This is a genomic window from Pseudophaeobacter sp. A-200-2 (assembly GCF_041008815.1).
GTDB lineage: Bacteria > Pseudomonadota > Alphaproteobacteria > Rhodobacterales > Rhodobacteraceae > Phycobacter > Phycobacter gallaeciensis_A.
In genome coordinates, this window is the sequence record NZ_JAXGFU010000011.1 from 1 (window position 1) to 114,539 (window position 114,539).

Genomic DNA, 114,539 nt, shown 5'->3' on the forward strand with positions numbered 1-114,539 from the left:
CGCCGGCCCCCCCCCCCCCCCCCGGGTCACCCCCCCGGGGGGGCCCCCCCCCCGGCCGGCGGGGGGGGGGGCGCCCCCCCGCCGGGGGCCCCCACGCCCAACGGGAGGGCGGCTTTTCAAAAGCTGACCGACGTGCGGGAGCCCGCCCTTGCGATTCAGAATGCCAGTTCGGCAGCGGGACGGATGGCGCCGCAATCGATATTACGCCGGTTCAGAAGCGGCGCATTCAGATATTTGCGAGTTTCCGGGTGATCCGCCTCCAGAACGCCAAGCCCCACCAGAATGGCTGCAATGGCGCATTCGCTGGCCCGGGTTGCGCCATCGGTGATCTTCAGCGCAACGCCCAGCTGCTGCTCGGGCAGGATGGCGACGAACACCGCCTCTGCCCCGGTCTTGATCGCCACCCGGCCGCCCATGGCGCGCATCAGGTTGGTGCAGGCCCGGGTTTCCCCGGCGACCAGCTCGGGGTGTTTCGCCATCGCCGCCACCAGCTGCGCCGCCCCTTCAGAGGCCCGGTCGGACCGTGTGTGCGCCGAGGCAAACCAGCCCATCGCCCGCGCCAAACCGTGCACGGTGGTGGCAAAATTCGGCGCCGAGCAGCCATCGATACCATATCCGGGGCTCTCCAGTCCGGTGACCTCTTCAAAGGCAGACAGGCAGGCCTGCTGCACCGGGTGATCGATCTCGACATAATCCGCCCCACCGCCAAGATGCTGGTTCAGGGTCAGGAAGCCCGCGTGTTTGCCCGAGCAGTTGTTGTGCACCTGGCAGGGGCTTTGATCGGTCTTGATCAGCTCATTGCGCGCCGGGATGTCGGCCGGTTCCTGCGGGCCGCAGCGGAAATCACTATCCGCCAGCCCCAGCTGACCGAGCCAGGCATTGACCCGGTCGGTGTGGATATGGGCGCCATTGTGCGAGGCACAGGACAGCGCCAGCTGCTCGGATGTCAGCCCGTATTTTGCGGCGGCGCCAGAGGTCATCAACGGCAGCGCCTGGATCATCTTGGCCGAGCTGCGCGGATAGATCACCGCCTCCGGGTCACCCCAGCTGCGCACGATCTGGCCGCTGGCGTCACAGATGACCGCATGCCCCAGATGCAGGCTTTCCAAAAGGGAGCCACGCCAGATCTCGGCCATAGGTACGGGTTTATTCATGATATCTGCCTCGCTTCTTGGCGAAATCCTGCCAAAACGCACTTTCGCTCGTGGTGATTGTTACGTTAGTGTGCTTCAGTAAGGCAAGCAGGGGAAACGGGCAAAGACGGCGGTCACAACGCTGCCAGACCCGGTACGATCTCCCTGAAATTGAGGTTATGACAGTCTTGGAGTCGGGACAAATGGCATCGAAACTCGCCCGCTTGGCCGCGGGCCTGTGTGTGGCCGCATTGGCCACCAGCGCGAACGCACAGCAAGCAAAAACGGATAACCGCGTTGGCGCCAACGTGGATTGGAGCGTTTTTCAGGGCGAAAACCCAACCGAATGCTGGGGCGTTTCCGCCCCCAAGGAAACCGTCAACACACGTGATGGTCGGGTTGTCGCCGTGCGCCGCAGCGACATTCAGCTGTTCGTACTCTATCGCCCGGATGACAGTGACAAAGGTCAGGTCAGCTTTACCGGTGGATACCCCTTCGCGCCCGGATCGACCGTCAACATGGTGATCGGGGATTCCGAATTCGAACTCTTCACCGAAGGTGAATGGGCCTGGCCCGCGACCCCAGCGGATGATGCTAAAATCATCACCGCGATGAAACGGGGATCAGACGCGGTGCTGACCGCCCGTTCGGCTCGCGGCACCCAAACCAAGGACCGGTTCTCCTTGCTTGGGTTTACTGCCGCAGTCGAGGATGCGGAAAAGCGCTGCACCCAGTAATTAAGCCGGGCCTTTCGCATAAAAGTACCGTTTTGCCCCGGCCGCGACAGCAGTCGGGGCTTTTGCTATCGCCCCACCCCAAGCCTCTTTGCAGTGCTATCTGGGGAGGAAATCTTTTGATCTTTGGTCAAACTCCTATATAGAGCCGCATCCAGCCCATAATTCCGAGTCGCCCTGCCATGACCGCCAACGCGCCGATCACCCAAGACGTTCTGACCCTGCCCCGCAAACAGCCCGAGGGCGGCAAGATCAACCTTGTGGGTCTCACCCGCGAGCAGATGCGCGCGGCGCTGATCGAGCACGGCACGCCGGAAAAGCAGGCCAAGATGCGGGTCGGGCAGATCTGGCAATGGATCTACCAATGGGGCAAACGCGACTTTGCGGAGATGACCAATCTCGCCAAGGCCTACCGCGCCCAGCTGGCCGAGCATTTCGAAATCACCATCCCCGAGATGGTCAGCAAGCAGGTGTCGACCGATGGCACCCGCAAGTATCTGGTGCGCATTGCTGGCGGGCACGAGGTCGAGGTGGTCTATATCCCCGAGGAAGGCCGCGGCACCCTGTGTATTTCCAGCCAAGTGGGCTGCACCCTTACCTGCTCCTTCTGCCACACCGGCACCCAGAAACTGGTGCGCAACCTGACGGCGGGTGAAATCGTCGGGCAGGTTATGATGGCGCGCGACGATCTGGAGGAATGGCCGGTGCCCGGCGCCCCCAAAGACGAAACCCGTCTGTTGTCGAACATCGTTCTGATGGGCATGGGCGAGCCGCTTTATAATTTCGAGAACGTGCGCGATGCGATGAAGATCGCCATGGATCCCGAGGGAATTTCCCTGTCGCGCCGCCGGATCACCCTGTCGACCTCGGGCGTGGTGCCGGAAATCGCCCGCACCGCCGAGGAAATCGGCTGCCTGCTGGCGGTGTCCTTTCACGCCACCACGGATGAGGTGCGCAACAAGCTGGTGCCGATCAACAAACGCTGGAATATCGAGGCGCTGCTGAACGCGCTGCGCGATTATCCGCGGCTGACCAATTCCGAGCGCATCACCTTTGAATATGTGATGCTGAAGGATGTGAATGACACCGATGAGGATGCCCACCGTCTGGTGGAGCTGATCAAGGGCATTCCGGCCAAGGTGAACCTGATCCCGTTCAACGAATGGCCCGGCGCGCCCTACAAACGGTCGTCGAACAATCGCATCCACGCCTTTGCCAATATCATCTACCAGGCAGGCTATGCCTCGCCGATCCGCACTCCGCGCGGCGAGGATATTCTGGCGGCCTGCGGTCAGCTGAAATCGGCCACCGAACGCGCCCGCAAAAGCCGCAAGCAGATCGAGACTGAGACAGGCACGTCGTCCTGAGGCTGGTGATAGGCCGACTGAGAAAAGGCAGACCGCAACACCGGTCTGCCGAAACGCGCGAGACGGTATTTCTATAGGTACAGAATATCGCCTTCAGTCAGAGACCCGGTAAAGCCTTCCAGCCGTATCTCGAACCAGGAACCGTAACTGAGCACTGTGTCTCCGCCATCCTGCTGGACGGTCAGTTCACCAAAATATTCAGGATCGACCTGCGCAACATCGATTACATCGACGCCGGATGTGAAATCGGTGATGGTATTCGCATCGTAGAAATCATCGTCCGTAAAGACGAAGACATCCGCGCCGCCGCCACCGGTCAGGACGTCATCTCCGTCGCCACCGTTCAAAATGTCGCTGCCGCCGCCTCCCAGCAAGCGGTCGTTTCCGTTGCCACCCTCAAGGGTGTCCGCGCCCCGCGCACCGGTCAACCGATCGTCACCGCCACCACCGAAGATCTGGTCATGTCCGCCGCGTCCGTGGAGCACATCGGAATCGTCCTCGCCGCCCGAGTAGTCTTCCTCTCCGATGCCGCCATAAAGTACATCACTGCCGCCACCACCATTCAGCTTGTCATTGCCGAGTCCGCCGATCAGCGTGTCCTGTCCTGCGCCGCCGCGCATCACGTCTTTTGCTTCGCGGCCGATGAGCTGGTCGTCTCCCCCGCGCCCCACCAGCACGGTGGCCTGATCGGTGGAGACCATCACATCGTCCTCACCCGTCGCGCGGATCTTGACCTTGCCCGCGCGATTGAGCCCAACATTCCAACCTTCAAAGGCGCTGGCGTCACCATAGATGTTCTGCAGAGCCTGGGCGTCCATTGTTCCGAGATCCGTGACGCTGTAGCCATCATAGCTGTAGGTCATCACGGTGTTTTCCTGATTATCCAGGCTCTCTTTCAGGGTCAGATCCCCGTCATGCGGATGCTTCAGCCCCATCGAATGCCCCAACTCGTGCAGCATGGTTTCGTATCCATAGCTACCGGGGCTGAGTGCGCTGGTCCCGATCGCAAGGTCCCCCTGACTGGTGTGACCGTCCTGAGATAGCGCGATATCGGCCCAGCCGCCCGCACTGCCACCGTTGAAACCGAAGACATTGACCATGGCCGGGCCGTCCACCTCGACGAACCGTATCCCGGCAGTGGCCTCAAACTCTTCTGTCACCTGCCGGAAATAACCGCGCTGCACCTCACTGAAGGACCAGTAAGAGCTCGCGCCATAGGGATCTGTCGATACCGGCGCCAGATCCTGCGTTTCGACGAAACTGTAGGTGACAACGACCTGCGTGCCCACGGATGTCTGTCCGTTCCAGCGAAAGACGTCATCGTCCAGATAATATAATAGGGCCGAATAATCGGATACCTCAGACATCCCAATCTCCACACACCAATTCCACGCATCAACGTTTCGTCAGGGAATGTGGCTGCCATGCGGCTTGAGATTGGCGGAAACCGCGCAGTTCAGCGCACCTTTAATAAGTTTTTAATAATTTCAGGGATTAAACGGGAATGATTGAGGTCCGAATATCGCCATTTAGCGAAATGGGCTGCCTCATTTTTTCCTATATTCGGGTGCAATTTCGCCATTTGGCTAGAACAGTTTCGATTCTGAAAACAATGCTGTTGAAAAGGGAATCGCAATGCAACAGGAACCCATCGAAACCCGCACTGTTGGCGCCATTGAACCGGGCGTTCTGACCATGATCCGTGATGAGCGAGAAAAGGCACTGAGCACCCGTGAATGGCAATTTCGCCTGCGTGGCTATGGCTATGGCATCAAGACGATCGAAGGCGAACAGATCCTGACCCGTCTGCCCCAGGGCATCGCGGTTGGCGTGTTGCCGCCGGAGTTTTTCTGAGCAGCCCGCATCCCCCACGCATTGGTGACGGATACGGTGCAGCCAAATTTGGATCGACAGCCTGACTACAGATCGCGGTCCGGCAAAGCGCCGCGCGCCGGAGCAGGCTCCCAGTTATCGATAATCTCCACGGCCTCTTGTGCCGTTTCGACGAACCGGAACAGATCAAGATCCTGATCGGAAATGGTCCCGGCATCCGCCAGGGCCTCCCAGTTGATGATCTTTTCCCAGAACGCGCGCCCGAATAGAATGAAGGGCACCCGTTCCATGCGGCCGGTCTGGATCAGGGTGAGGCTCTCGAACAGCTCATCCAGGGTACCAAAGCCACCCGGAAAAACGGTGATCGCCCGGGCCCGCATCAGAAAGTGCATCTTGCGCACCGCGAAATAGTGGAAGTTAAAGCTGAGATCCGGCGTCACATAGAGGTTCGGTGCCTGCTCATGCGGCAGAACGATGCCAAGGCCGATCGAATGCCCCCCGGCATCGCTGGCACCGAGGTTACCTGCCTCCATCACGCCCGGCCCGCCGCCCGTCACGATGACATTGTGCTGTCCAACAGTCTCCAGGGATGTCAGCGTCATCAGCCGGGCAAATTCCCGCGCCTCATCGTAGAAATGAGAAAGATCCGCAAGGGTCTGCGTGCGGGCCTGCTCCTTGTTTTGCGGGCTGGGAATGCGCGCGCCGCCGAACATGACGATGGTGCTTTCGATCCCCTTTTCATCCAGCAACAACTGCGGTTTCAAAAGTTCCAGCTGCAACCGCACCGGGCGCAGCTCGTCCCGCAGCATGAATTCATTGTCGTCAAAGGCCAGCCGATAGGACGGGGACCGGGTCTGCGGCGTATGCGGCAGATGTTCGGCCCGGCTCCGGTCGGATTGGGCGTCGGGAAACCGGCTTTTGCGATCGTCGCTCATGTGAAAAGACCTGCATGTTATGCTCAACTGCTGCCCTGTCTATCGTTGCCCTGCCTCCGGCGCCAGCCCGCACACACCGCTCGCCCCTTGCACCCGGAGCGAACTGGCGTAGTCTCCCGCCGAAAGACAAGAAAAGGCGGACGATATGGATTGGACAGGCGATATCGCAGCAGCGGCAGAGCGCATTCGGGACCACGTGCAGGTGACCCCCGTGTTGCAGACGAAAGGGTTTGATCTGGACCGGCCGATCGAGCTGAAGCTTGAACACATGCAGCACACCGGCAGCTTTAAGGCGCGTGGCGCCTTCAACACACTGCTCAGCTGTGATGTTCCAGATGCAGGCATCGTCGCAGCCTCGGGCGGGAACCACGGCGCGGCAGTGGCCTATGCCGCCAGCAAACTGGGTCATCGCGCCCGCATCTACGTGCCCGAGATGGCAGGCCCCGCGAAAATTTCACTGATCCGCGACACCGGCGCCGATCTTCAGGTGGTGCCCGGTGCCTATGCCAATGCGCTGGAACTGGCGCAGGCCTATGAACAGGAAACAGGCGCCATGCAGGTGCATGCCTATGATGCGCCCGGCACCGTGGCGGGTCAGGGCACCTGTTTCGCCGAATGGCAGGATCAGGGGCTAAAGGCCGACACCGTGGTGATCGCGGTCGGCGGTGGCGGGCTGATCGCCGGCGCACTGGCCTGGTTCAATGGCACCAAGAAGATCGTCGCGGTCGAACCCGACACCTCCTGCGCGCTCAATGCCGCCCTTGCCGCCGGGGCACCAATCGATGTTGAGGTTTCAGGCGTCGCCGCAAACGCGCTTGGCGCCAAACGCATTGGGTCGATCTGCTATGATCTGGCACAGGCGCGCGGCGTCACATCGGTCACGGTTCCGGACGAGGCCATCACCCGCGCGCAGCATACCCTGTGGCGCGAGCGGCGCATCCTGACCGAACCGGCGGGCGCAACAGCGCTGGCGGCGCTGATGTCCGGCGCCTACCAGCCCGAGCCCGGCGAACGCGTGGCCGTGCTGGTCTGTGGTGGCAATATCGCCCCAGATCCGCTGCAGCCGCAGGGCTAAGGCTTGCGGCAAGGCCAAAGGCACCCTATCGCAGGGCCATGACCGCCACGATCGCAGACAGGATCTATACCGCGCTGAGCGAGCGCATCGTCACCGGGCAATTGCCTGCGGGCGAAAAGCTGCGTCAGGATCATATCGCCCGCGAATTCGACACCAGCCATGTGCCGGTGCGCGAGGCGCTGTTGCGGCTTGAGGCACACGGGCTGGCACGGTCAGAGCCGCGCCGGGGCACCCGCGTCAGCGCGCTGGATCCGGCCGAGATCCGCGAGGTGATCGAAATGCGGGTGGCGCTGGAGGTGCTGGCGCTGACCCATGCCTTCCCCCGGCTCAGCGACGCCGACATCGCCGCCGCCGACACAGCCCGTATCGCCTGCGACGAGGCCGAGGACATGGCCAGCTGGGAACGGCTCAACCGCCAGTTCCACCGCATCATCCTGGCACCCTGCGGGATGCCGCGGCTGCTGGCCTCGATCGACGATTTGCACATCGCAGCGGCCCGGCACCTGTTTGCCAACTGGCAGCACCAGTGGCGGCAGCGCGCCGATAAGGACCACGCCGCCATCATACAGGCCATGATGCGCCGCGATGCGGCAGCGGCCTGCGAAATCCTGCGCCGCCACCTGCGCCGGGTGCGATAGATCGTCTGAGGACGCTCAAAGCCGCTGTTTCACCGCAATCCGCACATGACCTTCCCCCCGAATACCGCTATGAAAGCGCGAAACGACATTCTTGCCGGAGATACACGCATGTCCAACGCACAGCTGGAAACCGCAATCGAAGCCGCCTGGGAGGCTCGTGACACCATCACCCCCGCCACCACCGGCGAGCAGCGCGAAGCAATCGAAGATACGCTTAACGCGCTCGACAGCGGCAGCCTGCGCGTGGCCGAAAAGCTGGAAAACGGCGACTGGCATGTGAACCAATGGGCCAAGAAGGCCGTGCTGCTGGGCTTCCGCATCAAGGACATGGAAATCCAGTCCGGCGGCCCGCAGGGCTCTGGCTGGTGGGACAAGGTCGACAGCAAATTCCTGGGCTGGGGTGAAAACCAGTGGAAGGCCGCAGGCTTCCGCGCCGTGCCGAACTGCGTCGTGCGCAAATCCGCCTTCATCGCGCCGGGTGTGGTCCTGATGCCCTCCTTCGTGAACCTCGGCGCCTACGTCGATGAGGGCACCATGGTCGACACCTGGGCCACCGTCGGCTCCTGCGCACAGATCGGCAAGAACGTTCACCTCTCGGGCGGCGTCGGCATCGGCGGCGTTCTGGAACCCATGCAGGCCGGCCCCACCATCATCGAGGACAACTGCTTCATCGGCGCCCGTTCCGAAGTGGTCGAAGGCTGCATCGTGCGCGAAGGTTCGGTGCTGGGCATGGGCGTCTACATCGGCAAGTCGACCAAGATCGTCGACCGCGAAACCGGCGAAGTGATGTACGGCGAAGTGCCGCCTTACTCGGTCGTGGTCTCCGGCTCCATGCCGTCGAAGAACGGCATCAACCTTTACTGTGCGGTAATCGTGAAGCGCGTCGATGCGCAGACCCGCTCCAAGACCGGCATCAACGAGCTGCTGCGCGACTGATCCCGGCCTTGACTGGCACTGTTGGAAACGCGCCCCCTCCGGGGCGCGTTTTTCGTTAGAGGATGCCCGGCAGGTTCAGCTGGTGCTCACGCGCGCAGTCCTTGGCGATCTCATACCCTGCATCTGCGTGGCGCATGACGCCAGTGGCCGGATCGTTCCACAGCACCCGTGCGATACGGCGGTCGGCGTCCTCGCTGCCATCGCAGCAGATCACCACGCCGGAGTGCTGCGAAAAGCCCATGCCAACCCCGCCGCCATGGTGCAACGATACCCAGGTCGCGCCCGAGGCGGTATTGAGCAGCGCATTCAGCAGCGGCCAGTCCGACACCGCGTCGGATCCATCCATCATCGCCTCCGTCTCGCGGTTGGGCGAGGCGACCGAGCCGCTATCGAGGTGATCGCGGCCGATGACGACCGGCGCCGACAACTCGCCATTGCGGACCATCTCGTTGAAGGCCAGCCCCGCCCGATGCCGGTCGCCAAGGCCGATCCAGCAGATCCGCGCAGGCAGGCCCTGAAAGGCGATCCGCTCCTGAGCCATATCAAGCCAGCGGTGCAGGCCCTCGTTCTCGGGGAACAGCTCTTTCATCTTGGCGTCGGTCTTGCGGATATCCTCGGGATCGCCCGACAGGGCGCACCAGCGGAAGGGACCAATGCCCCGGCAGAACAGCGGGCGGATATAGGCGGGCACGAAACCGGGGAAGTCAAAGGCGTTTTCCAGCCCCTCCTCCAGCGCCATCTGGCGGATGTTGTTGCCATAATCGACTGTGGGAATGCCCATCGCGTGGAACTGGCACATCGCCTCCACCTGCACCTTCATCGAGGCACGGGCGGCCTTTTCCACCGCTTTAGGGTCTGTTTCTCGCTTCTGCTTCCACTCGCCCATGGTCCAGCCCTGCGGCAGGTAACCATTCACCGGGTCATGGGCCGAGGTCTGGTCGGTCACCAGATCGGGGCGGACGCCGCGCGCGACCAACTCGGCAAAGACATCCGCCGCATTGCCCAGAAGGCCAACGGATTTTGCCTCTCCAGCGGCGGTCCAACGCTCGATCATCGCCAGGGCCTCGTCCAGCGTCTCGGCTTTCTCATCTAGGTATTTCGTGCGCAGGCGAAAATCGATGCTGTCGGGGTTGCATTCCACCGCCAGACAGCAGGCGCCCGCAAAGACCGCTGCCAGAGGCTGCGCACCGCCCATGCCGCCAAGTCCGCCAGTCAGGATCCACTTGCCACGCATATCGCCGCCATAGTGCTGGCGGCCCGCCTCGGCAAAGGTTTCATAGGTGCCCTGCACGATGCCCTGGGTGCCGATGTAGATCCAGGACCCGGCGGTCATCTGGCCGTACATCATCAGCCCCTTTTTATCGAGTTCGTTGAAATGGTCCCAGTTGGCCCAATGCGGCACCAGGTTCGAGTTGGCGATCAACACGCGCGGCGCATCCTTGTGGGTCTGGAAGACGCCAACGGGTTTGCCCGATTGCACCAGCAGGGTCTGATCTTCTTCGAGCGCGCGGAGGTTGTCGACGATCAGATCGAAGTCCTTCCAGGTCCGCGCCGCACGCCCGATACCGCCATAGACCACCAGTTCGTGCGGATTTTCCGCCACATCCGGGTGCAGGTTGTTCATCAGCATCCGAAGCGGCGCCTCGGTAAGCCAGCTTTTTGCGCTGATCTCGGGGCCGGTGGGGGGATAGATATCGCGGTTGTTCTTGCGGGGATCGCTCATGTCGGCCTCCAGGTTTTCAGATCGGTGAGAATACGGCTCAGATGCGCCTGCAGCCGGTCAGCGCGGACAGCGTCATAGGTCCAGGGCGCCTGTTCAAGGCAATAGCAGCGCTGCGCCAGTTCCATCTGGATCGCATGCAGGCCTTCTACAGGGCGGCCATAGTGGCGGGTGGTCCAGCCACCTTTGAAGCGCCCGTTCAGGATCGCGGTGTAGCCTTCCGCCGCCTCGCAATGGGCCAGGGTCAGCGCCTCGATCGCCGGATCGCAGGTCGTGCCCATATTGGTGCCCACGTTGAAATCCGGCAGCGGCCCGCCAAAGAGGAAGGGAATTTCGCCCCGGATCGAATGGCAGTCATAGAGAATGGCAAAGCCGTGCTGTGCCCTGACCCGCTCCAGCTCTGCCCCAAGCGCGGCGTGATAGGGCGCGTGATAGGCGTCGCGGCGGCGGGCAATCTCTGCTTCGTCCGGCTCAGCCCCTTCTGTCCAGATCGGGCGCCCGTCGAAATCGGTCAGCGGCACCAACGTCGTGGTGTTCTGCCCGGGATACAGGCTGGCACCCGCCGGATCGCGATTCACGTCGATGACATAGCGATGGACCGGGGTGCGCACGGTGGTGACCTCTTCCACCAGCCCCGCGTAAAGGTCGTGAATATGCCAGTCGGTATCGGCCAGTGCCCGACCCACCTCGTTCAGCCCCGCCCGGATGTCCTCCGGGACGTCGGTGCCTGTATGCGGCAACCCCAGCACCAAAGGGGAAGAGCCACGGGTAACATCGATCATCGCGCCACCTCGGTTCCGGCCGCCCGGGCGATGTCACCGCTGCGGATCATGGCGCTGGCGGCCTCAATCTCGGGGGCGAGGTAGCGATCTTCGGCGAGCGGTGGGATCTCCGCCCGCAGCGCCTGCAGCACGTCCGTCAGCCGATCAGAGGTCACCAGCGGTGCCCGTGCCTCGACCCCTTGGGCGGCGCAGAGCAATTCGACGCCAAGGATCACAGACAGATTCGCGTTCATCCGCCCCAGCCGCAGTGCGCCATGGGCGGCCATCGACACATGATCTTCCTGATTGGCCGAGGTCGGTGTGGAATCGGTGACACAGGGATTGGCCAGATGCTTGTTCTCGCTCATCAGGGCCGCAGTCGTGACCTCGGCAATCATGAAACCGGAATTGAGCCCCGGATCGGGAGTCAGGAAGGGCGGCAGGTCAAAGGACAGCGACGGATCCACCATCAGCGCCACGCGGCGCTGCGCGATGGCACCGATCTCCGCCACGGCGAGGGCAATCTGATCAGCGGCGAAGCCAACGTATTCGGCGTGAAAATTGCCGCCCGACACGATCTTCCCGGCCTCGACCAGCACCAGCGGATTGTCAGTGACGGCGTTCGCCTCGATCTCCAGCGTTGCGGCAGCCATCCGCAGCACGTCCAGCGCCGCGCCCAGCACCTGCGGCTGACAGCGGATGCAATAGGGATCCTGCACCCGGCTGTCGCCATCGCGATGGCTTTCACGGATCTCGCTGCCACTCATAATGGCGCGCATCTCGCGGGCGACATCGATCTGTCCGGCATGCCCCCTGAGCGCGTGAATATCCGCGATCAGCGGCGCGGTGGACCCCATGATCGCATCCGTTGTCAGCGCTGCCACCACGATGGAGGCTTCGGCCAGACGCCAGGCATCGAACAATCCGGCAAGAGCGCAGGCGGTGGAAAACTGGGTGCCGTTGATCAGGCCCAGCCCTTCCTTTGGCCCCAGAACGATCGGCTCCAGCCCCGCCAGTTCCAGCGCCCTGGCGCCGGGCATGCGCGCCCCGTCATAGGTGGCCTCGCCTTCGCCGATCATCACCGCCGCCATATGCGCCAGCGGCGCCAGATCGCCCGAGGCGCCGACAGAACCTTGCGAGGGCACCACGGGAATGACCCCGCGCGCCAGCATAGCCTCGATCTGGGCGATCACCGCCCAGCGCACACCGGAGGCGCCCCGTCCCATCGAGAGCAATTTCAGCGCCATCATCAGACGGGTGCGGTCTGCGGGCAGCGGATCGCCAACACCGCAGCAATGGCTGAGGATCAGATTGCGTTGCAGCGTGGCCGTGTCTTCTGGCGCGATCCGGGTCGAGGCGAGTTTGCCGAATCCGGTGTTGATGCCATAGACCGGCGCATCGCCCGCTGCGGCCTCTGCCACCATCCGGGCCGCAGCCTCGACAGCGGAGCGCGCCGCCGGGTCCAGCCGGACCGGGGTGTCAGAGCGATACAGGGTTTCGAGCGTTTGCAGCGTCACCGCGCCCGGGGTCATCTCAATCATGGTCTGCCTTCGAAAATACGTGCGTGGAGCGGGTTGAACCCGATGCGATAGGACAGCTCGGCCGGACGGCTGACGTTCCAGATGGCCAGATCAGCGCGCAGGCCCGCCGCGATGCGGCCGCGGTCCGAAAGGCCCAGCGCCTGTGCCGCGTGGCAGGTCACCCCGGCCAGCGTCTCTTCCGGGGTCATGCGGAACAGCGTGCAACCCATGTTCATTGCCATCAGAAGCGAGGTCATCGGCGAGGAACCGGGATTGCAGTCCGTTGCCAGCGCCATCGGCACGCCGTGGTCACGAAACAGCGCGATGGGCGGCGCCTGGGTTTCCCGGATCGTGTAATAGGCACCGGGCAGGATGGTCGCGACACTACCTGCCCCGGCCATTGCCGCAGCATCCGCCGCATTGGCATATTCAAGGTGATCGACCGACAGCGCCCCATATCGCGCGGCCAGCGCGGTGCCGCCCTGATGGCTCAGCTGCTCGGCATGCAGTTTGACCGGCAGACCCAGTTCCTGCGCGCAGGCAAAGACCTGTTCGATCTCTGCCGGGGAGAAAGCGATGTTTTCGCAAAAGCCATCCACCGCATCGACCAGTCCTTCGGCATGGGCCGCGCGCAGGGTGGGCAGGCAGACCTCCTGCAGATAGGCCCCAGCGCGGCCGGTGTATTCCGGCGGCACGGCGTGGGCGCCCAGAAAGGTCGTGATGACTGTCACCGGGCGCATCTGCCCCAACCGGCGGGCGGCACGCAGCATTGTCAGCTCAGCCTCGCGGTCCAGCCCATAGCCGGATTTGATTTCGACCGTGGTGATCCCTTCGGCGATCAGCGCATCCAGACGCGGCAGGGCGCTCGCAACCAGTTCCTGCTCTGACGCGGAGCGAGTGGCCGAAACGGTCGAGACGATGCCGCCCCCGGCACGGGCGAGTTCTTCGTAGGATGCGCCGTTCAGACGCATTTCGAACTCCTGCGCCCGGTCACCGCCGAATACAAGGTGGGTGTGGCAGTCGATCAACGCGGGCGTCAGCAGCCGCCCTTCGAGATCCTGCCGGTCCCAGTCTGCGTAGGTATCAGGCAGGTCAGCCTCAGCTCCGATCCAGTCGATCAGGCCATCCTTGATGGCGACAGCCGCTGCGGGAATCAGCCCATAAGGCGCGCGCCCCTGCACCAGCGTGGCAGCAGGTCCTCCGGTCAGCACGTATCGGGATGCGTCAGTCATCAGCCCCTCACAAAGTTCTTGATGCAGGATTGATATGAGCATATTCATATTATGTCTATACATAAGGTGATCAAATGCAGACAATTTTTGCACGGCAGACCCGCACCCCATCGGGATGGGTTCAGAACGTCCGGCTGAGGATTGAGAATGGAGCCATTGCAAAGATCACCGCCAATGCGACGCCCGGCGATGGGGATGCCCGCGTCGACACGCTGCTGCCGGGGCTGGCCAACCTGCACTCGCATAGTTTTCAGCGGGCGATGGCGGGGATGAGCGAATACCGCGCCGCCGGGCAGGACAGTTTCTGGACCTGGCGACAGCTGATGTATCGCTTTCTCGACCACCTCAGCCCTGAGCAGTATCAGGCCATCGCTGCGCTGACTTTCATGGAGATGCTTGAGGCCGGGTACACCGCCGTGGGTGAGTTCCACTATATCCACCACCAACCCGGCGGCGCCCTCTATGACGACCCAGCCGAGCTGAGCAACCGGGTCTTTGCCGCCGCTGACGAGACCGGTATCGGCCTGACGCATCTGCCGGTTTTGTATTCCTATGGCGGGGCTGGGCAGCAACCTCTGACAGGTGGACAATTGCGGTTCGGTAATTCGGTGGACGGGTTTGCCGATCTTGTGGCGCAGGTTCGCAGAAATGCTGACCGAGACCTGCCCGCCGACACCCGCGTTGGCATCGCTCCGCACTCCCTGCGCGCCACCAGCCCCGAAGATCTGGCAGAGGTCCTGAAGATCCAAGACGGCGCGCCGGTCCATATCCATATCGCCGAACAACCCGCCGAGGTGAAGGATATCCAAGACTGGCTGGGCTCTCGTCCTGTCGAATGGCTGCTGAACAACGCGCCGGTGGGCAAGGACTGGTGCCTGATCCACGCCACCCATATGACTGAGGCGGAAACGCGGGTATTGGCCACATCAGGCGCGGTCGCGGGGCTGTGCCCGATCACCGAAGCAAATCTGGGCGATGGCCCGTTTAATGGGGCGGAGTATCTGGCCCATGGCGGGCGCTTCGGGATCGGATCGGATTCCAATATCCGCATCGCCCTGCCCGAAGAGCTGCGCCAGCTGGAGTATTCCCAGCGCTTGCGCGATCTGGCCCGCAACGTGATGACCCCGGGACCGGGGTCCGTCGGCGACACCCTGTATCTGGGCGCCGCCCGGGGCGGGGCGCAGGCGCTGGGCCGCGCCGCCGGACAGATCGAAACCGGGGCGCTGGCCGATCTTATTGCCGTCGACACCTCTCTGCCTGCTCTCTGTGCGCTGACGCCCGAACAACTGCTGGACGGTCTGTGCTTCGCCGCGGGTGACGGCGCCGTCACCGATGTCTGGAGCGCCGGACGTCATCAGGTGAAACAGGGGCGCCACCTGGGCCGGGAGCAGATTCTGGCCGCCTTCCGCGACGCAGTGCAGTCCTTGCGCGCCGCACTCTGACCGCGCGACTTTACAAAACGCGCCCGGGCGCCGAGAACGGATCGACCCTTTCGCCACAAACAGCAGCAGGACAGCCGGTGCAGCCACAAAAGAAAACCAGTTTTCAGGATATCCGAGACGAGGTGCTGCGCCGCATTCAGGACCGGGTTTGGGATCAGGGTGCTCTACTCCCCACTGAACAGGAGTTGTCCGAGGAATTCGGCTGCGCCCGCGCCACAGTGAACCGCGCGCTGCGCGAACTGGCCGAACGTGGCATCATCGACCGCAAGCGCAAGAGCGGCACGCGCGTTGCCATCGCGCCGGTGAAGCAGGCGCGGCTGGAAATCACCGTGACCCGCCAGCAGGTCGAAGACATGAATGCGGTGTATCGCTACCGGCTGGTCAGCCGTGCCGCCGTGCCTGCGCCGGGGTGGCTGTCCTCGCAGATGGGGCTGACGGCCGGGGCAGAGGTCCTGCATCTGCAATGCATGCATTACGCCGACAACAGCCCCTTTCAGTTCGAGGACCGCTGGATCAATATCGACGCGGTGCCGGATGTCGCGGAGGCTGATTTTTCGCAGACCGGGCCGAATGAATGGCTGCTTTCACGGGTCCCCTTTTCCAATGCTGAAATCACCCTGTCCTCGGTGGCGGCGGATGCGGCGCTGGCCGGGTTCCTTGGCACGCAAGAGGGCACGCCGCTGTTCCTCATGGAACGGGCAACCTGGTTTCAGGAGCAGCCGGTGACCTTTGTCCGGATGCATTTTCACCCGGGCTACCGGATGCGCACCCAGTACTGATCCCGCACCTGAACCTTAGCCAGCCTTCAGCAGTAGCTGGCTTTCGTATCCTTTCAGCGCCGGACGGGCAGAAGGGCCGTAGGCGGACCAGTCGCCGCCGATGAGGTTCAGGATCTCGGCCCGCGTTTCGCCATCAAAACTGGCAGCGGTTTCAAGGCCGGGATGATAGCTTTCGCTCTCCAACCCGTTGCCCCGGATGATCTCATGCCGGTCAAACAGCAGGTGCACATAGGTCACCGGGCCGCCATCACGGCGCATGCGGATGCTGTCGCCGTTGACCAGATCCTTGGCCTTGACCAGAACCTGCGGCGCACCAAACAACAGCTCTGCCCGATCCGAGGACACCAGAACCCGGTGGCAGGGCGACAGCTCTAGCGCAGCGTGATCGCCCAGCGCGCCTGCGGCCAGGACAACCGGCGCATCGGCGCTCTCTGCCCGGCGGTGGCTGCGGCCGATCCAGCGCAGCGGCTGCAATCCATTGTCGCGGGTATGAACCAGAGTACCCGGCTCCAGCTTCTCCACCGGCTGCGGCCCCGCGGCGGTATCAATCAGCGTTCCGGCCACGAAACAGGGGACTGTGGTCATTTTCACCAGACCGGTATCAGTATTCCCCAGCCCATCGGCAACCGTATAGGTAAAAGTCGCGGTCTCGGGATCGTCGACATCATCCTGTGCGGCAATGTCAAAGGTGCCATCGTCATTCAGGGTGATGCGCTGGCCGCCCGACAGGGTGACGGTGCTGCCCGCCACCACCGGCTGGCCGTTGATATGGGTGATGGTCAGCGTCGTGCCGGGCGTGTGGCTGTCATTGGCCAGCACATCCAGCGTGTCCGAACTGCCCTCATCCAGCGTGATTGCGTCATCCCCTGCCACCAGCGCGGTCTGGATAGAGTCCCCAGCGATCAGCAGATTGGAATCGTATTTATCATCACCCGCATCCGCGATGCCGATCTTGATCGAGTTCACCTGCCCCGGCTTGACCGGCGCGGTCAGCGTCAACGTGATGGTGAAGCCATCCATTTCGGTATTGTAGGTGTCGTCATGCTGGTTGTTGTCGACATAAAGATCCTGGTTCGACCCATCGTTGATATTGTCGATGGAAATGTCACCGCTGCCAATCGTCAGCTCGGCCTGCTCGCCGTTGACCCAGACCCCGACCGCGTCGTTGAACCCCTTGTTGACGTACTCCAAATACTCTTCCGAGGAGAACACGAACTGCATGGTCAGCGTCGAGCCCGCCGGAATAAAATTCGCCTCGAACACCGCCGCATCATAGGTCTGCATACCCGCCAGATCGGTCAGGTCGGAATCGCCCGCTTCTCCGTGGCGCGTCGTGGTCCGCGAGCTGGTGTTCACGTCACCGCTGCTGTTGGTCACATCCGTCACATTGCCAGTCGACAGGATCACGCCGGTGTCCGAGGGGGTGACCTCAGAGGCAACCGTGTCGCCATCCGAATAGATGCCTGAGGCGTCTTTGGCGCCTGTGTAGCTGGCATTGAGAACGGTAATTCCGCTGCCGAACATCGCATCCGCCATCTGCGCCGCAGAGGCTGAGGTATCGACGGGCAACTCGGATGCAATGGGCATAAGATCGGTCCTGAAAAAGCATGAGCAAAACAGAAAATCGGCCCGGCGCGTGAGAACCGGCCCCGCCTCCCTTAGCAGACCCGGAGTTGAGGATCGGTAAACCAGCGCAAATGACAACCGCGCAGACCACTTCTGCAGGCTCTAAGACGATTGACCGCGCAGCGCGCCCCGCGTATGGCCTGCGCCATGGAAAAGAAGAAACCCTCCCGCCAGCAGGTCTATACGCTGCTGGTTCAGATTGGCCGCAAAGAAGGCGACGGGCTGCCCGATGGCGCCTCGGGCGCTGCGCTGATGGTCTATGCCTCCGGCGTGGATGAAGCCGAAGCCGTGCGTGAAACGGTGGCGATCCTGAAACAGGCCGACACCGCGCCACTGGATGTGACCGGATATGGCACCCTAGCCGAGCGCGAAGCCGAAGGGCACGAGATCGGTGAGGAAGAGCGCGAGTTGATGGACCGCGCACTGGCAGAGAACGCCGTTATCGTCGCTCAGATGACACCGTTCTTTGACGGGGAAGAACCCACCATCCACTGAACGCGTACCCGGGGGTCCAGATCACCTCGATCCGCCGAACCAGCGTTTATAAAGCTGATCATAAGTGCCGTCTTCTTGCAGCGCCAAGAGCGCGCGGTTGGCTTCTTCCGTGTGCTCTGAGCCCTGCGGGAACAGAAGACCGTAGTTCTCCCGCAGGAAAGCAGACCCGATGGTGCGCCCGTGGGCCTCGCCTTCGTGTGTGACGTAGTAATTCAGCACCGGCGCGTCAAAGACCACCGCGTCGATCTTGCGCCCCTCGAAGGCTTCGATCAGCTCTTCCAGCCCCGGGTAGCCATAGAAATCGATATCCCGCCGCTGCAGGAAACCCGACGCCGTCGAACCCTCGATGGTGCCGACCCGCTGCCCATAAAGGTCATTGACCGAATTCACCTTGCCGGTGATCGCCTCGACCGTCATCGCCGTGGTGATCTTGGCGACAAAGACCGACACCACGAACAGCGATGAAATCACCAGCAGCACCCCGAACAGGCGACCGATAGGAGTGCGAGGCACCCGCTCTTCAAAACCGCCATTCACCACCAGATTCAGCGCCCACCAGAAGGACGGAAACCAGGCCTCTTTCAGCGGTCGGTCGAAATAGGGCTGGGCGCGGCGTTCGAATGTCCACATCAGCATACCACCCCCGAACAGCAGCAGGAACGCCAGACCGATGGCAATCGCCAGATCCCAGGACAGCATGGCCCGCCACAGCGACGGTGCCCGCACGTCCTCGGCATGCACCATGATCTGCAGCCCGCTTTCGAACACTGGCTGGCTGAAATCCATTTCGGTTTCGCGCGCCGCCGTGATCGAGATATTGGCCGCCGCCATATCCACCGTGCCGTTGCGCACGCCCTCCAGCATCTCGGCAAAGGTCTCGGTCCGGTTGATCTCGTAGTTCCAGCCAAGGCGATCAGCCATCGCCTCCACCAGGTCGATCGAGAATCCGGTATCGACCCCATTTTCCACCATTGAAAACGGCGGCCGCGTCACGGTGTTGACCGTCAGCATCTGGGCCAGGCTAACCTGTCCCCAGAGGGCAAACATCATCAATGGAAGAAGACGGAAGAAAGACACGTCGAAATCACGACCCTGGATTAAGGAAATCAGAAATGTCTTAGGCCGTATAATAGCATCGCGCAAGCGTGATGCCGCGCGCTCCCCTCGGGTCATGCTCTGCCCTGCCCAATGGCGCGGCACAGGAGGCAGACTTCCTGCTCAGCCGATCTGCATAGCCGACAGCAAACGCCCCTCAGCCCCGGACAGGGCCCGCCGGGCCGCAGGTCCATAGCCGGTGCCGGTTTCCGGGTCCAACTCGGGGAACAGGGCGCAGATTTCATCCAGCACCCTCCGTTCGAACAGGTTCGGGGTTTCCGGACCGGGCAGGAAGCTTTCGCTGGGCAGGTCCTCAGAATAGATCACCTGATGGCGGTCGAACATCAGGTGGACATACTCCACCTCGCGGCAGGGAGAGGGCCGGACCGTTCTGTCATTGATCAGATCCCGCGCCGCCACCAGAACCTCGGGTTCGCCAAACAGCAGTTCCGCCGCAGCGCCGCGCACCAGCACCCGGTGCTGCGGAGAGACGGACAATGTCCGGTGCGCGCCAAAGCTGCCCGCAGCAATCCGTACCGGTGCCAATTCCCCGGTCCCGGCAACCCGGCGCGATCCGGTCCAGCGCACCGGTTGCGGCCCGTCATCGCGGGTCATGACCAGATCCCCGGGCATCAGGCTCTCCACCGGCACTTCGCCGCGCGGGGTGCGGATCAGCGTCCCTGCCACAAAGCAGGGGATCGAAGTCGCATTCACCACCCCGGTATCTGAATTGGTCCCGTTGCTGACGGTATAGGTGAAGGTGAAATCCTCCACGTCGCCATCCCCGACCAAGGTCAGCGTGCCATCACCGTTCAGCTCGACCGTCTGTCCAGTGCTCAGCGTCACCAGCGATCCTGCTGTGACCGCGACACCATTCAGATGGGTAATCGTCAGCGTGCTGCCCGACACATTTGTATCGTTGGCCAGCACATCGATCGTCTTGCTGCCGTCGGCCTGCACGTGCGCCAGATCCGTCTGCGCCACCAGATCTGTCTGGATCGAATCCCCAGCGATCAGAAGGTTACTGTCGTATTTGTTGTCGCCCACATCGGCGATACCGATGCGCAGGGTGTTCACCTCATCCGGGTTGACCACCATCGTCAGCGTCATGGTGAGCGTCAGCCCGTCCATTTCGGTGTTATAGGCATCGCCGGTATTGTCGAGATAGAGGTTCTGATTGTTGGTAGAACTGACAGTGTCCGGGTTGGCGGTGTCGCTACCCACCTCCAACTGTACCTGTTCGCCATTGATCCAGACCGAGACCGAGTCTTGATAGATCGAATCCTGGTATTCCGGAAATTCCTCGGACGAAAAGATGAACTGCATCGTCATCACTTCGCCATCTGGAATGAAACTCACATCCAGATAGGAGGCATCATAGGTCCGCGCGCCAGCAGCCGCATTAAAGTCGGCGTTGTCGTTCTCACCGCTGGTATTGGTGGACTGGTTGGCCCGCTGGTTCGCCTCGCCGCTGGAATTGGTGTAGTCATCCGCGCGGCCCGTCGACAGGATCACCCCCGTATCACCCGGCGTTGCACCGGGGGCTATTGTATCGCCGCCCGAGTAGATTGCAGAGGAACGACTGTCGCCGGAATAGCTCGCGCTGACCACCGTGACGCCGGTGCCAAAGATCTCTTCCGCCATCTGATCGGCAGACGCCGCCAGATTGTAGTTCAGTTCAGACGCTGCCACCATTGCCCTGCCCTCACTCACAACGATGAGACAGACCATCCGGCGCATTGAAACGCCTTTTCGGCGCCATGCGGGGTAAAGACCCTTCCGGGTCCTGTTTTCCGGGATGCAGTGGCCACATGGACCTGTACTGCGCGTTGGTGACCTGCCTCAGGTCTTCTTGGTTAATGGATTATTAACACGATTCTTTTTGCCTGTCCCCGCCTCTGAAGGGGGTACACAAAATGACCTTTTTTGCGCCACGTTTCGCCCCCTCTCCGCCCTTTCACAGTCCCATGACCTGCCCCCTTGGCGACCTTCTGGCGGTTTGCACCTTGCCGGGATCCACGCTAGGCCATGACAAACCGGAATTTCAGGAGCCCACCGCATGTCCCCGACCGATCCCGCCCGCCTGACCGCCGATCTGATCCGCTGCCCGTCGGTCACCCCTGAAGAGGGCGGCGCGCTGGAGCTGCTGGAACAGATCCTAAGCGCAGCAGGCTTTGACTGCGCCCGGACAGACCGCGGCGGGATCAGCAACCTGTTTGCCCGCTGGGGTGCAAAAGGCCACGCCCGCACCTTTGGCTTCAACGGTCACACCGATGTGGTGCCCGTGGGCGATGAAGCAGCCTGGACCGTCGATCCCTTTGGCGCCGAGGAAAAAGACGGCATCCTTTATGGCCGGGGCGCCACCGACATGAAATCGGGCGTTGCCGCCTTTGCCGCTGCTGCCATCGATTTTGTGCAGACCACCCCGCCCGACGGCGCCGTCATCCTGACCATCACCGGCGATGAAGAAGGCGATGCGCTGGACGGCACCACCGCGCTGCTGGACTATATGCAGGAACAGGGGGAGGCTATGTCGGTCTGCCTGGTGGGAGAGCCCACCTGCCCCAATACCATGGGCGAGATGATCAAGATCGGGCGCCGCGGATCGCTGTCGGCATGGTTCACCGTGACCGGCAAACAGGGCCATTCCGCCTATCCGCACCGGGCCAACAATCCGCTCAACGCCATGGCGCGGCTGATGGATCGTCTCGCCAGTCACGAGCTGGATCAGGGCACCGAGCATTTCGACGCCTCGACGCTCGCGGTTGTCACCATCGACACCGGCAACCCGGCGACCAACGTGATCCCGGCGCAAAGCCGCGCCACCGTGAACATCCGGTTCAACGATGCCCACAGCGGCGCCAGCCTGACGGAATGGCTGCGGGCAGAGGCCGACAAGGTCGAAGCCGAATTCGGCACCACCATCGACATGCAGGTCAAGATTTCCGGCGAAAGCTTCATAACGCCGCCGGGCGCGCTCTCCGATCTGGTCTCAACCGCAGTGGCGGAGGAAACCGGTGTCACGCCGGAGCTGTCCACCACAGGCGGCACCTCGGACGCGCGCTTTGTCAAATCGCACTGCCCGGTGGTGGAGTTCGGCCTCGTGGGCAAGACCATGCATCAGGTGGATGAAAACGTTGAAATCGCGCAGATTCACCAGCTGAAAGCCATCTATTCCCGCATCCTGAAAGACTATTTCGCATGACGGCGCAGATTGCGGTCACCGGGGACCGCGAGGCCTGTTTTCGCCTGCGGTTCGACGTTTTCGTCACGGAACAGGGCGTACCTGTCGAGGAAGAGATCGACGCGCTGGATGATGTGGCAACCCATCTTCTGGCCACGCAGGATGGACAGCCCATCGGCACCGCCCGCATCGTCTTTGCCGGTGACACCGCCAAGATCGGGCGGGTTTGCGTCACACAGGCTGGCCGGGGAACCGGTCTGGGCAAGGCGCTGATCGAAAAGGCGGTGGAGATCGCCCGCCAGACACCCGGTATGTCCCGCGCCAAGCTGGGCGCCCAGCTGCACGCCCTCGGCTTTTATGAAAAGCTGGGCTTCACAGCCACCGGCCCCGTCTATGATGACGCCGGGATCGACCACCGTGATATGGTTCTGGACCTGAACTAAGATGAAACGCCAAACCCTTGTCATCATGATCAAGGAACCGCGCCCGGGCAGGGTCAAAACGCGGCTGGGACAGGGGATCGGCGTGATCCCCGCCACCTGGTGGTTCCGGCATCAATCGGCCCGGTTGATCCGATCCTTGCGCGATCCACGTTGGCAGATCGTTCTGGCGGTGGCCCCGGACCGGGCCGTCACCTCCCGCGTCTGGCCCGCTGATCTGCCGCGTCTGGCGCAGGGCGGCGGCGATCTGGGACAGCGCATGAAGCGGATGCTCATGGCGGCGTCCTCTGTCCCGGTCGATAGGCTGGGCCGCGCCCCGGTGCACGGTCCTGTCTGCCTGATCGGCGCCGACATTCCCGGCATCACCCGCGCCCATATCGCCCGTGCCTTTGCCGCGCTGGGGCACTCGGATGCGGTGTTCGGCCCAGCCACCGATGGCGGCTACTGGCTGGTCGGAGCAAAACACCCGGCCCGCCTGCCGCAAACCCTGTTTCAGAACGTGCGCTGGTCCAGCGAGCACGCGCTGGCCGATTCTGTCGCGACGCTTCCGGGATGGCGCATTGCGCAGACAGACATCTTGAACGACGTGGACACGGCAGCAGATCTGCGCCAAAGCCGCAGCTGACCCGATCTTTTCATCATGACCTTGTCTTCGGGTCATGATACGCGGGAGATATGACCCGTATCCCCTCCAAGGCCGAAATCCTCGACTGGATTTCCGCCCACCCGACCCAGAACTCGAAACGCGACATTGCCAAGGCCTTTGGCATCAAGGGGGCTGACCGTATCGACCTCAAGCGCGTGTTGAAGGAACTGGAGGCCGAAGGGCACCTGGAGAAGCGCAGGAAAACCTACCGCGATCCAGAACAATTGCCGCCCGTGACCATCCTGACGGTCAAACGTCCGGACCGGGACGGCGATCTGTTTGGCCGCCCGATGGAATGGCACGGCGAAGGGGTGGAACCCATTATCCTGCTGATGCCGCGCGCCTCGGATCCCGCATTGGGGGAAGGCGACCGGATCCTGGCCCGGCTGACCGCCGTCAAAGGCGCGGATCACAATTACGAAGCCCGGCTGATCCGCCGTATCGGTACCAACCCCAAACGGGTGCTTGGCGTCTTTCGCACCGGCGCCGAAGGGGGCCGGATCGTCCCGATCGACAAATCCAGCTCGACCGAATGGAGCGTGGCGCCGGATGCAACGGGCGGCGCCAAGGATGGTGAGCTGGTCGAGGCCGAACAGGCCGGTCCCAAGACCCGTCTGGGCCTGCCCCGCGCGCGCGTCGTCGAACGTCTGGGCGATCCATCGGCGCCCAAGGCGGTATCGCTGATCGCGATCCACCAGCACGGCATTCCTGACCAATTCCCCGATCAGGTGATGGCCGAGGCGGACGCCGCCAAACCCATTGGCCTGAAAGGACGCGAAGACCTGCGCGACCTGCCGCTGATCACCATCGACCCGGTGGATGCGCGCGACCGCGACGATGCCTGTTTCGCCGAAGCCGACACCGATCCCAAGAACCCCGGCGGCCATGTGATCTGGGTCGCGATTGCCGATGTGGCCGCCTATGTACGGCCCGGCTCCGCATTGGACCGCGAGGCGCGCAAACGGGGCAACTCCAGCTATTTCCCCGACCGCGTGGTGCCGATGCTGCCGGACCGGCTGTCAGGCGATCTGTGCTCGCTGCATGAAAACGTGCCGCGCGCCTCTGTGGTGGTGCGGATGCAGGTCGACGCCGAGGGTAACAAGATCGGCCATCGTTTCATGCGGGCGCTGATCAACTCCAGCGCCGCGCTTAGCTATCAAGAAGTGCAGGACGCCATGGACGGGCGCCCCAGCGAGAAGACCGAGCCCCTGCTTGAGGACGTGATCAAGCCGCTTTACGCCGCCTATCGCGCCCTGACCAAGGCCCGCGCCGCGCGCCAGCCGCTGGATCTGGACCTGCCGGAACGGCGCATCGTGCTGGATGACGACGGGCAGGTCGCCTCGGTCAATTTCCGTGACCGGCTGGAGGCGCACCGGCTGATCGAGGAATTTATGGTGCTTGCCAATGTTGCCGCCGCCGAAACCCTGATCAAGAAACGCACCCCGCTGGTGTTCCGCGTGCACGAGGAACCGGCACCGGAGAAACTGGAGGCGCTGCGCGAAACAGCGCAGGCGGCAGGTCTGAACCTCGCCAAGGGACAGGTGCTGCAGACCCGGCATCTGAATGCGCTGCTGAATGCCGCTGCGGGCACGGACGATGCAGAGCTGATCAATATCTCGACCCTGCGGTCGATGCAGCAGGCCTATTACAACCCTGAAAACTTTGGCCATTTCGGGCTGGCCCTTCGCAACTATGCGCATTTCACATCCCCCATCCGGCGCTATGCGGATCTGATCGTGCACCGGGCGCTGATTACCGCCCATGGCTGGGGGCCGGACAATGGCAAGGATGGCCTCACCCCCGATGAAATCGAGCGGCTGGACGACACCGCCACTCATATTTCCGAGACCGAGCGCCGCTCGATGATCGCGGAACGTGACACCACAGACCGCTATCTGGCGGCCTACCTGTCGGAACGGGTCGGCAATGAATTTACCGGCCGGATCAGCGGCATTGCCCGGTTCGGCGCCTTCGTGAAACTGGATGAAACCCATGCCGACGGGCTGGTACCCGTGCGCACCATCGGACGCGAGTTCTTCCATTTCGACGCTGATGCCGGAACCCTGATGGGGGCCGATACCGGTCTCACGCTTGCCATCGGTCAGCGCGTCACCGTCAGGCTGACACAGGCCGCGCCGGTCACCGGTGGGCTGGAGCTGGAGCTGCTGTCGATTGAGGATCAGGCCCTGCCCAAAGGTGGCAGTGGGCGCGGACGACGCAGCCCGGCGGGCCGCACCGTCAAACGCAAGGCGGCAAAATCCAAACACAAGGCCGCCAAGACCAAGCGCAAGGTCGAACGCAAACGCCGCAAGTAAAACAGCCAATAGATCCGGCCTGCTACGCCGGTTCGGCGGCGCCTTGCGCGCCTGCCGATTGAACCCTTTTGCGATGGACCGGCAATGATTACATTCAAGCTGAGCAGACACTGAACCAAGGTAGTATTCCCATGCGGATCTGGATGAAGGCGGCAGCCCTTGCCGCGACCGGCGCAGTTGCAGCACAGGCCGGACCCGACGAATCCCTACGCCCCCCTGAGCGCCCGGTCGAACGGGGCGCCCCGGCGGCTGATGGCTCTTACCAGCTGGCGGCGGCGATCTCGTTGCGCCCCTTGAGCCGCCCCAGCGGGCTGGCACCAGACATCGTTCAGGACGATCAGGTGGTGCCGGTCGCCGCCAACAGTGGCTTTCAGGCGTGGATCAACGGATTCCGGCGCCGTGCCATGGCACAGGGGATCTCCTCTTCGACCCTGAACCGCGCCTTTCGCGGGGTGGAGTATGACAACGACGTCATTCGCCGCGACCGTAACCAGTCCGAGTTCACCAAGACGATCTGGGAATACCTAGACAGCGCCGTCTCGGACTCCCGGGTCAAGAACGGCAAAAAGGCCCTGCGTGAACAGCGGCGGCGGCTGAACCGGATCGAAGCCACCTATGGCGTCGACAAGGAGGTCGTGGTCGCCGTCTGGGGCATGGAAAGCAACTATGGCAACCACCGCGGCAATATGAACGTCATTCAATCGCTGGCGACGCTGGCCTATGACGGACGCCGCGGGCGGTTCTTTGAAAAGCAGCTGATCGCGGCGCTGAAGATCCTGCAATCGGGCGACGTCGCCCCGCGCAAGATGACCGGCAGCTGGGCCGGGGCCATGGGGCACACCCAGTTCATTCCGACCTCTTATCTGGCCTATGCTGTGGATTTCACTGGCGACGGCAAACGCGACATCTGGTCGGAAGACCCCTCTGATGCGCTGGCCTCGACCGCCGCTTATCTGAAGCGGTTCGGCTGGGTCAAAGGCCAGCCCTGGGGCGTCGAAGTGCAGCTACCGCGGGGGTTCAACTATGGTCTGGCCAGCCGGTCGGTGAAGAAATCCCCCGCGGAATGGGCCCGGCTGGGTGTCGTTGGAACCAACGGGCGCGCCGTTCCCAACCATGGCACGGCCTCGATCCTGCTGCCCGCCGGCGGGAATGGCGCCGCCTTCATGATCTTCAAGAATTTCTCGGTCATCGAGCGCTATAACGCTGCCGATGCCTATGTGATTGGGGTGGGGCACCTGTCCGACCGCATCGCAGGCGGACCGGCGATCCAGGCGAAATGGCCGCGCGGCGACCGCTCCTTGAATTTCCGGGAACGCAAGGAGCTGCAGCAGCGCCTGTCGCGGGCCGGTTTCAACACTGGTGGCGTCGATGGGAAGATTGGCCCCAAGACGCTGGCCGCGATCCGCAGCTATCAGGCCTCCAAAGGTCTGATCCCGGATGGTTATGCCTCGCTCAAACTGCTGCGCCGCCTGCGCTGAGCCACACCTCACGACGAGCAAAAGAAAAGGCCCCGCATCCTCTGCGGGGCCTTCTTTATATCAGCGTTCTGTGGTGTATCAGCCTGGGCTCATGCCGCGCAGACGCTCGGAGCGGCGACGCAGCAGTTCCAGCACCGTCAGCAGGCAGATCGAAATCCCCACAAGGATGGTCGCAACCGCCAGAATGGTGGGCGAGATCTGTTCGCGCAGGCCTGTGAACATCTGCCACGGCAGCGTCTTCTGACCGGCCGAGCCGACAAAGAGCACCACGACGACCTCGTCAAAGGAGGTGATGAAGGCAAAGAGACCACCGGAGATCACACCAGGCAGGATCAGCGGCATCTGAACCCGGAAGAAGGTGGTCACCGGATCGGCGCCCATGTTCGCCGCAGCGCGGGTCAGCGAACGGTCAAAGCCGACCAGTGTCGCGGTCACGGTGATGATCACGAAGGGAATGCCAAGCGCCGCGTGGGCCAGAACCACGCCGAAGTAGGTGCCCTGCATCCCGATGCGGCTATAGAAGAAATACATGCCCGCAGCCGAAATGATCAGCGGCACGATCATCGGAGAGATCAGGATCGCCATGATCGCACGGCGGAAGGGCACGTGCGGCTGGCTCAGACCAATCGCCGCCAGGGTGCCGAAGCTGACCGACAGGATCGTCGCCATCGGCGCGATCTTGATCGAGTTCCACAGCGCCTGCTGCCAGTCGTCATTGCTGAAGAAGTCCTTGTAGTGCTTCAGCGAATAACCAGCCGGATCAAAGCGCAGCATTTCCGGGGTGAAGGTGAAGAAGTTCTCGGCATTGAAGCTGAGCGGCATCACCACCAGGATCGGCGTGATCAGGAAGACGAAGATAACGCCGCAGATCACCCGGAAACTGTAATGCCACAGCACCTGACCGGGGGTCAGATAGGGCGGCAGATGCGCCCGGTAGCGCGAGGTCGCCAGCCAGAAGACGAACCAGCCCGCGAACCAGCCGAACAAGCCGCCCACCACCGCGGCGGGCAGCCCGCCGAACAGGTAGCCCAGCACCAGGAACAGCGCAAAGGTCGCCCAGCGCAGCGGTTTTTCCTTGTCGGTCATACCGGCAAAGACAAATCCAAGTACGCCCAGGATGGCGCCGCCGACGAGGATCCCGATCAAGCCGGTGGCCTGAGCGGTGCCCACGAAGAGACCAAAGAAGGCTCCGGCGCCGGCTGCCACGGCAGCGGTGAAACCGGGTGTTTGATTTGTAACAGGAGTCAAGGCCATGTCGATTATCCCAGTTTCACGTTGTCGATGCCGACGATCTTGTCGTAGGCCCAGTAGAGCACCAGAACGACGACCAGAAGGATCGCGCCAAGTGCAGCCGCGAGGCCCCAGTTCAGCGAAGACGAGATGTGATAGGCGATCCGGTTCGAGATGAAGACACCCTTGGTGCCGCCGACGATTTCCGGGGTGATGTAGTAGCCGATGGCCAGAATGAAGACGAGGATCGACCCTGCGCCGATACCGGGCACCGACTGCGGGAAATAAACCCGCCAGAAGGCCGTCCAGTTCGTCGCGCCCAGGGACTTGGCCGCGCGCAGGTAGGATGGGTTGATCGTCTGCATCACCGAATACATCGGCAGGATCATGAAGGGCAGCAGGATGTGGGTCATCGCCACGATGGTACCGAACTGGTTGTTGATCATCACCAGCCGGGCGTCATCCGCCACAAGCCCCAGCCAGACCAGCACGTCGTTGATGACGCCCTGTTGCTGCAGCATCACCTTCCACGCCGATGTCCGCACCAGAAGCGAGGTCCAGAAAGGCAGCAGCACCAGGATCATCAGCAGGTTGGCCGAGCGTGTCGGCAGGTTCGCAAGGATCCAGGCCACCGGGTACCCTAGCAGAATACAGGAACCCGTGATCACCAAAGACATGAACATCGTACGCTTGAGCAGCGTGATATAGATCTGCTGGTTCTCGGGACGCGCTTCGGCGCCATCCGGGCCTTTCTGCATGTCGATGGAGTTCAGGAAATAACCGCTGGTATATTTCGGGCTGTAGGTCTGGATCGTGCGCCAGTTGTCGACGTCGCCCCAGTCTTCGTCGATGTCGAGGAAGGCTGCCTTGAAGGAAATCGGCTCCAGATCGGCCAGTGCTGCGCCCGCGGCCTGAAGTTCAGCCGCGCCGGGGCCGCTATAGCTGGCCAGTTTTTCTGCGCCACCGGGGGCCTGCACTTCGGTGGCAAAGGCCACGAAAACGCTTTCCCAGGGATCTTCTTCGGCCACGACATCCTGATCGATGATCGCCGTGAACAGCGCGAAATCGGTATAGGCGGTCGCCATGCGCGGGAAGAGTTCGGAAATCTCGGCGCCGGGCACAAAGCCGATATCGGCCGGGAATACCTCATCCGTGAGATTGCGCATCTTTTCGCGCTGTGCGGTCAGCAGATCGGAATTGCCCGCCGCGCCACTGCCGCCGGTCATGATTTCGAACCAGAGCGCCTCATCCTTGAGGGCGCGATCGGCAGCGCGTTCGATGGCTTTGACGTGGTCCTTGCCGATGTCATCAACCTTGCGGCCGCTGCTGCGGAACAGGGAGGAAATACCGGTCTGTTCATAGTTCAGGCGGGTGCCGAGCTTGGTATGCTCCTTGGCCTCTGCCGCCACAAATAGATCGTAATATAGCTCTTCATATACCGCGTCGCCGGGGGCTTCACCGCTTTTGGCGTCCCAGTCGGCAAGGGTGACCACGGTCTTGGGAAGCGTGTCCGAAACGATCCGGTTCTCGACCGAGCGGAACAGCATGTCGCCGATCGGGAGAATGAAGGTCAGAAGGATGAAGAGCAGAAGCGGTGCGATCAGCATCAGCGCACGCATCTTTTGCATTCTCAGGGCGCGGGCCAGGCTGCGCTTCAATGGCGTGCCGTCAGCCGCCAGAACCGGGCCGGATTGGGTGGTGTCGCTCATATCTATCCCTGTGTTTTGCCCGCTGTGTCGCCCGCGGGTTTTGCTCTTCCGGTCGTTCAGATGCGACCTGATACGAAGAGTGGGTGCCAGAGAGCGCCGGGCGCTCTCTGGCTAGATCATCAGACCGGCTTACTTGGCCAGCCACGCCTGGAATTTGGCGTCGATGTCGTCGCGGTAGTCAGCCCAGAACTCGTAGTTGTAGAGGAACGTGTTCTTAGCGTTTGCGGGATCGGTCGGCATGTGCGGCGCCATGTCGATGCCCAGTTCGGCGTGCTTGCCAACCAGTGGAGCGGAGGACGCACGGGCCGGACCGTAGGAGATGTACTTGGCCTGATCCGCCAGACGCTGGGTGTCGGTTGCGAACATGATGTAGTCCAGCGCGCGGGCTTTACGCTCGTCGGACAGACCTGCCGGAATGATCCAGCCGTCCAGGTCGAACACCTGCGCGTCCCACATCATGGCGACGGGCTGCTTCTGCTCTTCGATGACCGAGAACAGACGACCGTTGTAGGTGGAGCCCATCACGACTTCGCCGTCAGCCAGCAGCTGCGGAGTGTCGGCGCCAGCGGACCACCAGATCACGCTGTCCTTGATGGTGTCGAGCTTGGCCAGGGCCTGCTCTTGACCTTCTTCGGTCTCCAGCACGTCATAGACTTCGTCTTTTGCAACGCCGTCGCAGAGCAGAGCCCATTCCATGTTGTTGATCGGACGCTTCTCCAGCGCGCGCTTGCCCGGGTAGGCTTCCAGGTCGAACACGTCGCAGATGTCATCCGGAGGCGTGTCGCCAACCATGTCGGTGCGGTAGCCGAAGGTGGTCGAGTAAACGATCTGCGGGATGAAGCAGTCAGAGACCAGCAGTTCGCCGAAGTCTTCGGAGGCCGGGGTGCCATCGGGTGCGGCAGCCAGCTGCTCGTCCGCGTCGATTTCCATCGCCAGACCTTCGTCGCACAGACGCATCGCGTCAGCAGCAACCACGTCAACCACGTCCCAGGTCACGTTGCCCGCTTCGTTCATCGCGCGCAGCTTCGCAACCGCTTCGGCCGAGCTTTCGTCGTTGATGATCTTGACGCCGGTCTTTTCAGCATAGGGCTCGTGATAGGCCTTCAGCTGGGAGTTCGAATATGCGCCACCCCAGGACACGATGGTCATCTCGTCTGCCATTTCTGCGAACGCCATCGGCGCGCAGAGCGCCGTCGTGGCGGCAAGGGCTGTCAGTTTGGTGAGTTTCATAAACACTCTCTCCTTGTTGATCTTGAATTTAACTGTGATCCCCCGGTCACTTGGCCGCCGGGGGTTTCAAAGCGCGCGCCGTCGTCAGGCGTCCAGCGCGCGGCAGTCTTCGGGCAGCCAGCCGATTTCAATCTGCTGGCCCGGCTTCAGGCGAACCTGGTCCGGTGCGTTCCGTGTCTTGATAATGAATTCGTCATTTCCCGCCACCCGCAGACGGGTACGGAAGATGTCACCCATGTAGATGAATTCCAGCACTTCGGCCTTCAGGGTGTGGGCGCCTTCCTGCAGGCGTTCCTTGTTGTATTCGACCCGTTCGGGGCGGATGGAAACGCGGGTGCGCTCGCCAGGCTGGGACACGTTGATCGGCTTGCAGTCGATCAATTCGCCACCATCCAGCTGCACCAGAGCAAGACCGTTGTTGATCTCTTTCACGGTGCCTTCAAGGGTGTTGTTCTCACCAATGAACTGCGCGACGAAGCTGTTTTCCGGCTCTTCATAAAGCTGATCCGGCGGCGCCAGCTGCTGAATACGGCCATCGTCGAACACAGCAACGCGGTCTGACATGGTCAGCGCCTCGGTCTGGTCGTGGGTCACATAGACCACGGTAATGCCCAGACGGTGGGCCAGGTCGGTGATTTCGAACTGCATCTTTTCGCGCAGCTGTTTGTCCAACGCGCCCAGCGGTTCGTCCATCAGAACCAGTTCGGGTTCGAACACGAGCGCGCGTGCCAGAGCGACCCGCTGCTGCTGACCACCCGAAAGCTGCGCAGGGCGGCGGCCGCCAAAGGCGCCCATTTCCACCATGTCCAGCGCACGCTTGACCTTCTCTTCACGCTCGGACTTGCCCATCTTGCGGACTTCCAGCGGAAAGCTGAGGTTCTCGGCGATGGTCATATGCGGGAACAGCGCATAGTTCTGGAACACCATGCCGATGCCACGCTTGTGCGGCGGAATGTTGTTGATCGAAACACCGCCCAGACGGATATCCCCGTGGGTGGCGGTTTCAAATCCGGCAAGCATCATAAGGCAAGTTGTCTTGCCAGAGCCAGACGGCCCAAGCATTGTCAGAAACTCACCTTTAGGCATCACCAGGTTAAGGTCTTTGACGACGAGCGTTTCGCCATCATAACTCTTTTGGACACGTTCGAATTCAACGAACGCATCACTGTTTGACGCATCAGCCAAAACAGGCTCCCCGTGTTAATTTGGCAGTTTGGTCTGCACTCGTTGCACTGATGTAAACATACCCACCATGGTGGATGCAACCGGATCGTCCTTTCAGTGCTTGAAACTAGCTTAGGGACTAGCTTTCAGCGGATCGGACCGATTGCGACCGCAAAAGCAGAATTTGCGGCATATTTTAAATGATCATACAGGAGAATCCTCTGCCACGGGCTCCCGTTCACGAAAATGTGCAAGAAAAGGCCCTGCGCCGGGAAGATCCTTTGATTCCGGCGCAGGGCCTGTTTTTCAGGCAAATAATGCATGCCAAACACCGCTTTCCTGCCGAAATTCGGTGTTTGCGCTTAAGTTCAGGCGCTGTGCAGCAGGTCTTGCTCTTTCAGTGCGGCATAGCATTCGTCCAGCGACAGGCGAGCTCGTTCGATCAGGGTATCGATCTCGGCCGGGGTCATGACCAGCGGAGGAGAGATAATCATCCGGTCGCCCACATGGCGCATGATCAAATTATTGGCAAAGCACCGTTCGCGGCAGATATAGCCCACCGTTCCGGCAGGTGCAGCAAAGGCAGCCCGCGCTTCTTTGTTCGGTGTCAGTGCGATTGAGCCCATCATGCCAACGATCTTGGCCTCACCCACCAGCGGGTGATCAATCAGCGCCTCCCACTTCTCTTTCAGATAAGGCGCAGCCACATCCTGCACGTGACCGACGACATTTTCCTCTTCGAGAATGCGCAGGTTTTCCAGCGCCACCGCCGAGGACACCGGGTGCCCGGAATAGGTATAGCCGTGATTGAATTCGTCGCTCGCGATCACGGCGGCGACCTCATCCGACACCACCGAGCCACCGATCGGCGCGTAGCCCGAGCTCAGCCCCTTGGCGATGGTCATGATGTCCGGGCGGATGCCCATGGTCTGGCTGCCGAACCAGTTGCCGGTGCGGCCAAAGCCACAGATCACCTCATCCGCGATCAGCAGGATCTCGTATTTATCGCAGATGCGCTGAATTTCCGGCCAGTAGGTTTCCGGCGGCACAATAACGCCGCCCGCACCCTGAACTGGTTCGGCGATAAAGGCTGCAACGCGGTCTTCGCCCAGTTCCAGAATCGCCTGTTCCAGTTCCTGCGCGCGCTGCAGACCGAACTCTTCGGGGGAGGTGTCACCACCCTCGGCCCACCAATGCGGCTGGTTGATATGGTGGATATCCGGGATCGGCAGGCCGCCCTGTTCATGCATCGCCGACATCCCGCCCAGGCTGCCGCTGCCAACCGAAGAGCCGTGATAGGCGTTCTTGCGGCTGATGATGATGGATTTAGTCGGCTTGCCTTTCAGCGCCCAGTAGTGACGCACCATGCGGATGTTGGTGTCATTCGCCTCAGATCCCGACCCGGCAAAGAATACATGGTTCAGATCACCGGGCGCCAGTTCCGCAATCTTGTTGGCTAGGGCGATGACCGGCACATGCGAGGTCTGGAAGAAGGTATTGTAATAAGGCAGCTCGCGCATCTGACGGGCGGCGACATCGGCCAGCTCGTCACGGCCATAGCCGATGTTGACGCACCACAGGCCCGCCATCGCGTCGAGGATCTCGTTGCCTTCACTATCGGTCAGCGTGACGCCGCTCGCGCGGGTGATGATCCGGGCGCCTTTTTCCGCCAGTTCACCATTGGCGGTGAAGGGATGCATGTGGTGCGCGGCGTCCAGGGCCTGCAATTCGGCCGTCGGCATGTGGTTGGTGATCGCATTCATGGGAGTCGCTCCAAAAATAAGAGATTGGCCCCAGAATATGATCAAATTTCACGGTGTCAATCGAATCAGTTGTCCGGATCCAGCCCCATGCTGACCTGATCCATGCCCTGGCAAACGTCCCGTTCCATCGCCAAAGCAGCCATTTCGGGATCCCTGCGACGCAAGGCCTCAAGGATGTCCTTGTGACGGTCCGGAAAGCTCTGGGTGCCAAAGCGGCCACAGACCACTCGCAGGGACGGGCCAAAGCGCAGCCACAGGCGATCCGCAAGATCGGTCAGGATCGGAGCGGCGGCGCGACTGTATAATGCGGTGTGGAAACTGTAGTTCTGCGCCAGATACCCCGGCACATCGCCTGCGGAAATCGCCTGATCCAGCGCCGTGTCGATGCGCTCCAGCTCAGCGATATCGGCGTCCGAAACCTGTGTTGTTGCGAGCCTGACAAGCTCACACTCAATTGTTTTTCTTGCGAAAATAAGCTCTTTGACATCCGATGTCCGCAACAAGGGAACGGAAACACGCCGGTTACCCTGAAACACCAGCGCCCCATCCGAGATAAGTCGGCGGATCGCCTCGCGGACCGGTGTCATCCCAACCCCCAAAGCCGCAGTCAAACCCTGGATCGTTACCGCCTGCCCCGGCGCCAGTTCACCGAACAGGATCTGCGCGCGCAGCTTTTGATACACGGCCTCATGGGCCGGCGTTTTCGCCGCGCCGTCTTCTGCATTCTGGGCCGAAGATGTGATCTCTGTCACCTTGGGGTATCCTCCTAGTTTTTGGGCAGCTTGCACCAAGAACCACCCGGTGAAAACATAAACAGTATTGCCCCACGAGGCAAAACTTGATCAAATCCACCCCAGCCGGGCAATGAAACCGGCAGGCACAGGGAGATACTCATGACACTCAAGACGATGACACTGACCGCCGTCGTTGCCCTTAGCAGCACGGCCGCCATCGCGGAAGAGGTGCGCGTTTATAACTGGTCCGACTACATCGACGAAGCCCTTCTGGAAAAGTTCGAGGCAGAGACCGGGATCGATCTGATCTACGATGTATTCGACAGCAACGAACTTCTGGAAACCAAAATGCTGGCCGGCGGGTCGGGCTATGACGTGGTGGTGCCCAGCGGCACCTTCCTGCAGCGCCAGATCATGGCAGGCTCTTTCCAGAAACTGGACATGTCCAAGCTGCCCAACCACAAGAACATGTGGGATGTGGTCGAAAACCGCACCGAACAATACGACCCGGACAACGCCTATTCCATCAACTACATGTGGGGCACCACCGGCATCGGTGTGAACGTTGGCAAGGTCAAGGAACTGCTGGGCGACGATGCCCCGATCAACTCGCTTGAGCTGGTCTTCAACCCCGACAACATGGAAAAACTGGCCGAATGCGGCGTCCATTTCCTGGATGCCCCGGCAGAAATGATCCCCGCTGCGCTGAAATACATCGGCGAAGATCCCGACAGCCATGACCCGGACGTGATCGCCAAGGCCGAAGGCGTCTTCATGGCGGTGCGCCCCTATATCCAGAAATTCCATTCCTCCGAATACATCAACGCGCTGGCGAATGGTGACATCTGCGTGGCAGTGGGCTGGTCCGGTGACGTGCTGCAGGCCCGCGACCGCGCCGCCGAAGCCGACAATGGCGTCGAAATCGCCTATCACGCGGCCGTCGAAGGCGCCCAGATGTGGTTCGACCAGATGGCCATTCCGGTCGACGCCCCGAACCCGGATGCGGCGCATGTGTTCCTGAACTTCATCATGGACCCGCAGAACATGGCGGCGGCATCAAACTACGTCTACTACGCTAACGGCAACAAGGCATCGCAGGAATTCCTGGTTGAGGACGTGATCGGCGATCCGGCGATCTACCCGGATGAAGCCACCCTGGCCAACCTGTTCACCACTACGCCCTATGCCCCCAAGGTGCAGCGCGTCGTGACCCGTCTGTGGACCAAGATCAAGTCGGGCACCTGATCCGATATCGCCTGATCCGGCAGGGCGCACCCTGTGCCCTGCCGGGCTATGCCAATACACCTTCCAAAGGGGCCAGTGCCGCTTTGGACCTGGACCGCGCAGGGGGCCGGATTGACACTTCCCGTTTTTGAACCCTGGAACGACCCCGAGGCCAAGCCTTTGATCGAGTTCCAAAATGTCACCAAACGCTTTGGTGAGTTCACCGCAATCGACGATCTGACAATCGGTATATACGAGCGGGAGTTCTTCGCGCTTCTTGGCCCCTCGGGCTGCGGCAAGACCACGCTGATGCGGATGCTCGCCGGGTTTGAAACCGCGACCGAAGGTAAGATCTATCTCGCCGGTCAGGATATCGCCCCGGTGCCGCCGAACAAGCGCGCGGTGAACATGATGTTCCAGTCCTACGCGCTGTTCCCGCATCTCAGCATCTGGGACAATATCGCCTTCGGGCTCAAACGTGAAGGCATGCCCAAGGACGACATCGCCGAGCGGGTGGAGAACATGCTGCGCCTAACCCGGCTGGAAAAATTCGCCCGCCGCAAACCGCACCAGATCTCGGGGGGACAGCGGCAGCGGGTGGCACTGGCGCGGTCGCTGGCCAAGGCCCCAAAACTGTTGCTGCTGGACGAACCCCTTGGTGCGCTCGACAAGAAGCTGCGCCAGGACACCCAGTTCGAGCTGATGGACATTCAGGAGAAGACTGGCACCACCTTTGTCATCGTCACCCACGACCAGGAAGAGGCGATGACCGTCGCCAGCCGCGTTGCGGTGATGGACAACGGCAAGATCATGCAGGTCGCCACCCCGGATCGCATCTACGAGACCCCCAATTCCGTTTACGTCGCCGATTTCATCGGTGATGTGAACATCATCGACGGCACCGTCACGCCCACCGGCGAAGACAGCTATGCCCTGAACTGGAAAGAAGGGCAGGAACCGCTGACGGTCAAAACCCCCAACACGTTCTCGGACGGGCAGACCGCACATCTGGCCATCCGCCCGGAAAAGGTCACCATCACGGCAGACCGTCCCGAAGGCGCCGACAACGCGGTGCAGGGCAAGATCCTCGACATTGCCTATCTCGGCAATATCTCGACCTATCACGTTGAACTGCCCTCTGGCGCGGTGATCAAGGCGCAGGCGGCCAATACCCGCCGCATCTCGCGCCGGGCCTTTACATGGGAAGACACTGTCTGGCTGTCCTGGACCGCCACGGCAGGCGTCCTGCTGGCGAACTGATGCGCCGCTTTGCCCTGATCATTGTCCCCTACCTGTGGCTCTTTGCGCTGTTTCTGGTGCCTTTTGCCATCGTCCTGAAAATCTCGCTTTCGGATGTGGCGCTGGCGCGCCCGCCCTATATGCCGCAATTCGACTGGGCGACGGGCATCTGGACCTTCCTGTCCGAGCTGGACTTTGAAAACTTTGTCTGGCTGACGCAGGACGATCTATACTGGAAAGCTTATCTCAGCTCGCTGCAGATCGCCTTCTTCTCGACTGTGCTGACGCTGCTGGCGGGTTATCCGATCGCCTACGGCATGGCGCGGGCGCCGTCCGAATGGCGCGCGACGCTGATGATGCTGGTGATCCTGCCGTTCTGGACCAGCTTCCTGATCCGCGTCTACGCCTGGATGGGCATCCTGTCGAACGAAGGGTTCCTCAACCAGTTGCTGTTGTGGCTGGGGATCATCAACGAGCCGCTGACCATCCTCAACACCAATACCGCCGTCTATATCGGCGTGGTCTATACCTACCTGCCCTTCATGATCCTGCCGATCTATTCCGCGCTGGAACGGATGGATGAATCGCTGATCGAAGCGGCCGAGGATCTGGGCTGTTCGCGTCTCTCCGCTTTCTGGCTGGTGACCATCCCGCTGTCGAAACCCGGCATTATCGCGGGCTGTTTCCTCGTCTTCATCCCCACCTTGGGCGAGTTCGTAATTCCATCGCTCTTGGGCGGATCGGACACGCTGATGATCGGCAAGGTTCTGTGGGAGGAGTTCTTCTCGAACCGTGACTGGCCGGTTGCCTCGGCCGTGGCGGTAGTGCTGCTGCTCCTCTTGATCGTTCCCATCGTGCTGTTCCAGCGCAACCAGCAGAAACAGCAGGAGGCCGAACAATGAACAGGATGAGCTGGTTCAATACCGTTTCGCTGACGCTTGGCTTTGCCTTTCTTTATGTGCCGATGGTGATTCTGGTGATCTTCAGCTTCAATGAAAGCAAGCTGGTCACCGTCTGGGCGGGCTTTTCGACCAAATGGTACGGCGAGCTGATGCAGAACGAGGCCTTCCTCAACGCCGCCTGGGTCACCATCAAGGTCGCGGTCTTCTCCTCGACCATCGCGACGGTCCTTGGCACCATGGCCGCCTATGTCATGGTGCGCGGCGGGCGGTTCTTTGGCCGCACCCTGTTTTCCGGGATGATCTACGCACCCCTCGTGATGCCCGAGGTAATCACCGGTCTGTCGCTGCTCCTGCTGTTCATCGGCATTGGGCTGGACCGGGGGATTCTGACCATCGTTCTGGCGCATACCACCTTCTCCATGTGCTACGTCTCGGTGGTGGTCTCCTCGCGATTGGTGACATTCGACCGGTCGCTGGAAGAGGCCGCGCTGGATTTGGGCTGTTCCCCGGCCGAGGCATTCCGTCTGGTGACCCTGCCCATCATCGCACCTGCGGTGATCTCGGGCTGGCTCCTCGCATTCACCCTGTCGCTCGATGATCTGGTCATTGCCTCTTTCACCTCGGGACCAGCGGCCACCACCCTGCCGATCAAGATCTTTTCGGCAGTGCGCCTTGGGGTCTCCCCAGAGATCAACGCGCTGTCGACCATCATGATTGCCATTGTCACCATCGGCGTGATCTCGGCCTCGCTGGTGACGAAACACCAGATGGTGCGGCAGAAACGGGATGAACAGGCGGCGGCGCGGACCTGATGCGGCGGATTTTCTCTGACTACGCCTATGGCCCGGGCCCGCGGGACGGCTGCTGGTGGGATGAAACCATCGCTGCCCCCGACTGGCCCAGGTTGTCCGGTGAGGTGACAGCCGATGTCGCAATAATCGGCGGGGGTTTCACCGGCATGTCCGCCGCCCTGCATCTGGCCGAGGCCGGAGCAAGGGTCGCCCTGCTTGAGGCCAAAACGCCCGGCTGGGGTGCCTCCGGGCGCAACGGCGGCTTTTGCTGTATCGGCGGCGCCAAGCTGTCTAGCGCTGCTATGCGGCGCAAATTCGGCGCCGAGGCCACCGACATCTATGATGCCGGAGAGGTCGCAGCCGTGGATCTGGTGCGCCAGCTGCTGGATCGTCACCAGATCGATGCCGATACCCACTCGGATGGCGAAACCCAGATGGCCCACAGCCCGCGCGCCATGAAGGCGCTTCGCCGACAGGCCGATGAGATTGCCGCTGCGGGCGGCTCACCGCAGTTGCTGGAACAGCATGAACTGGCCGCGAACGGAATGAACGGCGGCTTTTTTGGCGCCCTGACAACCCCGGTGGGATTCGGCCTCAACCCGCGCAAATACCTGTTCGGCATCGCCCGCGCCGCGCAATCTGCCGGGGCCAGCCTGTTTCAGAACAGCCCGGTAACCGGGCTCAGCCGCACATCAAGCGGCGGGCATATCCTGACAACACCAGACGGTGCTTTGCACGCCGATCAGGTGATGGTGGCCACGAACGGCTATTCCTGGGACGGGCTTCCGGACTGGCTGTCAGGCCGCTATATCCCGGCACAATCCACCGTGATGGTAACCCGCCCACTCAGCGATGAGGAGCTACAGGCGCAGGGCTGGTTCACCGATCAGATGGCCTTTGATACCCGCAACCTGCTGCATTATTTCCGGCTGATGCCGGACCGGCGGTTCCTATTTGGCATGCGGGGTGGGCTTTTTGCCTCGCCGCGCTCCGAAGCAGCGATTCGCCGCGCGCTGCGTCAGCATTTTGACACCATGTTCCCCGAATGGCGCGCAGTGGAAGGCACGCATTTCTGGTCTGGCATGGTGTCCATGGCGCGCAATCTGGTTCCCTTTGTCGGGCCGGTGCCCGGTGAAAAAGGGATGTTCGCGGGCCTGTGTTATCATGGCAATGGGGTTGCCATGGGCAGCTATTCCGGTCGGTTGCTGGCCGATCTGGTGCAGGGCAAACAGCCCGGTCTGCCCTATTCCCCGGTCATTCAGAGCATGGGAAAATTCCCCTTTGGCCGCGCCCGCCGGGTGGTAATGCCGCCCGCCTATGCGGTGCTGGGGATGATGGACTGAAGCGCGGCGATCTCCAGCTGCATTGCGGCCCGGTCCTGTGCCCCGCCTTGCTCCGCTTTCCACAGACAATAGGCTGCCATGCGCCAATGGAACCAGGGCTTCAGGGCCTCTGTACGCTCGACGACCTGCCGGTCCGGATAGGCCGCAAGAAAGGCGGCCTCCTCCGCGCGGCTCAAGACTTTGCCGCGGTACAGGAATTGCATTGCGGGCGACAGAAAAAGTGCCAGATCCTCGGCCGGGTCGCCTTTCTGCGGGCATTGCCAGTCGATCAGGGTCAGTGTTCCGTCATGCGCCACCAGATTGCCCGGCACCGGATCACCATGGATCAGGCTGGTGCCGGAGGCGGGCGGCACCTGTCCTGAGGGGCGCATCGCGCGCAAATCCGCGCCACCTTGGGTTTGGGACAGGATGCTTCCGGTCTGCGCCGCCAGCATCGCGCTGCCATTCACGCCAGCGGGAACGCCTGCGAAAACCGGCTGATCATGCAACCGGCCAAGCAGCCGTGCCACCTCGGCAGCGCCTCGCTGCCAGGGAGCGCCCTCAATATGGGAATAGGCCAACCAATGGCGCCCCTCGAAATGACCAGAAGTGACCAGATGCGGCACCATTCTGGTCCCAGACAAGGCCGAAAGCGCTGCAATTTCCCGCAAGGGGTCATTGGCAAACAGCGGATTCTTTCGTCCCGGCTCGAACAATTTCACCACCAAATCGCCCATGCGCCAGACATGATTCGAACGCCCCCCGGTCAGGATCCGGGGGGCGCGCGCCTCAAATCCCGAGGCGTTCAGATACGTAAAGAATCTGCTGTGAAATTCAGGCGATTTGGCTGACAGGGTCCGCTCCAGTCTTCATCCCCCGGCGAAATGCGAGGGTATCAGGGGACGATGCCCCCCGATGTTCCGGCGGTCCCTGCCCTATTGTCAGGTCTCGGCCGGAGCGTCGCGAAGCCCCGTCACAGTGGAGGCCAAGATCGCCGAGCCGCCTTCGGTGATCAAGACCACATCGCCGCCCTGCATCTGGGTTTCCGTCACCTTGGTATAAACCTCGGCCAGATCCGTTAGCAGCACCTCACCGTCCCGGCTGCTTTCGATGGTGAAGGCATAGCTGCCGGGTTCGAGCGTATTGCCCTCCTGATCGGTACCATCCCAGGAATAGGGCTCCGCCGAAACAGGCAGGTTGATACGGGCGACTTCGGTCCCATCAGCATCGGTGACGACCATTTTCACCTGATCCGCAGCAGCCGCCGGATTCGGAGCCACAACCACCGGAGAGGATCCGTCAAAATACCCCGGCGCCGCAACGCGGGCCTCCATACCCACCCAGCCGGACATCGCCGCCATATTGGACAGGCCAAGCTGATTCTGCATGGCCAGAAGCAGATCATTGCCCTGAACCTGCTGTTCCACCATCGAGAACTGCGCCAACTGTGATGCGTATTCGGTCGAATCGAGCGGTTCCAGAGGATCCTGATAGCGCGCCTGAGCGGTCAGCATCTTCAGGAAGGTCTCGAAATCCGAAGTCAGCCCAGTCGGACGCGTAGCTTTCGCGGCGCTGGCCTGTGTCGTTGTCGCGGCACTGGCCGCGCTTACAGCATCTGTCATGGTTTAAACTCTCATATCAACGCCGGTCGAGCCCAACCGGAGGTTCTGTATCTGTGTTTCAGCGACCTCATCGGTCGCGCTCATATCGGTGGCCCCGGTCGAGGCGCCATGCCCGGTCCCGGCACCGGTGCCATCGCCCAGTCCCTGCTGCGCCTGACCGCCCGCGGAATCACCGCTGCTGAATTCGAACGAGATGTCCTGGAACCCCATGCGGCGGAATTCCTCGGCCAACTCATTGATATGCCGACGCATCAGATCGCCGGTTTCCGGGCGTTCTGTCTGGATGATCATGGTGATGCCGTTTTCACTGGTCGCAACGCGCATCTTCACCTTGCCCAGCTCTTCGGGGTTCAGTGAAACATCCACGTTCCGGTCGCCTTTCGCCACGAATGCTTCGGCCATTTGCGAAGCGATCATACGCGGGGTTTCCGGCCGGTGCGTAATTCCGGGCTGGAACACCGCTTCGGTCAGAAGCTGCGGCAATCCCGGAAGATCTGCTGTCATGCTCAACCCGCTACCGGATGAATCCCCCAGCAGCCCCGGCGCCTGCGACAGTTTCATGGTGTCTGCCTGCAACGCCTGCATCATTGCAATGGCGGAATTGGTGGTTGCGTTGACTGCAGTGGCCGCGTTTGTCTGGACACCCGCAGCAGCAGTGGATGCCTTGGCCACTTCGGCAGCGGCCTGCGCATCACCATTGCGGGTGCGATAGCGCGCCTTGCGGGAATCCCCGGCTTCTGCGTTTTCGACCTGCATCTGGAACACAGACTTCGGCAGGCTGTCGGCGGAAGATGTCTTGCTCGCGGCGGCAGCGGCAGCGGGCGTCGCCTTGTCTGCTGCAGCCATCCGGGCGTCAGCCGCCTTTTCTTCTGCTTTCAACGATGCTTTCGCCTCTGCCGGACTAGCCGGTGTCGCGGATTTGGTCGCGTCAGCCGCGGTTGCAGGGCTGACCGGAATTGCCGCCGCAGCGCCTGGCTTGTCCTGAGCCACTCTGGCGACGGCCTGATCTGCGGCTCCGGTCTGCGTTCTGGCGGGGCTTGCTCCCTCTTCCTGGGCCGCTTCGGTATTGACCGTCATGGCCGACTGTTCGCCAACCTTCACATCGCCACCGCCCGCGGTGGCTTTACCACCTGACTGTGCCGCCCGCGCCGGGGCCTGGTTTTCAATCGTCTCTCGTCCGGCAAAGGCTGCGCCTGCGGCAGCCGGACCTTGCGCTTTTTCCTCGCCTGAGGTCTGAGCTGTCGTGTTACCGGCTGCTTCGCCGTCTTCTGCCACCGCCGATCCGGCGACAGCTCCCTGACCTATCTTCTGCCCCACGCGCGCACCTTCAGGCAGATCTGCAGACCTGGCAGACCGTTTTTCCGCATCCGGAGCCGCATGTCCTGCCGAAATGGCCGCTTCGCTCGGCGTTTCAACATCCTCTCCCGCTGCGCTCCCGGTCGATTCTCCCGTCGCCTGATCGGCAACCGCGTCCTCTGAGCTGGCGGACGCGCTATCCGCTTCAACAGCAGCCTGAGAATCAGCCTGATCCGCTATGCCGCTATCGATTGTTTCTGATGTTTGGGACTGTGCCGCCTCCTGCTTGGAGGATGCGTCATTTACATGATCTGCGAACGAACGATCCTGAGTCTTTTTCGGAGCATCCTGCGCTGGGGAGGTCTTGCTGCCTGTGGCTCCGCCAAGGGCCTGACCTATGAGTGATGTGGTATGCATGGGTTTCCAGACGTTCTATCTCGATACCCCCTTCTACCTCAAAGCGGTTACGGCAATTTTAACCGGTTATGTCGCAGTCTCAGAAAAATCGAAGCAATTCGTAGTTTCTGTCAGACCGAGGCCAAAATGCCGAATGCAACCATATCCCCCCTGTCACAGGCCCTGCCGCAGGCCAAGCCCCAGCCAGTGCAACAGCCCCCGCAAGATGACCCTCTGCGCAAGGCCGCGCTCGAGCTAGAAGCTTCATTTTTGGCGGAAATGTTGAAATCTGCGGGGCTTGGTGAATCACGCGAAGGACTTGGCGGCGGCGGTGCTGGAGAAGAACAGTTTTCCAGCTTTCTGGTCCGTGCCCAGGCAGAACAAATTGCTAAAGCCGGCGGCATCGGGCTCGCCGAATCACTCTATCACGCACTGAAGGAATCTCAGAAATGACTGACCAAAATCCCCAGACCCTCATCGATGAACTGGATACCATCCTCGACGAAGAGCGCGCTGCCCTTATGGACGGCGATCTGAAAAAGATGGAAGCCATCCTTGCGCGAAAAGAACAGGCGATCGAAGCGCTCAACAGTTTTTCCGATCTGGAACGCCAAACCCTTTCGAAGGTGCAAAGCAAGGTCACGCGTAATCAGGATCTTCTGGAAAGCGCCATGGAAGGCATCCGCTCGGTCGCAACACGTATGGCCGAATTGCGCCGGGTTCGCAAAGGTCTGGACGTATATGACAGCGCGGGCCGCAAGACCCGCTATGGCACCCGTTTGGACCAAAAACTCGAGAGGCGCGCGTAAGGGGATACAACCAAAGGCTGATATCACAGAAGCTTGATCCCGTAATTAGGGTTCCTTTAGCAAACTCCACAGCAAAGTCCGCTTGCGCTTCGGGAAACGAGGTGGCGCGGGAGCCAGATGGCTTAACGCATAGTCAGAAAGACGTCAGAGATGTCCTTCGGGACATGAAATACTCGGGGACGAAACGTCTCATATTGCTAAAGGACTAAAAGCTATGACCAGCATTCTGACGAACAACGGCGCAATGGTCGCTCTGCAGACCCTAAACTCCATCAACATGAACCTGGAGAATACCCAGAACGCGATTTCCACCGGTAAAGACGTTGCAACGGCCAAGGACAACTCGGCCATCTGGGCGATCTCGAAAGTCATGGAATCGGATGTTGCCGGCTTCAACGCGGTAAGCGACTCGCTGGCTCTGGGTGAGTCCACGGTGGCGGTTGCAACGGCCGGCGCCGAACAGATCACCGAGCTCCTGAAAGAGATGAAGGAAAAAGTGGTCAATGCAACCGGGGAGAACGTGGAAAATGGCAAACTTGCCGCAGAAGTCACCGAGCTGAAAAACCAGATCACCTCGATCATCAAAGGGTCGCAGTTCAACGGTGCGAACCTGCTGAACAAGAACGGTGGTGACCTGACAGTTCTGTCCTCGCTTGACCGCAATGGGACTGGCACATCCTCTACAGTATCCGCTTCGAACATCACCGTAGCCTCGGTTAACTTTGAGGATAACCTGTCCCTGGGTACCATCGATGTTTCAAATTCAACGCAGGCTGAACTTTCCATCTCGAAGATTGAGACTCTGATCCAGACCGCAATCAACGGCGCCGCCGCCCTGGGTGCTTCGGCAGCCCGCATTGAGAAGCAAGCCGACTTCGTCTCAAAGGTGTCTGACGCGATGAAAAGCGGCATCGGCGCGCTGGTGGATACTGATATGGAAGCCGCATCCGCGCGATTGAAAGCGTTGCAGACACAGCAACAGCTAGGCGTACAGGCGCTATCGATTGCCAACTCGGCGCCACAGACCCTGCAGCAGCTGTTCCGTTAAACGGCCTGATCCGGGGCGCGCCAGGCGCGCCCCGGTTTCTTATCCTTAGCCCCTCATCAATGAACGGAATGTCGGCCTCGGCGAAGGGCGTACTGCCATGATGGATGGCGCTTTGAAAAAGAGAAAAGCCGTCCTCGTGCGAAAAGAACAGGCGATCGAAGCGCTCAACAGTTTTTTCGACCTGAAACGCCAGCCCTTTTCCACGGCGTGAGGCAAGGTCACGCGCATTCAGAACCCATCGAAAAGTGCCATTGGGGAGGGGCATTCCCTCAGTCGCAGCACGAATGGCGGACCTGTGCCAGTTGCGTGGCGATTGCAATCAGTGGCCCCCACACACGAGCCTAGATGAGCTCCCCCCGTGCAGGTCGCACCAAAGGCCAGTTGAGCCCCTAACCTTGACCAGAGCGAAGAAAAACCGCGCGTCCTGCGGCGAGCAGGTCATTCGGACAGGTCCGAATCTATAAGAAGGCGCAGGCCGCAAGATCCGCTTGGCACCGGATTGGATCAAATATTCGAGAGGCATGCGCAAGCCTGCACAACTTAGGCGGAATTCCACAAATCCCAACTCTCGCCGTTAATGTTCTCTTAGAAACTATTGCAGAAAGGTATAATCGCGCCTCGGGAAACGGGGGGGCGCGGAAGCCGCACGGCTTAACGCATAGTCAGAACGACGTCAGAGACGCCCTTCGGGGCATCAAACACGCGAGACGAAACGTCTCCTAATGCTAAAGGACAAAAAGCTATGACAAGCATTCTGACGAACAACGGCGCAATGGTCGCTCTGCAGACCCTGAACTCCATCAACATGAACCTGGAGAATACCCAGAACGCGATTTCCACCGGTAAAGATGTCGCAACGGCCAAGGACAACTCGGCCATCTGGGCGATCTCGAAGGTCATGGAATCGGATGTTGCCGGCTTCAACGCGGTAAGCGACTCGCTGGCTCTGGGTGAATCCACTGTTGCGGTTGCAACGGCCGGCGCCGAACAGATCACCGACCTTCTGAAGGAGATGAAGGAAAAAGTGGTCAATGCAACCGGGGAGAACGTGGAAAACGGCAAACTCAAAGCCGAAGTCGACGAACTGACAAAACAGATCACCTCAATCATCAAAGGGTCGCAGTTCAACGGTGCGAACCTGCTGAACAAAACTGGTGGTGACCTGACCGTTCTGTCCTCGCTTGACCGCAATGGGACTGGCACATCCTCTACAGTATCCGCTTCGAACATCACCGTATCCTCGGTCAACTTTGAGGAAAATCTGTCTTTGGGAACTATCGATGTCAGTAATTCAACGCAGGCTGAAGCTTCCATCGCGAAGATTGAGACACTGATCCAGACTGCAATCAACGGCGCCGCCGCCCTGGGTGCTTCGGCAGCCCGCATCGAAAAACAGTCCGAATTCGTCTCAAAGGTGACTGATGCGATGAAGAGCGGCATCGGCGCGCTCGTGGACACTGATATGGAAGCAGCATCTGCCCGATTGAAAGCGTTGCAGACACAGCAACAGCTAGGCGTACAGGCGCTATCGATTGCCAACTCGGCGCCACAGACCCTACAGCAGCTGTTCCGTTAAACCGCCTGATCCGGGGCGCGCCAGGCGCGCCCCGGTTTCTTATCCTTAGCCCCTCATCGAAGCACTCAACAATGTCTCCGAGCTGGAGCCCCCCTTTCGGAAGTGCAAAGCAAGGTCACGCGCGATCAGGACCCATCGAAAACGCCATGGGGGCATTCGCTCAGCCGCAGCACGGATGGCGAACCTGCGTCGGCTGCGCAAAGGTCTGGCGGTATAAGTCAGCGCAGACCGCAAAATCCGCTATAGCATCCGGGTGGATCAGAAACTGGAAAATCCTGCGAAAGGTCGCACAACTTTGCGACGATTTAACTACCCATCACTCCCCCTATTAGAACTCCCTTAGCAATTTTCGTGGCAATGTCTACTTGCGTCCCAGGAACCGGGGTGGCGCGGGAGCCGGATGGCTTAACGCATAGTCAGAAAGACGTCAGAGATGCCCTTCGGGACATCAAACACGCGAGACGAAACGTCTCATATTGCTAAAGGAATAAAAGCTATGACCAGCATTCTGACGAACAACGGCGCAATGGTCGCTCTGCAGACCCTGAACTCCATCAACATGAATCTGGAGAATACCCAGAACGCGATTTCCACCGGTAAGGACGTCGCAACGGCCAAGGACAACTCGGCCATCTGGGCGATCTCGAAAGTCATGGAATCGGACGTTGCCGGCTTCAACGCCGTGGGCGACTCGCTGGCTCTGGGGGAATCCACGGTGGCGGTTGCAACGGCCGGCGCCGAACAGATCACCGAGCTTCTGAGAGAGATGAAGGAAAAAGTGGTCAATGCAACCGGGGAGAACGTGGACAGCGGCAAACTCGAAGCTGAAGTTACCGAGCTGAAAAACCAGATCACCTCGATCATCAAAGGGTCGCAATTCAACGGTGCGAACCTGCTGAACACCGCTGGTGGCGACCTGACCGTTCTATCCTCGCTGGACCGCGATTCCACGGGTACAGTCACCGCGTCGAACATCACCGTAAGCTCGGTCGATTTTGAAGCCAGCCTGTCCCTGGGAACTGTCGATGTAAGTACTTCGACAGCCGCTGAAAATTCCATCGACGACATTGAAGCTCTGATCCAGACTGCGGTCGACGGCGCCGCCGCCCTGGGTGCTTCGGCAGCCCGCATCGAAAAGCAGGCCGAATTCGTCTCAAAGGTGTCTGACGCGATGAAGAGCGGCATCGGTGCGCTGGTGGATACTGATATGGAAGCCGCATCCGCCCGATTAAAGGCGTTGCAGACGCAGCAACAGCTAGGGGTACAGGCGCTATCGATTGCCAACTCGGCGCCACAGACCCTGCAGCAGCTGTTCCGTTAAGCGACCTGATCCGGGGCGCGCCAGACGCGCCCCGGTTTCTTATTCTCAACGCTCATTGATGAGTTCAACACGCATTCCGGTCTGAAATACCCTGCCCTTTGGGAAGTGCTAAGGAAGGTCAGGCGCAATCAAAACCCATCGGAAAGCGCCATTGGGGCCGCTCGATTGAACCAAAAGCCTTGGATCAGAAGCTGGAGAACACTGCACACCTTTATAACTTAAGAAAAACTCCAGGGAAATTTAGGGAAAAATTTACGAAGCCAAACTCCACGCATTAGGATTCCTTTAGCAATCATCACGGCAAAGTGTCTCTGCGCCTCGGGAAACGGGGGGGCGCGGAGGCCGGACGGCTGAACGCATAGTCAGAAAGACGTCAGAGATGCCCTTCGGGGCAGGGAAAACTCGGGACGAAACGTCTCAAAACGCTAAAGGAATAAAAGCTATGACCAGCATTCTGACGAACAATGGCGCCATGGTCGCTCTGCAGACCCTGAAATCCATCAACATGAATCTGGAGGACACCCAGAACGCGATTTCCACCGGTAAAGACGTCGCAACTGCCAAGGACAACTCGGCAATCTGGGCGATTTCGAAAGTCATGGAATCGGACGTTGCAGGTTTCAACGCCGTGGGCGACTCCCTGGCTCTGGGTGAATCCACTGTTGCGGTTGCAACTGCCGGCGCCGAACAGATCACCGACCTTCTGAAAGAGATGAAGGAAAAAGTGATCAATGCAACCGGCGAGAACGTGGACAGCGGGAAACTCTCCGCTGAAGTCACCGAGCTGAAAAACCAGATCACTTCGATCATCGGATCGTCGCAGTTCAACGGTGCAAACCTGCTGAACACCGCTGGTGGTGACCTGACCGTTCTGTCCTCCCTTGACCGGGATTCGACTGGCACAGTCACCGCTTCGAACATTACCGTAACCTCGGTTGATTTTGAAGCCACCCTGACTCTGAGCAGCGTCGACGTCAGCACTTCGACAGCCGCTGAAGCTTCCATCGACGACATTGAAGCTCTGATCCAGACTGCGGTCGACGGCGCCGCCGCCCTGGGTGCTTCGGCAGCCCGCATCGAGAAGCAGTCCGCATTCGTCTCAAAGGTGACTGACGCGATGAAGAGCGGCATCGGTGCGCTGGTGGATGCAGATATGGAAGAAGCGTCCGCGCGATTGAAGGCCCTGCAGACGCAGCAACAGCTGGGTGTACAGGCTCTGTCGATTGCCAACTCGGCACCGCAGACCCTGCAGCAGCTGTTCCGTTAAACGGCCTGATCCGGGGCGCGCCAAGCGCCCCGGTTTCTTTTCTTTAGCCCGTCATCGATGAACGAAGTGTCGGCCTCGGCGAAGGACGCACTGAAAAAGAAAAAGTCATTTTCGCAATGAAACTGCTGATCGAAGAGTTCATCAGTTTTTCCGATCTAGAACGCCAGTCCCTTTCACAGGTGCAGGGCAAGATCACCCGCATTCAGACCCCCATCGAAAAATACCATTGAGGGTATCCTAGGGTGCCCGCATTGAGTGTTCCGATTTGAGTGGCACTTTATCATCTGAATCTGATCCACCATGACAATACATTCAGGCGCTGGCGGCCGATAGCGCTCTGCGCCCCGATCAGGTTGTATTGAATGCGCCATTGCTCAATCCGCATTGGGCTTCCCGCAGACTGTAGAAGATCTCTCCATTTAGCAACTCGCCGCGGCAACGGACATTGAAGGTCTCGCAGCATTCGTCCCCGACCATCGCTGCCCCCTGTCCCTACAGCACTTCTACCTGTCCAAATTTCGATGCAGGCTCTTCAGGTATTTTCGTTTCCAGCCATCGCCGATACCTCAAATTTGGGAAAAATCCACATCAGTTTAACCCCCTTTCCGGGGGCCACTCCAATCCGCTCAGGCGGATCACGGATAGCGGGCCGGCGTCGGCTACGCAAAGGTCCGGTGCTATACGACAGCACAGGCCGCAAGACCCGCTTTGGCGCCCGGGTTGGATCAAAAGCTGGAGAGGCGCACACAAGAAAACACAACTCTTGAGGGACTTCACAGAGGCGTGATCTCCCGGTTAGCACTCCCTTAGCAAACGCCACGGCAATGTCCACTCGCGCCTCGGGAAACGGGGAGGGCGCGGAAGCCAGATGGCTTAACGCATAGTCAGAACGACGTCAGAGACGCCCTTCGGGGCATCAAACACGCGAGACGAAACGTCTCATATTGCTAAAGGACTAAAAGCTATGACCAGCATTCTGACGAACAACGGAGCAATGGTCGCTCTGCAGACCCTGAACTCCATCAACATGAACCTGGAGAATACCCAGAACGCGATTTCCACCGGTAAGGACGTTGCAACGGCAAAGGACAACTCGGCCATCTGGGCGATCTCGAAAGTCATGGAATCGGACGTTGCAGGTTTCAACGCCGTGGGCGACTCGCTGGCTCTGGGGGAATCCACTGTTGCGGTTGCAACGGCCGGCGCCGAGCAGATCACCGACCTTCTGAGAGAGATGAAGGAAAAAGTGATCAATGCAACCGGGGAGAACGTGGAAAATGGCAAACTCGACGCCGAAGTTACCGAGCTGAAAAACCAGATCACCTCGATCATCAAGGGGTCGCAGTTCAACGGTGCAAACCTGCTGAACACCGCCGGCGGTAACCTGACCGTTCTGTCCTCCCTTGACCGCGATTCCACGGGTACAGTCACCGCGTCAAACATCACCGTAAGCTCGGTCAATTTTGAAGCCAGCCTGGACCTGACAACCATCAAAGTCGGCACTTCTGCAGAGGCTGACGCTTCCATCGACGACATTGAGAAACTGATCCAAACTGCGGTTGACGGCGCCGCCGCCCTGGGTGCTTCGGCAGCCCGCATCGAAAAGCAGGCCGAATTCGTCTCAAAGGTGTCTGATGCGATGAAGAGCGGCATCGGCGCGCTCGTGGACACTGATATGGAAGCGGCATCCGCGCGATTAAAGGCATTGCAGACGCAGCAACAGCTAGGCGTACAGGCGCTATCGATTGCCAACTCGGCGCCACAGACCCTACAGCAGCTGTTCCGTTAAACGGCCTGATCCGGGGCGCGCCAGGCGCGCCCCGGTTTCTTATCCTTAGCCCCTCATCGATGAACGAAATGTCGGCCTCGGCGAAGGGCGTACTGCCATGATGGATGCCGCTTTGAAAAAGAGAAAAGCCGTCCTCGTGCGAAAAGAACAGGCGATCAAAAAGCTCAACAGTGTTCCGACCTGAAACGCCAGCCCTTTTCCACGGCGTGAGGCAAGGTCACGCGCATTCAGAACCCATCGAAAAGTGCCATTGGGGAGGGGCATCCGCTCAGTCGCAGCACGAATGGCGGACCTGTGCCAGTTGCGTGGCGATTGCAATCAATGGCCCCCACGCACGAGCCTAGATGAGGTCCCCCGTACAGGTCTCACCAAAGCCCAGTTGAGCCCCAAACGTTGACAAGAGCGAAGAAAACCGCGCGTCCTGCGGCGAGCAAGTCATTCGGACAGGTCCGGATCTATACGAAGGCGCAGGCCGCAAGATCCGCTTGGCATCGGATTGGATCAAATATTCGAGAGGCATGCGCAAGCATGCACAACTTAGGCGGAATTCTATAGATCCCAACTCTCGCCGTTAATGTTCTCTTAGAAACTATTGCGGAAAGGTATAATCGCGCCTCGGGAAACGGGGGGGGCGCGGAAGCCGCACGGCTTAACGCATAGTCAGAACGACGTCAGAGACGCCCTTCGGGGCATCAAACACGCGAGACGAAACGTCTCCTAATGCTAAAGGACAAAAAGCTATGACAAGCATTCTGACGAACAACGGCGCAATGGTTGCGCTGCAGACTCTGAACTCCATCAACATGAACCTGGAGAATACCCAGAACGCGATTTCCACCGGTAAGGACGTCGCAACGGCCAAGGACAACTCGGCCATCTGGGCGATCTCGAAGGTCATGGAGTCGGATGTTGCCGGCTTCAACGCGGTAAGCGACTCGCTGGCTCTGGGGGAATCCACTGTTGCGGTTGCAACGGCCGGCGCCGAACAGATCACCGAGCTTCTGAAAGAGATGAAGGAAAAAGTGGTCACTGCAACCGGGGAGAACGTGGAAAACGGGAAACTCAATGCCGAAGTCACCGAGTTGAAAAACCAGATCACCTCAATCATCAAAGGGTCGCAGTTCAACGGTGCAAACCTACTGAACAAAGCTGGTGGTGACCTTACCGTTCTGTCCTCGCTTGACCGCGATTCCACCGGCACGGTCACCGCGTCGAACATCACCGTAAAATCGGTCAACTTTACGGATAGCCTGGTTCTGACCGACGTCAAAGTCGGCACTTCGGCAGAGGCTGACGCTTCCATCTCGGTGATCGAGAATCTGATCCAGACTGCGGTAGACGGCGCCGCCGCCCTGGGTGCCTCGGCAGCCCGTATCGAGAAGCAGGCCGAATTCGTCTCAAAGGTGACTGATGCGATGAAGAGCGGCATCGGCGCGCTGGTGGACACTGATATGGAAGCAGCATCCGCGCGATTAAAGGCGTTGCAGACGCAGCAACAGCTAGGTGTACAGGCGCTATCGATTGCCAACTCGGCGCCACAGACCCTACAGCAGCTGTTCCGTTAAACGGCCTGATCCGGGGCGCGCCAGACGTGCCCCGGTCTTTTCCGTTCCCCCCTGATGGATGAGCTCAACAGTTATTGCCGACCAGAACCGCCAGCCCCTTCGGGACGCAAAGGAAAGCCGTGCACAACTTAGGGATGTTGCCGCTGGCAATTACAGAAAATTCTACAGAATCGGTCTCTCCGAATTAGCACTCCCTTAGCAAATATCGCGGCAATGTCCACTTGCACCTTGGAAAACGGGGTGGCGCGCAAGCCGAACGGCAGAACGCACAGTCAGAAAGACGTCAGAGATGCCCTTCGGGGCAGGGAAAACTCGGGACGAAACGTCTCAAAACGCTAAAGGAATGAAAGCTATGACCAGCATTCTGACGAACAACGGCGCAATGGTCGCTCTGCAGACCCTGAACTCCATCAACATGAACCTGGAGAATACCCAGAACGCGATTTCCACCGGTAAGGACGTCGCAACGGCCAAGGACAACTCGGCCATCTGGGCGATCTCGAAAGTCATGGAGTCGGATGTTGCCGGCTTCAACGCCGTGGGCGACTCCCTGGCTCTGGGGGAATCCACTGTTGCGGTTGCGACAGCCGGTGCTGAACAGATCACCGAGCTCCTGAAAGAGATGAAGGAAAAAGTGGTCAATGCGACCGGGGAGAACGTGGAAAACGGGAAACTCGAAGCCGAAGTTACCGAGCTGAAAAACCAGATCACCTCGATCATCGCATCGTCGCAGTTCAACGGTGCGAACCTGCTGAACACCGCTGGTGGCGACCTGACCGTTCTGTCCTCGCTGGACCGCGATTCCACGGGTACAGTCACCGCGTCGAACATCACCGTAAGCTCGGTCAATTTTGAAGCCAGCCTAGACCTGACAACCGTAATGGTCGACACTCCCGCAAACGCTGAAGCTTCCATCGACGATATTGAAGCTCTGATCCAGACTGCGGTCGACGGCGCCGCCGCCCTGGGTGCTTCGGCAGCCCGCATCGAGAAGCAATCCGAATTCGTCTCAAAGGTGACTGATGCGATGAAGAGCGGCATCGGTGCGCTGGTGGACGCTGATATGGAAGAAGCATCCGCCCGATTGAAAGCATTGCAAACCCAGCAACAGCTGGGTGTACAGGCTCTGTCGATTGCCAACTCGGCACCACAGACCCTGCAGCAGCTGTTCCGTTAAACGGCCTGATCTGGGGCGCGCCAGACGCGCCCCGGTCCTTTATTCTCAGAGAACCTGAAGAAATAGTACGTTAGGATAACACGTGAATGCCCTTCTGAATGCGAAGCGCGCCTATTCGGCGGCGAAAGCCCCGACCCGCACACCAAAAGACCTGGAGTTCGAGGCAATCGCCCGGATCACGCACCGTATGATCAGTGCTTCCAAACAAGGGTCAAAAGGCTTCACTTCACTTGCCGAAGCTCTCCATGACAACCGAAAACTTTGGCAGATTTTCCGCTCGGATGTCGCCGACTCGGACAATGGGCTTCCAGAAGAACTTAAAGAACAAATCGTATATCTCGCAGCGTTCACAAGCCAACACACCAGCCAAGTACTCTCCCGTAAATCGGGAATTGGCCCCTTGGTAGAAATCAACACAGCCATCATGCGTGGCCTTCGCAGTGGAGCAACCTAAAATATGAGTGGACTTGTTCTGAAACTCGCCCCGAAAGAGCGCGTTCTTGTTAACGGCGCTGTTATTGAAAACGGGGATCGTCGTAGCCGCCTTTCGATTGTAACTCCAGACGCAAACATCCTGCGTCTCCGGGACGCTATCCGTCCCGAAGAGGCAAATACCCCCGTCCGCCGCGTCTGCTATGCAGCGCAGTTGGTCCTGACAGGTGACAGCAATCCCGAAGAAGACCGCCTGCCGATGCTGCGCCGCATCGAAGAGCTCAGCCAGGTTTTCACCGATTCCGACAGCCGTGCGGCATTGGCCGAGGCCACGGAATCTCTGCTGAATGACAACCACTATCGCTGCCTGAAAGCGCTGCGGGCCTTGCTGCCGCGCGAAGAACGCCTGATGGCCATTCGCCCGTCATGATCCTCTACCAGCCAATCATACCCGCCGACGGGATTGTTGGATGGAGAATTCTGCAGGCGACCTACGACAAGCAGTTCGAAACATTCTCCAACGACACCCTGCTCAAACGCGAGAGCGACTATTTCCGCGAGAATATCGGAAATATCAAAACAGCTGGCGATTTGGTGAAAGACACCCGCTTGCTGGGCATCGCTCTGGGGGCTTTCGGCCTTGACGATCAGCTCCCTATGAAGGCCCTCGTCCAGAAGGTTCTGGAGGAGGGGTCTTCGGCGGATGATGCATTGGCGAACAGATTGGGAGACGACCGCTGGGTTGCCTTCACCGAAGCATTCGGGTTCGGTCCCGGTGACACAGTCAAAACCGGGTCCGTAGAGGACATGGAGAACATCATCTTCTCCAACAAAACCCAGTCTTTCGAAGCCGCGGTCGGCGTACAGAACGAATCCATGCGGATTGCGCTGTTTGCCGAGCGCGAACTGGTCAATATCGCAACCGACCTAAACGAGGACGGCGAGCCAACCTCCATTGATACCAAATGGTACAATATCATCGGTCAGCCCGCCCTTCAGAAGATGTTCCAGACAACGTTCCACCTGCCGCCGAGCTTTATTCAGCTGGACGTGGACCGTCAGCTCGAAATCTACAAGGATCGCGCGCAGAACTTTCTTGGAACCGACGATCTGAGTGTCTATGCTGATCCTGAAAAGATGGAAGAACTGACAACACGCTACCTGGCTCAGGCGCAGCTTGCCGATTACCAATCCTCGCAATCAAGTGCCTCGACCGCGTTGCGGCTGCTCCTTGGCTCCTAGGCGACAAGACACATCCAAACCATGCAAAAGGCGCCTGTCGGTATTGTTCGACAGGCGCCTTTGTTTTTACCATCCTATTGAGACCATCCAGGCACGGCGCGTCGGCCGTGCCTAGGTCCGTTTCAACGCGCGCCTGCTGCGGCGCGGCGCAAGAGCAGTTTCAGGCGGTCGAAACTGCTCTTCACACCGTTGGGGTCGTCGCGGCCAAAGAAGCCGTCCAGCTCTGGCCAGAGTTTCACTGCCGTATCGAGAACCGGATCCGTCCCTTCTGAATAAAGGCCAGCGCGGATCATGACTTCGGACTGTTCATAAGAGCCGAGGTATTTCCGCACGTCGAGGATCAGGTCGTTCTCTTCCTTGGTCGCCGCGGCTGGCAGGCTTCGTGACACCGACCGCGACACATCGATCGCCGGGAACCGGCCGCGTTCCGCGATTTCGCGGTTGAGCACGATATGGCCGTCCAGAACCCCGCGTAGGATGTCGGCAATCGGTTCATCCATATCGGAGCCGGCAACCAAAACGCTGAAGACCGCGGTTATATCACCCTGGTCTCCGGTGCCGGGACCTGCCCGTTCGCACATGCCCGTGATCAGCGGCGTGACCGAGGGTGGGAAGCCGCGCAGGGCCGGCGCTTCGCCGGAAGCCGCCGAGATTTCGCGGTGGGCTTCGGCAAAACGCGTAACCGAGTCGGCCAGCAGCAGGACGTTCTTGCCTTGGTCGCGGAAATGTTCCGCAATCGTCATCGCCGCCCAGGCACAGCGCCGTCGCACCAGCGGCGATTGATCGGATGTCGCGGCAACAACAACCGCGCGGCGCATGCCTTCCGGCCCCAGAACCTGCTCAACAAAGTGATTTACTTCGCGCCCACGCTCCCCGATCAGCGCCATGACGACCACATCGGCCTCCATATGCTGTGCCAATTTTGCCAAAAGCGTCGATTTACCAACACCAGACCCCGCAAAAAGGCCAATCCGCTGACCACGCACAATCGGGAGAATCGTATTGAACACCGACAAACCCGTATCCAGACGCTCTCCCATATGGCGGCGTCCGGCGGCTTTTGGCGGCGGCGTCATCAGGTCACGTGCTTGTGACCCCCGCAGCAATGGCCGCCCATCAAGAGGCTCTCCGAAAGGATCGATAACCCGACCGATCCAGTTGTCACTTGGTGCAAACTGCGGCGCAGGATAGAGAAGAACCGCATCCCCGATCGCGACACGATCCGGAGTTTTGTCTGACAACATACTGATTTTGCTTGCTTCAATCTTCAGAACCTCGCCATGAAGTTCGTCATTTGGACCGCGACGCAACACCAGGCGATCCCCGATGCGGGCGATATTCTGCAGGCCTGCAATCTCGATCTCACCGCCAACAATACCAATCACACGCCCGACCGGCGTCGACAGTCGTTTGCTGGCGATTTCTTCAGTCATGGCTTTTAGCTCAGCAATCATTGTCCTGGCCTCCAATTGTTTCCTGCAACAATTTCTAAAGGAATCGGGGTTAAGCCTTGATTGAAATTGATCGAGGGAGAAGCCCCGGTGTTTACGGAACTGAATGTTTTTAAAATCGCATATGCCATGGCGACCCATGCGGGTAAGCGCCAGGCTCTGGTGTCGCAGAACGTCGCGAATGCGGACACCCCTGGCTATCATGCCAAGGACATCAAACCCTTCAAGGAAGTCTACGCTGCAAAGGCACGGCCCGGCGACATGATCGCCAGCCGCGGCTCTCATCTGAATGGCGCCTCCGGCGTCGGCATGGATTGGGCCGTGACAGAATCGGTAGATGGCAGCGACCCCAACGACAACTCCGTCTCGATCGAGACAGAGATTCTGAAAGGGGTCGAAACGAAGCGCCAGCACGATCGGGCACTGGCGATCTACAAGTCGTCGATGAACGTCCTGCGCACCAGCATCCGCACCACCTAGACCGAGGGCTGATCCATGAGCGAATTTGCCAAATCCCTGAGCGTAACCGCCAGCGGCCTTCAGGCCCAAGCCAAACGTCTGCGCCACGTATCTGAGAACATCTCCAACGCCGACACCCCCGGTTACCGCCGCAAGACCGTGCCGTTCCAGGCCGTGCGCGACATCAACACCGATGTCGAAAGTGTCAAGGTCGGCCGCGTGTCGCTGGACCGCAGCGAATTGGAACAGGTCTATGACCCCTCGCACCCGCTTGCCGATGAAAGCGGCCACTACAAGGGCTCCAACGTAGATCTGATGATCGAAATCGCAGACGCCCGAGAAGCCCAGCGCAGCTACGAAGCTAACCTCAAAATGTTCGACCAGACGCGGCAGATGTCCTCGTCCTTGATGGACCTGTTGAGAAAATAAACTCCCCCTGAACCAGGAGATCCAGAATGGATATTCGCACTCTTTCCGCCGCAACCGGCTATGCCGCCGCCCGCCCTGCAACGCAGGCAGATCCGGAATTCACCGGCGCCACGCCGGGTGAACGGGCCAAGGCGAGCTTTGAAAACTTCACCAACACACTGCAGCAGGGTGAACAGATGTCCGTGCAGGCCATGACTGGCAACGGCGACCCCCACGCGCTGGTGCAGGCGCTGGCACAAACGGAACTGGCGGTAGAAACCGCAGTGACCGTCCGCAACAAGGTGGTCGAAGCCTACCAGGAAATCCTGCGGATGCCGGTCTAAGCCATGATGAGTGAGGGCGTTTTCTACGACACGTTGCGGCAGGCCCTTTGGGCAGCCGTGGTGATGTCGACGCCGATTCTGGTCGTTGCACTGGTCGTCGGCCTGGCCGTCGGCCTGTTTCAAGCTCTGACATCGGTTCAGGAAATGACGCTGACCTTCGTGCCCAAACTCGTCGCGATCCTCATCGTCTTCTGGATGTCGATGGGCTTCATGACACAAACACTCGTGGCGTTTTTCAACGGCCACGTCATTCCAATGATTTCCGGAGGTTCGTGATGGAAACCGCAGGGTATGCAACACTGTCCCGTCAAACCGGCCTGATGCGTGAAATGCGGGTGGTGGCGAACAATATCGCCAACTCCGCAACCACGGGCTATCGCTCCGAAGGGCTGATTTTTTCGGAATACGTGCAATCAGCGCCAGGGCAGCAATCCATGTCGATGGCACGCGCGAATATTCACAACACCTCGATGGAGCAGGGCCAGCTGACCAAGACCAACGGCACCTTCGATTTTGCGATCGAAGGCGATGCCTTCTTCATGGTCGAAACCCCGCAAGGTCAGCGGCTGACCCGCTCCGGCGCGTTTTCATCCAATGCCCAGGGGGATCTGGTCACCATGGATGGCCACCGGGTGATGGATGCCGGTGGCGCACCGCTGTTTGTGCCGACGGATGCCGAATCCTTTCAGGTCGGCTCTGACGGCACGCTCAGTGCCGATGGCCAGCCCCTGGGCCAGATCGGTCTGTTCAAGCCGGTCGAGATGCACACCATGTCCCGCGAAGACGGGGTGATGTTCCGCGTCGATGGCGAAATCGAACCCGCGCTTGAAGGCCGGGTTCTGCAAGGATTTCTCGAAGGATCGAACGTGAATGCCATTCAACAGGTGTCGCGCATGATCGAAATCCAACGGGCCTATGAAATGGGCCAAAGCTTTCTGACAACCGAAGACGAGCGCATCCGCGCCGCCATCAAGAACCTGATCAAGTAGGAGAAACACCATGCGTGCCCTTAAAATCGCGGCCACCGGTATGAGCGCACAGCAGCTGCGTGTCGAAACCATTTCGAACAACCTCGCGAATATGAACACCACCGCCTACAACGCACGGCGGGCGGAGTTCGCCGATCTGCACTATCAGCAAGTGTCGCGGGCGGGCACGGTGAATGCCTCGGATGGGACCGTTCTTCCCACCGGTGTTCAGGTTGGCCTTGGTGTGCGTCCCGCTGCCATCTCGGTTCATCTGTCGCAGGGGCCGCTGCAGGAAACCAACAATGACCTAGATGTGGCCATCGACGGCAAAGGTTATCTGGAAGTCACCCTGCCCTCTGGTCAGACCGCATACACCCGCGATGGTGCCTTGAAACAATCTGGAGAAGGGCTGATCGTCACCTCTGACGGCTATACCGTTTCTCCTGAAATCACCATTCCGGATGATGCCCGCAGCATTTCGATCAACGCCGAGGGTGAAGTTTACGCCTATTTCGACGAAACCGCCGAAGGTCAGATCCTAGGCCAGCTGACCCTCGCGGGTTTCTCCAACCCCAAGGGGCTGGAGGCGATCGGCAGCAACCTGTTCACCGAGACCGAAGCTTCCGGGGCACCTCTGGTTGCCACCGCGGGCGAAGACGGTCTTGGCACCCTGCGCCAGGGTTATCTGGAGGCCAGCTCGGTCGATGCGGTGCGCGAAGTCACCGAACTGATCGAAGCGCAGCGCGGCTATGAAATGAACGCCAAGGTCATCTCGGCAGTCGACCAGATGATGGGCGCAACCACACAGGTCCGCTGATGAGACTCAAGCTCGCCCTCCTTGTGACGCTGATCGCGCAGACCGCCTGGGCCGATATCCTGGTCCCGGTTCGCACGGTACGCCCCAAGGAAATTCTGACGGCATCGGATCTGGCGCTCAAACCCGGCGAGGTTCTGGGTGCCCTGTCCGACCCCGAAGAGGTGATCGGTCAGGAAGCCCGCGTTGCGCTTTATCCGGGTCGCCCCTTGCGGCCCGGCGATGTTGGCCCCCCGGCCATCGTCGAGCGCAACGACATGGTGATTCTGACCTTCGTTCAGGGTGGGCTTTCCATTTCCGCCGAAGGGCGCGCGCTTGGACGCGGCGCCGAGGGCGAACTGATCCGCGTGATGAATCTGGCATCACGCACCACTGTAACCGGACGCATAGCAGCCGACGGATCCGTCGAGGTACGAAAATGAAACACACAGCATTCACTTCCAAAGCCGCCCTGGCAGGGCTGATCATTCTCGGCGCTTGTGGGCGGGCTGATCACCTTGGCAAGCCACCGTCGTTTTCGCCGGCCAATGAATCTTCCGAACATGTCGCGATGCTCTGGCAGGGCCTGCCGCAGGACAGCCAACCGCGGCGCGCTGTCGATAGCGCCTCTTTGTGGAGCGGTTCGCAACAGTCCCTTCTGGGCGACCGCCGCGCCATCAAGAAGGGCGACATCATGACCGTGGTCATCGAGATTGATGAAACGGCAGAGATCAAGAACGACACCGCGCGCTCCCGCTCCGGCTCGGAAAGCATGGCACTGCCGCAGCTTCTGGGGCTGCCTCAGCGCCTGGATCGTCACCTTCCGGATGGAGCCAGCGCCTCGAACGCGGTGGAACTTGGCAGCTCCAGCTCGGCTGCGGGCAAGGGATCGGTGAAACGCAGCGAAAAACTGGAACTGCGGGTGGCAGCCACCGTGGTTGACGTACTGCCAAACGGAGTTTTGGCGATCAGCGGCTCGCAGGAGTTGCGAGTGAACTTCGAAATGCGCGAACTCCTAGTGTCCGGCTATGTACGGCCGCAGGATATCAGCCGCCAGAACGAGATCACCTACGACAAGATCGCGTCGGCCCGCGTGTCCTACGGCGGACGCGGCCAGATCACCGACATGCAGCAACCGCGTTACGGCCAACAGGTCCTGGACGCCATCCTGCCATTCTGAGGTAAACCATGCTTGCAAAGATACTGCCTCTCATCCTGCTGATTGTGGGCACCGGCGCTGGAATTGGCGCCGGGATCATGATGGCGCCCGAACCGGCCCCCGAGCATGAAATGGCCTCAACCGGGGAAGAACACATGGCCCCGCCGACGGAAACTATGGACGACGGGCATGGCGCCGCCGAGTCCATGGAGGGTGGAGAGCATGATTACGTCAAGATCCCGAACCAGTTCATCGTTCCCGTTGTTGAACACGACGAACTGACCTCTTTGGTTGTGATCACTCTCAGCCTGGAAACAAAACCCGGTATGGCGGATAAAATTCGCACCTTTGAACCCAAACTACGCGATGTATTCCTGCAGGTACTGTTTGACCATGCAAACATGGGCGGCTTCAAAGGCGCGTTCACTCGCTCTGACGTGATGCACCCCCTACGCACGGCGCTGCGTGAAGCCGCACAGCGGCAGCTTGGACGTGACGTCTATGACGTCCTGATCATGGATATGACCCGCCAAGACGTCTGATACAACTTACCTATATACAACAAAAAGGCCGGACCTTGATTGGTCCGGCCTTTTGCGTTTCGCCTGTCACTGTTGCGTTTCGCCAATACGTTTCGCCTGCCACCAAAGCTGTGTGACCTTGCCTGAGACCTCTTCGCGCCGCTCTTGTTTCAGAGCTGGTCGGGCGCTCCCAGCACCCGGACTTAATTCAACAACTTTTCCTGCAGCGCCTTAATACGCGCGGCCTTGTGCAGATCGCGTTCGGCCTTGGCCATGTCCGCAATGGCGGTCTTGCGGCCAAAGGATTTGCGCAGTTTGTCCATTGCCATCAGCTTCTTTGCCGTGACCTGGGCCAGTTCGGTGTTCAGTTCCCGCTTTGCCCGGGTGTGCCAGCCTTCCCACAGCAGATCAGCGCCCAACGCTTTCATCATGTGGTTTTCATCTGCTTCACTGCGTGTGGCCTGCACATGGGCGTTCAGCTTGGTAAGCTGCCCACGCAAACGGGCTTCCTCATCCAGAATCGGCTTCACCCGCGCATGTTCGCGCAGATATTGCGCCGCAGTCACCGCTGCCATTTGATCCAGCATCTTCTGTTTCATCAGACCCCTCCTTTCGCCCGCTGGCGCATGGCCTCGGCAAACCGGATGGCCGCCGCAACAGGAGCATAGTGCTCTTCCATGATTTCCTCACCGATTTCGATGGTGGCGTGCAACGCCCGGGCAGTGGGCGGATCACTGTGGATCGGTACCGCATGTTCGTTGGCAACCCGGCGGATTGCGGCGGCAACCTCATCCACCCCTTTGGCAACGCATTTCGGCGCAGAGCCTTTTTCCCGGCTCCACTGCAGCGCAACCGCATAGTGGGTCGGGTTGACGATCACCACATCGGCCTTGGGAACATCAGCCATCATCTGACCCATGGCGATTTGCTGGCCCTTCTGACGGCGTTGCCCCTTCACATGTGGATCGCCTTCGGAATCCTTAACCTCATCCTGGATTTCCTGGCGCGACATCATGTTCTTACGTATGTGCTCGGCGTGCTGAAACACCGCATCCACGACACCGACCGGCAATGCGAGCAACAGGGCGATAATAAGAAATTCCATTCCCAGCTGCGCCAACATCGCGACAACGGAAAAGGCACCCGTTCCGGAGGAGGCAATCATCTCTGGCAACCGGTAACTAAGATAGACACCAAGACAAATCGAATAGAGAACCAGCTTTACGAAGCTCTTGAGGAACTCAAACAATCCAGCTCGGCCGAATTTGTTCTTCGCGTTCGAAATGATAGAGATCTTTGACATCTTCGGCTCCAGCTTGCTGGGCGCAAAGACCAGCGCGCGCTGTGCCAGGATCGACAACAGCACCGCACCAAAGGGCAGAATGAAGATCGGCAAAATAGGTATCACCAAAGCCATCAGGATCCCGCCGACGGGGGCGCTTGCGGCGCCGGTGAACATTTGCTGGGCCAGCCGGTCGGGTTGATCCAACAGGGATATCAGCACCGTTCCGAAGCCCTCGACCATGCCACTGCCAGAAACATATAAAGCCACGACCAGCCCCAGATAGGCAGCCGCAACCGACAGATCGGTGGATTTGGCAACCTCGCCTTTTTCCCGTGCCTTCTGGAGCTTCTGCGCCGTCGGCTCGAATGACTTATCTGAGTCGTCGTCACCACCGCTCATGGTATGTTGCCTCCCGGATTGGCAAGGAACGTCATCAACGCCCGAACCCAGACATCCAAGATCACCGGGCTGCCGACCATCAAAATAAACAAGCCGCCAAAGGTGATCACCGGCGCCCCGACAAAGGCCACCATCAGCTGTGGCATCGCACGGTTAATGACACCAAGTGCCAGATTGTAGATCACCGCCGTAATCAGGAAAGGTGCCGCAAGGGTAAATGCCATGTAATAGCTTTTGGCAACCCGGTGGACGCCCCATTCGGACAGACCACCCGCCGCCGGGAAGACCCCGGCCGGAAAGGCGTCGTAGGAATAGATCATGAACTCTGCCACCCGCACGTGCAGGCCCATCATCACTGCCAGCGCCAAGCCAGAGATCAAAAGAACAGCGCCAAGGGCCGGCATCGGTTCTGCGCCGATACCGCCCAACACCTGCGACAGCGAGGTACTTTGCGCGGCGATGGTGCCCGCAGTCTGGAGACCGTGAACAAAGAAACGGATCCCGACGCCAAGCGCCAGCCCGACAACAGCCTCGCTGGCGGCATACCCTGCAAACTGCAAGGCGCTTGTCGGCTCGGGGATTGCGGGCAGCGCAGGGGCCACAATCGCGGTAAAGGCAATGGATAGCGCCAATTTAACCCGCATCGACACATATTGCTCACCAAAGGCGGGCAGCACGGACACGATCGCCGAGATCCGTAAAAACACCATGGCCGCGTGCCAGAAGCCCGCCCCCAGAAGCGCAACCAGCCCTGGGGGAAGGTCCAGCAGGTTCATGCTTGCACCATCCCCACGAGCGCCGGGCGGGCCTCCAGCCCGATTTCCTCGAAGGACAGCACCGGGTTGGTAATGCCGCGCGACTTCAGGATCGTGCGCAGATAACGGCGGCGGCGGGTCGAGGTGACAACTGCAGCAAAAATCCCCTGCTCGGTAATCGTGTTGAGCCGCTCGCTCAACCCTTCGGCCAAGCGGTTGAACATGTCGGGCGGCAGCGCGATATCCATCCCCCCGCCCTGGATGTCCACCTGATAGGTCGAGAAGGTGTCTTCCCATTCCGGCGCCAGTTGGATCAGCGGAATGGTACCATCTTCGCGCTTCATCTCTGCCACCAGTTGGAACCCCATGCGCTGACGCACGTGCTCGCAGATCAGTTCGGGCTGGGTGGTGTGCACCCGTGCCTCTGCAATGGCTTCAAGGATCAGCGGCAGATTCCGGATCGACACGCGTTCATCCAGCAGCAGGCGCAGCACCGAATGTAGCGTGTCCATTGGCACCTTGTCCGGCACCAGATCATCCAGGAGCTTGCGGTTTGCCTCGGCCCGGAAAGCATCCGACAGCTCGGTCATTTCGTTCAGCAGACGGCGCAGCGATTTCAGGGTCAGCAGCCGCGAGAAGTTCTGTTTGATCACCTCAAGCAGGTGGGTGGCCAGGATTTCGGGCGGCGTTACCACGGTCGCGCCCGCAACGGCAGCCGCATCCTGATTCTGGGCTCCGATCCACCGGGCGGGAGCGCCGTAGACAGGTTCTGTCACATCGGTACCGGGCGGCAGTGCCGAATGGTTGTCCGGCATCAACGCCAGCACCATATCCGGGTGCAGCGTGCCACGGGCCTGTTCCACACCCTGAACCTTCACCACATAGGTTCCCATCTCAAGATCCGCCTGATCCGTCAGCCGGATTTCCGGCAGGATCAGACCGAAACTGGTGGCGATATGGGTTCGCATATTGGCAATCCGCGCATCCAGCCCGGTGCCCTCATCCAGAACCATGCTCACCAGATCCGGTGCGAACTCCAGGTGCAGATCGTCAAGGTCAAGAATATCACCAAGCGCCTTGGACGGCGTCGGATTGGCCGCCTCTTCAAGCTGTTCTTCAACCTCAGCCTCTTCGGCGCTCTGTTTTTTCATCTGAATGCGATACGCCGCAAAGCCCAGAGCCGCGCCGCCAACGATGAAGGGCAGGAACGGCAAACCGGGCACCAGCGCGAAGAGAACCATCAGGACCGCAACGGTGGTCAAAGCGGCCGGGTGTTTGCCGAACTGTTCGAACAGGGCGATATCGGTGGCGCCGGTGGCACCGCCGCGCGCCAGCAGCAGGGCCGCGGCAATGGAAATGATCACCGACGGGATCTGCGAAACCAGACCGTCGCCGACGGTCAGGATGGCGTAGGTTTCAAAGGCGCTGCCCACCGGCATGCCATGCACCAGAACACCCATCACCAGACCCATCACCAGGTTCAGCAGGGTGATCAGCAGACCGGCAACCGCATCGCCTTTGACAAACTTCGATGCACCATCAAGCGAGCCAAAGAATGTGGTTTCGCGCTGGTCATTTTCACGGCGAGCCCGGGCGGTGGCATGGTCAATGGCACCAGCGGACATATCGCTGTCGATGGCCAGCTGCTTACCAGGCATACCGTCCAGTGCGAAACGGGCGCCCACCTCGGCCATCCGGGCCGCGCCCTTGGTGATGACCATGAAGTTCACGATCAGCAGCACCCCAAAGACCACAAGGCCCAGGAAAACACTGCCGCCCATCACGAATTGGGCAAAGCCCTGGATAACATCACCAGCCGCATCGGTCCCGGTGTGACCCTGACCAATGATGAGTTTCGTGGAGGAGACGTTCAGTGACAGCCGCAACATCAGAGAGGCCAGCAGGATCGTCGGGAAGGACGAGAAATCCAGTGGCCTTTCAATGAACAGCGTGATGGTGAAGATCAGAATCGCCAGACCAAAGGAGGCAGCAAGACCAACGTCCAGCACCCAGGACGGCATCGGCAGAATCATCATCACGATGATCGCCATCAATGCCAGCGCCAGCAGCACGGTGGGGCTAAACAGCTGTTGAGGTGTGATTTTGGGCACCTGTAATGTCCCCTATTTCAAAGATGTCAGTGCAGGCCGGGCAGGTGCCACGGCATGCTGGGAATATGTTGAAGACCGCACGGCAGAGGGCAGCTGCCCGGTCCTGGACCGCCGCCGCGAGCGTAGCGAACGGGAAGGACGCAGCGCGCAGCTGTTCGTGCGGGGGAGACCAACCCCTGCCTGTTCAAGCGTTGAGAAAGCGGAGAAAGCGACAGCCGTGTCGCCGGGGCGCAGCCTGTCGAGTGAAGCAGAATCACCCAAGGACGGCGGGACCTGCTCAAGGTGCAACGGCTGCCCAAAGCGCCGCCGCCCAATCAGGCGTATTCTATGTTGTTTTTCCGGCATTCTGCCCGTTCCAATTGCGGATTCATCCGCGGTTCAAGCTAGGCAAAGACGGTTTACAAACCGTTATCGCCCAACGCAAAGACCGCCCTCAAAAGAGAGCGGTCCATGATCTAAAGGAGCCTTCGATTACTCTGTTTCAGCGCGTGCGGCTTTCAGCTGTTTCAGCAGATCTTCGATCCCGCCGCGGGTGCCCTGGCTGCTTTCGACAAGTGCACGGGCATGGGCCAGCGGTGTCAGACCTTCGGGATCCTTCGCAGTCTCGCCGATTTCTGTGGTCATGTCGGCAACTTGCCGGAACGGAGTTCCCTCATCCGCTTCCAACGACTGGATCGCTTCCAGGTTCTCGGAGTGCCAGAAGCCGCGGGCCGCCGCGTTCTTGTCCTCTGCGACCTGCATGTATTCACCCGACCGGCCGTATTCACCATTGCGCCACAGCGCCTCGGCGCGCAGACGGTTGGCCTCGGTACTCTCCAGCCCCATCAGTTCAACCAGAGCCCGCTGAGGCTTATTCAACGCCAGAGCTGCTTCGGCCAGCATCTCGCGGCGTTTCTCGTTTTCGGGCTCCAGCGCCAGTTTCTTCAGCAGGGACATGGCCTGCTCTGCAAATCCGAGATCCAGCAACCGGCGCGCGATGATATCTGCGACCGGCGCCGCTTCTCTGGCGGTGGATTGCATCGCAAAGACGAGCGCATACTGAAGGAAGGTTACGTCGTCCGCGCGCTCTGTGAGAAGAGTCATCAAAGGTTCCAGAGCGGCCGTGCGGGCGGCCGGACCATCGCGGTTGCTGAGTTCCTTCAGCTCTTGGAATGCATCGTGGAAACGTCCGGTGAGCGCCAGGGCTGTGATCTCGGCCTTGCGCAGATCCGCCCCCAGTTCGCCGTCGCGATTCTCGTGCTCATAAGAGCCGACAACATCCGGCACGTCCGGCGACAGAGCCTTGTCTTCCTTATAGCTGAGCGCAATCAGCTCAATCAGGGCAACCGGAGTATTCTCTGTGCGTTCCGCAACAGCTTCGGTCAGTTTTTCCGCAGCCTTTTCCGTGTCCCCTTCCAGATCCGCAATCGCGGCCTCGGCCATATTCAATTCCGGCACGTGATCAACACCGGTCCGGTTCACCGACCTCAGGATCGCCCCGGCTACATGATATTGCTCTGCCTCGGAAAAGAGAGAACTAACCTTGGGGCCAAGGTGCACCCGCAGATGTACAGGCAAACGCCCAAACGCCTGCTGAATGGCATCGGTATTGGCACCTTTCTTGATTTCACCATCCGCCAATACCGACCACAGGGTAGTGTCGCCGTCACAGATTTGCTGTCCGGAAAACGGATGGTTTATCGGCAATGTCTCGCCTTCAACGAGATCCGCCAAAGCATTCAGGATATTTTTGTTTTCCGGTGTCAGCCGGTCCTCGGGCATGGCCTGGATCATCGCCTTGGCTTCGGCGCCAAAGCCGAAAAAAATGTAGAGTTTCGCCAAGGCCAGCACACCTGCCGGATTAACGTCGTCAAACTCGCGAACTAACGCACTGCGCAGCGGTCCCACCTGATCGGCAAAGGAGCTGTCATTGCCCCAGTTGTATACGGCGATACCATGATCAGGCAGGCACAATTCGGATTCATCCTCTTCGTCACGGGCGCGGGCAAGAAGCCCCGCCTCCCGATCGACTGCGGATGTAATGGAGATATTATCCAGTGGATCCAGTGGGCGCCCATCCCGGTCCAGCGGATTGATCTGCCGCTGTCCGGCATCGATCGGCCCACCTGCGATGGCGATGTCCAAAAGACCCTGGTTCGCGGCCCGGCCAATCTGACGCAGCAGGCGCTGTTCAGAGGCGTTCACGGTCGCAGCGCGGGCCGATTCTTCCATATCGAGAAGCAGATTCACTTCCGGCAACGTCATCGGCTTCTGCGGCTCGCCCATATTGGCCTTGACGGGATCCGGCGTCGGCACATTGCTTGCTTCGGCACGCGGCTCCAACGGCAATAGCGCAGGCAGACGTAACTGTTCGGCGCTCGTTGCGGCGTGCATTTCGGACTGGGCGACGGGCGCCTCCACACGAGTTGTACTGGTTGCTGGCGCGGGTGGTGCGCTGCGTTCCACCGCAGCAGCGAGATCCAGCGCCAGGCGGGCATCCGCGATGGCGCTTTGTCCCAGATTGAACCGGTAACCGGATGTCGGTTGCTCGGTTTTCGGCTGCTCGGCGGTTTGCAAAGGAAGGGAGGGCACGAAGGGCTGACCACTGCCTACGGCGGCACCACTGCCTGCGGTGGAATAGACTGGTTCATCGTTGCCATCACGGATATCGATCACGAGATAGCCATCGCGTTGCACGTAAGACCGGATTTCGCAGTTGCAGCCCAGATCCATCCGCAACGGCTGCCCGGGCGCAGCCTGTCCGATGGCCTGCAACCGGTCCCGTGGGATCAGGTTGAAGACGCGGGACGTGTCATACACAATGTCCCGGGCGCCGATGTTCAATGTCGCACTTCGCCCACTTTGGGTCAGAGACCAGTCCGCCCCATTGGGCAGACGCATAACCAGCCGGGAAAATCCGTCGTGTTCACCTGAGCGGGCCACGATCGTCTGGGCCCGGGCTTCGCCCGAGACCAGAAGACTGGCCAAAACTGTGGCAGTTATCGCGAGTGCGCGCCAAATCATGCTGCGTCCTGTTTCACCGATCTGAGAGCTTCTTCCAGTTCCGAAAAACCGGGGCGGATGTGAGACGGGGTATTCTGACGCCCGACTTCGATGCAAATTGCTGCCGCGTGGTTATGCAGGTTGGCCACAAGTACTTCGCGGATCAGCTGATAGAAATGCGCGTCTTCCTCGGTCACCGATTTGACCTTGCTGGCGAAGGGACCAACCAGGCCATAGGCTAGGAACACTCCAAGGAAGGTACCGACCAGGGCGCCGCCGATCATCTTGCCCAGAACCTCTGGCGGTTGGTCGATCGAGGCCATGGTCTTGATCACACCCAGAACCGCCGCAACAATCCCCAGGGCCGGCAGGCCATCTGCCATGGTCTGAAGCGCGTGGCTGCCGTGCATGGCGTGATGCAGGTTGGCTTCCATCCGCTTTTCCAGAACTTCCTCGACCTGATGCGGGTCGTCGTAGTTCATCGAGGCCGAGCGCATGGTGTCGCAAATCAGGTTCACCACCTCCTTGTCGGCCACGATTTTAGGGTATTTGTTAAACACCGACGAATTTTCCGGGTCTTCGATATGCTGCTCCACCTCGACCGGGTTCGCACGGGCGATCCGGATCAGGGAAAAGAGCAGGCACAGCAGATCCCGGTAATCATCCGGCTTCCACTTGGGACCCTTGAAGACTTTCCCAACATCCTTGAGCGTGTGTTTGATACCGCTCATGTCATTGCTGATAAGAAAGGCACCGACCGCTGCCCCGCCAATCATCATCAGCTCAAAAGGAAGCGACTTCAGGATGATGCCCATCTTGCCGCCAGCCATCAGATACCCGCCAAAAACCATGGCAAAGATGACGACAATACCTATAATCCCGATCACAGGTTCACTCCGAATTGTGTTGCTTTATAGAAGCTTAGGTGAGTCTGATTAAAAAAGACTAATCAACTGGGCCAAGTTCGACCGGCCCAAGTTATTCCGTCGGTACGGCGCCATTTCTTCCGGCCAGCACAACGCTGATCGTATAGGCCGCTTCGGGGCTCAGACCGGCCATGATGCCAGCTGCTGCCTCGGGACGCATGCGCGCCAGAAATCCGGCCGCAAAAGTCGGATCCATCTCTTCAAACAGTGCAGCCGATTCTTTTGGCTTCATCTGTTCGTAGACGGTGGTCAGCCGGGCCACATCCGCCTCGGTCGCACCATCGGCCAGGGCCAGAGTGGATTTCAGCTTCTCCTCGGCATCCTGAAGCGCTGCCAGTTTGGTGTCGATCGCCTGGTCCGCGATCTCCAGCGCCTTCATACGATCCTCGATTTCAGCCTCGCGGGCTGCAAGAGCCGCTTCGCGTTCCTTGAACGCAGCCAGCATCGCCTGCAGCTCTGCCGAAGACGGCATCGATTCGCTGCGCATCTCGCCTTTATCCGCGTGATCTTCGTTGCCTTCCTTTTGAAGGCTGGCAACTTCACGAGCAATCGCCGGACCTGCGTCGAGACCGAGGCGAAGAATCGCTGATCCCATCAGCAGCAATGCAATCATCATCAGGGTGCCGCTTTTTGCGCGAGCGCCCTTCTTTGATTTCTTTTTCTTTTCGCTCATCACGCCACCCGATTCTGACCACGAGCGTGACGGACAAACATCAGGCCGGAGGAGCTGGACGTATCCTCGGCCGGTTTTTCCGGCTCACCCTGCGATCCGTAGGCTTCCGCCAGAGCATCGTGCTCTTCGGCCCCCTGGGCTGTGGGCTGCGGCGCTTCGGGCGCTGCGGCTTCGGGCATGTCATGCATCGAGGCCATCATCAGCTCCAGCCGCTGGGCAACCGTCTCTGCGCGTCCGGTGAGCTGTTCCAACGCCTTGCTGGAGCCATCCGACACCTTCTGGGCCGATACGAGAGATTTGTTCAGGTCATCCACCTGCGCCGAAAGAACCGCGACGGCACCGCCGACGCCTTTTTCCAGATCGTTGAACCGTTTCAACCGGCGCGACAGCACCAGACAATAGAAACCAGCTCCGAGAGCTCCGGCTGCAAGCAGGATATCAGCAATAAGGTCCATCCTGTCCTCCTAGTTTAGTACGAAATCCATGATCAGCAGATCCCTCACGCGACCCTGTCCGGTCGCGATATTGATCCGCCGCAGCATCTGTGCGCGCAGTTTTGGCAGGGCCATCGGATCGGAAAGATCCTTAACCTCCAAAGCGCGTAGATAGCTGTTCAGAACATCGACAACTCGTGGGAGGACTTTTTCGACCTCGGCCTGATGGGCCAGATCGACCTCTAGTTGTGCACGGAACCGCAAATGCCGAATGCCACTGGGACTTTGCAGCGATATTACAATCGGTTCCATTTCGATGAAGGCAAGATTGGCAATATCCTCTGCCGTCTCACCACTATCCACGCCTTCTGGCGCCTCTTCGGTCATATGCGCCGATTCGGGCGCTGCTTTGTGACCAAAAGGAAGAAGGCCTGACTGAACGGCGAAGAATCCGCCGCCCGCACCAGCTACCGCAAGCACAACCCCAATAATCAGGGGCATTTTGCTTTTTTTGGCTGGTTCTTCTGTATCTACTACAGCGTCTGTCATGGCTATCCCTAAAACGTCGTGCTCCTCTTCATAACCCGTGAGGAACTAACCGAATGTTAAGGCCGTTCGTTCAAAAAGGTTGCACGCCGGACAGAACGCCGGTGCGACGGAGGTTAATGTGCAGCAGATCAAGAATGTCTGGGCAGGTTTGGATACGCGGAAGCGCCTGATCGCAATTGGCGCGACTTTGGCCGTGATTCTCAGCATCCTGGCGATGTCCAATTTGGCAACCAAGCCAACAATGCAATTGTTATACGCCGGGCTGGAAAGCGGCACGGCCGGAGATGTGGTGAGCTCGCTTGAGCAGCGCAACATCCAATATGAAGTCCGCGGCGGCTCTATTTATGTGCCCTCGGACAAACGCGACGAGCTTCGGATGACCCTGGCAAGCGAGGGGCTTCCGGCGAATGGCGGGCGCGGTTACGAACTGCTCGATTCGCTCAGCGGGTTCGGAACGACTTCGCAGATGTTCGACGCCGCCTACTGGCGTGCAAAAGAAGGCGAGTTGGCCCGGACCATCGTCGGCAGCCCGCATATCACCCAAGCGCGAGTCCATATCGCCAATACTGGAACGAATCCTTTCCAGCGGACCGCAGATGCCACCGCATCGGTATCCGTGGTGCCGATGGGGTCGCCCATTACACCGGCGCAGGCCAACGCGATTCGCTTTCTGGTTGCCTCGGCCGTCACCGGCCTTGCGGTGGAAAACGTCGCCGTCATCGATGCCAATGGTGCCCTGATCGGATCCACCGAGGCTGCAGCAGCAGCGGGTGCAGGCTCCGATGACAGGTCGCAATCCATCCGCGATCGGGTCATGCGCCTTGTTGAGGCCCGAGTCGGCCATGGCAACGCAGTGGTTGAAGTCAGTGTCGAGACCGTAACCGACACCGAATCCATCCGCGAAAAGCGCGTCGACCCGGAAAGCCGTGTTGCGATCAGCACCGATGTGGAAGAACGCGCCGATTCGTCTCAGAACCAGGCCGGAGAGGTGACCGTCGCCTCGAATATTCCCGATGGGGATGCTGCATCGGGCCAGGGTTCCAAGGCGAACACCAGCGCAACGCGGGAACGGGTAAACTACGAAATCTCCGAAACCGAAAAAGAGATCGTGCGCGGCCCCGGTGCCATCAAGCGTCTCACCGTCGCGGTGCTGGTCAACGGTGGCATGGCGACCAACGAAGCCGGTGAAACCGTCTTCGAACCGCGCCCCGAAGAAGAACTGCAAGCCCTGCGCGAGCTGATTTCGGCCGCTGTCGGCTTTAACGCGGACCGCGGTGATGTGATTACCCTGAAGTCGATGGATCTTCCCTCTGTCGAGCCGCAGGGCACGGTGGCCACCAGCTCCTTCATGGACAATCTGTATTTCGACGCCATGTCGCTGATCCAGATGGGGGCCCTGGCACTGGTTACCCTAATCCTTGGCCTCTTCGTTGTCCGCCCGATTCTGTCCAACAAAGGATCCTCTGTCGCCGCGCTGAGCGCACCTACCGGCGGTGCATTGCCTGATCTGCCCGCCTTGGGCGGAGGTGGCGACTTCATGTCGAACCCGGACATGGGTGCGAATCTCGCCCTGGACGGAGAAATCCAAGACAACATGGGCGGCGATTTTGCTCCACTTGGCGATATGCCCGGCATGGGTAGCGGCCTGGACGACCTGGGCGGACTGCCCGCACTGGGTGGTGGTGGCGAAAACCCCGTCGACAGGCTGCGCTCCATGATCGGTGAACGTCAGGAAGAAACCGTCCAGATTCTGCGCGGCTGGCTGGAAGAGAACGAGGAACGAGTCTGATGAGTATCACGCACCTTCTGGAAGACTTCGGCGGCGGTTCAGCCGTCGAAGCCCCCGACCCCGGGCTTTCCGAGGAGGCCGTCGAAGAACAAAGGCTGGTGTCCTTTGAAAAGGGATACAGCGCTGGCTGGGAAGACGCCATCAGCGCAAAGGATCAGGAATCAACGCGGATTTCGGCCACGCTGGCCAGTTCGCTTGAAGACCTGAACTTTACCTACCACGAGGCCCAGGCCCAGCTCATCGAATCGCTGGACCCGATGTTCAAGGTACTGACCAGTTCGGTCCTGCCGGATGCGATGTCAGCCACCTTTGGCCACCATATCGTTGATCAACTGACCGATATGGCCCGGTTCCAGACCGATCAGGCGATGCAGATCGTGGTGTCGCCGAGCGAAAGCCACGCGGTCCGTGCCCTTGTTGCGGAAAATATCTCGGTTCCGGTGAAAGTTCAGGAAGACGATACCCTGGCCGAAGGTCAGGCTTATCTGCGTGTCGGCGCCTCCGAACGCGAACTAAACAGCTCCGCGCTGCTCGAATCTATTCATGGTTCGATCGACGCCTTTACCTATCATGTCAGAGAGGACAGCCAGTATGGATAATGCAGCCGAACTCAATATGAAAGCCACCGATGCAAGCAACCCCTTCGTATCGGTTCCAGTGGAAGTGGTTGTTTCGGTCGGCAAGGCCCGGCCACTGATCCGCGATCTGGTCAACCTTGGCGAAAACGCGATCCTGACTCTGGACAAACGGGTCGAGGATCCGGTTGACCTTTATGTCGGGGACCGTCTGGTCGCCCGCGGTCAGCTGGAAGAAATGGAAGGCGATCAGGCTGGCCAGCTGGCTGTGCGCCTGACCGAAATTGCCGATCTGCAAAACGGGCTGGGATGACACACAAACCTATCGCCTATGCGGCGCTGGCGCTTTTTCTGGCGCTGGCCCTGCCGCAAGCCGCCGTTGCTCAAGAACTGAGCCTATCATTGGCGGATGGACAGTCGATTTCGGCGCGGTCCATCCAGCTGATTCTGCTGATCACCGTGCTGAGCCTCGCGCCCGGCCTTTTGATCATGGTTACCTGCTTTCCGTTCCTCGTAACGGTGCTGTCGATCCTGCGCCAGGGGATGGGCCTGCAGCAGGCGCCGCCAAACATGCTGATGATCAGCCTGGCGTTGTTCCTGACCTATTTCGTGATGGAGCCGGTATTCAACGAAGCTTGGGTGAACGGGATCAGCCCGTTGATCGAAGAACAGGTGGACGTCGAAACCGGCATTACCCGGGGTCTGGAACCCTTCAGAGCCTTCATGGCAAACCGGCTGGATCCAGACACCTTTTACGCCATCGCAGATCTGCGCCCAGCCACCCAAGGGATCGATCCAACAGCCGATGCGCCGCTGTCCGTTCTGGTCTCCAGCTTTCTTCTGTCGGAAATCGCGCGGGCATTTCAGATTGGCTTTCTGGTCTTTCTCCCCTTCCTGGTCATCGACCTGGTGGTCGCCGCTATCCTGATGTCCATGGGTATGATGATGGTGCCACCCGCAGTGGTCTCCCTGCCGTTCAAACTGGCGTTCTTCGTGGTCGCCGATGGCTGGAGCCTGATCGCAACCGCCCTGGTACGCAGTTACTATCCATCCTAGCCAGACCGGCAGACAATCAGGACAGATCTCAGCCCTCCGAACAGCGGTTCGGGGGGCCGTTAATGTTATGTTCCGTGACGCGCTCAGTTTGTTTTTGGAAAAGATCCTCGAATCCTCGATTCCCTTGAAACTGCTCCGTGTCTGCTTGCGAAACGATGCGCATTCTTCACCACGTGCATCAGCCACAAGCAACGAAGCAGGGTCTACAATACATGTAGGTTTATTGTGCGGACGTTGCTGCCGTTGAAGTGACGCGGGCGGATGGCAGCTTTTGCTGCGGCTTGGCTACTGGTCCTGAAGCAGTAGATGCACGCTGCTTGGGCACGCCACATTGACCTTGGCCAAAACGCCCGATTAGAGAAACTGCCGTGCTCCCTAGATTTGGAATGTCCCGTTCAGGTCTGACACTCAGAATATTGATTGAGCATCGAGATTTTCTTTATTCAGTTGCAACCTGACTTCGGGCGATTGGGATGATCAACGCTTCCGGGAGCTCTGAGTTCGCAGACCCGCGATAATAAGGTTTCGAAGTTTTCATTGGGAGAGATTGCGTATTCGATGAACGATTGGATAGCCAGGCTTTCTCTTTCTGCCATTTGTAAGGGCGTTTCTTCGAGACTGCTCCAGACCGTCCAGACAGCGATTAGACGGCTGTCTATGCGCATCGCAGCCGTGCAGAATCTTGTTCCTGAATTAGTGGCGGTGCCATCGCATTCAATCGAAGCGGTTTTTCGATGAATCTCCATCGCCCGAAGTTGGTCGCCGACGCGCTCTTTTCCGACGGTCCAGTGATTGTCAAATGCCGCCAGTGCCTCAGCGTCACTGAGATAAAACCGGTTGCGCGGCAGGGCTTGAGTGAGAGGGGCCCAGGGATTGTCGCAAACTGACTTTGCCCAGTGCGTCGTCAGTTGACTACAAATATTACTGAATGATGGATTAAAATCATTCCACCCAAAAGCTCGCACACGGATTTCCAGCTTGTCGAGTTCCGGGGCGGTTTCGCGACGATCTGCTGCCTCTCGAAAGGCTTCCAGGCGAGCTTTGGACCGCTCGCGGCCCCCAGAGCGGTCCAAGCTAAAACTTTGCTTCGATGCTGTATAACCAGGGAGCGCTATATATGGAATTCGTATAGTACGCTTGCCAACTATTACGTGGGCGTCCGAAGCCAAGAACGCAATATACTCCGTTTGTTTCCGTTCATCATTGACGCGATTACTGATCGTCCACGCCGTCCAGGCCGCTGCGGCTATAGCGAGCAAGAAAAATATGCGAACAACTCCCAAATCAAACTCCTGCCCACTCAGGTTGCCAACATGGTAACTGGGCGAATTCTTAGTCAACTGTTTCAATTTATTTTTGGAGAAGTTTTGCAGAAAACGTGCAGCGCTGAAACGCACCTCTTGATAAATACCCGACCTTCGAACGTCATGCAGCATCGGTCGATAAGGGCTCAAAGCCGAAAAACGCGCTTTGCATACTTGGCCAAAGAAAAGCCCGGACCGCGCAAGCGATCCGGGCTTTTGTAATGTGCTTTGGCTGGCTTCAGCGCACAACGAATTCCGCGTGCAAAGCTCCCGCCGCTTTCAGGCTTTTCAGGATATCGATCATGTCCCGTGGAGAGACACCCAGCGCATTGAGCCCGGCAACGACCTCGGACAGAGACGTGCTCTCCGGAACCTCGGCCAGTTGGATGCCCTCCTCCTCTTCGATGGCAGCACCAGTGCGCGGAACGACAACCGATTCGCCATTTCCGAACGGGTTGGGCTGTACCACAAGCGGTGCTTCTTCTATCCGGAGGGTCAGGTTACCTTGAGCCACGGCCACCCGCGAAATCCGCACGTCGCTGCCCATTACAATGGTGCCGGAAGCCTGATCAATAACAACACGCGCCTTGCGCTGCGGCTCGACAAGGATGTTTTCGATCCGACCGACCGCATGGGCCGTGGATCGCGCACGGGTACGCTGGATATCCACCTCAACCGTGCCAGAGTCCCGCATCAAGGCCACGCTGCGGCCGAATTCAGCGTTAATGGCCCGTTCGATCCGGCCTGCGGTGGTGAAATCCGGTTCACGCAGCGCCAGACGCATCGACGAAAGAGAGGACAGATCGAAGTCGATCTCCCGCTCAACCCGGCCACCTGCCGGGATCACACCAGCGGTCGGCACGCCCTGCGTCACGCTGGCGGCCTCCCCCTCGGCCACGGTGCCACCGGCCAGGATGGTCCCCTGGGCCACGGCATAGATCTGACCATCGGCCGCATTGAGTGGCGTCATGATCAGGGTGCCGCCCATCAGGCTTTTGGAGTCGCCAATGGCCGAAACCGTCACATCGACGTTGCCGCCAACCCGCGCAAACGGCGGCAGAGTTGCCGTCACAAACACCGCAGCCACGTTCTTCGGACGGAATTGTTCGCCCGTCACATTGACGCCGAGGCGCTCCAGAATGTTCGACATGATTTCTTCGGTGAAGGGCGAATTGCGCAGACCATCACCGGTGCCATCCAGCCCCACAACCAGGCCGTAACCAACCAGATCATTGCCGCGCACGCCATCAAACTCCACCAGATCCTTCAGCCGGATCGCGCTGGCCTGAGCCATCGCAGGCAGAAGCAGACAGGCGATGAGGAGACGTAGAAATTTCAACATTACATGTACCTCAGCAGCGACAGTTGGGAACTACGCGAGGTCACCGAGTAGAGGCTTTCCAGCTGCAGCTGAGCTTCTTCTAGGCGTGTATGCGTTTCATAGGGGTCCGCGTTGATCAGGTTGTTTTTGGCGATGCTCAGACTGGTTTCGGTCGCGGTGTTGCGTGTACTCACGCGCTCCAACTGCCCTTCGATAAAGCCGATACTAGCCTGTTTATCGATGAGCTGTTCGGTGCTGTTGAGCAGTTCCGTCCCAGTCATCTTGGCAAGCTCAACCTTGGTGGTGTCGCTCAAACCCAGCGCGCTTTCGTTGACCAGAGCCGCGATGGCAAAGCTTTGCAGCGGGTGCTTCAAAGCAGGATCATCGGCGCGCAACGCAAGCGATACGGTTTCCCCATCGGCGACCTCGACCGGTGACAGATCCTTGGTGGAGCCCACATACATGGCATCGTCAAACCCCATCGGATCGGCGAACCAATCCTTTACCGCCTGCACGATGTCCGTTGCGCTTGTCAGCCCCGAAACCTCGGACACCAGTTCGGTCATCAGCGTACCTGCATCATTCAGCGGCGAGGTAGAGGTGGCGGTGCCGGCAAACAGGCTGCGGCCACCAGCCCAGGAATTCAGCTTGCTGATGGCATTATCTAGCTGGATCCGTCCTTCCGCACCGAAACGCTCTGCATCGTCAGGCTTAAGCGTTGGTGTCAGGCCCAGCAAATTGTCACGCATGGTCTGAGCCGAAGATTGAATCAGTTCCAGGCTGCCCTGCATGCCCGTTGCAAAAAGCTTTGCCTCGTTGGTGGCAATCACATGGCTTTCCAGGCGGGTCAGGTTGGTTTCGATATCGGAAAGATACGTGAAATCACCACCCAGTCTGGCGGTAATATCGGAGAGTTTCCCGCTGGCAAGCTCTTGCCCCAGCCTTTCGATATCCTGCTTCAGCTCGGCGTTGCGGTTACGCAAGAACATATGCTGCGCCATGTCGCCATAGGACTTAATAATCATTGATCAGATCCCCAGAATAGTTTCCAGCAGGCCATCCACGACGGACAACACCTTGGCATTTGCACCATAGGCTTTTTCATACAGCATCAGGTTCTGCAGCTCGGCATCGGTATCGACACCAAAGCTCGCCTCGGTCTGGGCCATTTCGGTATAGCTGGCTGCCGCAAAGGTCAGCGTGTTCGACGCGCTGTTGTCGTCGCGGGCAAACCGGGACAGCAAGACGGAACTCAGCGTCGAGGCATCGCCACTGACACTGCCAAGACCTGTCGAACTCAGAGAACGGTTTTCCTTCAGGGCCTCTGCGTAGCCATTGATCAGACTACCGTCACCGGGATCACCCTGCGTGGCTGCATAAAGCCCGTCCCTGAAACGCCAGGTTTCCGCCTGACCATCCATGGCAACCAGATCATTCAGCTCCAGTCGGCCGGAAATCCCAACCGTGTCGGCGCTATCGAAGAAGTTGCCACCATCAGTGAAGATACCCGCATCCGTGGCACCGATCGTGGAATCGAGTGCCGGATCCTGGAACCGTTCGATCAGATCGCGGGCATAGGCATCAAGATCGTCCTGCGCCTTCACGGCCAGCACGTCACGGACCTGGAACTGAGCAACCAGTGTGCCGCCTCGGATGGGGCCGTTTACGCTTGTGCTGATCGGTTTGCCATTCACCTCAAGCCCTGACAACAGCCCGTTGTCCTGGGTCATATGAGGCAGCATGTCACTTTTGGGAGAGAAGCTGAGCTCAGAAGCTTTACCCTCCAAGAGCGCAGTGCCACCGGAGGAATAGAGCGCGATCCTGCCACCATCCCGGTTGATAACATTGACCGGGATGATCGCGTTGATTTCATCAACCAGCATGCTGCGTTGGTCAAGCAATGTCGTGGTGTCGGCCCCCGCAGCTTTGGCCACGACAACGCGGGCATTCAGCTTTTCAAGCTCCTTCAGGGTGGAATTCACCTTGTCGACCTGAATACCGATCGAGGTATCGGCCTGAACCCGCATATCGCGGAGCCCGTCAGCCGCGTCGGTGATCGAGCGGACCAGAAGGTCCGCCTTCACCGCCAGATCGTTCAAACGCGGCGTGGAGTCAGGCCGAGACAACGTCTCGACCAGACTGCCGTCGAAGTTGGCCATCTGCGATGCGATCGAAGATTCATCGTCAACGCTGCCGACAAGGCTACTCATCCGCGCGTAAAAAGTCGCGTTGACCTCAGCCACGGCATATTCAGCCTCAGAATCGCGGCGCGCAGAGACCACGCCCGGATCGACCATGCGCTGGACCGCACCGATTCTCACCCCCGGAGAGTAGGCATTCGCATTCAGATCCAGTGTCCGCCGCGTGTAACCCGGGGTCAGCGCGTTGGCGAGGTTCTCGGACACGATCTGTGAAGATCGCGACGCAGCATTCAATCCGCTCATCGCGGAGTTAATTGCACTTGTGATAGACATGATCAGCCTGCTCTTTCTAAGCCGGGGTCATTGCGCATCAGCGCGTTAACGCTTGATGTTGGTGGTTTCCTGAAGCATCTCGTCGACGGTCTGGATGACCTTCGCGTTCGAGGAATAGGCCCGCTGCGTCTGGATCATGTTGGTCAGCTCGCCCGCCACATCGGTCGAAGATTCCTCACGCGTGAAGCCAGCAATTTCACCGGTGGGTCCATCGCCCGCATTCCACAGGAAGAACGCGCCGCTATCTGCTGACGGGAGGAAGGTCTGATAGTCCATCGACACCATACCATTGGGGTTAGGCATATCGACCAGCGGGATCTTGTAGAGGATGCGGCTTGCGCCAGTGCTATAATTGGCCCGGACAAAGCCCGACGTGTCTACATCAACCCCCAGAAGGTTGCCCGCAGTCGCACCATCCTTGGTAATGGTCGCGGGTGCAAAGGTATCGGAAACCTGGGTGAAACCATCATTTTCACCGATCAGGCCGATATTGATTTCGATCGGGCCGCCATCGACAGTAACGATAACACTACCGGTCGCAGCATCATACGCACCACCACTCACATCAGTTACCGAAGCCAGATTGCCGCCATCGGTACGGCTGTCGTCAAATTCCAGGGTATATTCACCCACAACCGCGCCGCCGCTGGCGGTATCTTTGATGGTCATCGTCCATTGGTTGGATTTACCGGTCGCGGGCACCGTCGGAGTGAACTCGATATCCAGATTTTCCGAGGATCCAAGGTTGTCGAAATACTCGATCGACAGGGATTCAATCCCTGAGGTTGCGCCAGCCTCCGTCGCTGTCGCAGGCAGGTTGGCACCAATCTGCATTTTGGTTGTCGGCTCGCCGACCAGCTGGTTCTTATTCAGATATACCGGCTCCAGACCATCGCTCGAGTCCACAGCGCCGGCCAAGGTGTTCCCAGCAGCATCTGTCGGCCATCCAAGCAGTGCCAGCCCCGATTCCGTTGCGAGATAGCCATCGGAATTCATGCTGAAGGACCCTGCAGTCGTCAGCCGCATCGTCGGCGCACCATTGCCTGCTGCAATTTCCGAAAGGGTTGTCACAGGCAGGAAGCCGCTGCCGCGCACTGCCAGGTCTGTCGGATTATCTGTCGTCACCAGGGGACCGCGTTGATCAATCAGACGCACATTGGTGGTCCGCACACCGCCCGCACTATAGGCACCGCCAGAGGACCCCGCCACGATCGAATGGAAATCCGTCTGGACGCGCTTGTAGCCAGCGGTAGAGGAGTTCGCGATGTTATCGGAGATGGAGGCCAGTCGGCTGGCATTCGCGCCGAGCCCGGATACACCCGCATATAGCGACGAAGAAATGGTCATAGCACGCCTTTCTGCTGCTTCAAATTCTTGATGCAATAGCTAGCGCACGAGCACTTAACGGGCGGCTAACAGATAAAATCCAATCTATCTGTCGCCGCCCGGGGGTGGTTAATTGTCATGTTTTACTTGCGCAAAAGGGTGATTTCGACGCGGTTGTTGCGAACCCGCATGGGGTTTTCAACGGCCAGAGTACGGTCGGCATAGCCCGTGATCCGATGGATTCGGCTAGATTTCAGACCACCCGATTCGAGTAGCTGGCGGGCCGCATCAGCGCGGGCGTGCGACAACTCCCACACCGGGTTCTTGGCAAGCACCACAGGCTGGGACCGGATGTGCCCGCCAATGGCGATACCGTTGGCCACCGTACCGCTGACCCGGGCCACCATGCGCACCAGATCACGGAACAAGGGCGTCGGTTCTGCTGTACCATCTTCGAACAGCGCTGCGTCTTCGGTTTCGAACAATTCGATGATCAGACCTTCGTCGGTGACCCGTGTCACGATATGGCGCGCCAGGTCGGTTGAGACCATGCTTTCACCGCCAAGCCCTTTCAGCTCCTCTTCGACGACCCGGAAAACCTCCTCTTGGGCGGACTGCTCGCTTGCATCCATCAGCCCGGTCGCGCCTTGAGCCTGCCGCGCATTTGTCGGGTGTTCGTCAGTCGCGCCAATGCCGCTTTGCGGTTTGACGTCCTCGGTGAACATGCTGTCCCCGCTGAACGCGCCGTTGCCGCCACCGGAGACCCGGCTGAGCGGAATGGACGGCGAGAAATAGTCAGCCAGACCTTTGCGCTGCTTTTCAGTGGTCGCATTCAGGAGCCACATCAGAAGGAAGAATGCCATCATCGCGGTCACGAAGTCGGCGTAGGCCACCTTCCATGCACCGCCGTGATGTCCATCGCCACCACCTGACTTTTTCTTCTTGATAATTATCGGAGCTACATTGCTTTGAGCGCTCATTTCAACCACCACTTTTTTTCACCCACAATCGGGGTATCAGGCAGTGTGTTAATCAGATCTTAACAGCTAAAATTGGCTGCTATTAAGACATCTAAACAAATGATTTAAGGGCATAAATGTGGTTTTCAGGGGTGAACCGAGACGACCTCAAGTCAACGATGTGGCGGCTTTGTGGCAAAGGTGTGGCGGAGGTCTGACCCCGCCACAAAAAGGGCGGGATCAGAAGGGCGTTTCAAGCGTCCAAAAGGATGTCGCCGAATGATTCGCGCAGCTTGTTCTTGAGCACTTTGCCGGTGCCGCCCAGCGGCAGATCATCGGTAAAGACCACGCGGTCCGGAATCTGCCAGCTTGCAACCTTGCCTTCGTAATGCGCCAACAACTCTTCTTCGGTCAGACTTTGGTCGGAACGCACCGCGATGACCACCGGACGTTCATCCCACTTGGGGTGCCGGGCCGCGATGGCAGCCGCCTGGGCGACCTTGGGGTGGGACATGGCGATGTCTTCCAGCTCCACCGTCGAAATCCACTCACCGCCCGACTTGATGATGTCCTTGGACCGGTCGCGGATGATCATATAGCCATCGGCATCGATGGTGGCGACATCGCCGGTATCGAACCAGCCATCCATGGTCAGCGCGCTGGTGTCATGGCCAAAGTAGGTATCGATGATCCAGTGACCACGGATCTGCAACTCGCCCTGGGTCTCGCCATCCTCGGGCAGGCGTTTGCCCGCCTCGTCCACGATGCGCAGTTCGACACCATAGGGCGGACGCCCCTGCCCTTCGCGGATCTTGCCCTTTTCCTCGACGCTCAGGTCGTCGTGTTTCTGCAGAAGGTTGTTGAGCGTACCCAGCGGGCTGGTTTCGGTCATGCCCCAGGCGTGGATCAACTCCACTCCGTATTTGTCGCGGAAGGTCGGGATCATAACCGTCGGCAGGGCCGAGCCGCCCACAACGGTACGCTTCAGGCTTTCGGCCTTGCTGCCGGTCTTCTCCAGCGCCTGCAACAGCCCCATCCAGATGGTCGGCACGCCCAGCGCAAGGGTGACCCGCTCGCCATCGATCAACTTGACCAGGCTTTCCCCATCAAGATGCGGCCCCGGCAGAACCAGCTTGGCGCCTACAGCCGCCGCAATATAGGGAACACCCCAGGCGTTGACGTGGAACATCGGCACCACTGCCATCACCGTATCGCGCGCCGAGATCGCCAGCCCGTCCGGCTGGTTGCCGCCCATGGAGTGCAGCACTGTGGTGCGGTGGGTATATTGCACCCCCTTGGGGTTGCCGGTGGTGCCAGAGGTATAGCACAGGCTCGACGGCGTGTTTTCATCAAGGTCGGGCCAACTGTTGTCATCGCCTTCGGCGGCCAGCAGTTCGTCGTAGAACAGGATGCCTGGCACGGCCTCGGCGGCCGCCTCATCCCGCGGACCCATCAGCACGATGTGTTTCAGCGTTTTCAGGTGCTCTTTCAGCTTGCCCACCGCAGGCACAAAGGTGGCGTCGATGAACAGCACCTGATCCTCTGCGTGGTTGATAATGTAAATCAGCTGTTCCGGCTTCAGGCGCGGGTTGATCGTGTGACAGATCATCCCGCCACCGGAGACACCGAAATAGATTTCCAGATGGCGGCGGTTGTTCCAGGCGATGGTGCCGCAGCGCTCTCCTGCCTTGATGCCAAGACGCTTCAGCGCGGCAGACAGTTTGCGGGCATTCGCCTCGATCTCACCCCAGTTGGAATGCACGACCTCGCCCGAGGTTTCGACCGAAGTCACGGTGGTGTTGCCGTGGTACCGGCCCGCGTGTTCGATCAACGAGCTGATCGTCAGCGGTTTGTGCATCATCTTGCCAAGCATTTTGCCTTGCTCCTCCAAAATTCACTCGGCGGCCAGAGCCGCCCGGTTGCGGATCAGATCCGCGGCTTTTTCTGCGATCATGATGGTCGGTGCGTTGGTGTTGCCTCCGATCAGCCGCGGCATGACCGATGCATCCACAACGCGCAGGCCCTCCATGCCGCGCACTTTCAATTCCGGATCGACGACCGCCATTTCGTCCTGCCCCATCCTGCAGGTACCCACCGGATGATAGATCGTATCCGACCGCGCGCGGATGTGCTGCTCCAACGCTGCGTCATCCGGCTCACCTTCGATGAACAGCTCCTTATGGATGTAGCCCTGCAAGGGCGGCGTCTGCATGATCTGCCGGGTCTTGCGCACGCCCCTGATTAGGGTGGTCAGATCCTCGGGATCGGACAGGAACTGCGGATCGATCCGCGGCGGCGCCATCGGATCGCCCGAGGTCAGCCCGACCGAGCCACGCGATTTAGGCCGCAGCACGCAGATATGGCAGCTGAAGCCATGACCCAGATGCAGCTTGCGGGCGTGGTCATCGACGATGGAAATGACGAAATGCAGCTGCACATCGGCGCGCTCCAGTGTCGGATCGGTTTTCAGAAACGCCGCCCCTTCGGCAAAGGGAGTCGCCAGCATCCCCTTGCCCGTCTTGCGCCAGTCGTTGATGTGCTTCAGCAGGCTGACGCTGCCCGGCAAAGAGATCCCGAAATTGTCCCGGTCCTTACTTTTGTAGGCGAGGGTGAAATCGAGATGATCCTGCAGGTTCTGCCCGACGCCGGGCAACTCGTGCACCATACCAATCCCATGCGGCGTGATATCCTCCGGGCGCCCCACCCCCGACAGCTGCAGCAGTTGCGGTGAATTGAAGGCGCCGCCGCAGAGGATCACCTCGCGCCCGGCGTTGGCCGTCAGATCCTGCCCGCCCTTCCGGTACGCAACGCCGGTGGCGCGCTTACCCTGAAACAGCACCTTGGTGGCGTGGGCGCCGGTGATCACCGTCAGGTTCGCGCGATCCATCACCGGGTGCAGATAGGCTGCCGCGGCCGAGCAACGCTCGCCATTCTTCTCCGCCGCGTGGAACTGCGTCACCTGATAAAGGCCGATGCCTTCATTATCTCCAGTATTGAAATCCGCCGTCTCGCGGATCTGCAGCGCCTTGCCCGCCTCGACAAAGGCGCGAGTGATGGGGCGCGGGGATTTCTGGTGACTGACCTGCAGGGGGCCATCACCGCCATGCACCGCATCGCTGCCAGCTTCGTTGTTTTCGGCGCGCTGGAAATAGGGCAGCACGTCACTCCAGCCCCAGCCATCACAGCCCAGCGCTGCCCATTCATCATAGTCACCCGCATGACCGCGCACATATAGCATGGCGTTGATCGCACTGGAGCCGCCCAGCGCCTTGCCGCGCGGCTGGTATCCCTTGCGCCCGTTCAGGCCCGGCTGCGGCACAGTCTCAAACGCCCAGTTGTTGATCTTGGGACGACCCGGCAGCATGGCAACCACCGCCGCCGGTGCGCGTACCAGAATGCTGTCACCGCGCCCGCCTGCCTCCAGTAGACAGACGCTGGTGTTCGGATCCTCGCTGAGCCTCGAAGCCAGAGTTGACCCTGCTGAACCGCCCCCCACAATCACATAGTCGAACTGCATCGCTCCCCTCCCAAGGCTGCATCCTGTTCCAAGGTGAGCGCAGGAAGGGGCATCCTGTCCACGTTTACTGTGCGTAAACCATGATTGCGCGGATCCTGGCTTAACTACCTTCGCGCGCGCCGGTCACCGGGCGGGCCGATGTCGCATAGCGCTCCGAGGCTTCGTAATAGTCGTCAAATCCGATCCGGCGGCGCAGCTCCATGAAGTCCATCAGGTTGCTACGTGGCTGACCCACTTTCATCTCGGCCAGCGTCTGCATCATTGCCTGCATCGCCGAGGCCATCAGCGACAACGGGTAGGCTGCGATACGATACCCGATCTCTTCCAGCGCCTCGGGCGGCAGGTCGGGGGTTTCGCCACCTTCGACGATATTGGCCATATTGGGCGCATCCGTTGCCGCGCAGACCTCGCGCATCTCCGCCTCGGACCGGGGCGCCTCGACAAAGATGATATCGGCGCCCAGCTCACGGAACTTCTGCGCGCGGGTCAGCGCCTCATTCAGCCCGTGATCATGACGGGCATCAGTGCGCGCAAGGATCAGGATGTCCTGTCCCTCGTTGCGCGCATCCACAGCGGCGCGGATGCGGTCAAAGGCTTCCTCGCGGCCCACCACCGCCTTGCCCGGCGTATGGCCGCAGCGTTTAGGTGCCAGCTGATCCTCGATCATCACTGCGGCGCAGCCCGCATTAGCCATCCCCTGTACCGTGCGGCGCACGTTCATTGCATTGCCATAGCCGGTGTCCCCGTCGGCAATCAGCGGCACAGAGATCGCCCCGGCGATATTGCGGGCCTGATCCAGCACCTCACCATAGCTCATAAGGCCCAGATCCGGCGCCCCGATCCGCGAGGCAGAGGCGCCAAACCCGGTCATGAAGGTCAGGTCGAACCCGGCCTGTTCGATCAGCTTGGCAGACAGCGCATCATAGGCGCAGGGCATGGTGTGAAGGCGGGGCTGCGCAAGAAGGGCGCGCAGGCGGTCAGCAGGTGTCGTCATGTCACTCACAATTTGAAGGGAATATATAGGGCAAGGTCGGGCACCAGATAGAGCAGCACCACACAGAAGAACATCAGGAGCAGGAAGGGGATCGCCCCACGCGCCACATCGCCAAGGGTGGCGCGTGCCACGGCCTGGATCACGTAAAGGTTCAGCCCCACCGGCGGCGTGATCAGGGCGGCCTCGACCATCACCACCATGAAGACGCCGAACCAGATCGGATCAAAGCCCAGCCCCATGGCAGCAGGCAGCAGCACCGGGGTCATGATCAGCACCATCGACAGCGCCTCCAGCACCAGCCCCATCACCACGAGGATACCGGCCACCAGCAGCACGAACATGACCGGGCTGGACACCGCGTCGGAGATGAAGGCGCTGATTTCCTGCGGGATACGGTACAAGGTGATCGCCTTTCCGAACACTTTGGCGCCCGCGATGATCAGCAAGATCGCGACCGTGGTCGCCATGCTGTCCACCGCCGCCTCCCAGAAGGCTTTCCAGGTCAGCGTACGCAGGACCAGCGCGGTGATGACCACGGCAAATGCAAATCCGATGGCCGCGGCCTCGGTCGGGGTAAAGGCGCCGGAATAGATGCCCGCCACAACCACGGTGGCCAACGCAATCGACGGCAGCGCCCGCAGGGTGGCGCGGCGGCGTTCGGCGCCGGTCGCCTTTTCACTGCGGCCCATGCCCTTCATCGAGGCATAGATCATCGAATAGCCAGCAAACAGCACCAGCAGCGCCAGACCGGGGCCGACACCGGCCAGGAACAGGGCAATCACCGATTCCTCGGTGACGAAACCGTAGATGATCATCGGGATCGACGGCGGGATCAGGATCCCCAGCGTGCCGCCAGCCGCCAACAACCCGTAGACAAAGCGCCGCTCGTAGCCGCGGTTGATCATTTCCGGGATGGCAACGGTGCCAATGGTAGCGGCCGTCGCCACCGAAGAGCCGGAGATCGCGGCGAACAACCCGCAGGAAATCACCGTCGCCACGGCCAGCCCACCAGGCCAGTGGCCGACCCAGGCCTGCACGGCGGCATATAGATCACGCCCAACGCCGCCTTTCAGCAGCACATTGGACATCAACAAAAACAACGGCACCGCCAGCAGAATGAAGCCATCCAGAGTGGAGAGGATCGCCTGCGGCGCCATCAGCGGAGAAAATCCGCCAAGGATCAGCATCGACAGGCCCAGCCCACCAAGGGCAAAGGCAACCGGAACACCGACAAGCAGCAGCGCGAACAGGGCGAAAAGGATCAGGAAAACCGTCATTATTCATGCTCTCCTTCCGCCGCGATATGCCCCTGCGCCGCGCGCCAGACCTCGATCACGGATTGCAGCAGCAGCACCGCAAAGCCGAAGGGCAGCGACAGTTCGACGTACCACATGGGCATATCCAGCATGGTGCCGGTGGTGCGCCCGCGCATGAAACTGTCGTGGAAAATCTCATATCCGTAGACCAGCACGACAGCGGAGAACACCGCCACCACCGCCATGGCAAAGACATCCGCGCCGATCCGGGGACCACGCGGCAATCCGGAGATCACCGCCGTGATGCGGATATGGCGCCGTTCGCGCAGGCACCAGGGCGCCGCGATCAGCGATCCCCAGATCAGGCAGAACTGGCTCAGCTCCGCCGCCCAGATGGTGGGGCGGACAAAGAAATAGCGGGCCATAACCTCATAGGTCAGCATGATCCCCGCAAGAACAAAGAGGACCGCCGCCACAAGGGCCAGCGCGGTCACGAACCTGGCAAAAACGTGCATGGAATTTCCCGAAGAATAGGATGGACCGGCCCCGGATGCGGCGCCGGTCCGTGACAGTCAGGCTCAGAATTTCTCGGCAGCAGACAGGATTTCTGCGCCAAGATCACCGGCCTTAGCGCGGAAGCCGTCATAGACGGGCGCGGCAGCCTCTTTCCAGGCGGCGATCTCTGCGTCGGTCGGCTGGTACACCGTCATCCCGGCCTTTTCTGCCTCGGCATAGGCGGCAGCCTCGATCGCGGACATCTCGTCCCGTACCGCGATTTCAGCCTTGCGGGCGGCATCGGCCATGATTTTCTGATGCTCAGCCGACAGACCATTCCACCAGTCGGTGTTGGCCACAACGATGAATTCGATATCGGCGTGGTTGGTGACGGTGATAGTGTCCATGACCTCCCACAGTTTGCGGGATTTCACGCCCGAAACACCGGTCATGCCGATATCAACGGTGCCGCGCTGATAGGCCAGATACTGCTCGGAGCCGGAAATCAGCGTCGGGGCACCGCCGGTCGCAGTGACGAAATCACCCAGCGTCTTGCCGAAGACGCGGGCCTTCTTGCCCTCCATATCAGCAGGCGTTTTCACCGGACCGTCCTGGGACAGCATGATGGCGCCGCCATAGGCCTGCCACCACAGAACCGTGGCCCCAGTATCAGCGATGGCAGCATCGATGGGTCCGCGCACCGGGCTGTCCGGCGCAACGGCCTTGCGCACCTTTTCCTCTGAGTTGAACAGGAACGGCATATAGAAGACATCCACCGCCGGAATATCCCCGACATAGCGCGTCAGCGAAGCTACGCCCATCTCGATGGCGCCAGAGCCGACAGCGGCAGGCACTTCCTTGTCCTTGTAAAGCTGCGCGGAGTCGTAAATCTCCACCGCGATGTCACCGTTCGAGGTCTTTTCGACCTCTTCCTTGAACATCAAGAGGTTCTGGCCAAGGTGGCTTTTGAGCGGCAGCTGCAAAGAGATACGTGCAGTCACATCCGCAGCAAATGCGGGCAGTGCAGTGCACAGCGCCAGCGCGGCGCCTGTCAGCGTCGAAGTCAGTTTCATGAATTTTCCTCCCGTTAATAAAAGAATGTTCCATCAAGGACTTACCTTTGGTCAAGGAAAATGCCGGAGGCCTGCCGGGTGCGATAGTCGAACTTTAAAAAATTTATACAATTCAATTATTTGACTGGTTTTGCAGCTCAAATTTTTTTGGAAAGGCCGCATCCAAAGCGCCCTCAGCCGGGCGATAACGCGCAGCGGCTGCAACAAAAAGAAAGGCGCCGCGCAAATTGCGCGACGCCTTTCCTTTTGCCGGGCCCAACGGGAGAAGATCCTCCCGCAGGGGATCCGATCCGGGCGGGAGCCCCCCGCCCGAGGCGCATCCGGACCTCAGCCCAGGGTATTAGCCCAGAACCGCTTTCACGGCCCGCGCGGTTGCCGCAACCACGGTGTCGGCCTCTTCACGGGTCAGGCAGAAGGGCGGCGCAAAGCCCAGGATATCACCCTGCGGCATGGCGCGGGCAATCACCCGGTCCTGCTCCAGGAGATTGGCCGAGATCTGCGGACCGATCTTGTCAGCCGCGTCAAAGAAGGTGCGGCTATCCCGATCCTTCACGAATTCCACCGCACAGAGCATGCCTTCGCCGCGGATGTCGCCGACATGGGCATGATCGCCCAGCGCGTCCTTCATCGACTGGTTCAGGTAGGCGCCCACGCTGCCTGCGTTTTCAACCAGATTCAGTTCATCGATCAGCTTGAGGTTGGCAACGCCCGCCGCAGCACCGATGGGGTGCGCCGAATAGGTCCAGCCGTGGCCGATGGGGCCGTTCTCATCGGTGCCCTGCTCCAGCACCTTCCAGACCTTGTCGGATACGATCGAACCGGACAGCGGCGCATAGGCCGAGGTTAGGCCCTTGGCGATGGTGATGATATCCGCTTCCAGCCCGTAGTGATCGCTGCCGAACATGGTGCCGAGACGGCCAAACCCGGTGACGACCTCATCCACGACCAGCAGGATGTCGTGCTTTTTCAGCACGGCCTGGATCGCTTCCCAGTAACCGGCGGGGGGCGGCACGATGCCACCGGTGCCCAGAACCGGTTCACCGATGAAGGCGGCGATGGTGTCGGCGCCTTCGCGCTCGATCAGCGCTTCCAGTTCTGCGACGCAATGGGCAACGAATTGTTCTTCGGTCTGGTTCTGATCCTCGCGGCGGAAATAATAGGGCGCATCGGTGTGCACCACCTGCGCCAGCGGCAGGTCGAATTTCTTGTGGAACAGCTCAAGCCCCGTCAGCGAGCCGGTGACCAGCCCAGAGCCGTGATAGCCGCGCCAGCGCGAGATGATCTTCTTCTTCTCGGGGCGACCCAGTATGTTGTTATAATACCAGATCAGCTTGACGTTGGTTTCATTGGCGTCCGAGCCGCCGAGGCCAAAATAGACCTTGGACATATTCGAAGGCGCCCGGTCCAGGATCATCTTCGAGAGGGTGATCGACGCCTCGGTGCCATGCCCGACATAAGAGTGGTAATAGGCCAATTCGCGGGCCTGATCTGCGATGGCTTCGGCGATTTCCTGACGACCATAGCCCACGTTCACGCAGTACAGCCCGGCAAAGGCGTCCAGCAGCTTGGTGCCGTCGCGGTCCTCGATATGCACGCCGCTGGCGGTCTTGATCACCCGGTTCGGGCTTTCACCGCGCGCGTGCTGCGCCAGATGGGTCGAGGGGTGAAAGAAGTTGTCGCGGTCCCATTGGTCCAGTTGATCGTTTTTCAGCATATCTAGTCCTTCTGCGTTTCCCGGTGCCCGCACGGCCCGGGTGTGATCGTTTGATATTCAATTGCCCGGCAAGGGGCCCGTCACGCCCAGTCGCGGCAGACGTATTTGACCTCGGTGAATTCTTCCATGCCCAGACGCGCACCTTCGCGACCCAGACCGGATTGCTTGGCGCCGCCAAAGGGGATCGGCGCACCGGTCACCTTGGTCCGGTTCACGGCCACCATGCCAAATTGCAGCGCCCGCGACAGCCGGTAGATACGGCGCGGATCCTGCGTATGCACATAGGCCACCAGCCCGTATTCGGTGTCGTTGGCACGCTGGGTGATTTCCTCTTCGCTGTCAAAGGGGGCCACCGGCGCCACCGGACCAAAGGTTTCCTCGTGCATGATCTTGGCATCCTGCGGCACGTTGGTCAGCACGGTCGGCTGATAGAACAGCGGCCCCATGGCGTGGCGTTCGCCGCCGCAGGCCAGTTTGGCGCCCTTCTCAATCGCGTCGCGCACATGTTCTTCCTGCTTGGCCACGACCCGGTCGTGCATCAGCGGCCCGATGTCCGGGTCGTCCATGCCTAGACCAACGGTCAGTTTCTTGGTCGCCGCCGTCAGACGCTTGCAGAACTCCGGGTAGACGCTGCGCTGCACGAAGATCCGGTTAGCGCCGAGGCAATCCTGACCCGAGGTCGCGAACTTCGCCTTCATGGTCTCTTCGACCGCCTGATCAAGATCGGCATCCTCGAAGACGATCACCGGTGCGTGGCCGCCCAGCTCCATCACCAGCCGCTTCACCGTATCGGCGCTTTGCCGGTACAACAGCTTGCCCACTTCGGTAGAGCCGGTGAAGGACAGCGCCCGCACACGGGTATCTTCGGTCCAGGGTTTGACCACAGTGGGCGCATCGCCGGTGACGACGTTGAACACCCCGGCAGGCACGCCCGCGCGTTCGGCCAATTCGGCCAGGGCCAGAGCGCTGAACGGGGTTTCCGCCGAAGGGTGCGCCACAACGGTGCAGCCCGCCGCCAGCGCCGCTGCTGCCTTGCGCGTCAGCATTGCGGAGGGGAAGTTCCACGGCGTGATCAGCGCCACCACGCCAACCGGCTCGCGCCACAGCTCGACCTCGGCATCGGGCAGGTGGCTGGTGACGCCTTCGATGTTCGGACGCTTGGCCTCTTCGGCGTAGAACTCCACAAAGCCCGCGCCGTAGTCGATTTCGCCCATCGCCTCGGACAGGGGTTTACCCTGTTCCAGCACCATGATCCGGGCCAGATCCTCCTTATGATCGAGCTGCAGCTGATACCACCGGCGCAGGATGGCCGAACGTTCCTGCGGCAAAAGCCCCGCCCAAGCGGCGAAAGCATTCTGCGCGGCATCGACCGCAGCAGAGGATTCTTCTGCCGAAAGGCTCGCGACATGGCCAACCACATTTCCGGTTCCGGGGTCCTTCACGGCAAAGGTATTGCCGTCTTCAGCCGTCTGCCACCGGCCATTCACATAAGAAAATGAACGGACTAGCGTTTTGTCCGCGATATCGCTGCGGGCAGAAAGGGCGGTGTCGGCCATGGCAAATCCTCCTGAAGTTCAGGAGGACATTCCTCTGCCAGACCCAGAAACAGTAGCCAAAGTTCCCCCATGAAGGAGAAGATTCAGCTGCCAGCCCCCCGTCCCAGCAAAATATCCAGCGGCGGACCGCCCGGACCTTTGACCGGTTTGGTCACGATATAGGTGAAATAGCGCGACAGGCCGATGCGGGCATCCAGCATCGAATCGATCAGCCGCTGATAGGCATCGATGTCATGGGTGACGATCTGCATCAGGTAATCGAAGCCGCCGCCCAGCGCCCAGCAGGCCGTGACCTCATCATAGCGCTGGATCGCCAGCTCAAACGCCTGAAACCGGGCCGCCGTGTGATCGGCAATTTCCACCGCCACAAACACCGTTATATGCGGCGCCAGTTTGCGCAGGTTGATGCGGGCGCCGTAACCTTCGATCAGCCCGGCCTTTTCCAGCTTGCGCAGCCGGTCCCAGCACGGTGTCGGAGACAGGCCGATGCGTTCGGCCAGGGCCGCTTTGGTAATGCGCCCCTCCTGCGTCAGCACGCGGAGAATGGCGATATCCCGGTCATCAAGACGTATCATGCGTCAGGGCTGTATCACGGGTGTGATCACTGGAAAAGCACCCCGCGAATCTGTGAACACTGCGCCACCTGCCGTGCCGGAGAGAACACAGGTGACCGCGATACCGGCGTAGGTTCTACTCTGGACCAAAACTGTCCAAAGATTCGCCGGTTGTGCACAACAATCACGCAACCTGCCGCTCACGACGTCGTAAATGCCGATTATGCGTGTCGTTTTGAGCAAATCCTTTGCCGCGAATAGATCGGAATCGGAGGATGTACTCATCTACAAAGATTACAGTCCCTATTTCCGACACCCCTCCTTTGAACAGAGGTCCCCATGCCACTGGAACTTGCTCCGTTTACTGAGGGCGAATACGCCCGCCGCATCGCCAAGACCCGCAAAGCCATGGAGGCTGCCGGGATTGACGTTCTGTTCGTCACGGATCCGTCCAATCAGGCCTGGCTGACCGGCTATGACGGATGGTCCTTCTATGTGCATCAGGGTGTCATCCTGGGGCTGAATGGTGATCCAATCTGGTGGGGCCGCACGATGGACGCCTTTGGCGCCCTGCGCACCGTCTGGATGGAAGAGCGCAGCGTCATCGGCTACGACGACCGCTATATCCAGTCGACCACCTGCCACCCGATGGAAGATCTGGCCGCGCATCTGACCCGGCTCGGATACGGCAAGGCCCGCGTCGGCGTGGAAATGGAAAACTACTATTACTCTGCCAAGGCCCACGCTGTCCTGCAAAAGAACCTGCCCAACGCCAGCCTGCATGACGCCACCGCGCTGGTGAACTGGCAGCGTGCGGTGAAGTCCGACGAAGAGCTGATGTTCATTCGCCGGGCCGCCCGCATCACCGAAAACATCGTCAATCTGGCCATCGAACGCGCGCGCCCCGGTCTGCGCAAGAACGAGCTGGTCGGCGACCTGCTGCAAGCCGGCACCTACGGGGTTGGCGAAGACTGGGGTGATTACCCGGCCATCGTGCCGCTGACGCCCTCTGGCCTGGATGCCACCGCCGCGCATATGACCTGGGACGGGCGCGAGATGCAGACCGGCGAGGCAACTTTCTTTGAACTCTCTGGCTGCTACCGCCGTTACCACGCGCCGCTGTGCCGTACCGTGCACCTGGGCCAACCGCCGCAGGAGATGCTGGACGCTTCTTCCGCGCTGAACGAAGGGATCGAGGCCGGGATCGAGGCTGCAAAGGCCGGCAACCGCGCCTGCGACATTGCCAATGCCCTGAATGGCGCCCTGAAAAAGGCCGGGATCGACCGCAACGGACGCTGCGGCTACCCGATCGGTCTCAGCTACCCGCCGGACTGGGGGGAGCGGACCATTTCGCTGCGGGACACCGACGAAACCGTGCTGATGCCGGGGATGACCTTCCACTTCATGCCCGCGCTCTGGATGGACAGCTGGGGGCTTGAGACCACCGAGACGATCCTGATACGCGAGAACGGACCAGCCGAAGCCCTCTGCGATGTGGAGCGTAAAATCTTTGTGAAAGACGAGGTTCTGAATGACCTTCCTGCCCCGAACGACGGATTTGTTGGGAGAACTCATCGCGCAACCGACCGTGTCCGCGAGCAGCAACCTGACATTGATGTCGCTATTGGCGGACCGGCTGGATAGCGCAGGCGCACAGGTTCATCTGTGGACCGACGACACCGGCAGCAAGGCCAATCTTTTCGCCACCATCGGTCCCGATACCGATGGTGGCATCGTTCTCTCGGGCCATTCGGACGTGGTGCCTGTAACCGATCAGGACTGGTCCAGCGACCCCTTCCAGATGGTGGAGCGTGACGGCAAGCTGTTCGGGCGTGGCACCTGCGACATGAAAGGCTTCATCGCCGCGGCAACCGCGATGGCGCCGCATTACGCGGCGCTGAACCCGACCCGACCGATCCACTTCGCCTTCACCTATGACGAAGAGGTCGGCTGCTTTGGCGCGCAGGCTCTGGCCAAGTCGCTGAAAGGACGGGAGATACGCCCCTCGGTCTGCATCGTCGGAGAGCCTACGATGATGCGCATCATCGAAGGCCACAAAGGCTGCTATGAGTATTCGACCCATTTCACCGGGCTCGAAGGGCACGGATCCGGCCCGGATCTGGGGGTCAATGCCGCGGAATACGCGGCGCGCTACGTCGCCCGCCTGCTGGAACTAAAGGACGCCCTGCGCGCCCGCGCGCCTGAAGGCAGCCGGTTCGAACCGCCCTGGACCACCATCAACACCGGCGCGCTGGTCAGCGGCCACGCCCATAACGTGATCCCCGGCAAGGCGCGGGTCGACTGGGAAATGCGCCCGGTGCAGAAATCCGATGCTGACTTCGTCAAGGAAGACCTGCATCGGCTATGTACTCACTCCCTGATCCCGCAGATGCAGGCGGTGTTCCCCGAGGCAGGCATCGTCACCGAGGTGATCGGAGAGGTCGACGGTTTGCAGCCAGTGACCGACAACGAGGCCCGCGAGATCCTGCAGGAGCTGACCGGGGCAAATGGCGCCGACCTGGTGGCATTCGGCACCGAGGCCGGGATTTTCCAGGGGCTTGGCATGAATGTCGCCGTCTGCGGACCGGGATCGATCGAACAGGCGCATAAACCCGACGAATACGTCTCGCTCGACCAGCTGTCGCAATGCCTTGGGCTGCTCGAAGGGCTCTCTGCCAAACTGGTCTGAACAGATATTTGCGCCGACGGGCGGGGACAGGTACACAGGCACCCAACCAAGGGAGGCCTCCAATGACCTCATCCTCGCCCAACACGGCGCTGGATCTCGACAATGCCGACTATAGCGCCCGTGACCGGTTCGAACTGATGCACCGGGAAATCCGGGATCGTATCTGTCTGCTGGACTATGCGCCCGGAACCCGCCTGTCGGAAACCGAACTGGCAGAGGAATTCGGCGTCAGTCGCACCCCGCTGCGCCGGGTTCTTGCCCGGCTCGAAGACGAAGGGCTGGTGCAATCGGTACACGGCGTAGGCACCTTCGTCACCGATGTGAACCTTGAGGAACTGGCGCAAACCTACCAGCTCAGGATGGAACTGGCCGGCATGATGGGCCACATCATGCCCCTGCCGCCCAGCGACGCGCTGCTTGCCGAGTTCCGCGCCCTGTCGGATCGCTCACAATCGCTGCTGCAGGACCCGGCCCCGCGCGAATTTGCCCGGTTGATCACCGATTTCTTCCTCGCCACGCTGAAACTGACCGGCAACATGCCGCTGCGCACCACAGCCGAACGGCTGTATTATCAGACCTCGCGGATCTGGCTGACCTCGGTGATCGATTCCGTCATCGACCTATGCGATGAAATGCGCATCTTCGATGGCGAGATCAGCACCGTCACCGCGGCGCTGGAGGCTGGCGACCTTCAGGCTGCCGCGATGCTGCAACAGGCTCATATCTCGATGAGTTTCAGCCGCATGAGAGCCGGATAAAGACTGCCGGACCGAATGCTTTGGCAGGTTTCCTATTTGGCTGACCTGCCTTAAACCCCATGTTAGCAGAAATATCGTCCAGTGCTGCCCGACACCAAGGGCGGGGCTGGGCTACAGTTGAGTTCAGAGGCTTTAGCCCCTATTTCGGCAGAAAGGCGGGCCGCGCGCCCTGCCCAGACAAAGGACCGCTCCATTGGCCAATCATCTTTACAAAAACGACCTGCCGGACGGGCTTGACCTTGGCCCGGTTGTTGCAATCGATTGTGAAACCATGGGACTCAACCCCCACCGCGACCGGCTGTGCGTGATCCAGATGTCCGGCGGTGACGGCAACTCCCATATCGTTCAGATCGAGAAGGGCCAGAGCGAAGCACCGAACCTGTGCCGTATGCTGGAAGATCCCAATGTGCTGAAGCTGTTCCATTTCGGGCGTTTTGACATCGCCGCCATGTACCACGCCTTTGGCGCGCTGGCAGCGCCGGTCTACTGCACCAAGATCGCAAGCCGCCTGATCCGCACCTATACCGACCGCCACGGATTGCGGAACCTGTGTCAGGAGCTGATCGGTGTCGATATCTCGAAACAACAGCAGATGAGCGACTGGGGTGCCGAAACCCTGACCGAAGCGCAGCTGGACTATGCCGCCTCGGACGTTTTGCACCTGCACCGCCTGCGTGAAGAGTTGGACAAACGTCTTGCCCGTGAAGGCCGCACCGACATGGCGCAGGCCTGTTTCGACTTCCTGCCGATGCGCGCGCGCCTTGATCTGGCGGGCTGGCCCGAAACCGATATCTTTGCGCACTCATGAGCGGGTCGGAACACTTCCTCGCCACGGCGCGTCAGGTCGTGACCGACGAAGCCCGCGCACTGGATGCGCTGGCTGCCGGTTTTGACGAGCGGTTCGCCGATGCGGTGCGCCTGATCCTGAAGGCCGAAGGGCGGGTGATCGTTAGCGGCATCGGCAAATCCGGCCATATCGGTCGCAAGATCGCAGCCACATTGGCCAGCACCGGCACCCCTGCCCATTTTGTGCATCCGGCCGAGGCCAGCCACGGCGACCTTGGCATGCTGTCCAAGGGCGATGTGGTTCTGGCCATCTCCAACTCGGGCGAAGCGCCGGAGCTAGCCAACCTTCTGGTCTTTACCCGCCGCTTTGACATTCCGCTGATCGGCCTCTCCAGCAGGCCGGAAAGCACCCTGATGACCCAGGCCGATGTGCAGCTAGAAATTCCGGCCCTGGGCGAGGCCTGCGGATACGGGATCGTGCCGTCGATTTCGACCACGCTGACGCTGGCCATGGGCGATGCGCTCGCCATTGCCATTATGAAGCACCGCGATTTCCGCCCCGAGAACTTCCGCGATTTCCACCCCGGTGGCAAACTCGGCGCGCGCCTGTCCAAGGTCCGCGACCTGATGCACGGCGGAGATGCTCTGCCGCTGGTCGGTGAAGCCAACCCGATGTCCGAGGCGCTGCTGGAAATCAGCCAGAAGGGATTTGGCGTGGCCGGTGTCACCGGTGCTGAGAACGCCCTGACCGGCATCATCACCGACGGCGACCTGCGCCGCCACATGGACGGGCTGCTGAGCCAGACCGCCGCCGATGTCATGACCTCCTCGCCGACGACCATCGGCCCCGACGCCCTCGCCGAAGAGGCGCTTGCGGTGATGAATGCCCGCAAGATCACCTGCCTGTTTGTGGTGGATGCTGCACAGGGCCCGCAGGCACTGGGCCTGATCCACATCCACGATTGCCTGCGCGCGGGCCTCGGCTGAACCGCAACGCCAACAAAAGAGAAAGGGGACACCGGATGGACCGCTATTCGCGCACAGTCGCCTATCTCAAGGTGCTGCTGCCACTGGCTGCGCTGGCGCTGCTGTCGACGCTGTTCCTGATTTCGCGCGGGGTCGACACCGAGGCAGTCATCCCCTTTGCGCAGAAGGAGATCGAGGAACGGATGCGCGGGCAGCAGGTCACCCGCCCCTTCTTTTCCGGCACCACCGCGCAGGGCGACGAGATCATGGTGATGGCTTCGGTTGCTCAGCCCAATAGCGACAGCGGCGGCGCCACGGCCACCAACCTGCAGGCCGAAATCCGCATGGCCGAGGGCGGCCGGATGACACTGGTGTCCGACAGCGGCGCGGTGCATCCCGATCAGGGTCTCGCGCGGTTCAGCGGCAACGTCAAACTGACATCCGCGGATGGTATGACGGTTGAGACCGAATTACTGGAAACCGCGCTGGATGGAGTGCGCGCAGAAAGCCCTGGACCAGTTCATGCCACGGGGACCCTTGGTGTTCTGACTGCGGGGCAGATGCTGGTGACGGCAAAAACCGAAGGCGGACCGGTGCAAATGGTATTCAAAAACAGAGTCAAGCTGGTATACGATCCCAATACTAAAGAAAGATAGCCCGTGTTCAGATTGCCCACCTTGCTGATTTTCCTGTCCTGCGCCCTTGCGTCGGTTGCTCCGGTTGCGATGGCCCAGACGGACGTGATTGCCTTTGGCGAGGTTAAGGCCGACCCCAAGGAACCTGTCGAGGTGACAGCCGATGCGCTGGCGGTCAACCAGGCCGATGGCTCGGCCGAATTCACTGGCAATGTGCTGATCATCCAGGGGGTGATGCGACTGTCTGCGAACCGGGTTCTGGTGATCTACAAGACCGATGAGACCGGCAAACGTGGCATCGACCAGCTTGAGGCGACCGGCGATGTGCTGCTGGTCAGCGGCCCGGACGCCGCAGAGGCCGAGAAGGCGGAATACACCATCGACAGCGGCACCATTGTGATGACCGGAAATGTCCTGCTCAATCAGGGAGCCAGCACGCTGACCTCGAACCGGCTTGAGGTGAACCTGACCACCGGCACCGCGAGCATGGCCGGACGGGTCAAAACCATCCTCAACCCGGATGGCGGCAACTGATGGCGACAAAACCCGAACTGAAGGTCACCGAAGGCTCGTCCGGCCTCAGGATCGAACACCTGCGCAAAAGCTATCGCAAGAAGGTGGTGATTCGTGACGTGACCATGCGTCTGGACCGGGGCGAGGTTGTCGCCCTTCTGGGGCCGAACGGGTCCGGCAAGACCACCAGTTTCTACGCCATCGCCGGCCTTGTCTTTCCCGAGGCGGGCACCGTCACCATCGACGGGCAGAACGTCACCAACCTGCCGATGTACCGCCGCGCGCGGCTTGGCATTGGTTACCTGCCGCAGGAAATGTCCATTTTCCGGGGCCTGTCGGTCGAGGACAATATTTCGGCCGTGCTGGATATTGCCGTCAAACACGACCACAAGCGGCGCGAACGGCTAGAAGAGTTGCTGTCGGATTTCTCTATCGAACATCTGCGCCGCGCCCCTGCGCTGGCCCTGTCGGGCGGTGAACGGCGCCGGGTGGAAATCGCCCGCTGCCTGGCGGCGGACCCGAAATACCTGCTGCTGGATGAACCCTTTGCCGGGGTCGACCCGATTTCGGTTGGCGATATCCGCCATCTGGTCGCCGATCTGAAGAAACGCGGCATCGGGGTTCTGATAACCGATCACAACGTGCGCGAAACCCTCGAAATCGTTGATCGCGCCTATATCCTGCATGACGGTCAGGTTCTGATGTCCGGCAGCCCCGAAGAGGTGGTCGAGAACGAAAACGTGCGCCGCGTTTATCTGGGCGACAATTTCCGTATTTCCTGAACCGAACCGTACCTTTCGGGCCTCGGCCTGTTCCTGCCGGTTTCCTATTCCTTCACCATCCGCATCGCTTCTCCATTGACTCTTTTCGTCAGTTGTCATGGAATTGAAGTATGGCAAATGTGCAGTCCGATGCAGTCCGCAAGCTGGCCTTGGCAACAGGGTCCGCATGGTTGCTTCCGGCGTATTTGCCTAATCCCCTCATCCGCAGCTGACGATAGTCTGCCGGGCTTGGCCCCGGCGGTGTTGCGGGTGGTATTATTGTGAAGGAGATCACATGCGTTACAAAATCAGCGGTCAACAGATCGACATCGGCGAAGCGTTGCAGTCCCACGTTAAGGATGAACTGGGAACGGCTGTCGCGAAATACGCAGAGCGCCCGACGGACGCCACCGTGGTCTTTTCCCGTTCGGCGCATGAATACGTCTGCGAGGCCACCGTTCACCTGTCCACCGGTCTGACCGCTCAGGCCAAGGCTCATGCCACTGAAATCTATGCGTCTTTCGAAGGCTGCTGCAACAAGATGGAAAAACAGCTGCGCCGCTACAAACGCCGCCTGAAGGACCATCACCGCGACCGCAGCGAACCGGTTGAACATTTGGGCGCCAGCTCTTATATCCTCGCCTCTGATGAAGCGGAGACCGGGACCGAACCCGACTCGCTGCAGCCGATCATCGTGGCCGAGATGGAAACCAAGATCCCGTCCCTGTCCGTTGGCGAAGCAGTGATGCAGATGGAACTGGCCGGGGCGCCCGTTCTGGTTTTCCGCAACGAAGGCAAAGACGGATTGAATGTGGTTTACCGCAGGGATGATGGCAACATCGGTTGGATCGATCCTTAAGCAGTAGCCCAGCGGCCCACCGGATAAGGTGGTCGAGCGGAGCAAATGACCGAGATGCAGATTTCCAAGATCCTCAAACCGGACGCCGTCCGCGTGATTGGTGCAGCCTCAAGCAAGAAGCGGCTGTTTCAGGAGATCGCCGAGGTCGGGCATCTCGCCTACGGTCTCAATCCGCAACCCACGGTTGAAGCGTTGCTTGATCGGGAAAGCCTTGGCCCGACAGGGGTAGGACACGGTGTTGCCCTGCCCCACGCCCGTCTTGATGGCCTCTCCGAGGTCTGCGGCGTCTTCGTGACACTGGAAAAACCCCTGGATTTCGCGGCTGTCGACCGGCAACCCGTCGATATCGCCTTTGCGCTTTTCGCGCCCGAGGACGCAGGCGTTGAACATCTAAAGGCGCTGGCTCTGGTCTCCCGCACCCTGCGGGAGCAGAATTTCTGCACCAAACTGCGCGCCAATAACGATCCGGCGACGCTGTTCACCATTCTCACCGAAAACCAGCCGGTTCAGGCTGCCTGAGAGCGGCATTGAACAGTCTATGGGGAAACTGCCCTTGTTCAGGGCAGACACTCTTCAGCGCTGCGGCCTCCAGGCATCGAACCCCAGCATCATATAATCCCGCTGATAGAGCGCTGTGATCATCTCCTCCAGCGCTGCATCATGAATATCGCCCAGCGTATAGGGCTGAGATCTCGGCTGTGACGGCGCATAGGCGGGCGCGGAGGCTGCAAACCTTTTGGCTAGTTCGGGCAGTTCCACCGCCAGTTCCTCTTCGCGCAGGATCAGGTCGGGCGGGCCAAGTTCGGCAAAGCCCGACAAGGCCTGTGACTGGCTGGACCATTCGGCATCGACCCGGATCGAGGTCTGCCCGGCAAGGTTGGCTTTGACAAAGCTCAGGAACCCTTCAAAGGCAGCGCGGTGATCTGCGCGGGAATAATCCTCATCCGGTCCATCCTTGGGCAGCGGCACCTTGAACTGGCGGCGCAGGGTTTCGCGAATGGCGCCATAGCTGCCCGGCCCCTTTTGCAGAATGCGGTGACAGAACACCTGGTGAATTCGCTCGGCCGGGTGACGCAGAACGGTGAAACTGCGAAAGCCCTTGCTCTGAGTTTTCCACTGGCGGAGTTCTTTCTGGTTCATCCCGGAGATCAGATCCTCCGAAGTCACACCATCCAGCGCTGCCAGCCATTCCGACACGGCTTCCTCGGGCCCGCCCCGCATCGGCAGGTAAAGGAGCGGCGTCTTGGCGGCGGCCAGATAGCCGCGCACCGCCGGGCCACGGCGCGGTTCGAAATTCGGCGTGCGTGACAGGTTGAACCAATCCATTGCCGCCAGTGCTGCCGTCATCTCATCCGGGTTGGCCACCTTGGACAGGGTCGGCGCCGGGTTCTGCCGCTTCAGCTTGTCATCCAGTGCCTCCAACCGGGAGTTGACGCCCAGCCATTGCGCCAGACCGTTCATCACATCCAGATTCTGCAGGTCTTCATAATCCACATAGAATGCGGTCTGGCCTGAGGACTGAAGCCGGTTCATCAACGTGATCTGAAATGCCTGAAGATTCACGACATGGCGGGAAAACTCCGTCGCATCGAACTCCGCCTGCGCTTCTTTGCGGCGCTTGATATTGGTCAGCTTCCACTGGCCGGTGGCCGCAGCGATCTTGCGCGAGACGTAGCTGTCCAGCGGGTTGCGGGTCAGGATGATCTTGGCGCAGCGAGGATCGTCCAGCGCAATGTCCAGAACCCGCGGATCGTGATCGTGGAAATACCGAAAGCCGCCAAAGGCATCGGGCTGCGACCGGATCCGATCGATCAGCTTGCCAGGGTCCGCTTCGCGCATCTTCTGCGTCAGGCCCAGGATTTCGGTGCGGTTCGGGTAGCCGATGAAATGAGGATTGAAGGCCTCTCCGTGGCAGATCACCCCCTCCAGCGCGTTGAGGTTGGCTTCCAGAAAATTGGAGCCCGTGCGCATTTCAGCAAAAACAACGAAGTAATCAAAGTGGTTGGTCATCAGAACCTATCGCACCAAATACGGTTTTCGGGGGGACTTTGGCATGCTCACCGGTCCTTGTTCCACCGGGAAATCCCCCATCAGATAGGGGTGCATGCCCTGGTTCTTCAGGTTCTGCAGAAACTGTCCAAAGCCCTCCAGATCCGCCATCGTCGGCGCCTCGTTCAGATGGCGCGGGGCCTGCGCCCCAAGATCTACCAGAATGGCCTGCAGGGGCTCCATCGGTGCCTCGACAAATTCCGCCATGGTCCAGATGCGGACGCGGGCCTTGGTATGCTGATCACGCAGCATATGCAGATGCGCGGCCTCGATCCGCTGCAGCCGCGCCGCGATGCGCCGCAACTCGGAAAAACTCTGCGTCGAGCGGAACAAGGGCACCGCCCAGGCGCCGCTGATCACCGACACATGCGCATTGGGATCGCCTGCGATAAAGGCGCCGATTTTCTGGTTGTCCTGCGGGCCGAACTGGAAGCTTTGCCGTTGCCCCCGGGTGTTCCAGATCAGATTGGTGAGGAAGCTTTCGGGATTATAGTCGCGCAATTTTGCCGTATCGCTGAGTGCGCCATTGATCATGCTGTCGCCGTCGGCGAATTCGGCCCTATCCGGCGCAAACAGATGGCCATGCACCCGGCTGCCCGTGGTCCGGTTCAGCCAGCTTTCAAAATCGACGAAGAGCTCAGCAAAGCCCTGGAACACCGAATAGGGATTGGCGGTCACATTGCTCACCGACCATTTGCTCGGGAACCGGCTTTGCATGTAAAGACCCGGTCGCCCCCGGGTGCGCCGCTCAACCGCCTTGGAGAAGACCCGGTCGATCTTGCCTGGGTTGGGTTCCGTCCGCTTCATCGCACCTGCCGGATCGGTCAGGAAGGCATCATAAAGCCGCTGCGCCCGTGGCCAGATCTTGCGGGCGACAAAGCAATCGGACCGGCGCAACAGCTGCAGGTGATCGTCATAAAAGATATGCGGTTTGCCCTCGAAATCGAACTTCGACAGGGTCAGCGAACGGCTTTCGATCTGCGCCGAGTGCTGCCGCGCGAGGGTCTGGAAATAGCTTTCGTCGGGGATCCAGACCTTCTTGAAGTAGCGATCATGGATTGGCCGGTCCGGGTCCTCAAGAATCGCCGACAGGGTGCGGCGGGTCAGGCACCACCATTGGCTGCCCATATGGGGCACCAGACCGGGGGGAATGCGCCGCTTGATCCCTACCCTGCGCTGCAGATTGACATAACCATCGAATAGCGCGCGCTGCTTTTTCCAGGAAAAGGGAAAGCGCAGGGTGAAACGTTCCACATCCAGACCGCCCACGATCCATGGCACATCGGCGGTGGTGGCACTTTCGATGAAATCGGTCTGCGGGCGGGCGGCCAAATAATCGACAAGTTCCTGCACCGGTCTGAGCGGCAGGCAGGATCCCGACGACAGGTAGACGTGGCGCACGCCGGGACAGGACCGCAACATCATCTCCGCTGCCGATTGCGAGGCGGCAACGATGCCCCAGGTGCCCCATTCGCAGGTGTGGCGCGGCGAAAACCGGATCAGCTGCTCATCCGACAGCCCGTCGCGGAAGGTTTTGAACGTGCTCTGCGGCACCTTACGGTCCACATGGATCACCACGGGGCAACCCGCCGCCGCCCAATGGCGCGCCACCTGCTCGGCCCGCTCCAGCGCCGTATGCACCAGCATGACGATGCCGACCGTGCCCTTGGTGGCCTCTTCCTTGCTGGTCTGGCCTGCACTGCTCATGCCCAGTTGCCCTTGGACATGAGACCCAGAATCTCAAGCTGGCGCCAGTTGATGTATTTCTCGCTCCATTTGCACCACAGGTCCGGTTGCTCGGCCAGGGATGCGGCATAGGCCTTGTACTCGGCCGATTGCGCATAGTGCTGGCTGCGCGTCACCTCTTCGCGGGCCTTGTCACCAAAGGTGTCCAGAAACTTGGTATGGAGCAGCGCGCCGCTGGTCTTTTCACCGCCATTGGTCTCGTAAACTCGGTTCAGCCCGCGCGGCAGCAGAGCATGGGTCGAACTGACATAGGCGTATTTCCGGTCCCATTTGACCAACGGAATCTTGTTCAGAGCCGGCGCCTTCTTTGGCCGGTCGGCAAAGAACATGCGGGCGCGGGGACCGCCCTGGATCCACAGGTTGCCATAGGTTGGGTTCGGGCTGATCGTGTAATTGCCGCTGTCGAACCAGCTGGCGATTTCCAAGGGATCCTGCCCGGGCTGATAAGCCGCATCGGTGACCTGCCCCTTGGGATAAACATCGATCAGCATGGCGGCAAAACTTCGGATTGCGGAATTGTCCAGCCAGTCGGTCAGCGCACGGATCGGGCGCGTGTCGCAGAACGGATAGATGAACAGCTCATCCGGATCGACCACCAGCACCCAATGCCCATGGGCATAGCGGCGCTTGAGCGCATTCATCCAGTCCACACCGTAGTTTGCCCGCCGATAGCTCGCATCACTGTGCCAGAGAGACACATCCGGCATGCCGTGCAGATAGTCGCGGGTGCCGTCCTGCGATCCGTTATCTACAAGGAGAAAGTGATCGACTCCCAGATCGCGGTAATAGTCGAGAAAGTAGGGCAGGCGGATTTTCTCGTTCCGCATCGTGGAAACCAGCAGGATATCATCCGGCCGGATCCGGCCGGTGTTGTCCTGAATGGTCTTGAGTTCACGGGATTTACGCAAGGCCCGGGCCAGCCTGTACCTGCGCCGTACACGCATACGGTAAGAATCCCAAAGACCCACGGCTACTCCATATCCGTCTGTTTCCGACCCTGTACGCTCCGCGCGGGCAGGCCCCGGCGCGCGACTGCCTGCGCGCAATATGTCACGCGCCAATTCTATTAACAACGAATTTAGAAACAGTTACGGGGGCTGTCCGCACCACCGAACTCGGGCAATTCACACCCTACCACTCGGGCGCCCGCATCAACCCCAGATCGGCCAGTTGCTCTGGCCCCGTGTATTTCAAAGCGTTCTCAAACCACAGGTCCGGGGCCGAGGTCAGGTGATCGTAATAAGGATCGAAATCCTCGGGCGTATGGAAGTGCTGTTTTCGCTGCTTTTCTGTTGCCGATTTTGCGACAATTTCGGGCAGGAATTTTGTGTGCAGCAGCACGCCCGACGGCTGCGGCCCGCCCGGCCCGTCGTATAGGGCGTTCAGCGCCGGCGGCAGCGCCGCATGAGTCGAATTGACATAGGCGTAGCGGCGGTTCCAGCGGATCAGCGGGATCTTGTTCAACGTCGGAGAGCGATGTGGCTCCCCGGCAAAGAACACCCGCTCCCGCGCGCCGCCCTGCAGCCACAGGTTTCCCATCGGGTGCTGCCGGACCGCACGGTAAGGCACCGCATCGAACCACTGCAAAACCTCCAGCGGGTTCTGACCCGGCCTGTAGCTGACCTGATTCAGCGGCCCGCGCGGATAAAGATCCAGCATCATGGCGCCAAACCCGACCTGCCCGCTGCGGTCCAGCAGTTCGGTCAGCGCACGCAGATCATGGGTGGCAATGCCGCCATAGGTCAGCAGTTCATCCGCATCCACCGTCAGGCACCAGTGATCCCTGCCATAGGTCATCAGCAGGAAGGTCAGCCAGTCCAGCCCGAAGCGGGAGGCCTTGTAGCCCGCGGACGTCTGCCAGAGTGAGACATCGGATTGCTGCCGCAGCATCTCTGCGCTGCCATCATCACTGCCGTTGTCGATGATCAGGAAGTGCCCGACGCCGAGGCGCCGGTAATAGTCCAGGAAATACGGCAGCCGCGTCGCCTCGTTACGCAGCACAACAAAGGCCAGAATGTCCTCTGCCCCGATTGCCGCTGTCTGATCGCGCAACAGGCTCAGCTGGTGACGAGAGCGCCAGGAGCGCCACAGAAGCCGCCGCCGTTTCCACCGCATCCGGTAGGCCGCACGCCAGCCGATATCCGGCATCTCGGCGGCGGGGCGGAGCGGCTCCATGCTCAGGCCTCGTAATTGCCCGTCTGATGCCATTTCCAGGCATCAGCGATCATTATCTCAAGACTGGAACGCTGTGGGTTCCAGCCCAGATCTGTGATCGCCCGGGTCGATCCCGACACCAGTTTGGTGCAATCGCCCGCCCGGCGCGGCCCCACGGTGCAAGGTACCTTGCTGCCGGTGACCTCTTCAGCCTTGTCCATGACCTCGCGCACCGAAAACCCGCTGCCGGTACCGAGGTTGAAGATCTGGCTGCCCTTGCCATCCTTCAGCCACTGAAGGCCCAGAACATGGGCATCCACCAGATCGCAGACATGCACATAGTCGCGGATGCAGGTTCCATCGGGAGTGTCGTAATCAGTACCGAAGATGGTCAGCGCATCGCGCTTGCCGTCGATCGCATCCAGCACCAGCGGCACCAGATGGGTTTCGGGACGGTGGAATTCGCCGACTTCCGCCTCGGGATCGGCGCCAGCCACGTTGAAATAGCGAAAGATCACCGAACGCAGCCCATAGGCGGCACCGAAATCCTTCAGGATATCCTCGACCGCGCGTTTGCTGGCGCCATAGGCGTTGAGCGGCAGCTGCGGTGTGTTTTCATCCAGCACCACGTTATCGTGCTCGCCATAGGTGGCACAGGTCGAGGAGAATACGAAATCAAGGCACCCGGCAGCAACCGCGGCTTCGATCAGGTTCAAGGATCCACCTGTGTTATTGGCCCAGTAGCGGCCTGGCTGGCTCATCGCCTCCCCGACTTGACTAAGGGCCGCAAAATGCATCACCGCGACCGGCTGATAGGTGGTGAATACCTCGTCGAGACGAGCACGATCCGCAAGGTCGCCCTTTTCAAACGGGCCGAATTTGACCGCGTCCTGCCAACCGGTGACCAGATTGTCATAAGTGACGGGTGTACACCCCGCCGCCTTCAGCGCCTTACATGCATGCGAGCCAATATAGCCGGCACCGCCGGTCACCAGAACATTTGCCACTGTCCGTATACCCCTAATTCGATCCTGTATTACCCGGTCTCAAAACCAGAGGCTGGCCAGTGTATCCTACTCGGCAGCCTGTCCGACCTGAGCGATTTCGGTGATATACTGCAGCAGCTCATCCCGCAATTCCTCACGCCCCAGGGCAAAGGCGACAGTGGCCTGCAGGAAACCTGCCTTGGAACCGCAATCAAAGCGCTGGCCGCGGAAGCGATAGCCATAAACAGGCACATCTTTTTGGATGTCCTGGGCAATGGCGTCGGTCAGCTGAATCTCTCCGCCCGCACCCTGCTTCATCTTGTTGAGATTGCGCAGCACCGAGGGCTCCAGAATGTAACGGCCAATCACCGCCAGATTAGAGGGCGCCTCGCCCATAGCCGGTTTTTCGACCATGCCACGGGCCTCGACCACCGATCCCATGTCGTTCTTCACATCCAGAACACCGTAGGCACCAGCCTTCTCCGGCGCGACTTCCATTGCGGCCACCATGTTACCGCCGGTTTCAGCATAGGCCTCAACCATCTGCTTGAGACAGGGAGTTTCCGCCGCGATCACATCGTCGGGCAGGATTACCGCGAAGGGCTCGTTGGCGATCAGCCGCCGCGCGCACCAGACCGCATGGCCCAGACCCAGGGCCTGATGCTGGCGGATGTAGGCGATGGCGCCGCTTTCCATATTGGTGTGCTTCAGAGTTTCGAGCAGCGCATCCTTACCTTTCTTGCGCAGCTCCTGCTCCAATATCGGGGCCTGGTCAAAATAGTCTTCCAATGCCCCCTTACCGCGCGAGGTCACGAAGATGAATTCCTTGATCCCCGCCTCGCGAGCCTCGTCGATGGCATATTGCACCAGGGGGCGATCCACCAGCGTCATGATTTCCTTGGGCACCGATTTGGTCGCAGGCAAAAACCGTGTACCCAGACCCGCCACAGGGAAAATCGCCTTCGTTACTTTTTTACGCATGGTGTTCTCTCAATTATTTTCGGGGCATACTGCCCTCACTGGTTCCGGCCCCACAGGGTCGCGCACTTCACCTGCTGCGCAATCCCTGTCCGTTTCACCCTATACAAAAACACCAAAAAAAGGGTTTTTGATGACATTGGGCCATGTTTTACCCCTATTCAGAGACCTCCCGTTGGCCACCCTTTGGTTAGGCCGCTCCCATTCGAGACATCATCTCCTCTATCCTGGGCACATCTTCCGGATTGTTCAGCTCCCAGAATTCGCGCCCCCGCGCGGTGACTTCGACACACAGAACCTTGCGACCGTTTTCAAGAAAACGAAGCTGCTCCAGCCCTTCCAAGGTTTCCAGCGGCCCTGTCTGCCAATCAGGATAGGCGGCAAGTGCGTCGGGACGGTAGGCGTAGACGCCCACATGGTGGAAAACTGGCGTATTTTCGCCATCCTTATAGGCATTTGCACAAAAAGGCAGCACCTCTTTGGAAAAATAGAGTGCGCTGTGGTCCGCCGCGAAGACTGCAGTGGTGCCACCGACGCGGCCCGCGCGCCGATCTGCCAGAAGACTGTTGAGCGTTGCGCCATCGCAGCGCAGCACCGGCGTCGCCAACCCCATGCCCGGGGCTGCGCGCAGAGCTTTGACCAAATCCTCGATGAACCAATGCGGCGTCAGCGGCGCATCCCCCTGAAGGTTCACGACGACCTCGTAGCCGCCGCCCAGCGCCGCATGGGCCTCGGCGCAGCGCTCGGTGCCGTTGGCGCAGCTTTCCGAGGTCATCACGACCTCGGCGCCAAAACCTTCTGCCGCGCTGCGAATCCTGTCGTCATCCGTCGCGACAACGACCCGGTCGACCCCATCGACAGCACAGGCCGCCCGCCAGGATCGTTCGATCAGGGTCTGCTTTTCACCGGTGGCTCCGGTCAATTCCACAAGCGGCTTGCCCGGATAGCGTGTCGACGCGTAGCGCGCGGGGATGACGATCAGGGCAGACATCAGGCCTCTTTCAATTCAACGCCCGGAGCGTAAGCGATGAAAAACGGGTTCGCATAGCCCTCTTTGCCGTAAACAAGGGGGGAATGATCGTCGAAACGCACCACTTTGCCACCTGCACCCGACAGGACCGCGTGGCCGGCCGCTGTATCCCACTCCATGGTGCGGCCCACGCGGGGGTAAAGATCCGCTTCGCCGGTGGCCACGAGGCAGAACTTAAGCGAAGAGCCCGCGCTCTTCATGTCCTTGACGCTGTACTTGTTGATGTAGTCGTCGGTCGCCTGATCCCGGTGCGATTTCGAGGCCACCACCATCAGCGCCGCATTGTCGCTGGAGGCAACGCGGATCGGAGATGTGGCTCCAACAGTCTCAGGGTCAAAGGCACCGGTTTCCTCTACCGAAGAGCCATCAGCGAGAGTGAAGAACATGCGCTCCTTGGCCGGGGCATAGACAACGCCGCGGGTCGGCACGCCTTTTTCCACCAGCGCGATGTTCACGGTGAAATCGCCGCGGCGGTGAATGAATTCCTTGGTGCCATCCAGCGGGTCGACAATCAGGAAGGTGTCACCGCGTTCCTTGTGCGAGGCGCTCTGTTCTTCGGTGACCAGCATCATATCCGGGAACGCCGCACGCAGGCCTGCCGAAATCAGAGCATCCGCGGCCTCGTCAGCGGCGGTGACGGGGCTGTCGTCCGATTTCACCTTCACATCGAAATCATCCGAATTGTAGATCTCCATGATCTTGTTGCCGGCTTCGATCGCCAGCCGGCGGATCACGGGTACGAGCTCTTCATAGGTCAATTCGGCGTCTCCCAGACCAGGGGTTAATTGAAAATTTTCCTGCGCCCCCTTATGGTGGCTCTGTTTTGGAACGGCAAGCAGCCCGTCCCCCAATCCGCAACAAACGCAGATTACAGGCCACATGTTTCAGGTTCGCACGCAAAAAACGTCGGTTTCCGGACTCATCGCCATGGGCGAGGTGGTCTTTCATTCGGTCGTGCGGAGCGTACGGTCGAAACACAACAACGCACTGATCGCACTGGGGCTCAACCTGTTGCAGGCTGTTCTGTTCGTCGCGGCCTTTTACATCATGTTCGCGGTTCTGGGCATGCGCGGCTCTGCCATTCGCGGCGACTTTCTGCTTTATGTGCTGTCGGGGATCTTCCTGTTCCTCACCCATACCAAAACCGTCAGCGCCGTCGCCGGCGCAGAGGGGCCCAGCAGCCCGATGATGCAGCACGCGCCGATGAACACCATGGTGGCGATCCTGTCAGCGGCGCTTGGCTCGCTTTATATTCAGGTGCTGTCGCTGCTGATCATCCTGTTCGTCTATCACGTCGCGTTTACCCCGGTGCATATCGAACAACCCATCGGCGCCTTTGGTATGGTTCTGCTGGCCTGGTTCACTGGCGCGGCGGTCGGGCTTGTCTTTCTGGTGATGAAGCCCTGGGCGCCCAGCCTCGTTGGTATCTTCTCGATGATCTACCAGCGCGCCAACATGATCGCCTCGGGCAAGATGTTCCTCGCCAATACCCTGCCGACCTTCATGCTGGCCATGTTCGACTGGAACCCACTGTTCCACTGCATCGACCAGTCGCGCGGCTATGTCTTCATCAACTACAATCCTCACCACAGCACATGGCAATACGCCGCCTGGGTGGGTCTGGTGCTGGTGATGATCGGCCTGATGGGTGAATTCTACACCCGCCGCCACGTCTCGCTCAGCTGGAGCGCGCGCCGATAGTGGCGCACCCACACCACGTTCTTGCTTCGGTCAACCTGCCTGACGGCACCAACAGCATCTGCGTCGATATCTTCCGGCGGGATGATGGCTCGTTCGGGTTTGACCTTTTCCGGCGTGAACCCGAAGACGGACGCGGCTGGTTCTCCATCGGCTATTTTGGTGATCGCCATTTCAACAGCGCCGCAGGGGCAGCTGTGGCAGCCTGCGCCGACGTACATTGGCTGGATGAGGCAGCCCCAGACCTGGTCCAACGCTTTAAGTCACAACGCGCAGCGTCAGATTGAGCCGCCCACCTTTGGGCAAGAGCCGCGAAGACTTGAACCGGATCCGGTCCACCCCATGATAGGCCAGCCGCGCCTCTCCGCCCATGACCACCACGTCGCCGGAATTGAGCCAGAGCGAATCCGTCTTGCCGCCGCGCGTCGGATTACCAAGGCGCAGCAGCCCGTCATCACCAAGGGAAATGGACACAACCGGATAGGAGAAATCCGCCTCGTCCTTGTCTTGATGCAGACCCATGCGCGCGTCTTCGCCGTAGTAGTTGATGAGACAGCAATCGGGCAGACGCTCCACCCCCGTCAGTTCCCGCCAGATGTCGAGAATCGGTTCAGGGATCGCAGGCCAGTCGCTGCCGCGCGGGTGCTTTGGAGCGTAGCGGTAGCCCTCGGCGTCGGAATACCAGCCGAACGCCCCGGCCGAGGTCATGCGCACCGACATCTGCCCGCCCCCAGGCACCACAGGCGAAAACAGCGGCGCCGCCTTCAGAACCGGGCGCAACGCCGCGATCAGGTTCCGCTGCGCATCGGGGGTCAGATGGCTTTTGTAAATCTCGAACCCGCGCAGGCGCAGCTTGCTCATCGCCGTTATTCCATTCTTAACCACGGCCCATGCAAAAAAGCGCATTGAATCGTCTTTCTCGACGCGTTCAGGCGCTTGCAGGGGCAAATTCCGCTCCCTATATACGCCGTGACGCCGGGAGATGCAGACCTCCTGGCACCGAAATCGGGGTCTGGATGCCAAAACGGGTCCAGGTCTCGGGAAATCGCCTTGAAAAGAAAAGGGATCGAAAATGAGCAAAGTTATCGGGATCGACCTCGGGACCACCAACTCCTGCGTTGCCATCATGGATGGTTCGCAGCCGCGCGTGATTGAAAACGCCGAAGGGACCCGCACCACTCCGTCCATCGTCGCATTCACCGACGAAGAGCGTCTGGTTGGCCAGCCCGCCAAACGTCAGGCCGTCACCAACCCGGACAACACCATCTTCGGCGTCAAGCGCCTGATCGGCCGCCGGTTTGACGATGCGGATCTGGCAAAAGACAAGAAAAACCTGCCGTTCAACGTGATCAGCGGCGGCAATGGCGACGCATGGGTCGAAGCCAAGGGTGAGAAGTATTCGCCGAGCCAGATCTCGGCCTTCATTCTCGGCAAGATGAAAGAGACCGCGGAGTCCTACCTCGGTGAGGAAGTGACCCAGGCCGTCATCACCGTGCCTGCCTATTTCAACGACGCACAG

The 114,539-nt window shown here is 60.2% G+C and carries 110 protein-coding genes and 1 pseudogene (1 of these 111 running past the window's edge); 57 read left to right on the forward strand and 54 right to left on the reverse strand.

Translation table 11 applies throughout. From position 1 onward, the window contains the following. Window positions 1-155: 155 nt before the first annotated feature. Window positions 156-1,154, reverse strand: a complete 999-nt coding sequence (locus tag SM766_RS16730; protein ID WP_274831660.1) for an asparaginase — start codon at window positions 1,152-1,154, stop codon at window positions 156-158. 182 nt (window positions 1,155-1,336) lie between these two features. Here SM766_RS16730 and SM766_RS16735 point away from each other — a divergent pair, with 182 nt between their 5' ends. After that, window positions 1,337-1,870 carry an invasion associated locus B family protein gene (locus SM766_RS16735; RefSeq protein ID WP_274829412.1) on the forward strand — a complete coding sequence of 178 codons (534 nt, stop codon included), beginning with the start codon at window positions 1,337-1,339 and terminating at the stop codon, window positions 1,868-1,870. A gap of 179 nt (window positions 1,871-2,049) precedes the next feature. Further along, window positions 2,050-3,234 carry a dual-specificity RNA methyltransferase RlmN gene (gene rlmN, locus SM766_RS16740; protein WP_368948513.1) on the forward strand — a complete coding sequence of 395 codons (1,185 nt, stop codon included), beginning with the start codon at window positions 2,050-2,052 and terminating at the stop codon, window positions 3,232-3,234. A 71-nt stretch (window positions 3,235-3,305) separates the two neighbouring features. Here rlmN and SM766_RS16745 read toward each other — a convergent pair whose 3' ends face one another. Beyond that, a complete protein-coding gene (locus tag SM766_RS16745) occupies window positions 3,306-4,601 on the reverse strand; it encodes a type I secretion protein (protein WP_368948514.1) in 1,296 nt (431 codons plus the stop codon). Between the two features lie 268 nt (window positions 4,602-4,869). Here SM766_RS16745 and SM766_RS16750 point away from each other — a divergent pair, with 268 nt between their 5' ends. After that, window positions 4,870-5,088, forward strand: coding sequence for a hypothetical protein (locus tag SM766_RS16750; RefSeq protein ID WP_065272181.1), 219 nt, complete (start codon window positions 4,870-4,872; stop codon window positions 5,086-5,088). Window positions 5,089-5,153: 65 nt separating this feature from the next. Here SM766_RS16750 and SM766_RS16755 read toward each other — a convergent pair whose 3' ends face one another. Beyond that, entirely contained in the window at window positions 5,154-6,002 is an 849-nt protein-coding gene (locus SM766_RS16755) for an LOG family protein (protein WP_274829409.1), read from the reverse strand. Window positions 6,003-6,147: 145 nt separating this feature from the next. Between SM766_RS16755 and SM766_RS16760 the strand changes: the two genes are divergently transcribed. The 3 genes from SM766_RS16760 (at window position 6,148) to dapD (ending at window position 8,651) form a co-directional block, all read left to right on the forward strand. Next, window positions 6,148-7,077, forward strand: a complete 930-nt coding sequence (locus tag SM766_RS16760; protein WP_368948515.1) for a threonine/serine dehydratase — start codon at window positions 6,148-6,150, stop codon at window positions 7,075-7,077. Window positions 7,078-7,115: 38 nt separating this feature from the next. Further along, window positions 7,116-7,715: a GntR family transcriptional regulator gene (locus SM766_RS16765; RefSeq protein ID WP_368948517.1), complete on the forward strand. Its 600-nt coding sequence runs from the start codon at window positions 7,116-7,118 to the stop codon at window positions 7,713-7,715. Window positions 7,716-7,823: 108 nt separating this feature from the next. Further along, the gene (gene dapD / locus SM766_RS16770) at window positions 7,824-8,651 is read left to right on the forward strand and encodes a 2,3,4,5-tetrahydropyridine-2,6-dicarboxylate N-succinyltransferase (RefSeq protein WP_065273668.1); all 828 of its coding nucleotides are present in this window, start codon (window positions 7,824-7,826) and stop codon (window positions 8,649-8,651) included. Between the two features lie 55 nt (window positions 8,652-8,706). On the opposite strand, the gene hutU is transcribed toward dapD, so the two are convergent. Genes hutU through hutI form a run of 4 tightly spaced genes read right to left on the reverse strand, consistent with a single transcriptional unit; the run spans window position 8,707 to window position 13,884 of the window. Beyond that, the gene (gene hutU, locus SM766_RS16775) at window positions 8,707-10,374 is read right to left on the reverse strand and encodes a urocanate hydratase (protein ID WP_368948518.1); all 1,668 of its coding nucleotides are present in this window, start codon (window positions 10,372-10,374) and stop codon (window positions 8,707-8,709) included. Beyond that, complete coding sequence (hutG, locus tag SM766_RS16780) at window positions 10,371-11,153, reverse strand: N-formylglutamate deformylase (RefSeq protein ID WP_368948519.1); 783 nt, start codon at window positions 11,151-11,153, stop codon at window positions 10,371-10,373. Before hutG ends, hutU begins: the two co-directional genes overlap by 4 nt. Further along, a complete protein-coding gene (hutH, locus tag SM766_RS16785) occupies window positions 11,150-12,673 on the reverse strand; it encodes a histidine ammonia-lyase (RefSeq protein ID WP_368948520.1) in 1,524 nt (507 codons plus the stop codon). The genes hutG and hutH overlap by 4 nt, the downstream gene beginning before the upstream one ends. Further along, window positions 12,670-13,884 (reverse strand): imidazolonepropionase, encoded by a 1,215-nt coding sequence (hutI, locus tag SM766_RS16790; protein ID WP_368948521.1) that lies wholly within the window; start codon window positions 13,882-13,884, stop codon window positions 12,670-12,672. Before hutI ends, hutH begins: the two co-directional genes overlap by 4 nt. Before the next feature lie 74 nt (window positions 13,885-13,958). Here hutI and SM766_RS16795 point away from each other — a divergent pair, with 74 nt between their 5' ends. Both SM766_RS16795 and hutC read left to right on the forward strand, forming a co-directional pair. Further along, complete coding sequence (locus SM766_RS16795) at window positions 13,959-15,326, forward strand: formimidoylglutamate deiminase (protein WP_368948522.1); 1,368 nt, start codon at window positions 13,959-13,961, stop codon at window positions 15,324-15,326. Window positions 15,327-15,403: 77 nt separating this feature from the next. Further along, the gene (gene hutC, locus SM766_RS16800; protein ID WP_274829401.1) at window positions 15,404-16,105 is read left to right on the forward strand and encodes a histidine utilization transcriptional repressor HutC; all 702 of its coding nucleotides are present in this window, start codon (window positions 15,404-15,406) and stop codon (window positions 16,103-16,105) included. Window positions 16,106-16,120: 15 nt separating this feature from the next. On the opposite strand, the gene SM766_RS16805 is transcribed toward hutC, so the two are convergent. Continuing rightward, a complete protein-coding gene (locus tag SM766_RS16805; protein ID WP_368948523.1) occupies window positions 16,121-17,692 on the reverse strand; it encodes a choice-of-anchor L domain-containing protein in 1,572 nt (523 codons plus the stop codon). Window positions 17,693-17,878: 186 nt separating this feature from the next. On the opposite strand from SM766_RS16805, the gene SM766_RS16810 reads away from it, so the two are divergent. After that, complete coding sequence (locus SM766_RS16810) at window positions 17,879-18,226, forward strand: DUF8846 family protein (protein ID WP_065273666.1); 348 nt, start codon at window positions 17,879-17,881, stop codon at window positions 18,224-18,226. A gap of 21 nt (window positions 18,227-18,247) precedes the next feature. Here SM766_RS16810 and SM766_RS16815 read toward each other — a convergent pair whose 3' ends face one another. Both SM766_RS16815 and SM766_RS16820 read right to left on the reverse strand, forming a co-directional pair. Next, window positions 18,248-19,276: a transporter substrate-binding domain-containing protein gene (locus SM766_RS16815; RefSeq protein WP_368948595.1), complete on the reverse strand. Its 1,029-nt coding sequence runs from the start codon at window positions 19,274-19,276 to the stop codon at window positions 18,248-18,250. 168 nt (window positions 19,277-19,444) lie between these two features. Further along, on the reverse strand, window positions 19,445-21,016 hold the full coding sequence (locus tag SM766_RS16820) for a Hint domain-containing protein (RefSeq protein WP_368948524.1): 1,572 nt from the start codon (window positions 21,014-21,016) through the stop codon (window positions 19,445-19,447). Between the two features lie 364 nt (window positions 21,017-21,380). Here SM766_RS16820 and dapE point away from each other — a divergent pair, with 364 nt between their 5' ends. The 5 genes from dapE (at window position 21,381) to SM766_RS16845 (ending at window position 27,384) form a co-directional block, all read left to right on the forward strand. Beyond that, entirely contained in the window at window positions 21,381-22,526 is a 1,146-nt protein-coding gene (gene dapE, locus SM766_RS16825) for a succinyl-diaminopimelate desuccinylase (protein ID WP_368948525.1), read from the forward strand. After that, window positions 22,523-22,948, forward strand: coding sequence for a GNAT family N-acetyltransferase (locus SM766_RS16830; protein WP_368948526.1), 426 nt, complete (start codon window positions 22,523-22,525; stop codon window positions 22,946-22,948). Before dapE ends, SM766_RS16830 begins: the two co-directional genes overlap by 4 nt. Window position 22,949: 1 nt before the next feature. Further along, complete coding sequence (locus SM766_RS16835; protein WP_368948527.1) at window positions 22,950-23,570, forward strand: TIGR04282 family arsenosugar biosynthesis glycosyltransferase; 621 nt, start codon at window positions 22,950-22,952, stop codon at window positions 23,568-23,570. Window positions 23,571-23,620: 50 nt separating this feature from the next. Next, window positions 23,621-25,906: a ribonuclease R gene (gene rnr, locus SM766_RS16840; protein WP_368948528.1), complete on the forward strand. Its 2,286-nt coding sequence runs from the start codon at window positions 23,621-23,623 to the stop codon at window positions 25,904-25,906. 131 nt (window positions 25,907-26,037) lie between these two features. Continuing rightward, window positions 26,038-27,384 carry a lytic murein transglycosylase gene (locus SM766_RS16845; RefSeq protein ID WP_368948529.1) on the forward strand — a complete coding sequence of 449 codons (1,347 nt, stop codon included), beginning with the start codon at window positions 26,038-26,040 and terminating at the stop codon, window positions 27,382-27,384. Window positions 27,385-27,462: 78 nt separating this feature from the next. Here the strand turns inward: SM766_RS16845 and SM766_RS16850 are convergent, their stop codons facing one another. The 6 genes from SM766_RS16850 to SM766_RS16875 form a co-directional block, all read right to left on the reverse strand. Further along, window positions 27,463-28,638, reverse strand: coding sequence for an ABC transporter permease (locus SM766_RS16850; RefSeq protein WP_368948530.1), 1,176 nt, complete (start codon window positions 28,636-28,638; stop codon window positions 27,463-27,465). Between the two features lie 5 nt (window positions 28,639-28,643). Further along, window positions 28,644-30,323, reverse strand: coding sequence for an ABC transporter permease (locus tag SM766_RS16855; RefSeq protein WP_274829393.1), 1,680 nt, complete (start codon window positions 30,321-30,323; stop codon window positions 28,644-28,646). 129 nt (window positions 30,324-30,452) lie between these two features. Continuing rightward, on the reverse strand, window positions 30,453-31,553 hold the full coding sequence (locus tag SM766_RS16860) for an extracellular solute-binding protein (RefSeq protein ID WP_065272162.1): 1,101 nt from the start codon (window positions 31,551-31,553) through the stop codon (window positions 30,453-30,455). An 84-nt stretch (window positions 31,554-31,637) separates the two neighbouring features. After that, window positions 31,638-32,738, reverse strand: coding sequence for an ABC transporter ATP-binding protein (locus tag SM766_RS16865; protein ID WP_274829392.1), 1,101 nt, complete (start codon window positions 32,736-32,738; stop codon window positions 31,638-31,640). Window positions 32,739-33,085: 347 nt separating this feature from the next. Then, window positions 33,086-34,480, reverse strand: a complete 1,395-nt coding sequence (locus SM766_RS16870; protein ID WP_274835466.1) for an aspartate aminotransferase family protein — start codon at window positions 34,478-34,480, stop codon at window positions 33,086-33,088. 65 nt (window positions 34,481-34,545) lie between these two features. Beyond that, window positions 34,546-35,232: a GntR family transcriptional regulator gene (locus SM766_RS16875; RefSeq protein ID WP_274829391.1), complete on the reverse strand. Its 687-nt coding sequence runs from the start codon at window positions 35,230-35,232 to the stop codon at window positions 34,546-34,548. Window positions 35,233-35,373: 141 nt separating this feature from the next. Here SM766_RS16875 and SM766_RS16880 point away from each other — a divergent pair, with 141 nt between their 5' ends. The 5 genes from SM766_RS16880 (at window position 35,374) to SM766_RS16900 (ending at window position 40,713) form a co-directional block, all read left to right on the forward strand. Next, window positions 35,374-36,459, forward strand: coding sequence for a polyamine ABC transporter substrate-binding protein (locus SM766_RS16880; protein ID WP_065272159.1), 1,086 nt, complete (start codon window positions 35,374-35,376; stop codon window positions 36,457-36,459). A gap of 111 nt (window positions 36,460-36,570) precedes the next feature. Then, complete coding sequence (locus SM766_RS16885) at window positions 36,571-37,698, forward strand: ABC transporter ATP-binding protein (protein WP_274829389.1); 1,128 nt, start codon at window positions 36,571-36,573, stop codon at window positions 37,696-37,698. Then, complete coding sequence (locus tag SM766_RS16890) at window positions 37,698-38,579, forward strand: ABC transporter permease subunit (protein WP_065272158.1); 882 nt, start codon at window positions 37,698-37,700, stop codon at window positions 38,577-38,579. The genes SM766_RS16885 and SM766_RS16890 overlap by 1 nt, the downstream gene beginning before the upstream one ends. Then, window positions 38,576-39,391 carry an ABC transporter permease gene (locus SM766_RS16895; RefSeq protein WP_274829388.1) on the forward strand — a complete coding sequence of 272 codons (816 nt, stop codon included), beginning with the start codon at window positions 38,576-38,578 and terminating at the stop codon, window positions 39,389-39,391. Before SM766_RS16890 ends, SM766_RS16895 begins: the two co-directional genes overlap by 4 nt. Beyond that, complete coding sequence (locus tag SM766_RS16900) at window positions 39,391-40,713, forward strand: NAD(P)/FAD-dependent oxidoreductase (protein WP_368948531.1); 1,323 nt, start codon at window positions 39,391-39,393, stop codon at window positions 40,711-40,713. Before SM766_RS16895 ends, SM766_RS16900 begins: the two co-directional genes overlap by 1 nt. Here the strand turns inward: SM766_RS16900 and SM766_RS16905 are convergent. The 3 genes from SM766_RS16905 to fliK all read right to left on the reverse strand — a co-directional run bounded on the left by SM766_RS16905 (window position 40,686) and on the right by fliK (window position 43,631). Next, complete coding sequence (locus tag SM766_RS16905) at window positions 40,686-41,501, reverse strand: phosphotransferase family protein (protein ID WP_368948596.1); 816 nt, start codon at window positions 41,499-41,501, stop codon at window positions 40,686-40,688. The genes SM766_RS16900 and SM766_RS16905 overlap by 28 nt on opposite strands. Window positions 41,502-41,633: 132 nt before the next feature. Beyond that, the gene (locus SM766_RS16910; RefSeq protein WP_368948532.1) at window positions 41,634-42,314 is read right to left on the reverse strand and encodes a FlgD immunoglobulin-like domain containing protein; all 681 of its coding nucleotides are present in this window, start codon (window positions 42,312-42,314) and stop codon (window positions 41,634-41,636) included. 3 nt (window positions 42,315-42,317) lie between these two features. Continuing rightward, on the reverse strand, window positions 42,318-43,631 hold the full coding sequence (gene fliK, locus SM766_RS16915; protein ID WP_368948533.1) for a flagellar hook-length control protein FliK: 1,314 nt from the start codon (window positions 43,629-43,631) through the stop codon (window positions 42,318-42,320). Between the two features lie 522 nt (window positions 43,632-44,153). Between fliK and SM766_RS16920 the strand changes: the two genes are divergently transcribed. The 6 genes from SM766_RS16920 to SM766_RS16945 all read left to right on the forward strand — a co-directional run bounded on the left by SM766_RS16920 (window position 44,154) and on the right by SM766_RS16945 (window position 50,027). Beyond that, window positions 44,154-44,459, forward strand: coding sequence for a rod-binding protein (locus tag SM766_RS16920; RefSeq protein ID WP_274831681.1), 306 nt, complete (start codon window positions 44,154-44,156; stop codon window positions 44,457-44,459). Beyond that, window positions 44,456-44,815, forward strand: a complete 360-nt coding sequence (locus tag SM766_RS16925) for a flagellar export chaperone FlgN (RefSeq protein ID WP_065272151.1) — start codon at window positions 44,456-44,458, stop codon at window positions 44,813-44,815. Before SM766_RS16920 ends, SM766_RS16925 begins: the two co-directional genes overlap by 4 nt. 214 nt (window positions 44,816-45,029) lie before the next feature. Continuing rightward, window positions 45,030-45,863: a flagellin N-terminal helical domain-containing protein gene (locus SM766_RS16930; protein WP_368948534.1), complete on the forward strand. Its 834-nt coding sequence runs from the start codon at window positions 45,030-45,032 to the stop codon at window positions 45,861-45,863. Between the two features lie 742 nt (window positions 45,864-46,605). Then, window positions 46,606-47,439 carry a flagellin N-terminal helical domain-containing protein gene (locus SM766_RS16935; protein ID WP_368948535.1) on the forward strand — a complete coding sequence of 278 codons (834 nt, stop codon included), beginning with the start codon at window positions 46,606-46,608 and terminating at the stop codon, window positions 47,437-47,439. 496 nt (window positions 47,440-47,935) lie between these two features. After that, window positions 47,936-48,760 (forward strand): flagellin N-terminal helical domain-containing protein, encoded by an 825-nt coding sequence (locus tag SM766_RS16940; protein WP_368948536.1) that lies wholly within the window; start codon window positions 47,936-47,938, stop codon window positions 48,758-48,760. A gap of 442 nt (window positions 48,761-49,202) precedes the next feature. Then, window positions 49,203-50,027: a flagellin N-terminal helical domain-containing protein gene (locus tag SM766_RS16945; protein WP_065272147.1), complete on the forward strand. Its 825-nt coding sequence runs from the start codon at window positions 49,203-49,205 to the stop codon at window positions 50,025-50,027. 302 nt (window positions 50,028-50,329) lie between these two features. On the opposite strand, the pseudogene SM766_RS16950 reads toward SM766_RS16945, so the two are convergent. Further along, window positions 50,330-50,486: pseudogene (locus SM766_RS16950) on the reverse strand (integrase core domain-containing protein); the annotation flags it as partial. A 505-nt stretch (window positions 50,487-50,991) separates the two neighbouring features. Between SM766_RS16950 and SM766_RS16955 the strand changes: the two are divergent. The 6 genes from SM766_RS16955 to SM766_RS16980 all read left to right on the forward strand — a co-directional run bounded on the left by SM766_RS16955 (window position 50,992) and on the right by SM766_RS16980 (window position 56,232). Next, window positions 50,992-51,816, forward strand: a complete 825-nt coding sequence (locus SM766_RS16955) for a flagellin N-terminal helical domain-containing protein (RefSeq protein ID WP_274829382.1) — start codon at window positions 50,992-50,994, stop codon at window positions 51,814-51,816. 740 nt (window positions 51,817-52,556) lie between these two features. Further along, window positions 52,557-53,381 carry a flagellin N-terminal helical domain-containing protein gene (locus tag SM766_RS16960; RefSeq protein ID WP_368948538.1) on the forward strand — a complete coding sequence of 275 codons (825 nt, stop codon included), beginning with the start codon at window positions 52,557-52,559 and terminating at the stop codon, window positions 53,379-53,381. A gap of 352 nt (window positions 53,382-53,733) precedes the next feature. Beyond that, window positions 53,734-54,558, forward strand: a complete 825-nt coding sequence (locus SM766_RS16965; protein WP_065272143.1) for a flagellin N-terminal helical domain-containing protein — start codon at window positions 53,734-53,736, stop codon at window positions 54,556-54,558. An 82-nt stretch (window positions 54,559-54,640) separates the two neighbouring features. Then, complete coding sequence (gene flaF, locus SM766_RS16970) at window positions 54,641-55,012, forward strand: flagellar biosynthesis regulator FlaF (RefSeq protein WP_274829380.1); 372 nt, start codon at window positions 54,641-54,643, stop codon at window positions 55,010-55,012. Window positions 55,013-55,015: 3 nt separating this feature from the next. Next, window positions 55,016-55,420 carry a flagellar biosynthesis repressor FlbT gene (gene flbT / locus SM766_RS16975; protein ID WP_065272142.1) on the forward strand — a complete coding sequence of 135 codons (405 nt, stop codon included), beginning with the start codon at window positions 55,016-55,018 and terminating at the stop codon, window positions 55,418-55,420. Next, window positions 55,417-56,232 carry a DUF1217 domain-containing protein gene (locus SM766_RS16980; protein WP_237028363.1) on the forward strand — a complete coding sequence of 272 codons (816 nt, stop codon included), beginning with the start codon at window positions 55,417-55,419 and terminating at the stop codon, window positions 56,230-56,232. Before flbT ends, SM766_RS16980 begins: the two co-directional genes overlap by 4 nt. A gap of 122 nt (window positions 56,233-56,354) precedes the next feature. On the opposite strand, the gene SM766_RS16985 is transcribed toward SM766_RS16980, so the two are convergent. After that, window positions 56,355-57,686: a FliI/YscN family ATPase gene (locus SM766_RS16985; RefSeq protein WP_368948597.1), complete on the reverse strand. Its 1,332-nt coding sequence runs from the start codon at window positions 57,684-57,686 to the stop codon at window positions 56,355-56,357. An 87-nt stretch (window positions 57,687-57,773) separates the two neighbouring features. Here SM766_RS16985 and SM766_RS16990 point away from each other — a divergent pair, with 87 nt between their 5' ends. The 9 genes from SM766_RS16990 to SM766_RS17030 are packed head-to-tail and all read left to right on the forward strand — an operon-like array spanning window position 57,774 to window position 62,356. Then, on the forward strand, window positions 57,774-58,163 hold the full coding sequence (locus SM766_RS16990) for a FlgB family protein (RefSeq protein WP_274831686.1): 390 nt from the start codon (window positions 57,774-57,776) through the stop codon (window positions 58,161-58,163). Between the two features lie 15 nt (window positions 58,164-58,178). Continuing rightward, window positions 58,179-58,571, forward strand: coding sequence for a flagellar basal body rod protein FlgC (flgC, locus tag SM766_RS16995; protein ID WP_065272140.1), 393 nt, complete (start codon window positions 58,179-58,181; stop codon window positions 58,569-58,571). Between the two features lie 26 nt (window positions 58,572-58,597). Further along, window positions 58,598-58,894: a flagellar hook-basal body complex protein FliE gene (fliE, locus tag SM766_RS17000; protein WP_065272139.1), complete on the forward strand. Its 297-nt coding sequence runs from the start codon at window positions 58,598-58,600 to the stop codon at window positions 58,892-58,894. A 3-nt stretch (window positions 58,895-58,897) separates the two neighbouring features. Continuing rightward, window positions 58,898-59,170, forward strand: a complete 273-nt coding sequence (gene fliQ, locus SM766_RS17005) for a flagellar biosynthesis protein FliQ (protein WP_065272138.1) — start codon at window positions 58,898-58,900, stop codon at window positions 59,168-59,170. Continuing rightward, window positions 59,170-59,883, forward strand: a complete 714-nt coding sequence (locus SM766_RS17010; RefSeq protein ID WP_065272137.1) for a flagellar hook-basal body complex protein — start codon at window positions 59,170-59,172, stop codon at window positions 59,881-59,883. The genes fliQ and SM766_RS17010 overlap by 1 nt, the downstream gene beginning before the upstream one ends. Before the next feature lie 10 nt (window positions 59,884-59,893). Continuing rightward, a complete protein-coding gene (flgG, locus tag SM766_RS17015; protein ID WP_065272136.1) occupies window positions 59,894-60,679 on the forward strand; it encodes a flagellar basal-body rod protein FlgG in 786 nt (261 codons plus the stop codon). Beyond that, window positions 60,679-61,098, forward strand: coding sequence for a flagellar basal body P-ring formation chaperone FlgA (gene flgA, locus SM766_RS17020; protein WP_368948540.1), 420 nt, complete (start codon window positions 60,679-60,681; stop codon window positions 61,096-61,098). Before flgG ends, flgA begins: the two co-directional genes overlap by 1 nt. Beyond that, window positions 61,095-61,835, forward strand: coding sequence for a flagellar basal body L-ring protein FlgH (flgH, locus tag SM766_RS17025; protein WP_065272134.1), 741 nt, complete (start codon window positions 61,095-61,097; stop codon window positions 61,833-61,835). Before flgA ends, flgH begins: the two co-directional genes overlap by 4 nt. 8 nt (window positions 61,836-61,843) lie before the next feature. Beyond that, window positions 61,844-62,356, forward strand: a complete 513-nt coding sequence (locus tag SM766_RS17030; protein WP_368948541.1) for a flagellar basal body-associated protein FliL — start codon at window positions 61,844-61,846, stop codon at window positions 62,354-62,356. Between the two features lie 182 nt (window positions 62,357-62,538). Here SM766_RS17030 and SM766_RS17035 read toward each other — a convergent pair whose 3' ends face one another. From SM766_RS17035 to SM766_RS17075, 9 genes are all read right to left on the reverse strand, one after another. After that, window positions 62,539-62,934, reverse strand: coding sequence for a hypothetical protein (locus SM766_RS17035; RefSeq protein ID WP_065272132.1), 396 nt, complete (start codon window positions 62,932-62,934; stop codon window positions 62,539-62,541). Continuing rightward, entirely contained in the window at window positions 62,934-64,019 is a 1,086-nt protein-coding gene (gene flhB, locus SM766_RS17040; protein WP_065272131.1) for a flagellar type III secretion system protein FlhB, read from the reverse strand. The genes SM766_RS17035 and flhB overlap by 1 nt, the downstream gene beginning before the upstream one ends. Further along, window positions 64,016-64,795 (reverse strand): flagellar biosynthetic protein FliR, encoded by a 780-nt coding sequence (locus SM766_RS17045; RefSeq protein WP_368948542.1) that lies wholly within the window; start codon window positions 64,793-64,795, stop codon window positions 64,016-64,018. Before SM766_RS17045 ends, flhB begins: the two co-directional genes overlap by 4 nt. Beyond that, on the reverse strand, window positions 64,792-66,825 hold the full coding sequence (gene flhA / locus SM766_RS17050) for a flagellar biosynthesis protein FlhA (RefSeq protein ID WP_490363367.1): 2,034 nt from the start codon (window positions 66,823-66,825) through the stop codon (window positions 64,792-64,794). Before flhA ends, SM766_RS17045 begins: the two co-directional genes overlap by 4 nt. A gap of 531 nt (window positions 66,826-67,356) precedes the next feature. Then, complete coding sequence (locus tag SM766_RS17055; RefSeq protein ID WP_368948544.1) at window positions 67,357-69,888, reverse strand: tetratricopeptide repeat protein; 2,532 nt, start codon at window positions 69,886-69,888, stop codon at window positions 67,357-67,359. Continuing rightward, window positions 69,885-70,754, reverse strand: coding sequence for a flagellar motor stator protein MotA (motA, locus tag SM766_RS17060; protein WP_065272128.1), 870 nt, complete (start codon window positions 70,752-70,754; stop codon window positions 69,885-69,887). Before motA ends, SM766_RS17055 begins: the two co-directional genes overlap by 4 nt. A gap of 91 nt (window positions 70,755-70,845) precedes the next feature. Next, entirely contained in the window at window positions 70,846-71,466 is a 621-nt protein-coding gene (locus SM766_RS17065) for a MotE family protein (protein ID WP_065272127.1), read from the reverse strand. Continuing rightward, complete coding sequence (locus SM766_RS17070; RefSeq protein WP_065272126.1) at window positions 71,466-71,921, reverse strand: hypothetical protein; 456 nt, start codon at window positions 71,919-71,921, stop codon at window positions 71,466-71,468. Before SM766_RS17070 ends, SM766_RS17065 begins: the two co-directional genes overlap by 1 nt. A gap of 9 nt (window positions 71,922-71,930) precedes the next feature. Beyond that, window positions 71,931-72,449, reverse strand: coding sequence for a flagellar basal body-associated FliL family protein (locus SM766_RS17075; RefSeq protein WP_065272125.1), 519 nt, complete (start codon window positions 72,447-72,449; stop codon window positions 71,931-71,933). Window positions 72,450-72,567: 118 nt separating this feature from the next. On the opposite strand from SM766_RS17075, the gene fliF reads away from it, so the two are divergent. The 4 genes from fliF to fliP are packed head-to-tail and all read left to right on the forward strand — an operon-like array spanning window position 72,568 to window position 75,869. Beyond that, the gene (gene fliF, locus SM766_RS17080) at window positions 72,568-74,238 is read left to right on the forward strand and encodes a flagellar basal-body MS-ring/collar protein FliF (RefSeq protein ID WP_065273660.1); all 1,671 of its coding nucleotides are present in this window, start codon (window positions 72,568-72,570) and stop codon (window positions 74,236-74,238) included. Then, window positions 74,238-74,837 carry an ABC transporter ATP-binding protein gene (locus tag SM766_RS17085; RefSeq protein ID WP_065272124.1) on the forward strand — a complete coding sequence of 200 codons (600 nt, stop codon included), beginning with the start codon at window positions 74,238-74,240 and terminating at the stop codon, window positions 74,835-74,837. The genes fliF and SM766_RS17085 overlap by 1 nt, the downstream gene beginning before the upstream one ends. Further along, the gene (locus SM766_RS17090; RefSeq protein WP_065272123.1) at window positions 74,830-75,126 is read left to right on the forward strand and encodes a FliM/FliN family flagellar motor switch protein; all 297 of its coding nucleotides are present in this window, start codon (window positions 74,830-74,832) and stop codon (window positions 75,124-75,126) included. The genes SM766_RS17085 and SM766_RS17090 overlap by 8 nt, the downstream gene beginning before the upstream one ends. Next, window positions 75,123-75,869, forward strand: a complete 747-nt coding sequence (gene fliP / locus SM766_RS17095) for a flagellar type III secretion system pore protein FliP (protein ID WP_065272122.1) — start codon at window positions 75,123-75,125, stop codon at window positions 75,867-75,869. Before SM766_RS17090 ends, fliP begins: the two co-directional genes overlap by 4 nt. Window positions 75,870-76,312: 443 nt before the next feature. Here fliP and SM766_RS17100 read toward each other — a convergent pair whose 3' ends face one another. The 15 genes from SM766_RS17100 to SM766_RS17170 all read right to left on the reverse strand — a co-directional run bounded on the left by SM766_RS17100 (window position 76,313) and on the right by SM766_RS17170 (window position 94,430). After that, window positions 76,313-77,305, reverse strand: a complete 993-nt coding sequence (locus SM766_RS17100; RefSeq protein ID WP_368948545.1) for a hypothetical protein — start codon at window positions 77,303-77,305, stop codon at window positions 76,313-76,315. Between the two features lie 106 nt (window positions 77,306-77,411). Beyond that, complete coding sequence (locus SM766_RS17105; RefSeq protein ID WP_065272121.1) at window positions 77,412-78,515, reverse strand: flagellar basal body P-ring protein FlgI; 1,104 nt, start codon at window positions 78,513-78,515, stop codon at window positions 77,412-77,414. After that, complete coding sequence (locus SM766_RS17110; RefSeq protein ID WP_237028361.1) at window positions 78,515-79,495, reverse strand: flagellin; 981 nt, start codon at window positions 79,493-79,495, stop codon at window positions 78,515-78,517. Before SM766_RS17110 ends, SM766_RS17105 begins: the two co-directional genes overlap by 1 nt. Window positions 79,496-79,522: 27 nt before the next feature. Further along, window positions 79,523-80,968 (reverse strand): flagellar hook-associated protein FlgK, encoded by a 1,446-nt coding sequence (flgK, locus tag SM766_RS17115; RefSeq protein WP_368948547.1) that lies wholly within the window; start codon window positions 80,966-80,968, stop codon window positions 79,523-79,525. Between the two features lie 45 nt (window positions 80,969-81,013). Next, window positions 81,014-82,315, reverse strand: coding sequence for a flagellar hook protein FlgE (locus tag SM766_RS17120; protein ID WP_368948548.1), 1,302 nt, complete (start codon window positions 82,313-82,315; stop codon window positions 81,014-81,016). 122 nt (window positions 82,316-82,437) lie between these two features. Further along, on the reverse strand, window positions 82,438-83,274 hold the full coding sequence (locus SM766_RS17125; RefSeq protein ID WP_065272117.1) for an OmpA/MotB family protein: 837 nt from the start codon (window positions 83,272-83,274) through the stop codon (window positions 82,438-82,440). A gap of 232 nt (window positions 83,275-83,506) precedes the next feature. Beyond that, the gene (locus SM766_RS17130) at window positions 83,507-85,126 is read right to left on the reverse strand and encodes a long-chain-fatty-acid--CoA ligase (protein ID WP_368948550.1); all 1,620 of its coding nucleotides are present in this window, start codon (window positions 85,124-85,126) and stop codon (window positions 83,507-83,509) included. A 21-nt stretch (window positions 85,127-85,147) separates the two neighbouring features. Next, window positions 85,148-86,770, reverse strand: coding sequence for a GMC family oxidoreductase (locus tag SM766_RS17135; protein ID WP_368948551.1), 1,623 nt, complete (start codon window positions 86,768-86,770; stop codon window positions 85,148-85,150). Window positions 86,771-86,870: 100 nt separating this feature from the next. Further along, entirely contained in the window at window positions 86,871-87,764 is an 894-nt protein-coding gene (locus SM766_RS17140; protein WP_368948552.1) for an isocitrate lyase/PEP mutase family protein, read from the reverse strand. Between the two features lie 5 nt (window positions 87,765-87,769). Further along, window positions 87,770-89,041, reverse strand: coding sequence for a TRAP transporter large permease (locus SM766_RS17145; RefSeq protein WP_274829370.1), 1,272 nt, complete (start codon window positions 89,039-89,041; stop codon window positions 87,770-87,772). Next, window positions 89,041-89,535 carry a TRAP transporter small permease gene (locus SM766_RS17150; protein ID WP_274829369.1) on the reverse strand — a complete coding sequence of 165 codons (495 nt, stop codon included), beginning with the start codon at window positions 89,533-89,535 and terminating at the stop codon, window positions 89,041-89,043. The genes SM766_RS17145 and SM766_RS17150 overlap by 1 nt, the downstream gene beginning before the upstream one ends. A 63-nt stretch (window positions 89,536-89,598) precedes the next feature. Continuing rightward, window positions 89,599-90,588: a TRAP transporter substrate-binding protein gene (locus SM766_RS17155; RefSeq protein WP_274836083.1), complete on the reverse strand. Its 990-nt coding sequence runs from the start codon at window positions 90,586-90,588 to the stop codon at window positions 89,599-89,601. A 340-nt stretch (window positions 90,589-90,928) separates the two neighbouring features. Then, window positions 90,929-92,302, reverse strand: coding sequence for an aspartate aminotransferase family protein (locus tag SM766_RS17160; protein ID WP_368948553.1), 1,374 nt, complete (start codon window positions 92,300-92,302; stop codon window positions 90,929-90,931). Window positions 92,303-92,382: 80 nt separating this feature from the next. After that, window positions 92,383-93,858, reverse strand: coding sequence for an NAD-dependent succinate-semialdehyde dehydrogenase (locus SM766_RS17165; protein ID WP_274829366.1), 1,476 nt, complete (start codon window positions 93,856-93,858; stop codon window positions 92,383-92,385). A gap of 83 nt (window positions 93,859-93,941) precedes the next feature. Then, window positions 93,942-94,430, reverse strand: coding sequence for an Lrp/AsnC family transcriptional regulator (locus SM766_RS17170; protein ID WP_065273657.1), 489 nt, complete (start codon window positions 94,428-94,430; stop codon window positions 93,942-93,944). A 321-nt stretch (window positions 94,431-94,751) separates the two neighbouring features. Here SM766_RS17170 and SM766_RS17175 point away from each other — a divergent pair, with 321 nt between their 5' ends. The 10 genes from SM766_RS17175 (at window position 94,752) to SM766_RS17220 (ending at window position 102,898) form a co-directional block, all read left to right on the forward strand. Continuing rightward, window positions 94,752-96,056 (forward strand): M24 family metallopeptidase, encoded by a 1,305-nt coding sequence (locus SM766_RS17175; protein ID WP_347509898.1) that lies wholly within the window; start codon window positions 94,752-94,754, stop codon window positions 96,054-96,056. Continuing rightward, on the forward strand, window positions 95,944-97,101 hold the full coding sequence (gene argE / locus SM766_RS17180) for an acetylornithine deacetylase (RefSeq protein ID WP_368948554.1): 1,158 nt from the start codon (window positions 95,944-95,946) through the stop codon (window positions 97,099-97,101). Before SM766_RS17175 ends, argE begins: the two co-directional genes overlap by 113 nt. A gap of 62 nt (window positions 97,102-97,163) precedes the next feature. After that, the gene (locus tag SM766_RS17185; protein ID WP_368948555.1) at window positions 97,164-97,859 is read left to right on the forward strand and encodes a GntR family transcriptional regulator; all 696 of its coding nucleotides are present in this window, start codon (window positions 97,164-97,166) and stop codon (window positions 97,857-97,859) included. 193 nt (window positions 97,860-98,052) lie between these two features. After that, a complete protein-coding gene (locus SM766_RS17190; protein ID WP_065272107.1) occupies window positions 98,053-98,667 on the forward strand; it encodes a ribonuclease D in 615 nt (204 codons plus the stop codon). After that, the gene (locus tag SM766_RS17195) at window positions 98,664-99,632 is read left to right on the forward strand and encodes a KpsF/GutQ family sugar-phosphate isomerase (protein WP_368948556.1); all 969 of its coding nucleotides are present in this window, start codon (window positions 98,664-98,666) and stop codon (window positions 99,630-99,632) included. The genes SM766_RS17190 and SM766_RS17195 overlap by 4 nt, the downstream gene beginning before the upstream one ends. A 35-nt stretch (window positions 99,633-99,667) precedes the next feature. After that, window positions 99,668-100,267, forward strand: coding sequence for an LPS export ABC transporter periplasmic protein LptC (gene lptC / locus SM766_RS17200; RefSeq protein ID WP_274829360.1), 600 nt, complete (start codon window positions 99,668-99,670; stop codon window positions 100,265-100,267). Window positions 100,268-100,336: 69 nt separating this feature from the next. After that, window positions 100,337-100,780 (forward strand): LptA/OstA family protein, encoded by a 444-nt coding sequence (locus SM766_RS17205; RefSeq protein WP_082996065.1) that lies wholly within the window; start codon window positions 100,337-100,339, stop codon window positions 100,778-100,780. After that, a complete protein-coding gene (gene lptB / locus SM766_RS17210) occupies window positions 100,780-101,541 on the forward strand; it encodes an LPS export ABC transporter ATP-binding protein (RefSeq protein WP_065272103.1) in 762 nt (253 codons plus the stop codon). The genes SM766_RS17205 and lptB overlap by 1 nt, the downstream gene beginning before the upstream one ends. 274 nt (window positions 101,542-101,815) lie before the next feature. After that, window positions 101,816-102,379 (forward strand): ribosome hibernation-promoting factor, HPF/YfiA family, encoded by a 564-nt coding sequence (gene hpf, locus SM766_RS17215; protein ID WP_065272102.1) that lies wholly within the window; start codon window positions 101,816-101,818, stop codon window positions 102,377-102,379. A gap of 54 nt (window positions 102,380-102,433) precedes the next feature. Next, window positions 102,434-102,898 carry a PTS sugar transporter subunit IIA gene (locus SM766_RS17220; protein WP_065272101.1) on the forward strand — a complete coding sequence of 155 codons (465 nt, stop codon included), beginning with the start codon at window positions 102,434-102,436 and terminating at the stop codon, window positions 102,896-102,898. A 54-nt stretch (window positions 102,899-102,952) separates the two neighbouring features. On the opposite strand, the gene SM766_RS17225 is transcribed toward SM766_RS17220, so the two are convergent. From SM766_RS17225 to cysQ, 8 genes are all read right to left on the reverse strand, one after another. Then, complete coding sequence (locus SM766_RS17225; protein ID WP_368948557.1) at window positions 102,953-104,389, reverse strand: sulfotransferase family 2 domain-containing protein; 1,437 nt, start codon at window positions 104,387-104,389, stop codon at window positions 102,953-102,955. A 6-nt stretch (window positions 104,390-104,395) separates the two neighbouring features. After that, window positions 104,396-106,135, reverse strand: coding sequence for a DUF5927 domain-containing protein (locus SM766_RS17230; protein WP_368948558.1), 1,740 nt, complete (start codon window positions 106,133-106,135; stop codon window positions 104,396-104,398). After that, window positions 106,132-107,118 carry a glycosyltransferase family 2 protein gene (locus tag SM766_RS17235; RefSeq protein ID WP_368948559.1) on the reverse strand — a complete coding sequence of 329 codons (987 nt, stop codon included), beginning with the start codon at window positions 107,116-107,118 and terminating at the stop codon, window positions 106,132-106,134. Before SM766_RS17235 ends, SM766_RS17230 begins: the two co-directional genes overlap by 4 nt. A gap of 187 nt (window positions 107,119-107,305) precedes the next feature. Beyond that, window positions 107,306-108,349, reverse strand: a complete 1,044-nt coding sequence (locus tag SM766_RS17240; RefSeq protein ID WP_368948560.1) for a glycosyltransferase family 2 protein — start codon at window positions 108,347-108,349, stop codon at window positions 107,306-107,308. A gap of 2 nt (window positions 108,350-108,351) precedes the next feature. Continuing rightward, window positions 108,352-109,335 (reverse strand): UDP-glucose 4-epimerase GalE, encoded by a 984-nt coding sequence (gene galE, locus SM766_RS17245; RefSeq protein WP_368948561.1) that lies wholly within the window; start codon window positions 109,333-109,335, stop codon window positions 108,352-108,354. Between the two features lie 66 nt (window positions 109,336-109,401). Further along, window positions 109,402-110,295, reverse strand: coding sequence for a UTP--glucose-1-phosphate uridylyltransferase GalU (gene galU / locus SM766_RS17250; protein ID WP_368948562.1), 894 nt, complete (start codon window positions 110,293-110,295; stop codon window positions 109,402-109,404). Window positions 110,296-110,482: 187 nt separating this feature from the next. Then, window positions 110,483-111,283 (reverse strand): 3-deoxy-manno-octulosonate cytidylyltransferase, encoded by an 801-nt coding sequence (locus SM766_RS17255; RefSeq protein ID WP_368948563.1) that lies wholly within the window; start codon window positions 111,281-111,283, stop codon window positions 110,483-110,485. Further along, window positions 111,283-112,080 (reverse strand): 3'(2'),5'-bisphosphate nucleotidase CysQ, encoded by a 798-nt coding sequence (cysQ, locus tag SM766_RS17260; protein WP_274831707.1) that lies wholly within the window; start codon window positions 112,078-112,080, stop codon window positions 111,283-111,285. The genes SM766_RS17255 and cysQ overlap by 1 nt, the downstream gene beginning before the upstream one ends. A 121-nt stretch (window positions 112,081-112,201) precedes the next feature. On the opposite strand from cysQ, the gene SM766_RS17265 reads away from it, so the two are divergent. Both SM766_RS17265 and SM766_RS17270 read left to right on the forward strand, forming a co-directional pair. Next, complete coding sequence (locus SM766_RS17265; protein WP_065272092.1) at window positions 112,202-113,023, forward strand: ABC transporter permease; 822 nt, start codon at window positions 112,202-112,204, stop codon at window positions 113,021-113,023. Continuing rightward, complete coding sequence (locus tag SM766_RS17270) at window positions 113,023-113,307, forward strand: hypothetical protein (RefSeq protein WP_368948564.1); 285 nt, start codon at window positions 113,023-113,025, stop codon at window positions 113,305-113,307. The genes SM766_RS17265 and SM766_RS17270 overlap by 1 nt, the downstream gene beginning before the upstream one ends. Here the strand turns inward: SM766_RS17270 and SM766_RS17275 are convergent. After that, a complete protein-coding gene (locus tag SM766_RS17275; RefSeq protein WP_368948565.1) occupies window positions 113,279-113,881 on the reverse strand; it encodes an alpha-ketoglutarate-dependent dioxygenase AlkB family protein in 603 nt (200 codons plus the stop codon). The genes SM766_RS17270 and SM766_RS17275 overlap by 29 nt on opposite strands. A 211-nt stretch (window positions 113,882-114,092) precedes the next feature. Between SM766_RS17275 and dnaK the strand changes: the two genes are divergently transcribed. Then, window positions 114,093-114,539: the 5' end (the start) of a molecular chaperone DnaK gene (gene dnaK / locus SM766_RS17280; protein WP_065272089.1), read on the forward strand. 1,473 nt of this gene lie beyond the right edge of the window; only the first 447 of its 1,920 coding nucleotides appear in the window; its start codon is at window positions 114,093-114,095; its stop codon lies beyond the right edge, outside the window.

Bases quoted from the DNA above. Each gene is read 5' to 3' on its own strand.
- fliE (WP_065272139.1), top strand. From the start codon at position 58,598: ATGGATATTCGCACTCTTTCCGCCGCAACCGGCTATGCCGCCGCCCGC.
- SM766_RS17205 (WP_082996065.1), top strand. From the start codon at position 100,337: ATGGCCCAGACGGACGTGATTGCCTTTGGCGAGGTTAAGGCCGACCCC.
- SM766_RS17010 (WP_065272137.1), top strand. From the start codon at position 59,170: ATGGAAACCGCAGGGTATGCAACACTGTCCCGTCAAACCGGCCTGATG.
- SM766_RS16765 (WP_368948517.1), top strand. From the start codon at position 7,116: ATGACCGCCACGATCGCAGACAGGATCTATACCGCGCTGAGCGAGCGC.
- SM766_RS17055 (WP_368948544.1), bottom strand. From the start codon at position 69,888: ATGATTTGGCGCGCACTCGCGATAACTGCCACAGTTTTGGCCAGTCTT.
- SM766_RS16820 (WP_368948524.1), bottom strand. From the start codon at position 21,016: ATGGTGGCAGCGTCTGAACTGAACTACAATCTGGCGGCGTCTGCCGAT.
- SM766_RS17235 (WP_368948559.1), bottom strand. From the start codon at position 107,118: ATGCGTGTACGGCGCAGGTACAGGCTGGCCCGGGCCTTGCGTAAATCC.
- rnr (WP_368948528.1), top strand. From the start codon at position 23,621: ATGACCCGTATCCCCTCCAAGGCCGAAATCCTCGACTGGATTTCCGCC.
- SM766_RS17045 (WP_368948542.1), bottom strand. From the start codon at position 64,795: ATGAACCTGCTGGACCTTCCCCCAGGGCTGGTTGCGCTTCTGGGGGCG.
- SM766_RS17105 (WP_065272121.1), bottom strand. From the start codon at position 78,515: ATGTTGAAATTTCTACGTCTCCTCATCGCCTGTCTGCTTCTGCCTGCG.
- SM766_RS17120 (WP_368948548.1), bottom strand. From the start codon at position 82,315: ATGACCATTTCTTCGTCGCTATATGCGGGTGTATCCGGGCTCGGCGCG.
- lptC (WP_274829360.1), top strand. From the start codon at position 99,668: ATGGACCGCTATTCGCGCACAGTCGCCTATCTCAAGGTGCTGCTGCCA.
- SM766_RS16810 (WP_065273666.1), top strand. From the start codon at position 17,879: ATGGAAAAGAAGAAACCCTCCCGCCAGCAGGTCTATACGCTGCTGGTT.
- lptB (WP_065272103.1), top strand. From the start codon at position 100,780: ATGGCGACAAAACCCGAACTGAAGGTCACCGAAGGCTCGTCCGGCCTC.
- SM766_RS16895 (WP_274829388.1), top strand. From the start codon at position 38,576: ATGAACAGGATGAGCTGGTTCAATACCGTTTCGCTGACGCTTGGCTTT.
- SM766_RS16955 (WP_274829382.1), top strand. From the start codon at position 50,992: ATGACCAGCATTCTGACGAACAACGGAGCAATGGTCGCTCTGCAGACC.
- fliP (WP_065272122.1), top strand. From the start codon at position 75,123: ATGACACACAAACCTATCGCCTATGCGGCGCTGGCGCTTTTTCTGGCG.
- SM766_RS16960 (WP_368948538.1), top strand. From the start codon at position 52,557: ATGACAAGCATTCTGACGAACAACGGCGCAATGGTTGCGCTGCAGACT.
- hutH (WP_368948520.1), bottom strand. From the start codon at position 12,673: ATGATTGAGATGACCCCGGGCGCGGTGACGCTGCAAACGCTCGAAACC.
- SM766_RS16940 (WP_368948536.1), top strand. From the start codon at position 47,936: ATGACCAGCATTCTGACGAACAACGGCGCAATGGTCGCTCTGCAGACC.
- SM766_RS17135 (WP_368948551.1), bottom strand. From the start codon at position 86,770: ATGCAGTTCGACTATGTGATTGTGGGGGGCGGTTCAGCAGGGTCAACT.
- SM766_RS16930 (WP_368948534.1), top strand. From the start codon at position 45,030: ATGACCAGCATTCTGACGAACAACGGCGCAATGGTCGCTCTGCAGACC.
- SM766_RS17160 (WP_368948553.1), bottom strand. From the start codon at position 92,302: ATGCTGAAAAACGATCAACTGGACCAATGGGACCGCGACAACTTCTTT.
- SM766_RS17240 (WP_368948560.1), bottom strand. From the start codon at position 108,349: ATGGAGCCGCTCCGCCCCGCCGCCGAGATGCCGGATATCGGCTGGCGT.
- SM766_RS17265 (WP_065272092.1), top strand. From the start codon at position 112,202: ATGTTTCAGGTTCGCACGCAAAAAACGTCGGTTTCCGGACTCATCGCC.
- SM766_RS17030 (WP_368948541.1), top strand. From the start codon at position 61,844: ATGCTTGCAAAGATACTGCCTCTCATCCTGCTGATTGTGGGCACCGGC.
- SM766_RS16890 (WP_065272158.1), top strand. From the start codon at position 37,698: ATGCGCCGCTTTGCCCTGATCATTGTCCCCTACCTGTGGCTCTTTGCG.
- SM766_RS17035 (WP_065272132.1), bottom strand. From the start codon at position 62,934: ATGAAACAGAAGATGCTGGATCAAATGGCAGCGGTGACTGCGGCGCAA.
- SM766_RS17150 (WP_274829369.1), bottom strand. From the start codon at position 89,535: ATGCACGTTTTTGCCAGGTTCGTGACCGCGCTGGCCCTTGTGGCGGCG.
- dapE (WP_368948525.1), top strand. From the start codon at position 21,381: ATGTCCCCGACCGATCCCGCCCGCCTGACCGCCGATCTGATCCGCTGC.
- galU (WP_368948562.1), bottom strand. From the start codon at position 110,295: ATGCGTAAAAAAGTAACGAAGGCGATTTTCCCTGTGGCGGGTCTGGGT.
- SM766_RS16730 (WP_274831660.1), bottom strand. From the start codon at position 1,154: ATGAATAAACCCGTACCTATGGCCGAGATCTGGCGTGGCTCCCTTTTG.
- SM766_RS16750 (WP_065272181.1), top strand. From the start codon at position 4,870: ATGCAACAGGAACCCATCGAAACCCGCACTGTTGGCGCCATTGAACCG.
- SM766_RS17130 (WP_368948550.1), bottom strand. From the start codon at position 85,126: ATGCTTGGCAAGATGATGCACAAACCGCTGACGATCAGCTCGTTGATC.
- SM766_RS16860 (WP_065272162.1), bottom strand. From the start codon at position 31,553: ATGAAACTCACCAAACTGACAGCCCTTGCCGCCACGACGGCGCTCTGC.
- SM766_RS17275 (WP_368948565.1), bottom strand. From the start codon at position 113,881: ATGAGCAAGCTGCGCCTGCGCGGGTTCGAGATTTACAAAAGCCATCTG.
- rlmN (WP_368948513.1), top strand. From the start codon at position 2,050: ATGACCGCCAACGCGCCGATCACCCAAGACGTTCTGACCCTGCCCCGC.
- flhB (WP_065272131.1), bottom strand. From the start codon at position 64,019: ATGAGCGGTGGTGACGACGACTCAGATAAGTCATTCGAGCCGACGGCG.
- SM766_RS17125 (WP_065272117.1), bottom strand. From the start codon at position 83,274: ATGAGCGCTCAAAGCAATGTAGCTCCGATAATTATCAAGAAGAAAAAG.
- SM766_RS16935 (WP_368948535.1), top strand. From the start codon at position 46,606: ATGACAAGCATTCTGACGAACAACGGCGCAATGGTCGCTCTGCAGACC.
- SM766_RS17110 (WP_237028361.1), bottom strand. From the start codon at position 79,495: ATGGCGCAGCATATGTTCTTGCGTAACCGCAACGCCGAGCTGAAGCAG.
- SM766_RS16870 (WP_274835466.1), bottom strand. From the start codon at position 34,480: ATGAATGCGATCACCAACCACATGCCGACGGCCGAATTGCAGGCCCTG.
- hpf (WP_065272102.1), top strand. From the start codon at position 101,816: ATGCGTTACAAAATCAGCGGTCAACAGATCGACATCGGCGAAGCGTTG.
- argE (WP_368948554.1), top strand. From the start codon at position 95,944: ATGACCTTCCTGCCCCGAACGACGGATTTGTTGGGAGAACTCATCGCG.
- SM766_RS17085 (WP_065272124.1), top strand. From the start codon at position 74,238: ATGAGTATCACGCACCTTCTGGAAGACTTCGGCGGCGGTTCAGCCGTC.
- flgC (WP_065272140.1), top strand. From the start codon at position 58,179: ATGAGCGAATTTGCCAAATCCCTGAGCGTAACCGCCAGCGGCCTTCAG.
- flgH (WP_065272134.1), top strand. From the start codon at position 61,095: ATGAAACACACAGCATTCACTTCCAAAGCCGCCCTGGCAGGGCTGATC.
- SM766_RS17195 (WP_368948556.1), top strand. From the start codon at position 98,664: ATGAGCGGGTCGGAACACTTCCTCGCCACGGCGCGTCAGGTCGTGACC.
- SM766_RS17255 (WP_368948563.1), bottom strand. From the start codon at position 111,283: ATGTCTGCCCTGATCGTCATCCCCGCGCGCTACGCGTCGACACGCTAT.
- SM766_RS16735 (WP_274829412.1), top strand. From the start codon at position 1,337: ATGGCATCGAAACTCGCCCGCTTGGCCGCGGGCCTGTGTGTGGCCGCA.
- SM766_RS16855 (WP_274829393.1), bottom strand. From the start codon at position 30,323: ATGAGCGACACCACCCAATCCGGCCCGGTTCTGGCGGCTGACGGCACG.
- SM766_RS17185 (WP_368948555.1), top strand. From the start codon at position 97,164: ATGACCTCATCCTCGCCCAACACGGCGCTGGATCTCGACAATGCCGAC.
- SM766_RS16805 (WP_368948523.1), bottom strand. From the start codon at position 17,692: ATGCCCATTGCATCCGAGTTGCCCGTCGATACCTCAGCCTCTGCGGCG.
- SM766_RS16920 (WP_274831681.1), top strand. From the start codon at position 44,154: ATGCCGAATGCAACCATATCCCCCCTGTCACAGGCCCTGCCGCAGGCC.
- SM766_RS16945 (WP_065272147.1), top strand. From the start codon at position 49,203: ATGACCAGCATTCTGACGAACAATGGCGCCATGGTCGCTCTGCAGACC.
- SM766_RS16850 (WP_368948530.1), bottom strand. From the start codon at position 28,638: ATGGCCTTGACTCCTGTTACAAATCAAACACCCGGTTTCACCGCTGCC.
- flhA (WP_490363367.1), bottom strand. From the start codon at position 66,825: ATGGCGATCATCGTGATGATGATTCTGCCGATGCCGTCCTGGGTGCTG.
- SM766_RS16815 (WP_368948595.1), bottom strand. From the start codon at position 19,276: ATGATGTTTGCCCTCTGGGGACAGGTTAGCCTGGCCCAGATGCTGACG.
- SM766_RS16795 (WP_368948522.1), top strand. From the start codon at position 13,959: ATGCAGACAATTTTTGCACGGCAGACCCGCACCCCATCGGGATGGGTT.
- SM766_RS17145 (WP_274829370.1), bottom strand. From the start codon at position 89,041: ATGACGGTTTTCCTGATCCTTTTCGCCCTGTTCGCGCTGCTGCTTGTC.
- dapD (WP_065273668.1), top strand. From the start codon at position 7,824: ATGTCCAACGCACAGCTGGAAACCGCAATCGAAGCCGCCTGGGAGGCT.
- SM766_RS17065 (WP_065272127.1), bottom strand. From the start codon at position 71,466: ATGAGCGAAAAGAAAAAGAAATCAAAGAAGGGCGCTCGCGCAAAAAGC.
- SM766_RS16845 (WP_368948529.1), top strand. From the start codon at position 26,038: ATGCGGATCTGGATGAAGGCGGCAGCCCTTGCCGCGACCGGCGCAGTT.
- SM766_RS17165 (WP_274829366.1), bottom strand. From the start codon at position 93,858: ATGGCCGACACCGCCCTTTCTGCCCGCAGCGATATCGCGGACAAAACG.
- SM766_RS16760 (WP_368948515.1), top strand. From the start codon at position 6,148: ATGGATTGGACAGGCGATATCGCAGCAGCGGCAGAGCGCATTCGGGAC.
- SM766_RS17070 (WP_065272126.1), bottom strand. From the start codon at position 71,921: ATGGACCTTATTGCTGATATCCTGCTTGCAGCCGGAGCTCTCGGAGCT.
- hutU (WP_368948518.1), bottom strand. From the start codon at position 10,374: ATGAGCGATCCCCGCAAGAACAACCGCGATATCTATCCCCCCACCGGC.
- SM766_RS17225 (WP_368948557.1), bottom strand. From the start codon at position 104,389: ATGACCAACCACTTTGATTACTTCGTTGTTTTTGCTGAAATGCGCACG.
- SM766_RS17155 (WP_274836083.1), bottom strand. From the start codon at position 90,588: ATGAAACTGACTTCGACGCTGACAGGCGCCGCGCTGGCGCTGTGCACT.
- flgK (WP_368948547.1), bottom strand. From the start codon at position 80,968: ATGTCTATCACAAGTGCAATTAACTCCGCGATGAGCGGATTGAATGCT.
- flgG (WP_065272136.1), top strand. From the start codon at position 59,894: ATGCGTGCCCTTAAAATCGCGGCCACCGGTATGAGCGCACAGCAGCTG.
- SM766_RS16925 (WP_065272151.1), top strand. From the start codon at position 44,456: ATGACTGACCAAAATCCCCAGACCCTCATCGATGAACTGGATACCATC.
- SM766_RS17175 (WP_347509898.1), top strand. From the start codon at position 94,752: ATGCCACTGGAACTTGCTCCGTTTACTGAGGGCGAATACGCCCGCCGC.
- flgA (WP_368948540.1), top strand. From the start codon at position 60,679: ATGAGACTCAAGCTCGCCCTCCTTGTGACGCTGATCGCGCAGACCGCC.
- SM766_RS17090 (WP_065272123.1), top strand. From the start codon at position 74,830: ATGGATAATGCAGCCGAACTCAATATGAAAGCCACCGATGCAAGCAAC.
- SM766_RS16900 (WP_368948531.1), top strand. From the start codon at position 39,391: ATGCGGCGGATTTTCTCTGACTACGCCTATGGCCCGGGCCCGCGGGAC.
- SM766_RS17230 (WP_368948558.1), bottom strand. From the start codon at position 106,135: ATGAGCAGTGCAGGCCAGACCAGCAAGGAAGAGGCCACCAAGGGCACG.
- SM766_RS17220 (WP_065272101.1), top strand. From the start codon at position 102,434: ATGCAGATTTCCAAGATCCTCAAACCGGACGCCGTCCGCGTGATTGGT.
- SM766_RS16745 (WP_368948514.1), bottom strand. From the start codon at position 4,601: ATGTCTGAGGTATCCGATTATTCGGCCCTATTATATTATCTGGACGAT.
- SM766_RS16985 (WP_368948597.1), bottom strand. From the start codon at position 57,686: ATGATTGCTGAGCTAAAAGCCATGACTGAAGAAATCGCCAGCAAACGA.
- SM766_RS17100 (WP_368948545.1), bottom strand. From the start codon at position 77,305: ATGCTGCATGACGTTCGAAGGTCGGGTATTTATCAAGAGGTGCGTTTC.
- SM766_RS16980 (WP_237028363.1), top strand. From the start codon at position 55,417: ATGATCCTCTACCAGCCAATCATACCCGCCGACGGGATTGTTGGATGG.
- SM766_RS16830 (WP_368948526.1), top strand. From the start codon at position 22,523: ATGACGGCGCAGATTGCGGTCACCGGGGACCGCGAGGCCTGTTTTCGC.
- SM766_RS17140 (WP_368948552.1), bottom strand. From the start codon at position 87,764: ATGACGACACCTGCTGACCGCCTGCGCGCCCTTCTTGCGCAGCCCCGC.
- SM766_RS16880 (WP_065272159.1), top strand. From the start codon at position 35,374: ATGACACTCAAGACGATGACACTGACCGCCGTCGTTGCCCTTAGCAGC.
- hutG (WP_368948519.1), bottom strand. From the start codon at position 11,153: ATGATCGATGTTACCCGTGGCTCTTCCCCTTTGGTGCTGGGGTTGCCG.
- fliQ (WP_065272138.1), top strand. From the start codon at position 58,898: ATGATGAGTGAGGGCGTTTTCTACGACACGTTGCGGCAGGCCCTTTGG.
- SM766_RS17075 (WP_065272125.1), bottom strand. From the start codon at position 72,449: ATGACAGACGCTGTAGTAGATACAGAAGAACCAGCCAAAAAAAGCAAA.
- hutI (WP_368948521.1), bottom strand. From the start codon at position 13,884: ATGACTGACGCATCCCGATACGTGCTGACCGGAGGACCTGCTGCCACG.
- SM766_RS16835 (WP_368948527.1), top strand. From the start codon at position 22,950: ATGAAACGCCAAACCCTTGTCATCATGATCAAGGAACCGCGCCCGGGC.
- SM766_RS16755 (WP_274829409.1), bottom strand. From the start codon at position 6,002: ATGAGCGACGATCGCAAAAGCCGGTTTCCCGACGCCCAATCCGACCGG.
- SM766_RS16910 (WP_368948532.1), bottom strand. From the start codon at position 42,314: ATGACAGATGCTGTAAGCGCGGCCAGTGCCGCGACAACGACACAGGCC.
- SM766_RS16965 (WP_065272143.1), top strand. From the start codon at position 53,734: ATGACCAGCATTCTGACGAACAACGGCGCAATGGTCGCTCTGCAGACC.
- flbT (WP_065272142.1), top strand. From the start codon at position 55,016: ATGAGTGGACTTGTTCTGAAACTCGCCCCGAAAGAGCGCGTTCTTGTT.